Source organism: Streptomyces sp. NPDC101191, assembly GCF_044767915.1.
Taxonomy (GTDB): domain Bacteria; phylum Actinomycetota; class Actinomycetes; order Streptomycetales; family Streptomycetaceae; genus Streptomyces.
In genome coordinates this window covers 108,508-219,955 of record NZ_JBIWOU010000005.1, presented here as the reverse complement: position 1 = coordinate 219,955, position 111,448 = coordinate 108,508, and the positions used below count along the sequence as shown (strand labels likewise).

The following is a 111,448-nucleotide window of genomic DNA, read 5'->3' as shown; positions in this document are numbered from 1 at the left end:
ACCAACCGCCAGATCGAGGCCGCGCGTATCGCGATGACCCGCCACATCAAGCGTGGCGGCAAGGTCTGGATCAACATCTACCCGGACCGCCCGCTCACGAAGAAGCCTGCCGAGACCCGCATGGGTTCCGGTAAGGGTTCCCCGGAGTGGTGGATCGCGAACGTCAAGCCCGGTCGGGTGATGTTCGAGCTGTCCTACCCGAACGAGAAGATCGCGCGTGAGGCTCTGACTCGTGCGGCTCACAAGCTGCCGATGAAGTGCAAGATCGTTAAGCGCGAGGCAGGTGAGCTGTGATGTCGGCCGGTACCAAGGCGTCCGAGCTGCGCGAGCTGGGCAACGAGGAGCTTGTCGCCAAGCTCCGCGAGGCCAAGGAAGAGCTGTTCAACCTCCGCTTCCAGGCGGCGACGGGCCAGCTCGAGAACCACGGTCGGCTCAAGTCCGTCCGTAAGGACATCGCCCGGATCTACACCCTGATGCGCGAGCGTGAGCTGGGCATCGAGACGGTGGAGAACGCCTGATGAGCGAGAACAACGTGACTGAGAAGACCGAGCGCAACGCCCGCAAGGTCCGTGAGGGCCTCGTCGTCAGCGACAAGATGGACAAGACCGTCGTCGTCGCTGTCGAGGACCGCGTCAAGCACGCGCTGTACGGCAAGGTCATCCGCCGTACGAACAAGCTCAAGGCTCACGACGAGCAGAACGCTGCCGGCGTCGGCGACCGCGTCCTCCTGATGGAGACCCGGAAGCTGTCGTCGACGAAGCACTGGCGCGTCATCGAGATCCTCGAGAAGGCCAAGTAATCCCTCCTAGGGGGACCCCCTAGGAACAGTTCCGCCAGGCTCGGCGGGGGTCCTGCTCACGCGGGACCCCCGCCGGGAACCGGCAGACAATCAGGAGATAGACGTGATCCAGCAGGAGTCGCGACTTCGCGTCGCCGACAACACTGGTGCCAAGGAGATCCTTTGCATCCGTGTTCTCGGTGGCTCGGGTCGCCGCTACGCGGGCATCGGTGACGTCATCGTCGCCACCGTCAAGGACGCGATCCCCGGTGGCAACGTGAAGAAGGGTGACGTCGTCAAGGCGGTCATCGTTCGCACCGTCAAGGAGCGCCGCCGCCAGGACGGCTCGTACATCCGCTTCGACGAGAACGCCGCTGTCATTCTCAAGAACGACGGCGACCCTCGTGGCACCCGTATCTTCGGCCCGGTGGGCCGTGAGCTGCGCGAGAAGAAGTTCATGAAGATCATCTCGCTCGCGCCGGAGGTGCTGTAAGCATGAAGATCAAGAAGGGCGACCTGGTCCAGGTCATCACCGGTAAGGACAAGGGCAAGCAGGGCAAGGTCATCACGGCCTTCCCCCGCGAGAACCGCGTCCTCGTCGAGGGTGTCAACCGGGTCAAGAAGCACACCAAGGCCGGCCCGAACCAGGCCGGCGGCATCGTGACGACCGAGGCTCCGGTCCACGTCTCCAACGTCCAGCTGGTCGTGGAGAAGGACGGCAAGAAGGTCGTCACGCGTGTCGGTTTCCGCTTCGACGACGAGGGCAACAAGATCCGCGTTGCCAAGCGGACGGGTGAGGACATCTGATGGCTACCACCACTCCGCGTCTCAAGACGAAGTACCGCGAGGAGATCGCGGGCAAGCTGCGTGACGAGTTCAAGTACGAGAACGTCATGCAGATCCCCGGCCTCGTGAAGATCGTGGTCAACATGGGTGTCGGCGACGCCGCCCGTGACTCGAAGCTGATCGACGGTGCGATCCGCGATCTCACCACGATCACCGGTCAGAAGCCGGCCGTCACCAAGGCCCGCAAGTCCATCGCGCAGTTCAAGCTGCGTGAGGGTCAGCCGATCGGTGCCCACGTCACGCTCCGTGGCGACCGCATGTGGGAGTTCCTGGACCGCACCCTGTCGCTCGCGCTGCCGCGCATCCGCGACTTCCGCGGCCTGTCCCCGAAGCAGTTCGACGGCCGTGGCAACTACACCTTCGGTCTCACGGAGCAGGTCATGTTCCACGAGATCGACCAGGACAAGATCGACCGCGTCCGGGGTATGGACATCACCGTGGTCACCACGGCGACCAACGACGACGAGGGCCGTGCCCTTCTGCGTCACCTCGGCTTCCCGTTCAAGGAGGCGTAAGCGAGATGGCGAAGAAGGCTCTTATCGCGAAGGCTGCCCGCAAGCCCAAGTTCGGTGTGCGTGCGTACACCCGCTGCCAGCGCTGCGGCCGTCCTCACTCCGTGTACCGCAAGTTCGGCCTCTGCCGCGTGTGCCTTCGTGAGATGGCTCACCGTGGCGAGCTGCCGGGCGTGACCAAGAGCTCCTGGTAATTCCCCCTCGCCCGTAGGGCGTTAGGGAACCACAGGAGTCTCTCGGTAAGCATTGGGTTGGCGGAGGTCCATCCCCACATGGCTTAGGCTGGTGGGGTTGGGCGTCCGCCGCCCGTACGACTTACTACGCCGTAGGTCCCCGCACCGCACCCGTCCCGCCTCTGTGTGGGGAGAGGGATGGCGCATACAGGAAACCCCGGCGAGAGAGGCCGAAGGCCAATTCATGACCATGACTGATCCCATCGCAGACATGCTCACGCGTCTGCGTAACGCGAACTCGGCGTACCACGACACCGTGGCGATGCCGCACAGCAAGATCAAGTCTCACATCGCGGAAATCCTCCAGCAGGAGGGCTTCATCACGGGCTGGAAGGTCGAGGACGCCGAGGTCGGCAAGAACCTCGTCCTCGAGCTCAAGTTCGGTCCGAACCGTGAGCGCTCCATCGCGGGCATCAAGCGGATCTCGAAGCCGGGCCTCCGGGTTTACGCGAAGTCCACCAACCTGCCGAAGGTCCTCGGCGGCCTGGGCGTGGCGATCATCTCCACGTCCCACGGTCTCCTGACCGGCCAGCAGGCAGGCAAGAAGGGCGTAGGTGGGGAAGTCCTCGCCTACGTCTGGTAGTCGGGAACGGAGGAATAGCTAATGTCGCGTATTGGCAAGCTGCCTATCCAGGTTCCCGCCGGCGTGGACGTCACCATCGAGGGCCGCACGGTCACGGTCAAGGGTTCCAAGGGCACCCTGACCCACACCGTCGCCGCGCCGATCGAGATCGTTAAGGGCGAGGAGGGCGTTCTCAACGTCACCCGTCCGAACGACGAGCGTCAGAACAAGGCCCTTCACGGCCTGTCCCGCACGCTGGTGGCCAACATGATCACCGGTGTGACCCAGGGTTACGTCAAGGCGCTCGAGATCAGCGGTGTCGGTTACCGCGTGGCCGCGAAGGGCTCCGCTCTGGAGTTCCAGCTCGGTTACAGCCACCCGATCCTGGTCGAGGCGCCCGAGGGCATCTCGTTCAAGGTCGAGTCGCCGACCAAGTTCGCGGTCGAGGGCATCGACAAGCAGAAGGTCGGCGAGGTCGCCGCCAACATCCGCAAGCTTCGCAAGCCCGACCCGTACAAGGCCAAGGGCGTGAAGTACGCGGGCGAGGTCATCCGCCGCAAGGTCGGAAAGGCTGGTAAGTAAGCCATGGCATACGGTGTGAAGATCGCCAAGGGCGACGCTTACAAGCGCGCTGCCAAGGCGCGCCGTCACCTGCGCATCCGCAAGAACGTGTCGGGTACGGCGGAGCGTCCGCGCCTCGTCGTGACGCGTTCCAACCGCGGTATCACCGCTCAGGTCATCGACGACCTCAAGGGTCACACCCTGGCGTCGGCGTCGAACCTGGACGCGTCGATCCGTGGCGGCGAGGGTGACAAGTCCGCGCAGGCCAAGCAGGTCGGTGCCCTGGTCGCTGAGCGCGCCAAGGCCGCCGGCGTCGAGGCCGTCGTGTTCGACCGTGGTGGCAACAGGTACGCCGGGCGCATTGCCGCTCTGGCTGACGCCGCCCGCGAAGCCGGGCTGAAGTTCTAAGCCCCGGTTCCGGGACTAACGGACGTAACAGAGAGAGGTAATCCAATGGCTGGACCCCAGCGCCGCGGCAGCGGTGCCGGTGGCGGCGAGCGGCGGGACCGGAAGGGCCGCGACGGTGGCGCTGCCGCCGCCGAGAAGACCGCGTACGTTGAGCGCGTAGTCGCGATCAACCGCGTCGCCAAGGTTGTCAAGGGTGGTCGTCGTTTCAGCTTCACCGCGCTGGTCGTGGTGGGCGACGGTGACGGCACCGTGGGTGTCGGTTACGGCAAGGCCAAGGAGGTGCCGGCCGCCATCGCCAAGGGTGTTGAGGAGGCCAAGAAGCACTTCTTCAAGGTCCCCCGTATCCAGGGCACCATCCCGCACCCGATCCAGGGTGAGAAGGCCGCGGGCGTCGTCCTGCTCAAGCCGGCTTCCCCCGGTACCGGTGTTATCGCCGGTGGCCCGGTGCGCGCCGTGCTCGAGTGCGCCGGCGTTCACGACATCCTGTCGAAGTCGCTCGGCTCCGACAACGCGATCAACATCGTGCACGCGACCGTGGCGGCCCTCAAGGGCCTGCAGCGTCCCGAGGAGATCGCGGCCCGCCGCGGTCTGCCCCTCGAGGACGTCGCCCCCGCGGCTCTGCTTCGTGCGCGTGCGGGAGCGGGTGCGTAATGGCTCGCCTCAAGATCACGCAGACGAAGTCGTACATCGGTAGCAAGCAGAACCACCGTGACACCCTGCGTTCGCTCGGGCTCAAGCGCCTGAACGACGTGGTCGTCAAGGAGGACCGCCCCGAGTTCCGCGGAATGGTGCACACCGTCCGCCACCTCGTGACGGTTGAGGAGGTCGACTGATCATGGCGGAGAACAACCCGCTCAAGATCCACAACCTCCGTCCCGCCCCGGGCGCCAAGACCGCGAAGACCCGTGTCGGTCGTGGTGAGGGCTCGAAGGGTAAGACGGCCGGTCGTGGTACGAAGGGCACGAAGGCCCGTTACCAGGTTCCGGAGCGCTTCGAGGGTGGCCAGATGCCGCTCCACATGCGTCTCCCGAAGCTGAAGGGCTTCAAGAACCCCTTCCGCACCGAGTACCAGGTCGTGAACCTGGACAAGCTGGCCGCGCTCTACCCGCAGGGTGGCGAGGTCACGGTGGCCGATCTGGTCGCCAAGGGTGCGGTTCGCAAGAACCAGCTCGTCAAGGTCCTGGGCCAGGGCGAGGTCTCCGTGGCGCTGCAGGTGACGGTCGACGCCGTCTCCGGCTCCGCCAAGGAGAAGATCGCCGCCGCCGGCGGCACCGTCACCGAGCTCGTCTGAGACGACTCGATGGCCTGAACATCCGACCGGGGATGCCTCTCAAAAGGGGCATCCCCGGTTGGTCGTTCCTAGGGGGCCATGGTCGCCGGTAAGGTGGCGTCCACTGTCTAGAGTGCGTGCGGTATGCCCGCGGGTGCTCCGGACTGACCACTCATAGTCGAACCTCAAGACCGTCACCTCTGACGCACGTGCGCGGGGGTCGCAGGAGGCACCGTGCTCACCGCGTTCGCCCGGGCGTTCAAGACGCCCGACCTGCGCAAGAAGCTGCTCTTCACGCTCGGCATCATCGTGCTGTACCGGCTCGGGGCGCACATCCCCGTCCCCGGCGTCAGCTACGAGGCCGTCCAGCAGTGTGTGGATCAGGCGAGCCAGGGCAACAACAGCCTGTTCGGCCTGGTCAACATGTTCAGTGGCGGGGCGCTGCTGCAGATCACCATCTTCGCGCTCGGCATCATGCCGTACATCACGGCGAGCATCATCCTGCAGCTGCTGACCGTCGTGATCCCGCGCCTGGAAGCCCTGAAGAAGGAAGGCCAGTCCGGCACCGCCAAGATCACGCAGTACACGCGTTATCTGACGGTCGCCCTCGCCATCCTGCAGGGCACCGGCCTCGTCGCCACCGCCCGCACCGGCGCGCTCTTCAGCGGTTGCACGGTTGCGAACCAGGTCGTTCCCGACCAGTCGATCTTCACCACCGCCACCATGGTCATCACCATGACCGCGGGTACCGGTGTCGTCATGTGGCTCGGTGAGCTCATCACCGACCGCGGCATCGGCAACGGCATGTCGATCCTCATGTTCATCTCGATCGCCGCCGGCTTCCCCGGCGCCCTGTGGGCCATCAAGGAGAGCGGCAAGCTCGCCAAGGGCTGGATCGAGTTCGGCACCGTCATCCTCGTTGGCTTCGTGATGGTGGCCCTCGTCGTCTTCGTCGAGCAGGCCCAGCGCCGCATTCCGGTGCAGTACGCGAAGCGCATGATCGGCCGCAGGTCGTACGGCGGTACGTCCACTTACATCCCGTTGAAGGTGAACCAGGCAGGTGTGATTCCTGTCATCTTCGCGTCGTCGCTGCTCTACATCCCGGCCCTGGTCGCGCAGTTCTCGAACTCGACCGCCGGCTGGAAAACCTGGATCGAAGCCCACTTCGTCAAGGGTGACCACCCCTACTACATCGCCGCGTACTTCCTTCTGATCGTGTTCTTCGCCTTCTTCTACGTGGCGATCTCGTTCAACCCCGAGGAAGTCGCCGACAACATGAAGAAGTATGGTGGCTTCATCCCGGGTATCCGGGCTGGTCGACCTACTGCCGAGTATCTGAGCTACGTGCTCAACCGGATCACTTGGCCGGGCTCGCTGTATCTGGGTCTGATCGCTCTTGTGCCGACGATGGCGTTGGCGGGCTTCGGCGGTGCCAATGCCAACTTCCCCTTCGGCGGGACGAGCATCCTCATCATCGTGGGTGTGGGCCTTGAGACCGTGAAGCAGATCGAGAGCCAGCTCCAGCAGCGCAATTACGAAGGGTTCCTCCGCTGATGCGAATCGTCCTCGTCGGACCGCCCGGGGCCGGCAAGGGAACGCAGGCCGCGTTCCTTGCCAAGAACCTGGACATCCCGCACATCTCCACGGGCGACCTGTTCCGTGCCAACATCTCGCAGGGCACGGAGCTGGGCCTCAAGGCGAAGTCCTACATGGACGCCGGTGACCTCGTCCCGGACGAGGTGACCATCGGGATGGCCAAGGACCGCATGGAGCAGGACGACGCCGTCAACGGCTTCCTGCTCGACGGGTTCCCGCGCAACGTGGCCCAGGCCGAGGCTCTGGATGTGGTTCTCAAGGCTGAGGACATGCAGCTGGACGCGGTGCTGGACCTCGAGGTCCCCGAGGACGAGGTCGTGAAGCGGATCGCGGGTCGCCGCGTCTGCCGTAACGACTCCTCGCACGTCTTCCACGTGCAGTACAACGCCCCGAAGTCCGCGGGCGTGTGCGACACCTGCGGTGGCGAGCTGTTCCAGCGTCCGGACGACTCCGAGGAGACCGTCCGCCGGCGCCTGGAGGTCTACCACACGCAGACCGAGCCGATCATCGACTACTACCGGGCGCAGAACCTGGTCGTGACGATCTCGGCGCTCGGCAAGGTGGACGAGGTCACCGCCAAGGCGATGGCCGCGCTGAAGAAGTAACCCCCTGGTTCGTTCGACACGGCCGCGGTGCCCTTCGGGGGCGCCGCGGCCGTATCGTTGTTCCGACCCGTGTACGCGCAGAGGAAAGGCCCCCACCACGATGGTGCAGATCAAGACCCCCGAGCAGATCGCGAAGATGCGCGAGGCGGGGCTGGTCGTCGCGGCCATCCACGCGGCGACCCGTGAGGCCGCCGTGCCGGGGGCCACGACGAAGGACCTGGACGAGGTCGCCCGCAAGGTGATCGCCGACCACGGCGCGAAGTCGAACTTCCTCGGGTACGGCGGCTTCCCCGCGACGATCTGCACCTCGGCCAACGAGGTCGTGGTCCACGGCATCCCGGACGAGAAGACCGTCCTCAAGGACGGCGACATCATCTCCATCGACGCCGGCGCGATCGTGGACGGCTGGCACGGCGACGCCGCGTTCACGGCCTTCGTCGGCACCGGGCACGCGCCGGAGCTGATCGAGCTCTCCCGGGTGACCGAGGAGTCGATGTGGGCCGGCATCGCCGCGATGCGGGTGGGCGCGCGACTGGTCGACGTGTCGAAGGCCATCGAGACGTACATCAAGCGCCAGCCGCGCCCGGCCGTGGGCGACCACAGCCTCGGCCGTTACGGGATCATCGAGGACTACGGCGGCCACGGCATCGGCACCGAGATGCACATGGACCCGCACCTGCTGAACTATGTCTCCCGCAAGCGCGGCAAGGGCCCGAAGCTGGTCCCCGGCTTCTGCCTGGCCATCGAGCCGATGGTCTCCCTGGGTACCCCGCGCACCGAGGTGCTCGCCGACGACTGGACGGTCATCACGACCGACGGCACCTGGTCCTCGCACTGGGAGCACAGCGTCGCTCTGACGGAGGAGGGCCCCCTGGTCCTCACCGCCGTCGACGGCGGCAGGGCCAAGCTGGCGGAGTTGGGCGTCACGGCGGCGCCGGACCCGCTGGCGTAGGGCCCGCCGGTCCCACCGTCACCGCGCGCGGGCGCCCGTATGCCCGCTGCGTAACGATCTTCTCCGTTGGGCAGACTTCCCGATTCGTCTTTTCGTGGGGCCTGACGTAGACTGATGCGTCGGCTCTCGTGTACCCGTGTGTCCGCACACGGCGGCGAGAGTCGATCAAGGTAGCCGATTCGAAAGGCGAAGCGTGGCCAAGAAGCAAGGTGCCATCGAAATCGAGGGCACCGTGATCGAGTCCCTCCCGAACGCCATGTTCAAGGTGGAGCTCCAGAACGGTCACAAGGTCCTCGCGCACATCTCCGGCAAGATGCGGATGCACTACATCCGAATCCTTCCGGACGACCGGGTCGTGGTGGAGCTCTCTCCCTACGACCTGACGCGTGGCCGGATCGTCTACCGGTACAAGTAGATCTTGCCCGCACCCCGCCTTCGCGCGCGGGTGGTGGCACTGACCCGGAGAACCTCACATCCCATGAAGGTCAAGCCGAGCGTCAAGAAGATCTGCGACAAGTGCAAGGTGATCCGCCGTCACGGCCGGGTCATGGTCATCTGCGACAACCTGCGCCACAAGCAGCGCCAGGGCTGACGCACGCCGACCGACCTGCATCTCCGCAGTTCTTCGCGCGACGCATAGCAACACGTACATCAGCAGAGTCCGCCCAGCCCGTCAGGGTCGGCGACACCTCCGGCGGGGGCCGGGGACCCGGTTCGTACCTCGTACGGCGGCCGGGATCGACTTTGTGGCAGACCCCCGAACACACAGGAGCCATTGAATGGCACGCGTTTCCGGTGTTGACATCCCGCGCGAAAAGCGTGTGGTGGTCGCACTCACCTACGTCTTCGGTATCGGGCGCACCCGGTCCGAGGAGATCCTCGCCGCGACCGGCGTGAACCCGTCCACCCGTGTCCGCGACCTTGCCGAGGAAGACCTCGTCAAGATCCGCGAGTACGTGGACGCCAACCTCCAGACCGAGGGTGACCTCCGTCGCGAGATCGCCGCCGACATCCGCCGCAAGGTCGAGATCGGCTGCTACCAGGGTCTCCGTCACCGCCGTGGCCTGCCGGTCCGCGGTCAGCGCACCAGCACGAACGCCCGTACCCGCAAGGGCCCGCGTCGCGCCATCGCCGGCAAGAAGAAGCCGGGCAAGAAGTAGTCCACAGCGGACGCTTGACCACACGGTCTTCGCTGTAGGACCGACCACCTCCCGTAGGAGTTATAGATGCCCCCCAAGGGTCGTCAGGGCGCTGCCAAGAAGGTGCGCCGCAAGGAAAAGAAGAACGTCGCTCACGGCCACGCGCACATCAAGAGCACGTTCAACAACACGATCGTCTCGATCACGGACCCCTCGGGCAACGTGATCTCCTGGGCCTCCGCCGGCCACGTCGGCTTCAAGGGCTCGCGCAAGTCCACCCCCTTCGCCGCGCAGATGGCCGCCGAGTCGGCCGCCCGCCGCGCGCAGGAGCACGGCATGCGCAAGGTCGACGTCTTCGTCAAGGGTCCGGGCTCCGGCCGCGAGACCGCGATCCGCTCCCTCCAGGCCACCGGCCTCGAGGTCGGCTCGATCCAGGACGTCACCCCCACCCCGCACAACGGCTGCCGTCCGCCGAAGCGGCGTCGCGTCTGACCCAGGTGCCGTCGCACTCGGGTTGATGTGGGATTTCGGGCGACATGCCCCCCTCGCGGGGGGCGTGTCGCCCGTACCCTTGCAGTACACGTACTGCATCAACCACCGGGTTCCGCCCCCGGTGGCCGTCGGGCGTCAAATAGTGGGCGTCCACGACTGAAGGAAACGAAGACATGCTTATCGCTCAGCGTCCGTCGCTGACCGAAGAGGTCGTCGACGAGTTCCGCTCCCGGTTCGTCATCGAGCCGCTGGAGCCGGGCTTCGGCTACACCCTCGGCAACTCGCTCCGCCGTACCCTCCTCTCCTCGATCCCGGGCGCCGCTGTCACCAGCATCCGGATCGACGGTGTCCTGCACGAGTTCACCACCGTGCCGGGCGTCAAGGAGGACGTCACCGACCTCATCCTGAACATCAAGCAGCTGGTCGTCTCCTCGGAGCACGACGAGCCGGTCGTGATGTACCTGCGCAAGCAGGGCCCGGGTCTGGTCACCGCCGCCGACATCGCGCCCCCGGCCGGTGTCGAGGTGCACAACCCCGACCTCGTGCTCGCCACGCTGAACGGCAAGGGCAAGCTGGAGATGGAGCTGACCGTCGAGCGCGGTCGCGGCTACGTCTCCGCCGTCCAGAACAAGCAGGTGGGCCAGGAGATCGGCCGTATCCCGGTCGACTCCATCTACAGCCCCGTGCTGAAGGTCACTTACAAGGTCGAGGCGACCCGAGTCGAGCAGCGCACCGACTTCGACAAGCTCATCGTCGACGTCGAGACCAAGCAGGCCATGCGTCCGCGTGACGCCATGGCGTCGGCCGGCAAGACCCTGGTCGAGCTGTTCGGTCTGGCCCGCGAGCTCAACATCGACGCCGAGGGCATCGACATGGGCCCGTCCCCGACGGACGCCGCCCTGGCCGCCGACCTGGCGCTGCCGATCGAGGAGCTCGAGCTCACCGTTCGGTCGTACAACTGCCTCAAGCGCGAGGGCATCCACTCCGTGGGTGAGCTCGTGGCGCGTTCCGAGGCCGACCTGCTCGACATCCGCAACTTCGGTGCGAAGTCGATCGACGAGGTCAAGGCGAAGCTGGCCGGCATGGGCCTGGCCCTCAAGGACAGCCCGCCCGGATTCGACCCGACCGCCGCCGCCGACGCCTTCGGCGCCGACGACGACGCGGACGCGGGCTTCGTCGAGACCGAGCAGTACTAAGAGCTCGGACCTCACGGTCCGTACCCGGGCGCGGGTGTGCTGCGCGTGATCGCGCACGCACGGCGGAGTCGCCGGTCGACTCCGCACCGCGCCCCTTCCGGACGCGCCCCTCGGGGCTCGTCCGGATCTCCGACAGGCGACCGCCTGCTCGGATACTGACCCCGGTACCTCATACGGCCGGGGCAGACACCTAGGAGAATCACCATGCCGCGTCCCGCGAAGGGTGCCCGCCTCGGCGGTTCCGCCGCTCACGAGAAGCTGCTGCTCGCCAACCTGGCGAAGTCGCTGTTCGAGCACGGCCGCATCACGACGACCGAGGCCAAGGCCCGTCGCCTGCGTCCCGTCGCCGAGCGCCTGATCACCAAGGCGAAGAAGGGCGACATCCACAACCGTCGCCTGGTGCTGCAGACGATCACCGACAAGGGCATCGTCCACACCCTCTTCACCGAGATCGCCCCGCGCTACTCCGAGCGCCCGGGTGGCTACACCCGTATCACCAAGATCGGCAACCGTCGTGGCGACAACGCCCCGATGGCCGTGATCGAGCTGGTCGAGGGCGAGATCGCCAAGAAGGCGACCGTCGCCGAGGCCGAGGCCGCCACCAAGCGTGCCGTCAAGGAGGCCGACGAGGCCCCCAAGGCCGAGGAGACCACCGAGGACGCGCAGGACGCCTGAGCGTTCTGACGATCTCGTGGCCGGGCCCGCACCCCTCGGGGTGCGGGCCCGTTCCGCGTGTTTGAGAGGATTTACGGCGTGAGTGATGACGTGCAGCCCGGGTTCGTACGCGTACGGCTCGACCTTTCGTACGACGGCAGGGACTTCTCCGGCTGGGCCAAGCAGGCCCGGGGCCAGCGCACCGTCCAGGGCGAGATCGAGTCGGCCCTGCGGACCGTCACCCGCTCCCAGGAGACGTTCGAGCTGACCGTCGCGGGCCGCACCGACGCCGGGGTGCACGCCCGCGGCCAGGTCGCGCACGTCGACCTGCCCGTCGCCCTGTGGGAGGAGCACCGCGAGAAGCTGCTCAGGCGGCTCGCCGGGCGCCTCTCGCACGACGTGCGGGTCTGGAGGCTCACCGAGGCACCCGCGGGCTTCAACGCCCGGTTCTCGGCCATCTGGCGCCGGTACGCGTACCGGGTGACGGACCACCCCGGCGGCGTCGACCCGCTGCTGCGCGGACATGTCCTGTGGCACGACTGGACGCTCGACATGGACGCCATGAACGCCGCCGCCGAGCGGCTCGTCGGCGAGCACGACTTCGCCGCCTACTGCAAGAAGCGCGAGGGCGCCACGACCATCCGCACGCTCCAGGAGCTGCGCTGGGAGCGCCGGCCCGACGGCATCCTGGAGGCCACGGTCAAGGCCGACGCCTTCTGCCACAACATGGTCCGCTCGCTCGTCGGCGCGCTGCTGTTCGTCGGCGACGGACACCGCCCGGTCGAGTGGCCGGGCAAGGTGCTGGCCGCGGGCGTGCGGGACTCGGCCGTGCACGTCGTCCGGCCGCACGGCCTCACCCTCGAAGAGGTCGGCTACCCGGCCGACGACCAGCTCGCCGCGCGCAGCAGGGAGGCGCGCAACAAGCGGTCACTCCCCGGGAGCGCCGGCTGCTGCTGAGGCCTGGGCGCGGCCGCGGGCGTAGATCTGGTTGAAGGCGAAGGTGCCCAGGTCGTCGGCGGTCTGGAAGGCCGGCTTGTCGCCGGTCGTGACCTTCTTGCCGTCGGTGTGGCCGGTCTGGGTCAGGTAGACGTAGCGGCCGATGGAGTTGGTGCGCCGCAGGCAGACCGTCTTGTGGCAGAAGTCGCCGACGCCCGCGCCGGTGAGCGGTGCGATGCCCCCGCTCGCCTGCTTCTTCGCCTTGAGCGCCTGCTCGTCGGTCGGGAAGACGGCGACGCCGACGGTGACGGCGACGCCGTCCTTCACGTACGTGGCGCGGATCACGCGCGTGCAGCCGTTGCTCTTCAGGACGGAGCCGAGGCCGCCCTGGGTGACGGCCACGCAGTCGTTGGTGGAGGAGGTCGCGCCCTTCTGGTACGGGCGGCCGCTCATGGTCAGCTTCTTGCCCGGGAAGAGGCCCTCGGCGCTCAGCGGTGCCTTGTCCTTCTTCGCGTCGGAGATGAAGTCCATCGGGTTCGGCGGCGGCAGCGGGGCGACCGAGGAGAAGCTCGGGGCCGGGCTCGCGGTGTCCGTGGGGGCGGCCGATCCGGTCGGGGTGACCTCGCCGTTCCTGGCCTCGTCGTTCTTCTTGTCGGTGACGACGATCGCGGTGGCGACGGCCGCGCCCACCAGGAGCGCGGCGACGGCCGCGCCGCCGATCACCAGCCGGCGCTTGCGCTTGTCACGGCTGGCCGAGGCGTCGGCGAGGGCGCCCCAGTCGGGGGTCTGCGCGCTGCCCTGCGCGCCGGGGAACGGGTTCGCCTGCGCCTGTCCGTACGGCGGCTGTTGCGCGTACGGCTGCTGCGGCTGCCCGTACGGCTGCTGTCCCTGTCCCTGCCCCTGGCCCTGCTGCGGCCACTGCGGTCCCCCGAAGCTCATGCCGCGCATCCTAATCCGCTTGGGATCACGGGGCTGCAGCGGTGACAATGCCCCTCATGGGACATGTCGAGGCCGCACACCTGGAGTACTACCTTCCGGACGGGAGGGTCCTGCTCGGGGACGCCTCCTTCCGGGTCGGCGAGGGCGCCGTGGTCGCCCTGGTCGGCGCCAACGGCGCCGGCAAGACGACCCTGCTCCGGCTGATCTCCGGGGAGCTGCAGCCGCACGGCGGCACCGTCACCGTGAGCGGGGGCCTCGGCGTCATGCCGCAGTTCGTCGGCTCCGTACGGGACGAATCCACGGTCCGTGACCTGCTCGTCTCGGTCGCCCCGGCGCGCATCCGCACCGCCGCGAAGGCCGTCGACGAGGCCGAGCACCGGATCCTGACGGTCGACGACGAGGCCGCGCAGATGGCGTACGCGCAGGCCCTCAGCGACTGGGCCGAGGTGCAGGGGTACGAGTTCGAGACCCTGTGGGACATGTGCACGACGGCCGCGATGGGCGTTCCGTACGACAAGGCGCAGTTCCGGGAGGTGCGCACGCTCAGCGGCGGCGAGCAGAAGCGGCTGGTCCTGGAGTACCTGCTGCGCGGTGGCGACGAGGTGCTGCTCCTCGACGAGCCGGACAACTACCTGGACGTCCCCGGCAAGCGCTGGCTGGAGGAGCGGCTGCGGGAGACCCGCAAGACGGTGCTCTTCATCTCCCACGACCGGGAGCTGCTCTCCCGGGCCGCGCAGAAGATCGTGGCGGTGGAGCCCGGCCCGGCCGGGTCCGACGTGTGGGTGCACGGCGGCGGTTTCGACACCTTCCACGACGCGCGCAGGGAGCGCTTCGCCCGCTTCGAGGAGCTGAAGCGCCGCTGGGAGGAGAAGCACGCCCAGCTGAAGAAGCTGGTGGTCAACCTGCGGCAGGCGGCCGCGGTCAGCCACGAGATGGCCTCGCGGTACGCGGCGGCGCAGACCCGTCTGCGGAAGTTCGAGGAGGCGGGCCCGCCGCCGGAGCCGCCGCGCGAGCAGGAGATCCGGATGCGGCTGCGCGGCGGACGGACCGGCGTGCGGGCGGTGACCTGCGAGAACCTGGAGCTGACCGGCCTGATGAAGCCGTTCTCGCTGGAGGTCTTCTACGGGGAGCGGGTCGCCGTCCTCGGCTCCAACGGCTCCGGCAAGTCGCACTTCCTGCGGCTGCTCGCCGGCGACCCCTCGGTGGCCCACACGGGCCTGTGGAAGCTGGGTGCCCGGGTCGTACCGGGGCACTTCGCGCAGACCCACGCCCACCCGGAGCTCTTCGGCCGCTCCCTCGTGGACATCCTGTGGACGGAGCACGCCAAGGACCGAGGGGCCGCGATGTCGATGCTGCGGCGCTACGAGCTGGAGCGCCAGGGCGACCAGGCCTTCGAGAAGCTCTCCGGCGGCCAGCAGGCCCGCTTCCAGATCCTCCTCCTGGAGCTGGCCGGCACGACCGCGCTGCTGCTGGACGAGCCGACGGACAACCTGGACCTGGAGTCGGCCGAGGCGCTCCAGGACGGCCTGGAGTCGTACGAGGGAACGGTGCTGGCCGTGACCCACGACCGCTGGTTCGCGAAGAGCTTCGACCGGTACCTGGTCTTCGGCTCGGACGGGGTGGTCCGCGAGACGCAGGAGCCTGTCTGGGACGAGCGCCGGGTCGAGCGGGCCCGCTGAGGGGCCGCGGGGCCGCTCACGGGACCAGCACCAGGCGGCCGCGCAGGCCGCCGTCCGCCAGGCGCCGGTGCGCCCGGGCCGCCTCCGCGAGGGGGAGCGTGCCGGCCAGGCGCGGGGTGAGGGTGCCCGCGTCGGCGAGGGCCGCCAGGCGGGCCAGGCCGGCCGGGTCGGCGCGGACCCAGACCGGGACGACCCGGATGCCCCGCAGGGGGTACGGGGCGCCGCCCGCGACCAAGGCCGCGAAGGCGCCCCCGGTGCGGACCGCGTCCAGGGCGGCGGCCCCGAGGACGGCGCCGTCCAGGGCCGCGGCCACGCCGCCGGGGACCAGCCCCCGGACCGCCTCGCCGAGCCGCGGGACGTCGGCGGGCACGAAGAGCTCGGCGCCCAGGCCGCGTACCGGCGCCTCGTCGCCGGGGCGGGCCGTCGCCACCACCCGCAGGCCGCGCGCGGCGGCCAGCTGTACGGCGTACCCGCCGACCGCCCCCGCCGCGCCCGTGACCAGGACCGTCTCCCCGGCGGGCAGGTCCAGCGCGTCCAGGGCCTGGAGGGCGGTGAGCCCGGCCAGCGGCAGCGTCGCGGCGGACGCCGGAGCGAGCCCGGCGGGAGCCGCAGCCACCGCCCGCGCGTCCAGGACCACGAACTCCGCCTGGGTGCCCAGCGGCACGTCCAGGCGGTCGTTCATGCCGATGACGCGATCGCCGGGTGCGAACCCGGTCACCCCGGGGCCGGTCTCCTCGACGACCCCGGCGACGTCCCAGCCGAGGCCGGTGCGGCCGTGGCCGGCCATCAGGCCGGCCTCCGCGAGGACGCCCGCGCGGGTCGCGAGGTCGACCGGGTGGACGGTGGCGGCCTCGACCCTGATCCTCACCCTTCCGGGTCCCGTCGCGGGGACCGGGACCTCGGCGATCCGCAGGACCTCGGGGCCGCCGAAGGAGTCGATGACGAGAGCACGCATGGGCCGGGACCTTTCCCTGGGGGAGCGGTGGTGCCGCTGACTCCACGAACCTAGGGAGAGCTACTCTCCGTGGGGAAGTACGTACCTCGGAGTGCGTACCGCACCGGAAGGAGCGTGCCGATGGGCACCCGCACCGCCGCCGAGCGCCGCGACGAGGCCCGGCGCGCCTATGACGCGTATCTCGCCGAGTGCCCCGCCCGGCAGCTCCTCGACCGGCTCTCCGACAAGTGGGTCACGCTGCTCCTGAACGCCCTCGCGGACGGCCCGCGCCGTTACGCCGAGCTGGGGCGCACCGTCGCCGGGATCAGTCAGAAGATGCTCACGCAGACCTTGCGGGGCCTGGAGCGGGACGGGCTCGTCGCCCGTACGGTCACGCCCTCCGTGCCGGTGCGGGTCGACTACGCGCTGACCTCGCTGGGCGTGAGCCTGCTGCCGGTGGTGCGGGCCGTGAAGGAGTGGGCGGACGGGCACATCGAGGAGGTCGTCTCGGCGCGCGAGGCGTACGACGGGGGCGCCGACGCGTTTTGACCCGCTCGGGGGAGCCCGGGTAGGCTTCTGCCTCGTATGCGTATTGGCTTCGTCGTTCTCACGCGAAAGAGCCCTTACGCAAGTTCCCTGGAGCAGTTACCAGTGGCTCGCATACGGGCGGTGTTCCCGGCAGTGCAGGCCCCAGCTGCATGATCGCTTCAGGTGTGTCTGGACTCCATCCACTGAAGAAGCGAAGGCTACGAAGTGCGTACGTACAGCCCCAAGCCCGGCGATGTCACTCGCCAGTGGCACATCATCGACGCGCAGGACATCGTCCTGGGCCGTCTGGCGACCACGGCTGCGAACCTCCTGCGAGGCAAGCACAAGCCCGTGTACGCCCCCCACATGGACATGGGCGACTTCGTCATCATCATCAACGCTGACAAGGTCCACCTGTCCGGCAACAAGAAGACCCAGAAGATGGCCTACCGCCACTCTGGCTACCCGGGTGGTCTGCGCTCCGTCCGCTACGACGAGCTGCTGGCCAAGAACCCCGAGAAGGCCGTTGAGAAGGCCATCAAGGGCATGATCCCCAAGAACTCCCTGGGCCGTCAGATGCTCTCGAAGCTGAAGGTCTACGCGGGCGAGAACCACCCGCACGCTGCCCAGCAGCCGGTCCCGTTCGAGATCACCCAGGTCGCGCAGTAGTTCCGGCCACACCCCCTAAGAACGAAAGAAATCTGAGGAGCATCGTGGCCGAGACCACCCCCGAGACCCCCGTCGACGAGTTCGAGGGCGTCGAGGAGTACACCACCGAGACCGAGATCGTCGAGGGTGACTACACCTCCGAGTCCCTCGCGTCCCGCTTCGGCGACCCGCAGCCGGCCGCCGGCCTGGGCCGTCGCAAGAACGCCATCGCCCGCGTCCGGATCGTTCCGGGCACCGGCAAGTGGAAGATCAACGGTCGCACCCTTGAGGACTACTTCCCCAACAAGGTGCACCAGCAGGAAGTCAACGAGCCCTTCAAGGTGCTCGAGCTCGACAACCGCTACGACGTCATCGCCCGCATCGCCGGTGGCGGCGTCTCCGGTCAGGCCGGCGCCCTGCGCCTCGGCGTGGCCCGCGCCCTCAACGAGGCCGACGTCGAGAACAACCGCGGCCCGCTGAAGAAGGCCGGCTTCCTCTCCCGCGACGACCGTGCGGTCGAGCGCAAGAAGGCCGGTCTCAAGAAGGCCCGTAAGGCCCCGCAGTACAGCAAGCGTTAATCGCCTGCTTCGGCTGCTCTGTTCGTACGCCCCGGCGGCACTTCCGTGCTGCCGGGGCGTACGGCTTTTTCACATCTTGCTTTCATAATCTTGAGCAGGACCCGGTCATCATGCTGGGCACAGACTTGAGCACCTTCCGCACGGCCTGGACGTAAAAACGGGCATCAGCCGTGCAGGGGATCGCATTCTCGGAGCACTTTCGGAGGACAGCTGTGGGACGACTCTTCGGCACGGACGGAGTGCGCGGTGTGGCCAACGCCGACCTGACGGCGGAGCTGGCGCTCGGCCTGTCGGTCGCGGCCGCGCACGTACTCGCCGAGGCGGGCACCTTCGAGGGGCATCGGCCGACCGCCGTGGTGGGGCGGGACCCGCGCGCCTCGGGAGAGTTCCTGGAGGCCGCCGTCGTGGCGGGCCTCGCCAGCGCGGGCGTCGACGTCCTCCGCGTCGGGGTGCTCCCCACCCCGGCCGTCGCGTACCTGACCGGCGCGCTCGGCGCCGACCTCGGCGTCATGCTGTCCGCCTCTCACAACGCGATGCCCGACAACGGCATCAAGTTCTTCGCCCGCGGCGGCCACAAGCTCGCCGACGAGCTGGAGGACCGCATCGAGGCCGTCTACGAGGAGCACCGCACCGGCGCCCCCTGGGACCGTCCGACCGGCGGCGGCGTCGGCCGTGTCCGCGACTACGACGAGGGCTTCGACAAGTACGTCGCCCACCTGATCGCCGTCCTCCCCAACCGGCTCGACGGGCTGAAGATCGTCCTCGACGAGGCCCACGGTGCCGCCGCCCGGGTCTCGCCCGAGGCCTTCTCCCGGGCCGGCGCCACCGTCGTGACCATCGGCGCCGCGCCGGACGGACTCAACATCAACGACGGCTGCGGCTCCACCCACCTCGGCCTGCTCAAGGCCGCCGTGGTCGAGCACCAGGCCGACTTCGGCATCGCCCACGACGGCGACGCCGACCGCTGCCTGGCCGTGGACCACACGGGCGCCGAGATCGACGGCGACCAGATCCTCGCCGTGCTCGCCCTCGCCATGCGCGAGGCCGGGACGCTGCGCGGCGACACCGTCGTCGCCACGGTCATGTCGAACCTCGGCTTCAAGCTGGCGATGGAGCGTGAGGGTCTCTCGCTGGTGCAGACCGCGGTCGGCGACCGCTACGTCCTGGAGGCCATGAAGGAGCACGGCTACGCCCTCGGCGGCGAGCAGTCCGGGCACGTCATCGTGCTCGACCACGCCACCACCGGCGACGGCACCCTGACCGGTCTGATGCTCGCCGCCCGGGTCGCCGCCACCGGCCGCTCCCTCGCCGAGCTCGCCACGGTCATGGAGCGCCTCCCGCAGGTCCTGATCAACGTGCCGGACGTGGACAAGGCGCGCGTGCAGACCTCCGCCGAGCTGGCCGGCGCGGTCGGCGAGGCCGAGCGCGAGCTGGGCACCACGGGCCGCGTCCTGCTGCGCCCCTCGGGCACCGAGCCGCTGGTCCGGGTCATGGTCGAGGCCGCGGACATCGAGCAGGCCCGCTCGGTGGCCGGCCGTCTCGCCGACGCCGTGAAGTCGGCGCTCGGCTAGGTCGTTTCCTTCGGATCACGCCGCGAGCCCGGCAGGATCCGGAAGAGACGGCCTCGTCACGACGTCGCCTCGTCGGCCCCCGCTCCGGTACGCCCGGGACGGGGGCCGATGGCGTTCCCCGCGTACCTCGGGCCTCCTCAGGCCTTCCCGTGGTCGCGGGTCCAGCGGCCGCGCTGGGTGCGCCACAGCAGCATCTGCCCGAACAGGGTGACGGTCCCGGCGAGGATGATGCCGGTCAGGTTGAGCAGCAACTGCTCGACGGAGCCCCACATCTGGGAGAACTGCCCGTAGCTGAGGGCCACGGCGGCGTTCGCGGCGGCCGGCACCGTCGTCACGGAGATGGCGACCCCGATCAGCGCCCCCGACTTCGTCGAGGTGAGCGAGAGGGTGCCGGCCGCGCCCGCGAGCACGGCGACGACGAAGGAGAACGGGTCCGGCTTCCAGATGAAACTGGTGTTGGCGCGGGGCCCGTCCAGCTGCTCCACGCTGAACAGACCGAGCGCGTCCATCCCCAGGCTGAACACGGTCGTCGCGACGATCGCCGCGGCGAAGCCGACGACCAGGGCGTACGACGAGCGCAGCACCAGCTTCGGGGCGCGCCGCACGATCCCCGTGCAGATGCCGGCGAGCGGGCCGAACTCCGGCCCGACGGCCATGGCGCCCACGATCAGGATCGCGTTGTCGAGCACGACACCGCAGGCCGCGATCATGGTGGCCAGGATCATGAAGGCGGCGTAGGTGATGGTGAGCGTCGACTCCTCGTGGGTGGCGTCGGTCAACTGCTCCCAGATCACCGCGTCGGCGGCCTCGCCGGGAGCCTCCTCCTCGGCGGCGACGGCCCGCTTCGACAGCGACAGGTCGATGTCCTCGACGGCGATCGACCCGTCCTGGTCGATCCTCAGCTCCCGCATCCCGTGGATGAGTTCCTGGCCCGCCTCGCGGGCCACGTCGCACAGGACGAGGTCCCCGGCCGGATCGCGGGCGGCCCCGGGCAGCACCACCAGGTGGGTGGTGCCGACGGTTCGCTCGATGAGCTCGACGGCCGCCTCGGTACGGTCCGGCGGCACGATCAGTCGCAGGTGCAGCATCCTCCGAGCTTACGGAGGGTCAGCTGGGGACGGTCAGAGCTTGCGGAGGCTGAGCCGCTGGACCTTGTGGTCCGCTCCCTTGCGGACGACGAGGGTGGCCCGGCCGCGGGTGGGCGCCACGTTCTCCAGCAGGTTGACCTTGTTGACGGTCCGCCACATCGTGCGGGCGTAGTCGAGGGCCTCCTCCTCGGACACCTGGGTCCAGCGCCGGAAGTACGAGGACGGGTCCTGGAACGCGGTCTGGCGCAGCTTTCGGAACCGGTTGAGGTACCACTGCTCGATGTCCTCGGCGCGGGCGTCCACGTACACGGAGAAGTCGAAGTAGTCGGCGAGACCGACCCGGGTGCGCCCGTCCTGGCCCGGCAGTGCGGGCTGCAGGACGTTGAGCCCCTCGACGATGAGGATGTCCGGGCGGCGCACGACCAGCCGCTCGTCGGGCACCCGGTCGTAGATGAGGTGCGAGTAGACGGGCGCGGTGACCTCGTCCTTGCCCGCCTTGACGTCCGCGACGAAGCGGGTCAGCGCCCGCCGGTCGTACGACTCGGGGAAGCCCTTGCGGGACATCAGCCCGCGCGCCTTCAGCTCCTCCATCGGGTAGAGGAAGCCGTCGGTCGTGATCCGCTCGACCCGCGGGTGCTCGGGCCAGCGCGCGAGCAGCGCCTCGAGGAGCCGGGCGACGGTCGACTTGCCGACGGCCACGGAGCCGGCCACCCCTATGACGAACGGGGTGCCGCGCTGCTCGGCCTTCTCGCCTAGGAAGGTGTTGAGCGCCCCGCGCAGTCCGCTGGTGGCCTGCACGTACAGGTTCAGCAGCCGCGAGAGCGGCAGATAGATGTCCCGGACCTCGTCGAGGTCGATGACGTCCCCGAGGCCGCGCAGCCGCTCGACCTCGTCGGCGGTCAGCGGCAGCGGCGTCTTGTCACGGAGCGCACTCCACTCGGCCCGGGTGAGGTCGACGTACGGCGTCGGCTCGGAGACCCGGCGAGGGGTGCCTCCGTTGGCGCCCGTGGGTCCGTTCGTGCTTCGTGGCGGCGAAGTGATCACCCCGCCATTGTCGTGGCTGCGGGGGCTTCGTGGACCGTGGGGTGGGTCACGTGTCCCGGAACCGGGTGCGGCCGGGTCCGGGGGAGGGCCGTCACGCCGTCCGTCGTACGGGCAGGAGCTTCCTGAGGCGGCGCTCGGCGGGCTTCTCGACGCATTCGTGGAGCACCGCGGCGACGACCAGGGTGGCGACGGCCGCGAGGGTCATCTCCGCGAGGTCGCGGACCAGGCCCGCGCTCGGGACGAGGCCGAGGTGGCCGACGACCCTCAGCACCACGGTGTGGCACAGGTAGTAGGCGAAGGACCACTCGCCGAGCTTCACCAGGGGGCGGGAGCGCAGTACGGAGCGCCGCCCGTCGGCGTCGCGCAGGGCGGCGGTGACGATCAGGAGGGTGAAGGCGGGCATGAGGACGGCGTCGAAGTAGCCGTAGTTCGGCGGGACGGGCTTCAGGAGCTCGGGGTGGGCCATCCAGAGCCAGCACAGCAGGATCGATCCTGCAGTGAAGGCGAGCGCGAAGCCGGTGCCGAAGGGCGGGCGCCAGCCGCGCCGGACGAGCAGGCCCGCGCAGACACCGAGGACGAACATCGGGGCGAGCATCGGTGGCGCGTCGATGATGAGGCGCTCCACCTCGGGGGAGTAGTCGACGTGCAGGGTCGTCAGCCGGGTGGCGGCGGTGGCCGCCACGCAGAGCACTCCGAGGACGGCGAGCAGCGCGGAGGAGCGGCGCAGCAGCACCCGCAGGAGCAGCGGGAAGACCAGGTAGAAGAACGCCTCGACGGAGAGCGTCCAGGTGACCGCGTTCATCGTCATGAAGTGGTCGGTGCTCCACGCCTGAGCGAAGGTGAGCGTCCACAGGATGTCCCGCTTGGAGACGGGGACGTGCCACCACCAGTGCATCATCGCCACGGTCAGCGCCGTGGTGACCGCGAGCAGCGGCCAGATACGGGCGAAGCGTCGCCAGTAGTAGTTCAGGGCGGTGTCCGAGGGGCGGGCCACCCAGGCCATGACGAATCCGGACAGGATGAAGAAGAACGGGACGCCCTCGTAGCCGATGGCGGCGAGGTCGAACGCGTCCTCGGCCTCCAGGAAGTACCTGCGCGCGTGGAAGAGGAACACGCCGAGGGCGGCGAACCAGCGCAGTCCGGTCAGCGAGTCGACCCGGGTACCGCCCCGGGGCATCGCCCACGGGGTGCGGGGCGACCAGCGCGCGGGCGGCTCTGCTGCGGTCTGCGTCGCGCCACCGGACCGCTGGGCGGAATCGGCGGCATTCTTCAGGATCGCGGAAATGTTCCCCACCTCTTGGAAAAGTCCCCACGCCGAGATCTTTGCGGGGGATCCGCGACATGATTTGACGATTGGATTACCTGGCTCCGGCCGGGAACGTACCACGGGCTGTGCGGGGCCTGTCAGGTCGCCATGGAGGCCCCCCGGGCGCCCGATAAGCCCCTATTCGGACAAAGCTCGCCCATCGCTCGGGGGGGCGGGGTTGCGATCGCATACCGGGTCACCGGTATGCGATCAAGGTGTCGACCTGCGCGCATAAGGTTCGCGCAGGAATGCGTCCGTCGAACAAAGAGAGCCCGAGTCATGAGAGCACGTGCCCTTCGTCACGTCGCCGCCGCGACCACCGCCGCCTCCCTGGCGCTCCTCCTCACCGCGTGCGGCGGGGAGGAGAAGAAGACCGAGGACACGGGGAAGGCCGACGCCTCCGCGTCCGCCGCGGCCAAGCCCGACGTGAAGGCGCTGTCCGCGGCCGAGCTGGAGAAGCTCGTCGTGGCGCAGGCGGACCTCAAGGGCTACCAGGTCAAGAACGCCGAGGCCGAGGACCGGCTGAACGCCGGGGACGTCGGGGCCGACAAGCCGGCCTGCGAGCCGCTCGCCGAGGCCGTGTCCGGGGTCGCCCCCGGCACCCCGGGCGCCAGCGTCAAGCGCAAGGCCGTCCAGGTGCCGTCGAAGGACACCGTCTCCTCCCCGGAGAACGCCCTGGGGGCGCTCGGCGTGCCCGCGACCACCGTCACCCTCGGCACGTACGCCGGCCAGGGCGCCGAGCAGGCCTTCGCCGCCCTCAAGACGGCCGGGACCGAGTGCGCGGGCGGCTTCACCCTGCTCGCCAGCGGTGAGAAGACCACGATCGCCAAGGTCTCCCCGGAGACCGTCACCGCCGGCGACGAGGCCCTGGGCTGGACGCTCATCGCGCAGATGGAGGGCCGCCCCTTCGTCACCAACCTGGTCGTGTTCCGCAAGGCCAACAACCTCGCCGGCTTCATGACCATCAGCCTCACCGGCAAGGTCAAGGAGATGCCCAAGGCCCTGGTCGACGCGCAGGCGGCCAAGCTGCGCTGAGTCCGGCCGGTCGGGGCCGTTCCGCCGTAGGCTGCCGCCATGTGCGGAATCGTTGGCTACGTCGGCGGTCAGTCGGCGCTCGAAGTGGTGATCGCGGGCCTCAAGCGGCTCGAATACCGCGGCTACGACTCGGCGGGAGTCGCCGTGCTCTCCGACGGGGGGCTCGCCGCGGCCAAGAGGGCCGGGAAGCTCGTCAACCTGGAGAAGGAGCTGGTGGACCGCCCGCTGTCGAGCGGGTCCACCGGCATCGGGCACACCCGGTGGGCCACCCACGGCGGCCCCACCGACGCGAACGCGCACCCGCACCTCGACAACGCGGGTCGCGTCGCCGTCGTCCACAACGGCATCATCGAGAACTTCGCGGCCCTCAGGGCCGAGCTGGGCGAGCGGGGCCACGAGCTGCTGTCCGAGACGGACACCGAGGTCGTGGCCCATCTGCTCGCCGAGGAGTTCTCCTCCGTCGGTGACCTGGCCGAGGCCATGCGCCTGGTCTGCAAGCGGCTCGACGGCGCCTTCACCCTGGTGGCCGTGCACGCCGACCAGCCGGAGGTCGTCGTCGGCGCCCGCCGCAACTCCCCGCTCGTCGTGGGCGTCGGCGAGGGCGAGAACTTCCTCGCCTCCGACGTCTCCGCCTTCATCGCGCACACCCGCTCGGCGATCGAGCTCGGCCAGGACCAGGTCGTCGAGCTCACCCGCGAGGGCGTCACCGTCACCGACTTCGACGGCGCGCCCGCCGACGTGAGGGCGTACCACATCGACTGGGACGCCTCCGCCGCCGAGAAGGGCGGCTACGACTACTTCATGCTCAAGGAGATCGCCGAGCAGCCCAAGGCGGTCGCCGACACCCTGCTCGGCCGGATCGACGCCGACGGGCACCTGCGCCTCGACGAGGTGCGCATCCCCACCGCCGTGCTCCGCGAGGCCGACAAGATCGTCATCATCGCGTGCGGCACCGCCTTCCACGCCGGGCTCATCGCCAAGTACGCGATCGAGCACTGGACCCGCATCCCCTGCGAGGTCGAGCTGGCGAGCGAGTTCCGGTACCGGGACCCGATCCTCGGACAGCGCACCCTCGTCATCGCCATCTCGCAGTCCGGCGAGACCATGGACACCCTGATGGCGCTGCGGCACGCCCGCGAGCAGGGCGCGAAGGTCCTCGCCGTGTGCAACACCAACGGCTCGACCATCCCGCGCGAGTCCGACGCCGTCCTCTACACGCACGCCGGCCCCGAGGTCGCCGTCGCGTCGACGAAGGCCTTCCTGACCCAGCTCGTCGCCTGCTACCTGCTCGCGCTCTACCTCGGGCAGGTGCGCGGCACCAAGTGGGGCGACGAGATCCACGCCGTCGTCCGGGAACTCGCCAGGATCGGCGACGAGGTCGAGCGGGTCCTGGAGACCATGGAGCCGGTGCGCGAGCTCGCCCGGTCCCTCGCCGACAAGGACACCGTCCTGTTCCTCGGCCGGCACGTCGGCTACCCGGTCGCCCTGGAGGGCGCGCTCAAGCTCAAGGAGCTCGCCTACATGCACGCCGAGGGCTTCGCGGCGGGCGAGCTGAAGCACGGGCCGATCGCGCTCATCGAGGAGGACCTGCCGGTCGTCGTGGTCGTCCCCTCGCCGCGCGGGCGGTCCGTCCTCCACGACAAGATCGTCTCCAACATCCAGGAGATCCGGGCCCGCGGCGCACGCACGATCGTCATCGCGGAGGAGGGCGACGAGGCGGTCGTCCCGTACGCCGACCACCTCATCCGCATCCCGGCCACGCCTACGCTGCTCCAGCCGCTGGTCTCCACCGTGCCGCTCCAGGTCTTCGCCTGCGAACTGGCGACGGCGCGGGGCAACGAGGTCGACCAGCCGCGCAACCTGGCCAAGTCCGTGACGGTGGAGTGAGTGGGGCAGTGAGCAGATGATCATCGGGGTGGGGATCGACGTAGCGGAGATCGACCGCTTCGCCGCGTCGCTGGAACGTACGCCGGGGCTGGTGCAGCGCCTGTTCGTCGAACGGGAGCTGATGCTCCCGAGCGGCGAGCGGCGCGGCCCGGCGTCCCTGGCGGTCCGCTTCGCCGCCAAGGAGGCCCTGGCCAAGGCCCTCGGCGCGCCGGGCAACCTGCACTGGACGGACGCCGAGGTGTACGTCGAGGCCACCGGCCAGCCGCGGCTGCGGGTGCGCGGCACGGTCGCGGCCCGGGCCGCCGAACTGGGCGTGCGGCACTGGCACGTGTCGCTCAGCCACGACGCGGGAGTCGCCTCGGCGGTCGTGATCGCGGAGGGCTGAGCGGTCGCGGCCGCGGAGCCGCGGACGGTCGCGGACGCCGATGCCGCCGGGGGCCGGCGGGGGCCGGCGTGGGGTGAGCGGTCGCCGCCCCGCCGGGGGCCCGCGAGGGCCGGGGCGCCGACCGACGGTCCGCCCCGCCCCCGTGGCGGAGGTGGCGCCGCGCCGGGCGAGCCGCCAGGGTGGGTCCCATGCGTACCGCTTATCGCGTGGAGACCGTACGGGCCGCCGAGGCCGAGCTGATGGCGCGGCTGCCCGAAGGGGCGTTGATGCAGAAGGCCGCCGCCGGGCTCGCCGCCGCCTGCTTCTCGCTGCTCGGGCGTGGCCGGGTGTACGGGGCGCGGGTCGTCCTGCTCGTCGGCAGCGGTGACAACGGGGGCGACGCGCTGTACGCGGGCGCCCGGCTCGCCCGGCGCGGCGCCGGGGTCACCGCCGTACTGCTCGGCGCCCACGCTCATGACGGCGGGCTCGGGGCGCTCCGGGCGGCCGGCGGCCGGGTCGTCGGCACGCACGACGACCCGTACGAGGCGCTCGCCGCCGCCGACCTCGTGCTCGACGGGATCACCGGCATCGGCGGACGGGGCGGACTGCGCCCCGACGCCGTGCCCGTCGCGCGCGCGGCACGCGGCTCCGACGCCGTCGTGGTGGCCGTCGACCTGCCGAGCGGCGTGGACGCCGACACCGGGGAGGTCGCGGGCGAGGCGCTGCGGGCCGACGCGACCGTCACCTTCGGCACGTACAAGCCCGGGCTGCTCGTCGATCCGGCCCGTGAGTACGCGGGCGCGCTGCGGCTCGTCGACATCGGACTCGGCGCGACGCTGCCCTCGGTGCCCGACCTGGAGGCGCTGCAGCACGAGGACGTGGCGCGGCTGCTGCCCGTTCCCGGCGCCGAGAGCGACAAGTACCGGCGCGGGGTCGTCGGCATCGTCGCGGGCTCCGCCCGCTATCCCGGCGCGGCCGTGCTCGCCGTCGAGGGCGCGCTGCGGGGCGGTGCGGGCGCCGCCCGGTACGTCGGCCCGGCCGGTGACGCGGTCATCGCCGCGCACCCCGAGACCCTCGTGCACGCCGGGCCCCCGGCGAAGGCCGGGCGGGTGCAGGCCTGGGTCGTCGGGCCGGGACTCGGCGACGATCCCGGCGTGGCGGAGGTCCTGGCCTCGGACGTGCCCGTCCTCGTGGACGCGGACGGGCTGCGCGAACTCGCGCCGGAGGCCGTCAAGGCCCGCACCGCGCCCACGGTGCTCACCCCGCACGCGGGTGAGGCCGCCGCGCTGCTCGGCACGTCCCGCGAGGAGGTCGAGTCGGCCCGGCTCGCGTCCGTTCGCGCCCTCGCGGCGCGCTACGGGGCGACCGTCCTCCTCAAGGGCTCGACGACCCTGATCTGCGGCCCGGGCGGTGCGGGCCCGGTGCGCGTGAACCCCACGGGCACCTCCTGGCTCGCCACGGCCGGCAGCGGCGACGTCCTCTCCGGCCTCACCGGCTCCCTCCTGGCCGCCGGCCTCCCGCCCCTGGAGGCCGCCTCGGCCGGCGCCTACCTCCACGGCCTCGCCGCCCGCCGAGCGTCGGGCGGCACGGGCCCCGTCACGGCGGGCGACGTGGCCGCCGCCCTGCCGGGCGCCTGGCGGGACATCACGGAGGCCTGACCCGGCGGGCCCGTACGGGCGGGCCGTACGAGCAGGCCTGCACGGGCAGGGATGGGCGGGCCGTACGAGCAGGGCTGCCCGGCCAGGACCGGAGGGGCAGGCCGTACGAGCAGGCCTGCACGGGCAGGAACGGATGGGCGGGCCCGTACGGGCAAGCCGCACGACGGGGCCGCGCACGCCCAGGACCGGATGGGCGGACCCGTACGGGCAAGCCGCACGACGAGGCCCCGCACGCCCAGGTCCGGACGGGCGGGCCCGTACGGGCAAGCCGTACGAGCAGGCCTGCACGGGCAGGACCGGATGGGCGGGCCCGTACGCGCAAGCCGCACGACGAGGCCCCGCACGCCCACGACCGGACGGGCGGGCCCGCACGATCAAGCCGGGCGACCAGCCCTCCGGCACCCCGCCCCGCGCTGCCTCCCCCCCGCCCCGCGCTGCCTGCCTCCGCCCCGCGCTGTCTGCCTCCGCCCCGCGCTGCCTCCCCCCCCGCCCCGCCCCGCGTCGTGCGCCCGCGGTGGGAGGGCTCCGGGGGCGGCGGGGTGACCGGGCCTACAGCGGGGGTACGCGGCCGTGTGGCCGACACCTGAGAGACTGGGCGCGATGACTGAGACACCACAGCCCCGCCGAGCCCGCGCCGAGATCGACCTCGGCGCGCTGCGTGCGAACGTCCGCACGCTGCGCGCCCGTGTCGCGCCACACGTCCAGGTGATGGCCGTGGTCAAGGCGGACGCGTACGGGCACGGGGCCGTGCCCTGCGCCAGGGCCGCGCTGGAGGCGGGCGCGACGTGGCTGGGAACGGCCACGCCGCACGAGGCGCTGGCGCTGCGCGCGGCCGGGCTGACCGAGCCGCGGATCCTGTGCTGGCTGTGGACGCCCGGTGACCCGTGGGCCGAGGGCGTCGAGGCCGGTCTCGACATGACCGTGAGCGGGATGTGGGCCCTTCGGGAGGTCGTCGGGGCCGCGCGGCAGACCGGGCTGCGGGCGCGGATCCAGCTGAAGGCCGACACCGGACTCGGCCGCAACGGCTGCCAGCCCGCCGACTGGCCCGAGCTCGTCGGCGAGGCCCTCAAAGCCGAGGCCCAGGGGCTCGTGAGGATCACGGGGGTCTGGTCGCACTTCGCCTGCGCCGACGAACCCGGGCATCCGTCCGTCCCCGCGCAGCTGGACGTCTTCCGCACCATGCTCGACTACGCCGAGAAGGCCGGCGTCGAGCCCGAGGTGCGGCACATCGCCAACTCGCCCGCCACGCTCACGCTTCCCGAGGCCCACTTCGACCTGGTCCGGCCCGGCATCGCCATGTACGGCGTCTCGCCCGACCCGGTGCTGGTCGGTCCCTCCGCCGCGTTCGGGCTGCGGCCCGTGATGTCGCTCAAGGCGAGCGTGGCCCTGGTGAAGCACGTGCCGGGCGGCCACGGAGTCTCGTACGGGCACCACTACACGACCCCGGGCGAGACCACGCTCGGGCTGATCCCGGTGGGATACGCGGACGGCATCCCGCGGCACGCGTCGGGGCGCGGGCCGGTGCTCGTGGGGGGCCGGGTCCGGACCGTCGCCGGCCGGGTCGCCATGGACCAGTTCGTCGTCGACCTCGGCGGCGACACCCCCGAACCGGGAGCCGAGGCCGTGCTGTTCGGCCCCGGTGACGGCGGCGAGCCGACCGCCCAGGACTGGGCCGAGGCCGCCGACACCATCGCGTACGAGATCGTCACGCGCATCGGCGCGCGCGTTCCGCGCGTCTACGTGGGCGAGTAGACCCGAGGGAGGAGGCCCGGCGTGGGTGACGACACCTGGCGGCGCGCCGGCTGGGCCGGTGCCGCGATAGGCGTGCTGGCCGCCGGAGCCGCGGCCGGCGTCGCCGTCGAGCGGCTGACGGTGGGGCGTTCGGTACGGGAGAAGGCGCGGCTGGCGCTCGACGCCGAGGGGCCGTACGGCGGCCTGCGCGGCACCTCGGGGCGCGCGCTCGCCGAGGACGGCACCGAGCTCTACTACGAGGTCGACGAGGTCGACCCCGCGGTCGCCGGGCCCCGCAGACGGCGCCTCTTCGGCCGCAGGGCGCCCGCCCCCGTCACGGTCGTCTTCAGCCACGGCTACTGCCTCAACCAGGACTCCTGGCACTTCCAGCGGGCCGCCCTGCGCGGGCTCGTCCGCACCGTGCACTGGGACCAGCGCAGCCACGGGCGCTCCGCGCGCGGGGTCGCCCAGGCCGGTCCCGACGGGGTGCCCGTCTCGATCGACGTGCTGGGGCGCGACCTCAAGGCCGTCATCGACGCCGCCGCGCCCGAGGGGCCGCTGGTCCTGATCGGGCACTCCATGGGCGGGATGACGATCATGGCCCTCGCCGAGCTGTTCCCGGACCTCGTGCGGGAACGCGTGGTCGGCGTCGGCTTCGTGGGCACCTCGACCGGCCGGCTGGGCGAGGTCACCTACGGGCTGCCGACGGCCGGCGTCAACGCGGTGCGCCGGGTGCTGCCCGGAGTGCTCAGGGCGCTCGGCTCGCAGGCGGAACTGGTGGAGCGGGGGCGGCGGGCGACCGCCGACCTGTTCGCCGGGCTCATCAAGAAGTACTCGTTCTCGTCGAGGGACGTCGACCCGGCGGTCGTCCGGTTCGCCGAGCGGATGATCGAGTCCACCCCGATCGACGTGGTCGCCGAGTTCTATCCGGCGTTCGCCGAGCACGACAAGGGCGCCGCCCTGGCCGCCTTCCGCGAGCTGCCGGTGCTCGCCCTCGCCGGGGACCACGACCTGGTCACGCCCAGCTCGCACACCGAGGCCATCGCCGACCTGCTGCCGGACGCGGAGCTGGTCATCGTGCCCGACGCCGGGCACCTGGTCATGCTCGAACACCCGGAGGCGGTCACCGACCGGATCGCCGACCTGCTCGGGAGGGTGGGAGCGGTCCCCGTCGGCGGATAGGTAGGTTGGCGGAATGGACACTCCGCACACCCAGGCCACCCTCGAAGTCGACTCCCCGGAACGGATGCAGGAACTCGGCCGCCGCCTGGCCGGGCTGCTGCGCCCCGGCGACCTCGTGATGCTCACCGGCGAACTCGGCGCCGGCAAGACGACGCTGACCCGCGGCCTGGGCGAGGGCCTGGGGGTGCGCGGCGCCGTCACCTCGCCGACCTTCGTCATCGCCCGCGTCCACCCGTCCCTGGTCGGCGGCCCGGCGCTGGTGCACGTGGACGCGTACCGGCTCGGTGGCGGTCTCGACGAGATGGAGGACCTGGACCTCGACGTGTCGCTGCCCGACTCCGTGGTCGTCGTCGAGTGGGGCGACGGCAAGGTCGAGGACCTGACCGACGACCGGCTGCACGTGCTGATCCACCGGGTGGTGGGCACCGCGGGTGACACCGAGGACGCCGCGGACGACCGGCGGACGGTCGTGCTCAACGGCATCGGCGCGCGCTGGGCGGCCGAGGACCTCGCGCTGGCCTGACCGTACGGCCGAACGTACGTAGGTTCCGACAACGTGTCGGGAAAATGTTGCGCCGTTGCTCCGAGGCGTGGTCACATGGTTGCACGAGCTGGTTAGGTGTACCTAACCTACGGGAGGCATGCATGGCGACGCCGGAGCGCGAGGACCGCACCGCGGACAGTGTCCCGATGAGAGACCTGCTGGCGTCGTGCGCCGCGGCGAACGCGGTCTCGACCCCGCCGCGCCGCCCCGAGCCCTCGGAGCACGACGAGCCGGAGACCGTACGCGACGAGGCCGCCTGAGCCCTGCGGCCGGACGCGGGGTCCCGCGGCGGGTCCTGACGACGAGAAGCCTGCTCCGGGGCCTACCCCGGGGCGCGCGTCACGCGACGACGACGACCTTCGCGCCGATCACGGCGAAGGTCCACAGCGCGTCGCCGTCCGCCCGCTTCATCCGGATGCCGCCCGTCTTCCGCGACGGGTCCGGCTCCGGCGTCGAACCGTCCACGGCGGCACTGAAGCCGACCGACACGTCCTGGACCGTCGCGAACCGCACGACGTGCTCGATCTGCACCCCGTCCGAACCGCGCACCGCGCCGGACCGGGAGCTCACCGCGTATGCGCCGGGCGGCGGGTTCACCGTGCTCGGCATCACCGAAAAGGTGCGCGTGACCTGGTTCTTCGCGTTCACCAGCCACACCCGGCGGTCGGCGAGCGCGTACACCACCCGCTCGCCCGAGCCGGAGGCCGCGGGCAGCGCCAGCGGGTCCTTCGGCGGCTTCGGCTTCCCGCTCGCCGTGGCCGAGGGCGCCGTGCTCGGTGTCGTCGGCTTCGCCGCCAGCTCGGCCGGCGAAGGCGCCGTGGCCGAGGCCTGATAGGCGAGGAAACCGACCGCGGCGAGGGCCGCCGCGGTGAGCCCGGCCACGAATCCCGAGCTGCTCCGTCCCACCGTGCGCCCACCTTCTGTCGTACGTACGTATCGGTGCCCGACCGTAGCAGCAGCCGCCCCGGTCGGGCGGGGCGCCGCCCCCGCCGCTCCGGCGCCGTAGGCTGTTCGCGTGCTCTTGCTCGCCATGGATACCGCCACACCCGCCGTCACCGTCGCCCTCCACGACGGGGACTCCGTCGTCGCCGAGTCGAGCCAGGTCGACGCCCGCCGCCACGGGGAGTTGCTGCTGCCCGCCGTCGACCGGGTCCTCAGGGAGGCCGGGCTGACCCTCGACGCGGTGACCGGACTCGTGGTCGGCGTCGGCCCCGGCCCGTACACCGGTCTGCGCGTCGGCCTCGTCACGGCCGCCACCTTCGCCTCCGCGCTCGGCGTGCCCGTGCACGGGCTCTGCACCCTCGACGGGCTCGCCCACGCCTCCGGCATCCAGGAGCCCTTCGCCGTCGCCACCGACGCGCGGCGCAAGGAGGTCTACTGGGCGCGCTACGAGGACTCCCGTACGCGGGTCACGGACGCGTCCGTCGACCGGCCCGCCGACATCGCCGGACAGCTCGCCGGGCTGCCGGTGGTGGGCGCGGGCGCCCGGCTCTACCCGGAGGCGTTCCCGGACGCCCGGGACCCCGAACACCAGTCGGCCGCCGCGCTCGCCGCCCTCGCGGCCGAGAGGCTGGCCGCGGGCGGCGAGGGCTTCCTCGACCCGCTGCCGATGTACCTGCGCCGGCCCGACGCGCAGGTGCCGAAGAACTACAAGGTGGTCACCCCGCAGTGACCACCGTGCTCCGTGAGATGCGCTGGTGGGACCTGGAGCCCGTGCTCGCGCTCGAAGCCGAGCTCTTCCCCGAGGACGCGTGGTCCGAGGGGATGTTCTGGTCGGAGCTCGCGCACGCCCGCGGGCCGCGCGCGACCCGGCACTACATGGTCGCGGAGGAGCTCGCCGAGGACGGGGCCGCCCGGCTCGTCGGCTACGCGGGGCTCGCCGCCGCCGGCGGCCTCGGCGACGTGCAGACCATCGCCGTGGCCCGCGACCAGTGGGGCACCGGCCTCGGCGCCCGGCTCCTCGCCGACCTCCTCCAGGCCGCGACCGCCTTCGAATGCGAGGAGGTCCTCCTCGAAGTGCGCGTGGACAACACCCGGGCCCAGAAGCTCTACGAGCGCTTCGGCTTCGAGCCCATCGGCTTCCGTCGCGGCTACTACCAGCCCGGCAACGTCGACGCCCTCGTGATGCGACACACCGTTCAAGGAACAGAGACTGATGCAGATGGCTGCTGACGAACCGCTCGTACTCGGCATCGAGACCTCCTGCGACGAGACCGGCGTCGGCATCGTCCACGGGACGACCCTGCTCGCCGACGCCGTCGCCTCCAGCGTCGACACCCACGCCCGCTTCGGCGGCGTCGTGCCCGAGATCGCCTCCCGCGCGCACCTGGAGGCCATGGTCCCCACCATCGAGCGCGCCCTGAAGCAGGCCGGGGTGTCCGCCAGGGACCTCGACGGCATCGCCGTCACCGCCGGGCCCGGCCTCGCGGGCGCGCTGCTCGTCGGCGTCTCGGCGGCCAAGGCGTACGCGTACGCCCTCGGCAAGCCGCTCTACGGCGTCAACCACCTCGCCTCGCACATCTGCGTCGACCAGCTGGAGCACGGCCGGCTGCCCGAGCCGACGATGGCCCTGCTGGTCTCCGGCGGGCACTCCTCGCTGCTGCTCTCCAGCGACATCACCTCCGACGTGCGGCCGCTCGGGGCCACCATCGACGACGCCGCCGGCGAGGCCTTCGACAAGATCGCCCGAGTGCTCGACCTCGGCTTCCCCGGCGGCCCGGTCATCGACCGGCTCGCCCGGGAGGGCGACCCGGCGGCGATCGCGTTCCCGCGCGGTCTGACGGGCTCCAAGGACCCCGCGTACGACTTCTCCTTCTCCGGTCTGAAGACCGCCGTGGCCCGCTGGATCGAGGCCAAGCGGAACGCGGGCGAGGAGGTGCCGGTCCGGGACGTCGCCGCGTCCTTCCAGGAGGCCGTCGTCGACGTGCTCACCCGCAAGGCCGTACGGGCCTGCAAGGACGAGGGCGTCGACCACCTGATGATCGGCGGCGGCGTGGCCGCCAACTCGCGCCTGCGCGCCCTCGCCGAGGAGCGCTGCGAGCGGGCCGGCATCCGGCTGCGGGTGCCGCGGCCGGGCCTGTGCACCGACAACGGCGCCATGGTCGCCGCGCTCGGCGCCGAGATGGTCGCACGCGGCCGGGCCGCGTCCGACCTGGAGCTGTCGGCGGACTCCTCGCTGCCGGTGACCGAGTCGCACGTGCCGGGGGCGGCCCACGACCACGCCCACGCACACGACCACGATCACGTGCACGAGGTCAGCAAGGAGAACCTCTACCCGTGACCACGGTGACCCTGATGTGGGAGGCGCGCGCGGCCGAGGGCCGCGGCGCCGAACTCCTCGACTGGGCCCGGGCGTGCGCACTCCCGGCCGAGCCGCTGCGGCGCGAGACCTTCCGGGCGCCGCAGGACCGGGTGCTGGTCCTGACCTGGTGGGAGACGCCGGACGGGCTGGACGCCGAACTGCCGGAGCTGCCGGAACCGGGACCGGAACTGACCACCCGTCCGGTGCACCGCTGGCGCTTCGAATCGGTCGGATAGACGCCTCCCGAGCAACCTTTCGAGCGATTCGGGCATCCCACAGCGCGTGAAGAAGACCCTCGCGCTGTGGGCGGCGCTGACCGCCGTGGCCCTGTTCGCGACCGGCTGCACGGTCGCCGACGCCGACGCGCCGCCCGCCCCCACGGCCGGCTCCGTGACCCCCTCGGCCGGGAACAAGGCCCCGACCGCCCCCGCGGCCCCGGACCTGCGCGCCGCCGCCTACGCGAAGTGGGGCCTGAAGCCGCTCGCGGCACCGCCAGCCCCGCCCGCGAAGAAGCCGGTGACACGCACCGCCGGCGGCCCCGTTCCCGTCGTCAGCGACATCCCGACGGCGGACAGGGTCGTCTTCGTCACGATCGACGACGGCGCGGAGAAGGACCCCGAGTTCGTCGCGATGATGCGGGACCTCAAGGTGCCGGTGACGATGTTCCTCACCGACGCCGCGATACGCGCCGACTACGGCTACTTCGAACCGCTGGTCGCCCAGGGCCACGGCGTCGCCAACCACACCCTCACCCACCCCAACCTGCGCACCCTCTCCCAGGACGCCCAGCGCCGGGAGATCTGCGGCCAGCAGGACAAGCTCACCGCGGAGTACGGGAAGCGGCCGCGGCTCTTCCGCCCGCCCTACGGCAACTGGAACGAGGCCACCCGGGCCGCCGCCGGACAGTGCGGCGTGGACGCGATCGTCCTGTGGCGCGAGTCCATGCAGATCCAGAACATGCAGTACCAGCGCGGCGACAGGAAGCTGCACCCCGGCGACATCGTCCTCGCCCACTTCCGCGGCCCGTCCGAACTCAAGGGGCGGACGATGACGCAGATGATGGCCAACCTGCTGCGGCACATCCAGGAGCAGGGCTTCACGGTGGCCCGCCTGGAGGACTACCTCTAGTAGACGGAGGACCGCCCCGGGAAGTCCGGAAAGAAATCCGGGAAGAAAAACGCCGGCGGCTGTCGATGCGGGCGTCTCCCGACCGACGTATGAGTGTGAAGGCGGGGAACGACCCCGCCCACCGCACCCGAGGAGTCACCATGCCCCGCTTCCTCTCCCTCGTCCGCATCGAGGAGAACACCATCGACATGGCGTCCGCCGACCCCGGCTTCGAGGAGCGCATGGGCGCGCTGTTCGAGGAGATCACCAAGGCCGGCGCGATGGTCGACACGGCCGGGCTGAAGCCCACCGCCGAGAGCACCCGGATCACCTGGCAGGACGGCAGGCTGTCGTACACCGACGGCCCCTTCACCGAGACCAAGGAGGTCGTCGGCGGCTACGCCATGCTGCAGTGCAAGGACATGGCCGAGGCCGTCGAGTGGGGGAAGCGCTTCCTGGAGGTCCACCCGCCGCACTGGACCGTGGGCCTGGAGGTCCGCGAGGTCGAGGAGATGCCGGGCTCCTGAACCACCGCGACCGTCGGCGGTCTGTGCTGTCATGTGAGACGTGACGGCACAGACGGTCGAGGAGACCCTGGACACGGTCTTCCGGATGGAGTCGGCCCGGATCATCGCCACCGTGGCGCGGATCGTCCGGGATGTCGGGATCGCCGAGGAGATCGCCCAGGACGCGCTCGTCGCCGCCCTGGAGCAGTGGCCCGCGTCGGGAGTCCCGGACCGGCCGGGCGCCTGGCTGACGGCCACGGCCAAGCACCGCGCGGTCGACCTGGTGCGGCGGCGCGAGACGTACGCGCGCAAGCTCGCGGAGGCCGGCCGTGAGCTCGTCGAGGAGGCCCACGACCCCGAGCCCTCGGGGCCGGGGGACATCGACGACGACGTGCTGCGGCTGCTCTTCACGGCCTGCCATCCGGTGCTCTCCGCCGAGGCCCGGGCGGCGCTGACCCTGCGGCTCGTCGGCGGGCTGCGCACGGACGAGATCGCCCGCGCGTTCCTGGTGCCCGAGGCCACGGTCGCGCAGCGGATCGTGCGGGCCAAGCGGACGCTCGCCAGGGCGGGGGTCGCCTTCGAGGTGCCGTACGGGGAGGACCGGGCGGCCCGGCTGGGCTCGGTGCTCGAAGTCATCTACCTGATCTTCAACGAGGGGTACGCGGCCACCGCCGGCGACGACCTGCTGCGGCCCGCCCTGTGCGAGGACGCGCTGCGGCTCGCCCGGCAGCTGGCCGCGCTGATGCCCAAGGAGGGCGAGGTCCACGGGCTCGCGGCCCTCCTGGAGATCCAGGCCTCGCGGACCCCGGCGAGGACCGGACCGGACGGGGCGCCGGTGCTGCTCGCGGACCAGAACCGGCGGCGGTGGAACCGGCTGCTGATCCGGCGCGGATTCGCGGCCCTGGAAAGGGCCGTCGAGGCGGGCGGCGCTAACGGCCCGTACGCGCTGCAGGCCGCCGTCGCCGCGTGCCACGCGCGGGCGGCGACGTACGAGGACACGGACTGGCGCACCATCGCCACGCTCTACGGGCGGCTCGCCGTCGTCGCGCCCTCCCCGGTCGTGGAGCTCAACCGGGCCGTCGCGGTGTCGATGGCCGACGGACCCGAGGCGGGCCTGGCCCTGGTGGACGCGCTGGCCGCCGCACCGGCCCTCTCCGGCTACCACCTGCTCCCGAGCGTCCGCGGCGACCTCCTGGCCCGCCTGGGCCGCACGGCGGAGGCCCGCGCGGAGTTCGAACGCGCCGCCACCCTGACCCGTAACGAACGGGAGCGCGCGCTGCTGCGGGAACGGGCGGCGCGGGCCGGGCAGTAGGGGGGCCCGGGGAGCGGACCGGGGAGCCGGGCCGGGAGCGGCGGGGTGCGCCTCGGCGACGCGGCCCGGGAGAGGTGCGGCGGCCGGGGAGGCGGGCCCCGGGGAGCCGGGCCCCGGGGAGGCTGGGGGCAGGGCCCGGGGAGGCGTACGGGCCGGGGAGCAGGGCCCCGGGGAGGGATGGGGCAGGGACCCAGGGACCCAGGGAGGCCCGGGGGCAGGGCCCGGGGAGGCGTACGGGCCGGGGAGCAGGGCCCCGGGGAGGGATGGGGCAGGGACCCAGGGACCCAGGGAGGCCCGGGGGCAGGGCCTGGGGAGGCGTACGGGCCGGGGAGCAGGGCCCCGGGGAGGGATGGGGCAGGGACCCAGGGACCCAGGGAGGCCCGGGGGCAGGCCTGGGGAGGCGCGCGGCCGGGGGGCCGGGCGGGCCGAGGCGGGCCGGGTGAGTCGCCGGGCGTCCGGTGGATCATGGACGGGGCCGCGGGGCAGGGCGGCGCGACCACCCCCTAGGCTCCACGCCATGTCGAACCTCCCGCCGCCCCCGCCCCCCGCCGAGCTGCAGAGCTGGCCCGACCGCGAGGCGCGGCTCGCCGACCGGGCGCTGGCCCTGGACGAGCTCGGGCGCCGGTTGCTCGGCGCGGGGCGGCTGACGCTGTTTCTGGTCTGGCTGGTGCTGCTGGAGTTCGGCTGGGGGCTGATCGGCATCGGCATGTCGGCGTTCGGCGGTGGGGGCCTGGCCGACTTGCCCACCCTGCTCGTCGGCCTGTTCTGCGCGATCGCCGGGATCGGTGCCCTGGTTCCGGCCGTCTGGCTGACCGTGCGCAGCGTGCTGCGCGACCGCCTGGTGCGCGAGCGGCTCGTGCAGTGGGCCGTGCTCGACGCCGAGCCCGCGGCCGACGCCCGGCTGCGCGCCCCGGTGCTGAGCGCCTGTTGGCTGCTGCTGTCGTTCGCCCTGTGCGCGACGGGCCTCTGGATTTCGTTCGCGGTCGCCGCGCACACCACCCGCGACAACGGCGGATACCCGCTGGTCGTCTACGGGATGGGCGCCGGCCTCGGGCTCTGGATCACCGGCCTGACCGGCCTCGCCAAGGCCGTCGCGCACTACCGCCTGGCGATCCGGCTCACCGGCCGGCCGGCCGCCCGATCAGCATCGTCGGGGCTCCCGCGACCCGAGTGAGCAGGACCGTCGCCGCGTTGGGGCCCTTCGGCTTCACCTTGCGGCGGATCTCCTCGGGCTCGACGGCCGAGCCGCGCTTCTTGACGGTCAGGGTGCCGACCTCGCGCTCGCGGAGCAGGGCCTTCAGCTTCTTGAGGTTGAACGGGAGTTCGTCGGTGATCTCGTAGGCGGCGGCGTACGGGGTCGGGGTGAGGGTGTCGGCCGTGATGTAGGCGATGGTCTCGTCGATCAGGCCGCCGCCGAGCTCCCGGGCCACGTCGGCGACCAGGTGGGCGCGGATGACGGCGCCGTCCGGCTCGTAGAGGTAGCGCCCGACCGGGCGGACCGCCGGGTCGGGCAGCCCCTGGCCGACGAGGCCCGCGCCGCCGGGCAGCAGGGTCGCGCGCCGGGCGCCGGGCTCGGTGCCGAACCAGAGCACCGCCTCCTTCACGTCGCCGCCGTCGGAGATCCACTCCGCCTCCGCCTCCTCCGGCACGGCCTCGTGCGGGATGCCGGGGGCGATCTTGAGGGCCGCGTGCGGGGCCTTGCGGGCGGCGTCCACCGCCCAGGAGAGCGGCGGGGAGTACGCCTCGGGGTCGAAGATGCGGCCACGGCCGCCGCGCCGCGCGGGGTCGACGAAGACCGCGTCGTACGGGCCGGTGTCGACCTCGGTCACGTCCGCGCAGCGCACCTCGACGAGGTCCGCGAGCCCGAGGGCGGCCGCGTTCGCCCGTGCCGCGGCCGCGGTCAGCGGGTCGCGGTCGACGGCGAGGACCGAGATCCCGGCGCGGGCCAGGGCGATGGCGTCGCCGCCGATGCCGGAGCAGAGGTCCGCGACGCTGCCGACGCCGAGCGCCTTCAGCCGGGCCGCCCGGTAGGCGCCGACGCTCGCCCGGGTGGACTGCTCGACGCCGTTGGGCGTGAAGTACATCCGGTACGCGTCCTCGGCGCCGAACTTGGCGACCGCCCGCTGCCGCAGCCGGGCCTGCCCCAGCGCCGCCGAGACCAGTTCGGCGGGGTGGTCGCGGCGCAGCCGGGAGGCGACCGCCAGCTCCTGGGCGGGGTCGTAGTCGCGCAGCGTGTCGAGGAGGGCCTGCCCCTCGGGGGCGAGCAGGGCGGTGAAGGCGGCGAGGTCGGTCACCCGTCCCATTGTGCTGGTCGGGGGAGGTGTGGGCCGCCCGGGGGATGGTGCGGGCCCGCCGGTGGTGTCGGCACCCCGGAGGGGCGTGGCGCTGACAGGATGCGGCGCCATGCAGCTAGTACGACAAAAAGAACAGAGGGCCTCCTTCTGGTCCGTGCGCGTGGCCGGGGTCGCCGTGCTCGTCGCCGTGCTCGGCTCCGCCTGCGCCGACCCGGGCGCCGGCGAGCAGCCCGCCCCGGCCAAGCCGGCGGCCGGCCAGCAGGGGCGCGTGGAGGGCGCCGCCGGCGCGCTGAACGCGTATGTCGAGCGGGTCCGCAAGGCGCGCGCCGCGCGGGTCGCCGCCGCCAGGAAGTGGGGGCTGGACAAGGCCCCGCTCGATGCGCCCCAGCCGCCCGTGGTGAAGCCGAAGATCACCACCCGCAAGGGCTTCGAGACCGCCGGCAAGGGCCTGCCGCCGGTCTTCACCACCGTGCCGACCAAGGAGAAGGTCGTCTTCCTGACGATCGACGACGGCGCCGAGAAGGACCCCGCCCTGCTGCGGATGATGAGCGAGCTGAAGATCCCGTACAGCGCCTTCCTCAGCGACTACCTGGTCAAGGACGACTACGGCTACTTCAGGAAGATGCAGGACTCCGGGGTGTCCCTGCACAACCACACCCTGACCCACCCGTATCTGCCGGGCCTCGACTACGACGGCCAGAAGCGCCAGATCTGCGGGATGCAGGACGTCATCCAGAAGCAGTTCGGCGAGCGGCCCCGGCTCTTCCGCCCGCCGTACGGCAACTACAACGAGGACACCCTGCGCGCGGCGAAGTCCTGCGGCGTCGAGGCGGTCCCGCTGTGGGCCTCCGAGGCCTTCGTCGACCACATGGAATGGCGCGAGTGGGACCGGGACCTGCACCCGGGCGACATCATCCTCACGCACTTCCGTGGCAAGGGGGACTGGAAGGGCACCATGCCGGACATGATCCGCAGGGTGATGAAGACGGTCACGGACAAGGGGTACGCGGTGGCGAAGCTCGAGGACTACGTATGAGCCGGGCGCGCCGACTGACCGCCGCCCTGGTCCTGACCGGCGCGCTGATCGCCCTGCCGGCCTGCGCGTCCTCGGTCGACCCGATCGAGCGCCTCGGCCGCAAGGCGGCGGAGAAGGTCTCCCCGCGCCCGCACCGGGACCGGTCGGCGCCGCAGCCGACGGTCCGCCCGTCGGCGGAGCCCCGGCCCACGGTGTCCTCCCGGCCCTCCGCCCCCACGGTCGTCCCGCTCGTACGGAACCACGGAATCCGTCCAGGCGTTCCCCCTCAGGGCGGCGCGGTGAGGGCGGTCGTTCGCGCCACGGGGTCGTGAATTGGCACTCCGCTTGACCGAGTGCTAATCGCGGTCATAGTCTCGGCTCTGGCACTCCCCACTGGAGAGTGCCAACACAGCGACGGGCAGGTCCGGCACCCGCGACGACGGATCCACCTGGTCGCCACCTCAGACAGTTAACCCCGTGAGATCTCCGAAGGGGGAGGTCGGATCGTGACGACCACCAGCTCCAAGGTTGCCATCAAGCCGCTCGAGGACCGCATTGTGGTCCAGCCGCTCGACGCCGAGCAGACCACCGCCTCTGGCCTGGTCATTCCGGACACCGCGAAGGAGAAGCCCCAGGAGGGCGCCGTCCTCGCCGTGGGTCCGGGCCGCTTCGAGAACGGCGAGCGCCTGCCGCTCGACGTCAAGGTCGGCGATGTCGTGCTCTACAGCAAGTACGGCGGCACCGAGGTGAAGTACAACGGCGAGGAGTTCCTCGTCCTCTCGGCTCGCGACGTGCTCGCGATCATCGAGAAGTAAGTCACCAAGGCACCTGAACCAGATGCTTTGAGCTGCGCCCCTGACCCCCTGGTTTCTCCGCGGGCGTTCAGGGGCGCAGTTTTTTCTACGATTTCCGAGAGGGCTGAATCGCTCCCATGGCGAAGATCCTGAAGTTCGACGAGGACGCCCGTCGCGCCCTTGAGCGCGGCGTCAACAAGCTGGCCGACACGGTGAAGGTGACGATCGGCCCCAAGGGCCGCAACGTCGTCATCGACAAGAAGTTCGGCGCCCCCACCATCACCAACGACGGTGTCACCATCGCTCGCGAGGTCGAGCTGGACGACCCGTACGAGAACCTGGGCGCGCAGCTCGTGAAGGAGGTGGCGACCAAGACCAACGACATCGCGGGTGACGGCACCACCACCGCCACCGTGCTGGCCCAGGCGCTGGTCCGCGAGGGTCTGCGCAACGTCGCCGCCGGCGCCTCCCCGGCCGCCCTGAAGAAGGGCATCGACGCCGCGGTCAAGGCCGTGTCCGAGGAGCTCCTCGCGACCGCCCGCCCGATCGACGACAAGTCCGACATCGCCGCCGTCGCCGCGCTCTCCGCGCAGGACCAGCAGGTCGGCGAGCTCATCGCCGAGGCGATGGACAAGGTCGGCAAGGACGGTGTCATCACCGTCGAGGAGTCCAACACCTTCGGCCTGGAGCTCGACTTCACCGAGGGCATGGCCTTCGACAAGGGCTACCTCTCCCCGTACATGGTCAGCGACCAGGAGCGTATGGAGGCCGTCCTCGACGACCCGTACATCCTGATCAACCAGGGCAAGATCTCCTCCATCCAGGACCTCCTGCCGCTGCTCGAGAAGGTCATCCAGGCCGGTGGCTCCAAGCCGCTGCTGATCATCGCCGAGGACGTCGAGGGCGAGGCCCTCTCCACCCTCGTCGTCAACAAGATCCGTGGCACCTTCAACGCCGTCGCCGTCAAGGCGCCCGGCTTCGGTGACCGCCGCAAGGCGATGCTCCAGGACATGGCCACCCTCACCGGTGCCACCGTCATCTCCGAGGAGGTCGGCCTCAAGCTCGACCAGGCCGGTCTGGACGTGCTGGGCTCCGCCCGCCGCGTGACCGTCTCCAAGGACGACACCACGATCGTGGACGGCGCCGGCACCTCCGAGGACGTCCTCGGCCGCGTCAACCAGATCAAGGCCGAGATCGAGTCCACGGACTCCGACTGGGACCGCGAGAAGCTCCAGGAGCGCCTCGCGAAGCTGGCCGGCGGCGTGTGCGTCATCAAGGTCGGCGCCGCCACCGAGGTGGAGCTGAAGGAGAAGAAGCACCGTCTCGAGGACGCCATCTCCGCGACCCGCGCCGCGGTCGAGGAGGGCATCGTCTCCGGTGGTGGCTCCGCGCTCGTCCACGCCGTCAAGGTCCTCGAGGGCAACCTCGACAAGACCGGCGACGAGGCCACCGGTGTCTCCGTCGTCCGCCGCGCCGCCGTCGAGCCGCTGCGCTGGATCGCCGAGAACGCCGGCCTCGAGGGCTACGTCATCACCGCGAAGGTGGCGGAGCTCGACAAGGGCCAGGGCTTCAACGCCGCGACCGGCGAGTACGGCGACCTGGTCAAGGCCGGCGTCATCGACCCGGTGAAGGTGACGCGCTCCGCCCTGGAGAACGCCGCCTCGATCGCCTCCCTGCTTCTCACCACCGAGACCCTCGTGGTGGAGAAGAAGGAGGAGGAGCCGGCGGACGCGGGCCACGGCCACGGTCACGGCCACTCCCACTGACGCCCGACGTCACGAGGTCTGACGCCTGAAGGTCACGAGGCCCGGTGCTCCCGTCGCGGGAGCACCGGGCCTCGCCCGTCGCCCGCCGTCCCGGCTCAGCTCTCGACCGCGCCGAGCTGCCCCATCAGCCCGAGCAGGTCGTACTGCCACCATCCTTCCTTGATCTTCCCGTCGTCCCCGAAGCGGTGGATGACCGTGCCGGTCATGGACACCTCCATGCCGGTGGGCTGGAGCCCCATGAAGTCCCCGGTGTGGGTGCCCTGCCAGGTCCAGCGCGTGCACACCCGGTCGCCCTCGGCGATCTGGTCGTCGACCGTGAAGGCGAAGTCGAAGCCGCCCCGCCACATCTCCACCTCGCGCCGGACGGCGTCCATGCCGATGACGTCCTGCTCGTTCGTCGGGTCGTGGTCGTGGTACCCCTCGGCGAGCACGCCGTCGAGCAGCGCGAGCTCCTGTTCGACGGCGAACATCTCCAGGAGCCGCCGCGCATTGGCCTTGTACAGGGCCTCGTCCCGCACCACGTCGAGGTCGGTGAAGGTCGGCATCTCGTCGCAGAGCGCCACCATCTCCCGGAAGATCCGGTCGGTCTCGGGGAGCTGCGAATTGCGCATGGCCACGTCGTACGAGGGGAATTCGACGATCTCCACGACATGGGAGGCGTCGGAGCGGTCCTTGCCGACCATGCTGTGGGTGGCGGTGCGTTTGCCCCGGGTCTGTTCGACCCACCGGTCCATGAGGCGATTCAGGCCGTCGACGTCGCTGGTCTTGCAGTCGATGATCTGCACGAAGGTCATGGCGCCTCCCGGAGCCGCTCCCGGACCCGCTCGAACTCTTCCAGTCTAGGTCCGGGGGGCCGGGGTGCCCTGGCAGCATGGGAGCCATGGAGCAGACCCCGGGGGAGCGGCCGGTCACCGTCGACAACACCGGGGGCGTCGTGGTGGTCGGGGACGGCAACCGGGTCGTGACCGGTGCCCCGCCGGCCGTCCGCTCGGGCTACCGGGAACAGCTCCGCCGGATCGCTCCCAGGGAACTCAGCGGCCGTGAGGCGGAGTTGGCGGAACTCGCCGCCTTCTGCCGGACCGGCTCCGGATACGGGTACTGGCGCGCCGACGCCTGGGCCGGCAAGACGGCCCTGATGGCGGTCTTCGCCCTCGCCCCACCGCCCGGGGTTCGGCTCGTGCCCTTCTTCGTCACCGCCCGCTGGGGCGCCCAGAACGACGCGGTCGCCTTCGTCGACGTCGTCGTGGAACAGCTCGCCGAGCTGGCCGGCGAGCCCCTGCCCGCCCTGCTCACCCCCGCCACCCGCGAGGCCCACCTGCTGCGCCTGCACCGGGCCGCCGGCCGCGTCTGCGCCGCGCGCGGCGAACGGCTCGTCCTGCTCGTCGACGGCCTCGACGAGGACCGGGGCGTGACCACCGGCACGGACGCCCACTCCATCGCGGCCCTCCTCCCGCCGGACGGGCACGTGATCGTCTCCGGCCGTCTCCATCCGCCCCTCCCGCCGGACGTCCCCGACACCCATCCGCTGCGCGACCCGGCGGCCGTACGGATCCTCGCCCCCTCCCCGGCGGCCCGCGCGATCCGGACCGAGGCCGAGCGCGAGCTCAAGCACCTGCTGACCGCCGAGGGAGCGCCGCACGAGATCCTCGCCCTCGTCACGGCCGCGGGCGGCGGCCTGACGGCGGACGACCTCGCGGAGCTGACCGGCGAGGTCCCCTACCGGGTACGGGACGTGCTCCGCACCGGCCCCGGCCGGACCTTCGCCCGGCGTGGCGAGGCCTATCTGCTCGCCCACGAGGAACTCGGCGTCCGGGCCCGGGAGATGCTGGGCACCCGCGCACTCGACCGCCGCCGGAACCGGCTGCACGCCTGGGCCGACGAGTGGCGGCGGCGCGGCTGGCCGGAGGGGACACCGGAATACCTGCTGCGGTCGTACGGCGCGATGCTGCGGACCACCGGGGACGTGGACCGCATGGTGGCGTGCGCCCTGGACGCCGTGCGGCACGACCGGATGCGCGCCGCGACGGGCGGGGACGGCCCCGCGGCCGCCGAGGTCCGAGCGGCCGGGGAGGCACTCCTCGCCCGCGGGGACGGACCGGACCTCGTCCCCTCGATGCTCCGGCTCGCGATGCGCCGGGACGCACTCGCCCTGCGCGTCGGCACCCTCCCGGCCGAACTCGCCGGTGCCTGGGCCGCCGCGGGCGAGGTGGACCGGGCTCTCGCCCTCGCCGAGGGCGAGAGCCCGCTGCGCACCGTACGGGTCCTCGCCGAGATCGCGACCCGGCTGCTGGACGCGGGCGACCGGGCCGGGGCGGCGGAACTCGTGGACCGTGCGGAGCGGCTGGCACTCACGCGGGAGAGCGACTTCGAGCGGCACCGGGCGGCCGTGCACCTGACCCCGCTGCTCCTCGCGACGGGAGCGCACCGGCGGGCCGAGCGGACGGTCCTGGCCGTGCCGGAAGGCTTCAGGGACCAGGAGCTGACGGCGCTGGTGCGGGCGCTGTGCGAGGCGGGGGAGTTCGGGTCGGCGCTGCGGATCGCACGCCGGGCGCACGGCGCGGTCGAGAATCCGCTGCGGATGGCGACGGTCACCCTGGTGTGCCGCGCCCTGCTGGCGGCCGGCCGGGCCGACGAGGCCGAGGACGCCGTGACCGGATCACCGGAGGACCCGTGCCGGGCCGCGCTGCTCCTGCACGGCGCGGACGCCCTGCGGGAGGCCGGGTACGCGGAGCGGGCCGACGCCCTGCGCACGGCCGGTCTGGCCGCGGCCGAGGAGACGGACGCGGACGACGAGTACGCGCTGCACGCGGTGGCCCGGGCGCTCGCCGACGCGGGAGAGTTCGCCCGGCTCACCGCCCTCGGGCTGCGGTCCGGCGGCGGCCCCGGCGAGGAGGAGTTCGCCGAGCAGCTGGCCCGTGCGCGGGCCTTCGACCGGGCGCTGGCCGTCGTGGGCCGGCTGCCCGACGACATCACCGGCCGCCGGGTCCGCCGCATCCTGGCCGAGGAGCTGATCGCCGCCGGGCGCGGCGCCGAGGCGGAACCGCTGCTCGACGGCCTGCCCCGGCCGGACGCGGCACGGGGCTGGGAGCTGCTGGCCGCCCGACGGGCCGAAGCCGGCGACTGGAACGGCCTCAGAACGCTGCTGCGGAAGATCGGCCCGCAGGCCCAGGACCGGGTCGTCGGCACGTACGTGCGGGGTCTCGTCCGGCGCGGCGACACGGCCACGGCCGTCGCCCTGGCCCGTACGGGAGGGCCGACGGACGCCGTCCTCTCGCTGGCGGTCGCGGACGAACTCCTGGCCTGCGGGGACCGGGCGACCGCCGTGGAGCTGCTCGCCGAGGCCGAGCGGCTGCGCGGTGTCCCGCCGCGCGGGGAGCTGGTCCGCCGGATCGCCGGCGTCGCCGAGGCGCTCGCCCCGCTGGACGGACTGCTCGGCACGGCCCGCGCGTTCCTCGCGGAGGACCTGCTCCGCGGCTCGGACGGCCACCCCCTCCGCCTGGTCGACGCCCTGCTGGCGGTCGGCGAGACCGACCGCGCCGAGGCCCTCGCCGTGGCGCTGCCGTTCCTGCTGCGCGAGCCCGCGCTCGTCCCCGTGGTGGAGGCCCGGGTCGCGGCCGGCGCCCACGAGGCGGCGATCCGTCTCGTGGAGGGCTCCTCCGCGCTGGTCGACACCGCGCTTCTGGCGGCCCTGCGCGCTCTGGCGGAGACGGGCGCGTGGCGGCACGCCGATCGGCTCGCGACCGACCCGCCCGACCGGGAGGCCGAGGGCCAGGCAGAGGCGCTGGTGGCGCTGGCACTGGCCCGGGCGGGGCGCGTCGAGGAGGCGCTGGACCGGCTGCGGCGGGCGGAGGCCGCGGTCTCGGTGACGGCGCTGCCGGACCTGGTGCGGGCCCAGCTCGCCCTCGGGCGGCGGGCGGACGCGCAGGGCGTGGTCCGGGCGACGGTCACCAGGGCGGACGGGCCGGACGAGGTCGGTGCCGCGGCCCGGGCCCTCGTCCTCGTCGGCCGGCCCGACGAGGCCCTCGCCCTGGTCCGCTCCCTGGGCCCGGACGAGGCCCCCGAGGCTCTGCTCGGGCTCGCGCGGGACCTGGTCGCGGCCGGTGAGCACGCCCGGGCCGAAGAGGTCCTGGCCGGGCTGCACGGGCTCGGGCGGAGCTGCGCCGACGTCCTGGCCGCGCTCGCGGCCGCGCTGCCGGACACGGAGTCCGCCCGGGCCCGCCGCTGCACGGCGCTCGCTCTGCACCTGGGGCAGTGGTACGACGTGCTCCCGGCGGTCCTGCGGTGGGCGCCGGAGGTCCTTCCGGAGGTCCTCGCCGAGGGCGAGCGGCTACGCCGAGCGCTGCAGGTCTGACGCCCTGACCTCCTCCGCGAACGGCTCCCCCCGTGCGTACCGTGCCACCTCTTCCAGGGCCTGGTCGGCCATGCGGTGGAGCTCGTTGCCGAGGGAGCCGGCGACGTGCGGGGTGAGGAGGACGTTGGGGAGCTCGTAGAGCGGGGAGTCCGGCGGCGGGAGTTCGGGGTCGGTCACGTCGAGGATCGCGTGGAGTCGGCCCGAGCGGAGATGGGGGAGCAGGGCGTCCTCGTCGACGAGGGAGCCGCGGGCGGTGTTGATCAGCGTCGCGCCGTCGGGCATCGCGGCGAGCTGCGACGCGCCGATCATGCGGTACGTGGCGGGGAGCTGGGGTGCGTGGACGGAGACGATCGTGCTGCGTGCGCACAGTTCGTCGAGGCCCACGAGCTCGACGCCGGGCGGGGCGGCCGTGACGTACGGGTCGTGGAGGAGGACCTGGAGGTCGAAGGGGCGGAGCAGGTCGAGGACCCGGCGGCCGATGCGGGAGGCGCCGACGATGCCGACGGTCCTGCGGTAGTTGCCCCAGGAGGCGGACTCGGCGATCCAGGCCTGGTCGGTGCGCAGTTCGGCGTACTGCCGGGCCGAGCGCAGCACCCGTTTCCCGGCGAGCAGGATCGCGGCGAGCGTGTACTCGGCGACGGGCAGCGCGTTGGCGGCGGCCGCCGAGGTGACCTGGATGCCGCGGGCCCAGCAGGCGTCGGTGATGTGGTGCTTGACGGAGCCCGCCGCGTGGACGACGGCCCTGAGGCGCGGGGCGCGGTCCAGGACCTCCGGGGTGAGCGGGGTGGCGCCCCAGCAGGTGAGGAGGAGTTCGGCCTCGGCGAGGGCCGCGGCCGCCTCGGGACCGGGCGCCGTCAGGTCGTGGGCGACCAGGGACGGGTCGGTGCGGGTGAGCGCGGCGAGCCGGGCGCGGTGGTCCTCGGTGAGGAGGCGTTCGGCGACGCCCGGGCCCATCGCGAGGAGGAGGGCGGGGCGGTTGTCGGTGGTGGGGTGCATCGTGGGATCTGAGTTCCTCACTTGACGCTGCCGGCGGTCAGACCCGCCTTCCAGTGGCGCTGGAGGGAGACGAAGGCGACGACGAGGGGGACGACGGCCAGCAGGGATCCGGTGACGACGAGGGGGTAGAAGTCGGGTTCCGCGTGGGCGTTGCTGTTCCACGCGTAGAGGCCGAGGCTCAGCGGGAAGAGCTTCTGGTCCGAGAGCATCACCAGGGGGAGGAAGAAGTTGTTCCAGATCGCGGTGAACTGGAAGAGGAAGACGGTGACGAAGCCGGGCATCACCATGGGGAGCCCGATGGACCAGAAGGTGCGCAGTTCGCCGGCCCCGTCGATACGGGCGGCCTCCAGGGCCTCGTCGGGGATGTAGCCGGCGCTGAAGACCCGGGCGAGGTAGACCCCGAAGGGGTTGACGAGGACCGGGACGAAGACGGCCCAGTAGGTGTTGACGATGCCCACCTCGCTGGCGAGCAGGTACATGGGCAGCGCGAGGGCCGTGGTGGGGACGAGCACGCCGAGCAGGACGACACCGAACAGCTTCTCCTTGCCAGGGAAGTCGTACTTGTCGAAGGCGTACCCGGCGGCGACGCTGACCAGTGAGCAGCCGAGGGCGCCGAGGCCCGCGTAGAGCAGGCTGTTCAGGTACCAGCGGACGTAGACGCCGTCGTCGTAGGCGGCGAGTCGGGACAGGTTGCCGCCGAGGTCGAAGCCCTCGAAGGAGAAGGCGTTGCCGGCGAGGAGCCCGCCGGCGTCCTTGGTGGCGGCGGTCAGCAGCCAGACGAGGGGGAAGAGCATGTAGACGACGGCGAGGACGAGGGCGCCGTTGACGGCGGTCTTCGACAGCCAGACGTTGCGGGGGCGGTTGCTCATGCCGTCCGCTCCTTCCGGCGGTTCCGGCGGCCGGTCAGGCGGGTGACGCCGAAGGAGAGCAGCGCGGCCGTCAGCGCCAGCAGCACGGACGCGGCCGCGGCGAGACCGTAGTCGTTCCGGTCGAACGCGGCGGTGTACGCGTACATGTTGGGAGTCCAGGTCGAGGTGACGGCGGAGCCGGTGCCCTTGTTGAGGATGAGCGGCTCGGTGAACAGCTGCAGCGAGCCGATGACGGTGAACAGCGCGACCATCGCCAGCGAGGCCCTGATCAGCGGGAGTTTGACGGCGAAGGCGGTCCGCCAGGCCCCCGCGCCGTCGACGGTGGCGGCCTCCAGGACGGAGCGGTCGATGGCCTGGAGCGCGGCGTAGAAGATCACCATGTTGTAGCCGAGCCATTCCCACAGCGCGATGTTGACGACGGACGGCAGGGAGCCCTCCGGGGAGAAGAAGTCGAAGCCGACGCCGCCGGCCTCCATGGCCTGGACGACCGGGCTCAGCTGGGGTGTGTAGAGGTAGACCCAGATCAGCGCGGCGATGATGCCGGGGACGGCGTGCGGCAGGAAGAGCGCGAGCTGGAAGAAGCGGCGGGCGCGGGCGAGCGCCGAGTCGAGCAGCAGGGCGAGGCCGAGGGCCCCGGCGAGCAGCAGCGGGATGTAGAGCAGGCAGTACCCGAGCAGCACGCCGAAGCCCTCGCGGAAGGCCCGGTCACCCAGCGCCGCGGTGTAGTTGTCGAGGCCGCTGAACACGGTCTCGCTGCCGCCGAAGCCGAGTCCCGACTGCTTCTCGGTGAAGAGGCTGAGCCGGACCGCGTAGCCGATCGGCACCACCATCACCGCGGTGAAGAGCAGGAAGAACGGGGTCAGCAGGGTCGCCGCCGCGCGGGTGCGGGCCTTCACCGGGTCAGCCCTCGACCTTCAGGCCGCGCTTGCCGAGTTCGGCGACGGTGGCGTCGTGACCGGCCCTGATCGCGTCGGTGATGCCGGGACCGCCGTGCGAGATCTTGCCGAAGTGGTCCTTGATGGTGGTGTTGGTGGTCCCGGTGGTCGGCCCCCATGCCCAGTTCTTGTCGATGGAGGCGCCGGCCTCCTCGAAGAGGGCGTAGATGTCCTGGCCGCCGTAGTAGCTCGCGTCGAAGACCGACTTGGCGACCGGGCGCAGGGAGGTGGCGGCGGGGAAGGCGCTGGAGGTGCCGGAGGCGATACGGGCCTTCACGCCGGCCTCGGTCGTCGCCATCCACTCGGCGAACTCGACCGCCGCGGCCTTGTTCCGGCTGTCCCTGGTCACGGCGAAGGAGGTGCCGCCGAGCATGCCGCTGGCAGGGGTGCCCCAGTGGGGCATGGGCGCGACGGCCCACTTGCCGCTCTGCTCGGGCAGGGTGCCCTTGAGGACGCCCGCGCCCCAGGAGGCGCCGAGGTAGCCGATGGTGGTGCCGTTCTTGAGGGAGCCGGTCCACTCGGGGCTGAACGAGGCGTTCTTGTGGACGAGACCGGCGTCGAGGAGGCCCTGCCAGTAGGCGGCGACCTTGGTGGTGGCCGGGTCGGTCGTGTCGATCTTCCAGGTGTCGTTCTCGGCCTTGAACCACTGGGCGCCGGCCTGCCAGGCCATGGCCTCGAAGGTGGTCGGGTCGTCGGGAAAGAAGGTCGCGATCCGGGTCTTGGCGTCGGCCTTCCTGACCTTCTCCGCCGCCGACCTGAACTCGTCCCAGGTCCTCGGGACGGTGACCCCGTACTTCGCGAAGAGGTCCTTGCGGTAGTAGAAGGCCTGCGGGGCGGCGTCGAAGGGCACCGCCCAGCTCTTGCCGCCGAGGGTGGTGAGCTCGACGGCCTGGGGCAGGAGCTTCGCGCGGTCCTGCTCGGTGAACTCGCCGCCGATGTCCTGCAGGGCTCCCGAGGACACGAACTCCGGGAGCGAGGAGTACTCGATGGAGACCAGGTCGGGGGCGTTGCCCGCCTTCACGGCGTTGGAGATCTTGGCGTAGCCGCCGGCGGTGCCGGACGGGATCTCCTCGAACGTCACCCGGATGTCGTCGTGGGAGGCGTTGAAGGCGTCGACGACGTCCCTGGAGCCCTTGGCCCAGCCCCAGAAGGTGACGGTGACCGGCTCGTTCGCGCCGCCCTTGCCCGCCGCGTCACCGCTTCCGCCGCAGGCCGTGAGGACGGCCAGGGCGGTGGCGGTGCCGGCTATGACGCGGGTGGTTCTGCTCCAGGGGTTCCAACTACGGCTCACGGCACGGCTCCTGACACGGCGGCGTGGACGGGTTGGCCGTGATCCTGGGACGCTTCCTGAGCGAAGTCAAGAGCGAAAGATTGATTGATCGAAAAAAGATCAGATCGCGTGCGGGGCGACCGACAGCCCGTCCGCACCGCACGACGCCCGGACGCGCAGCCGCGGCAGCAGGCTCAGATGCCGTCGCGCGGACTCCTCGCCGGCCCCCTCGGTCAGCCGCTCGACCAGGAGTTCCGTGGCGTGCCGGCCCACCTGCCGCTTGGGCGGGGCGACCGCCGTGAGCGGGGTGTCGGCGAGCGCGGCGACCTCGTCGTCGTACGCGATCAGGGCCAGGTCCTCCGGCACCCGCACGCCCAGCTCGGCGAGCCGCTGCACCATCTGGATGGCGTCCACGTCGTTGTGGACCAGCGCCGCGCTCGCGAGCCCCGAGGTGACCGCCTCGTGCAGGGCCCGCACCGCCCGCTCGAAGCCCTCCGGGTCGGTCTCCGCCGGCACGGAGCCGATCACCGGACGCGGTGCCTCCAGGTCCAGGGTCGCCAGGGCCTCCGCGTAGCCCGCCCGCACCGCGAGCGCCGTCGGGCTGTCCCCGCGGGCCACCAGGAGCGGGGTGGCGTGGCCGAGTCCGAGCAGGTGGCGCACGGCGAGCAGCACCCCGTGCGCGTGGTCCGAGGACACCCGGTCCAGGCCGTCGAGCGGGGTGCCCGGGGCGGCCCGGCGCTCCAGGAGCACGGCCGGCACCGGCAGTCCGGCCAGCCAGTCCCCGTACGCGACCAGGTCCTCGGGCCCGCGCCAGCCGGGCGCGACCAGCACGCCCTCGGCGCCCGCCGCGAGCAGGCCCTCGGTGCGGGCCCGGTCCTCCTCGGGACGGTAGTCGGAGATCCGCAGGACGAGCCGGGCGCCGGCCCGGGCGGCGGCCTCGTGGGCGCCCCGGATGACCTCGGCGAAGTAGTACGTGGCGGAAGGTGCGAGCAGTCCGAGGACCAGGCCGCCGGCCGCGGCGGGCCCGGTGCCCGCTCCCGCGCCGCCGGGCCAGGAGACCTGGCCGTGCACCCGGTCGAGCAGGCCCTTCGCGGCCAGCGCCTCGACGTCCCGGCGCGCGGTGACGGGGGAGACCCCGAGCTGTCCGGCCAGGTCGGAGACGCGGGCCGTGCCGCGCTCGCGCACCAGGGCCAGCAGTCGGGCGTGTCGTTGGGCGGCACTCTCGCGCACGGTGCGGTCCCCCTTGCGGTGGTGGTGGTCACCCGACCTTAGACCAGGTCGAAGCGAAATGATCGAACGGAAGGAATTTCGATCATTCGCTCCGTCACCTCTTGACGTCCGATCGGAGCGTCTCCAGGATTCCGGGCGACGCCGACGTCCCCAGCCAGTTCAGGGAGCATCATGCCCACGCCGCCCGAGAAGCGTGAGCCGACGGCCGCAACGCCCGCGGCCCCCGCCACCGCAGCGCCCGCGGCCCCCGCCACCGCAGCACCCGAGGACCGCGTGCTCAGTCCGTACACCGGATGGACCCGGGCCCACTGGGAGGGCGCCGCCGACCGTCTCCTCCACGCCGTCCGCCCGCACGCCTCGCCCCGCGGCGGCCTGATCGACCTCCCCGGCCCCCGCCCCAGCCTGTCCGGCCCGCGCTCCGACGGACTGGAGGGCTACGCCCGCACCTTTCTCCTCGCCGGCCTCCTCGGCGACGACGCCCACCTCGCCCGCTACGCCGAAGGGCTCGCCGCGGGCACCGAGCGTCCCGGAACCGACGGCCCGGACTCCTGGCCGCTCATGGGCGCCACCCGCCAGGCCGTCGTCGAGTCCGCCTCCGTCGCCCTGGCCCTGCGCCTCACCCGCAGCCGTGTGTGGGACCGGCTCGACGACCGCGTCCGCCAACGGGCCGTCGACTGGCTGCTCCCCGCCCTCGGACCGTCCCCCGTCGACAACAACTGGTGGCTCTTCGGCCTGACCGTCGCCGGCTTCCTCCAGGACGCCGGCATCGAGACCGACCGCGCCGCCGCCACGATCGAGCGCTCCCTCGACCGGATCGAGGAATGGTGGCTCGGCGAGGGCTGGTACAGCGACGGCGACAACCGCGCCTTCGACCACTACAACGCCTGGGCCCTGCACTTCTACCCCGTGCTGCACGCCCACCTGGCCGGCGACCGGGCCCTCCTCGACCGTTACGGACCCCGGCTGCGCGCCCAGCTCGACGCCCACGTCCACCTCTTCGACAGCAACGGCGCCCCGGTCCCGTACGGGCGCTCCCTGACCTACCGCTTCGCCGCCGCCGCGGCCCCCTGGCTCGGCGCCCTCACCGGGCACACCCCGCTCACCCCCGGCGCCACCCGCCGCCTCGCCTCCGGCGCCCTGCGGTACTTCCTCGACCGCGGCGCCACCGACCCGCGGGGGCGGCTCACCCTGGGCTGGCACGGCCCGTACGAGCCCGTCCTCCAGTCCTACTCGGGCCCCGGATCCCCGTACTGGGCGTCCAAGGGATTCCTCGGGCTGCTGCTCCCCGCCGGCCACCCCGTGTGGACCGCGAAGGAGGAGCCGCTGCCCGCCGAACGCGCCGACGCCGTACGGCCCCTCGGGCCCACCGGACTGCTCGTCCAGAGCACCGCCGCCGACGGGCTCGTCCGCCTCCACAACCACGGCAGCAACCCGGTCGGCGGGGGCGACGACCCGGGCTACGCCCGGCACGCCTACTCCACCCGTACGGGACCCACCACCGCCCCCGACCCGGCCGACAACCACTTCGCGCTGCTCCGCCCCGACGGCACCGCGACCGTGCGCGGCCCCGCCGACCCGCTGGGCAGCGGACCCGACCGGGCGGCCTCCCGGCACACCCCGCTGCCCGGCGTCCGCGTCCTGTCCGCGACCCTCGCCCACGGTCGCGCCGAGGTCCGCGCCCACCTCGTGCTCGGCGCCCCCGAGGGGACCCCGGTGCGGCAGACCGGCTGGGCCACGCACACCGACGGGCCCGTCTCCCAGGTGCACCCCGTCCACGGCTACCGCCCCGGGGTGACCGAACTCCCCACCGGGGCGACCCTCCAGGGCGCCGGCCCCACCCGTACCCCGGCCGTGCACGGCCGGACGAGCGGCGCCGAGACGCTCTTCGTCGCCCTCGTCTCCCTCACCGCCGAACCCGCCCCGGGACCCGTCGCCACGCTCGCGACCGTCCAGGTCACCGGCCCCCGCACGCTCCGGGTGACCTGGCGGGACGGCACCACCGCGGATCTCTCCTACGACGACTTCGATCACGGGCCGTGACGCCGCCCGCCGTTCCGGCCCGGTCCTGAGGACGCGGCCCGGAGCGTCGTGGACCGACGACGACGCGGCGAGCGTGCGTGCCAGACCCCGCGAGCCCGGCAGGATCCGAAAGAGACGGCCTAGCGGCCCCCGGCGCCGCGCCGCCCGCGACCGGTGACGGACGCGATCAGGGCGGAGACGGCGAAGGCACCCGCGAGACTTCCCGCGGCGACCATGCCCACGCCGATCACGTAGAGGCCGCTGGCGTCGTCCGACCAGTCGGCGAAGGAGGCGACCGTCAGTCCGGCCGCGGTGCCGAACGAGGCGGCCTGGACATGACGCCGGGCCGCCGCCCAGCCCACCGCCACCAGCACCGTCAGCACGAGGCCGACGACCTGCCAGGCCTCGTACGGGCCGGTCTCCGAGCCGTCCGGGTGGACGTCGCGCCGCTGGTCCCAGCCCAGCCACGCGAGCCAGGCCGCGACCGACACGGCGGCCGTCACCAGGAAGGGAACGAGTTTCAGGGGCTTCATGTCCATGCCCCGAGTCTCCTGCCGTGCCCGGCGCCCGGGCAGAGCGCTCGTGCTCACCCCCGCTGAGTAGCGGCTCCCAGGCGCCCGCCCCGCACGGGGCCTACTTCGGGCCGTACTTGCGGCCGGCCTTCGACGACACCCCGCCGAGCAGACCGCGCGGGGCCAGCTTCACCACACCCATGAGCGCCTTGTAGCGGGGGTCGGGGATGGACAGCGTCCGTCCCCGGGCCAGGTCGGCGAGCGCCGCGGCCACCAGCTTGTCCGCGTCCAGCCACATCCAGCCCGGGATGTTGTCCGTCCCCATCCCCGCCCGCTGGTGGAACTCCGTCCGTACGAAGCCGGGGCACAGGGCCATCAGGCGCACCCCGCTGCCCGCCAGGTCCCGGGCCGCGCCCTGGGTGAACTGCACGACCCAGGACTTCGAGGCCCCGTAGGTCCCGCGCGGCACGAAGGCGGCCACCGAGGCGACGTTCACCACCCCGCCCCGGCCGCGCGACCGCATCGACCCGGCGGCTGCGGACGTCAGCCGCAGCACCGCCTCGCAGTGCACCTTCAGCATCCGCAGCTCGTCGTCCATCGACACCTCGAGGAAGCGGCCCTTGTTGCCGAACCCGGCGTTGTTCACCAGGAGGTCGACCGGGCGCCTGTCGTCGGAGAGCCGCGCCTCGACGGCCGCGATGCCCTCCTCCTCGGACAGGTCCGCCGCGAGCACCTCGGCCTCGATCCCGTGCCGGTCGTGCAGCTCGGTGGCCTGCTCGCGCAGCCGCTTCACGTCGCGTGCCACGAGCACCACGTCATGTCCGTCCGCGGCGAGCCGCCGCGCGAAGGCGGCGCCGATGCCGGCGGTCGCACCCGTAATCAATGCAGTCGTCATACGCGGCACGTTAGCCCGCGCCGTGTGAACGGCGTGTGTGGGAGAGCGCTCGGCCGGGGCGTGCGCCCGGGCCCCAGACGACGGCCGCCTACTCCCCGTTCTCCGCCCCGCCCGTGGCCCCGTCCGTCTCCCCGTCCTTCGTCCCGTACTTCTCCGCGTAGGTGCGGGCGAGTTCGAGGAGCCCCGACTCCATCCACTCGGCCGCGACCAGGGTCTCCGGCAGGAGCGAACGGTCGGCTGTCGCGGCGTGGTGCAGCCGGGCGACGGTGATCTCGTGGGCGGGGCGGTGGACGACCTCCACCCGGTCGCCGGCCCGGATCTCGCCGGGGACGACCACCCGGAGCAGCGCGCCCGGTCCGGCCGTCGACGCGTTGAAGCGGCGCACCCAGCCGGCCTCCTCGACGAAGCCCGCGAAGGTGCGGCAGGGGATGCGGCCGCCGGTCACCTCCAGGACGACCTCGTCGCCGATCCGCCAGCGCTCGCCGATCAGGGCGTTGTTGACGTCCAGGCCCCGGGTGGTGAGGTTCTCGCCGAAGGAGCCGGGGGAGAAGGAGCGGCCGAGCTCGGCCTCCCAGGAGTCCAGGTCCTCGCGGGCGAAGGCGTAGACGGCCCGGTCCGGGCCGCCGTGGAAACGCAGGTCGCAGACGGCGTCCCCGGCGACACCGCTTGCACCGCCGGGGGCGGGGGCGTCGACCCGCACGGGCCCGTCGACCGGGCGCTTGTCGATGCCCGTCCTTCCCGAGGGGGCGTTCGTGTAGGCGACCGGCCGGTCCTGTCCGACATTCACACTCAAGAGCTCCATACGCGCACCCTAGGTGGTGGCACGGCCGGGGCGGGCGTCCGAGCGAAGGCCTGAAAGTTCATCGGCAGAATTCGCGCCCTCGCCCAAGGGTCACTTATGCTCGAAACATGATCGAGGCCCGCCACCTCCGCGTCCTGCGCGCCGTCGCCGCGACCGGCTCCTTCTCCGCCGCCGCCCGGGAACTGGGCTGCACCCAGCCCGCGGTGAGCCAGCAGATGAAGGCGCTCGAAGCCTCCGCCGGGACCCCGCTGCTCGTCCGCACCGGGCGCGAGATGCGCCTCACCCAGGCGGGCGAGGCCCTGGTCCGGCATGCCTCCGGCATCCTCGCCGGCCTCACCGCCGCCGAGGAGGAGGTCGCCGCCATCGCGGGCCTGCGGGCCGGCCGGGTCCGGCTGGTCTCCTTCCCCAGCGGCAGCTCCACCCTCGTCCCCACCGCGCTCGCCGCGCTGCGCGCCGCCCACCCCGGCACCCGGGTCTCGCTGGTCGAGGCCGAGCCGCCGCGCTCGGTGGAGATGCTCCGGGAGGGCGACTGCGACGTGGCCCTCGCCTTCCGCTACGGCGCGGGCCCGGACGCCTGGGACGACCTCGTGGTCCGGCCGCTGCTCGCCGACCGGCTCGTCGGGCTCGTCCCCGAGGGGCACCGGCTCGCCGGGGCGGAGGCCGTCACGATCGGGGAGCTCGCCGAGGACCCCTGGATCGCGGGCTGCCCGCGCTGCCGCCGCCAGTTGGTGGACGTCTGCGAGAAGGCGGGCTTCACACCCCGGATCGACTTCGCCACCGACGACTACCCGGCCGTGGTGGGCCTGGTGGGCGCGGGGCTCGGCGTGGCGGTCCTGCCGGAGCTCGCGATCGAGTCCGTACGGCCCAAGGGAGCCGTCACCGTGACGGTGGAGCCCGCCGTGGAGCGCGAGATCGTGGCGCTGACCCTTCCGGACCTGGCTCAGGTCCCCGCCGTGGCCGCCACCCTCGACGAGCTGGTCCGCGCCGCGGCGCGCGGCACGAACCTCGCGGGGACACGGGCGTAGCGCCGTCGGAGTGACCCGCCGGTGCGGCCGTAAGAGTGGTCCGCCCACCGGCCGTACGGGTGGATTCGGCGTCTCGTACGGCCCAGCGTGCGGGGCCGTACGAGTGACCCTCGCGGGGCCGTCCGGGTGGCCCGCCCGGGCCCGTCCGGGTGACGGCGTGCGGGCCGTCGGAGTGAGCGACGTGCGCCCGTCCGTGGTCGTCGTGGGGTCCGTCCCTGGGCCGCCCGGGGGACCTCCCCGGGGCGGGCCGGGGCCGTCCGGGCACCCGGGGTCGGGCCGTCCGGGTGACGGCCGCAGGGCACCGGGGTACGCGCCCGTACGTACCGGGGCCGCGCGCCGCACGCCCCCGGGCCACGTGCGGCGCGGTGACCGGGCCCGTCGTGCCGCTCCGTCGAGCTACGGAGCAGAAACGTTCCTTCAGGCGTGGGCCACGCCTGCCGAGCTCGATGCCGACGCCCGTGCCGCGGCGGCCGTGGCCGCCGTCGTGGACGTCGTGGTGACCAGGCGGTTGCGCGCCCGGCCCATGAGCTCCTCGCGTTCGTCCTCGGTGAGGCCGCCCCAGACGCCGTACGGCTCCCGTACGGCGAGCGCGTGTGCCGCGCACTCCGCGCGTACCGGGCACCGCATGCAGACCTCTTTAGCCGAGTTCTCGCGCGCACTCCGTGCCGCGCCGCGCTCTCCCTCGGGGTGGAAGAACAGGGAGCTGTCGACTCCGCGGCAGGCCGCGAGGAGCTGCCAGTCCCACAGATCGGCGTTGGGTCCGGGAAGGCGGGAGAAATCTGCCATTGCGCTAGTCCCCTTGAAACCGTTTCGAACGGATTTTTGGTGGGCGGGTGGATGGCTGATCGTGTGGGGGCCCTTCGCCCCCGTGGGACTCGGGTACCCGCTCTCGCGGGTTCGACCCGACCGTACAACTACTGACTGAGTAGATGTAAATATGACTCATTGCGAATCTAGCCACAGACACCGCGAAAAGGGAAGAAAACCCGCTAAATGGGGCATAGCTTCGAAGCGAAGGACGGATGACCTGCGACGCTCTCCTCCGCGTATGGGCCCTTACGTAGAGTGCCGAAGGCGCCCGTCCGACCCGTAACTCTTTCGAGTGACCATCGTTGAGAGTGCGGAGGCGGTTGAAGGAACAAGCGCTCGGGCAGGTGTCCGAGGGCGTCAACCGCACAGGTGACGATACGTACCAGCCCTGGAGGCTCAAGGTGACGCGCATCAGCTGCGAGAGCCGCGGAGGTCAGTCGTGACATCCGTGCTCGTCTGCGACGACTCCCCGCTCGCCCGAGAGGCGCTTCGCCGGGCGGTCGCGACCGTGCCCGGCGTCGAGCGCGTGACCACCGCGGCCAACGGCGAGGAAGTCCTCCGCCGCTGGGGTGCGGACCGCTCGGACCTCATTCTGATGGACGTGCGCATGCCCGGCCTGGGCGGCGTGGAGACCGTCCGCCGGCTGCTGTCCGCGGACCCCGGCGCCCGCATCATCATGCTCACCGTCGCCGAGGACCTGGACGGCGTCGCGCTCGCGGTCGCCGCCGGTGCCCGTGGCTATCTGCACAAGGACGCCTCGCGCGCCGAGCTGCGGGCCACCGTCACACAGGCGCTCGCCGACCCGACCTGGCGGCTCGCCCCGCGCCGGCTGCGCTCGGCCGAGATGGGCGCCGCCCCCACCCTCACCGCCCGCGAGATCCAGGTCCTCGAGGGCATGAGCCACGGCCGGTCCAACGCGGAGATCGGGCGCGAGCTCTTCCTGTCCGAGGACACGGTCAAGACCCACGCCCGGCGCCTCTTCAAGAAGCTGGGTGCCTCCGACCGGGCGCACGCCGTCGCGCTCGGATTCCGCTGGGGCCTGGTCCGCTGACCTGCGGCCGCCGCTCGCATCCCCGTCCGCCGCGGGGCGGACGGGGTGGGCTTGTGTCACTTCCCCGCGGAATGCCGCATCCTTGAAGGCGTGGAGTTCCTCGGGGACGAGACGAGCGAGCCGGCGGAAGACAAGCTGAAGGGGAGGGCGCAGGAGATGAGTCCCGGCGCACCTGCTCATAACGCTTCGGTGCACAACTACGGACGCGGTGCCGCGAACGACGCGGCGCCGGGGCACCATGGAGCGATGCGCGACGACGAGACGGTGGGGTCGGCCGTGCCTCCGGGGCAGGGGGAGATCGGTGCCCTCGTTCGCCGTGCCGTCGAGGGGGACGGGCAGGCCACGCACGACCTCCTGGCGCGCGTGCACCCCCTCGCCCTGCGTTATTGCCGTACGCGGCTGAACCGGCTGCCCGGTGACGCCCGGCACTTCACGGAGGACCTCGCCCAGGAGGTCTGCGTGGCCGTCCTCATGGCGCTGCCGCGCTACAAGGACACCGGCAGGCCCTTCGAGGCCTTCGTCTTCGCCATCGCCGGCCACAAGGTCGCCGATCTGCAGCGGGCCGCCATGCGGCACCCCGGATCGACGGCCGTGCCCTCCGACGAGATGCCCGAGCGGCCCGACGACTCGCTCGGCCCCGAGGAGCGCGCGCTGCTCAGCGACGACGCCGAATGGGCCAAGAAGCTGCTCGCCAACCTGCCGGAGAACCAGCGCGAACTGCTCGTCCTGCGGGTGGCCGTCGGGCTGACCGCCGAGGAGACCGGGCAGATGCTCGGCATGTCCCCGGGGGCCGTCCGGGTGGCGCAGCACCGCGCGCTCAGCCGACTGCGGGCGCTGGCCGAGCAGTAAGGGTTGTGCGGGGCTTGTGTCCCTCACGTACACGTACGATCGTCCAAAGCTTCCCGCTGATCTTGCTCGTGGAATGAGACACGGCCGCGGCCCGTTAGCATGGACATCCGCACCGATCAAGGCCATTGGGGAAGGTGTCATGACCAACGTCGACGGAGTGCCCGAGAAGTTCGCGACACTCGGGCTGACCTACGACGATGTGCTGTTGCTGCCGGGTGCCTCAGAGGTGCTCCCGAACGCGGTCGACACCTCGTCCCGAATCTCCCGGAACGTGCGGGTGAACATCCCGCTGCTCTCGGCGGCGATGGACAAGGTCACCGAGTCCCGCATGGCGATCGCGATGGCCCGTCTGGGCGGCGTCGGCGTCCTCCACCGGAACCTCTCCGTCGAGGACCAGGTGAACCAGGTCGACCTGGTGAAGCGCTCCGAGTCCGGCATGGTCACCGACCCGATCACGGTGCACCCGGACGCGACGCTCGCCGAGGCCGACGCGCTGTGCGCCAAGTTCCGCATCAGCGGTGTCCCGGTCACCGACCCGGCCGGCAAGCTCCTCGGCATCGTGACCAACCGCGACATGGCCTTCGAGACCGACCGCAGCCGTCAGGTCCGCGAGGTCATGACGCCGATGCCGCTGGTCACCGGCAAGGTCGGCATCTCCGGCGTGGACGCCATGGAGCTGCTGCGCCGCCACAAGATCGAGAAGCTGCCGCTGGTCGACGACAAGGGCGTCCTCAAGGGCCTCATCACGGTCAAGGACTTCGTCAAGGCCGAGAAGTACCCGAACGCCGCCAAGGACGCCGAGGGCCGGCTGCTCGTCGGCGCGGCCGTCGGCGCCAGCCCCGAGGCCCTGGAGCGCGCCCAGGCGCTCGCCGCGGCCGGCGCGGACTTCCTCATCGTCGACACCTCCCACGGGCACAACAGCAACGCCCTGAGCTGGATGGCGAAGATCAAGTCGAGCGTGAACGTCGACGTGATCGGCGGCAACGTCGCCACGCGCGACGGCGCGCAGGCGATGATCGACGCCGGTGTCGACGGCATCAAGGTCGGTGTGGGCCCGGGCTCCATCTGCACCACCCGTGTGGTCGCGGGCATCGGTGTCCCGCAGGTCACCGCCATCTACGAGGCCGCCCTCGCCGCCCGCGCCGCCGGCATCCCGCTGATCGGCGACGGTGGTCTGCAGTACTCCGGCGACATCGGCAAGGCGCTGGCCGCCGGCGCCGACACCGTGATGCTCGGCAGCCTCCTCGCGGGCTGTGAGGAGTCGCCCGGCGAGCTGCTCTTCATCAACGGCAAGCAGTTCAAGTCGTACCGGGGCATGGGCTCGCTCGGCGCCATGCAGTCCCGTGGCCAGGGCCGGTCGTACTCGAAGGACCGCTACTTCCAGGCCGACGTGGCCTCCGACGACAAGCTCGTGCCCGAGGGCGTCGAGGGCCAGGTGCCCTACCGCGGCCCGCTGGCCAACGTGCTGCACCAGCTCGTCGGCGGTCTGCGCCAGACCATGGGCTACGTGGGCGCCGCCACCATCGAGGAGATGGAGTCCAAGGGCCGCTTCGTCCGGATCACGGCCGCGGGCCTCAAGGAGAGCCACCCGCACGACATCCAGATGACGGTCGAGGCGCCGAACTACAGCAGGACGAAGTAACGCGCGACCGGCCCACCGGCATGGAGGGGGCGGTTCCGGCATGTGGCCGGAACCGCCCCTTCGGCACGTGTCGGGGATACTGGTAGGCGCAGACACAGAGGGAAAGGCCACACAACGTGACTGAGATCGAGATCGGGCGCGGCAAGCGCGGCCGCAGGGCGTACGCGTTCGACGACATCGCCGTCGTACCGAGCCGGCGCACCCGGGACCCGAAGGAGGTCTCGATCGCCTGGCAGATCGACGCCTACCGCTTCGAGCTGCCCTTCCTGGCCGCGCCCATGGACTCGGTCGTCTCGCCGCAGACCGCCATCCGCATCGGCGAGCTCGGCGGCCTGGGCGTGCTGAACCTCGAAGGCCTGTGGACCCGGTACGAGGACCCGCAGCCGCTGCTCGACGAGATCGCCGAGCTGGACGAGGCCACCGCGACCCGCCGTCTGCAGGAGCTCTACGCCGCTCCGATCAAGGAAGAGCTGATCGGGCAGCGCATCAAGGAGGTGCGCGACTCGGGTGTCGTCACCGCCGCGGCACTCTCCCCGCAGCGCACCGCCCAGTTCTCCAAGGCCGTGGTCGACGCCGGCGTGGACATCTTCGTCATCCGCGGCACGACCGTCTCCGCCGAGCACGTCTCCGGCGCCGCCGAGCCGCTGAACCTGAAGCAGTTCATCTACGAGCTCGACGTCCCGGTCATCGTCGGCGGCTGCGCCACCTACACGGCGGCCCTGCACCTGATGCGCACCGGCGCCGCGGGCGTCCTGGTCGGCTTCGGTGGCGGCGCCGCCCACACCACCCGCAACGTGCTCGGCATCCAGGTCCCGATGGCCACCGCCGTCGCCGACGTGGCCGCCGCCCGCCGCGACTACATGGACGAGTCCGGCGGCCGCTACGTGCACGTCATCGCCGACGGCGGCGTGGGCTGGTCGGGCGACCTGCCGAAGGCCATCGCCTGCGGTGCCGACGCCGTCATGATGGGCTCCCCGCTGGCCCGGGCCACGGACGCCCCCGGCAAGGGCCACCACTGGGGCATGGAGGCCGTCCACGAGGACGTGCCGCGCGGCAAGCTGGTCGACCTGGGCATCGTCGGCACCACCGAGGAGATCCTCACCGGTCCGTCGCACACGCCCGACGGCTCGATGAACTTCTTCGGCGCCCTGCGCCGCGCCATGGCCACCACGGGCTACAGCGAGCTCAAGGAGTTCCAGCGCGTGGAGGTCACGGTCGCGGACGCGCAGCACAAGCGCTGACCCGTTCCGCATGCGCGAGGGGCCCCGCACCGGGTGGTGCGGGGCCCCTCGCGCGTACCCGTACGGCTCAGACCGAGGCCTTCTTCGCGCCGCTGAACGCGGCGAAGGCGGCGAGCGCGAAGAACAGGAAGGTCAGCGGGTCCAGCTCGTCCTTCCACACCTGCGTGAGGCCGTCGAAGTGCTCGAAGAAGACGTCGGAGGCCGAGACGTGCAGCTCCTTGCCGGCGATGATCGCGAGGGCGACCAGCTGGCCGAGGTAGACCGCACCGAGCGAGAACACGGCGCTGACCACCGGGAGGGCCGGGTTGCTGCCGCCGGCCTTGCCGGCCGCGAAGCCGACCAGGAAGCCCACGCCGACGGCCGCCCAGCCGATCTCCCGCTCGATGCCGCCCGCGATGGCGCCGTAGACGCCGCCCGCGACGAGCGCGGCGACGAGGGCCGCCACCAGGCCGAGCCCCACGTGGGAGCGGGCCGCGGGCGCGGGCGGGGCGGGCGGCAGCGGCGTCTGCGGCAGCTGGCCGGGCCCGGCACCCTGGGCGAACGGGTTGCCGGGCGGCGGAACGGACTGGCTCATGAAACGGAATCCCCCTGGGACGGTGCCGCACGAGTGTGCGATCAAGCGCCCGGAGGCTAGCAGCTCGCTGTGACGGGGCGCGGGGGATTTACGGGGCGGGAGCGCCGGGGGAGGCGCTCAGAGCCGGTGGGCGGCGCCCGCCGGGGTCGCGCCGCGGGTGTCGAGGAGGAGCTGGGCCTTCACCGCGAGCCCCTGGAGGTCGTAGGTGCGGTGGTGCTGGAGCAGGAGCGTGAGGTCGGCGTGGGCGGTGGCCTCGTAGAGCGAGTCGGCGCGCGGGACCGGCAGGTCGCGGACGCGCCAGTCGGGGACGTACGGGTCGTGGTAGCTGACGGCGGCGCCGAGGTCCATGAGGCGCCGGGCGATCTCGTCGGCGGGGGAGCCCTGCCGGTCGGCGAGATCGGGTTTGTAGGTGACCCCGAGCAGCAGGATCCGGGCGCCGCGGGCGGACTTGCCGTGCTCGTTGAGGAGCGTGGCGCAGCGCTGGACGACGTACTGCGGCATGCGTTCGTTGACCTGGCCGGCGAGTTCGACCAGGCGCAGCGGGCGGTGGCCGCCGACGGTGTCGACGGGCACGCCGTGGCCGCCCACCCCGGGGCCCGGGCGGAAGGCCTGGAAGCCGAACGGCTTGGTCTCGGCGCAGCGGATGACGTCCCAGAGGTCGACGCCGAGCTCGTGGCAGAGCACCGCCATCTCGTTGACGAGGGCGATGTTCACGTGCCGGAAGTTGGTCTCCAGGAGCTTGACGGTCTCGGCCTCGCGCGGGCCGCGTGCGCGGACCACCTTGTCGGTGAGGCGGGCGTAGAAGGCCGCGGCGGACTCGGTGCAGGCGGGGGTCAGGCCGCCGATCACCTTGGGCGTGCCGGCGAGGGCGTGCGGGCCGTGGGCGCCGCGGCCGCCGGGGTCGAGTCGGCCGGGGGAGTACGCGAGGTGGAAGTCGCGCCCGGCGCGCAGCCCGGAGCCCGTCTCGAGGAGCTCGCGCAGCGGGCCCTCGGTGGTGCCGGGCGGCACCGGGGACTCCAGGACGACGGTGGTGTGGGGGCGCAGCCGGGCCGCGAGGGCGCGGGCGGCGTCGGTGACGGCGGTGAGGTCGAGCGCGCCGTCGGGTCCGGACGGGGTGGGCGCGCAGATGACGGCGGTGCGCACCCGGCCCAGCTCGGTCGGGTTGCCGGCGGGCGAGAAGCCGCTGGCGAGCATCCGGCGGATCTCGGCGGCGGTGAGGGAGCCGTCGACGGGGGGACGTCCGGCGGCCAGTTCGGTGAGGGGACGGGGGTCGGTGTCGTAGCCGATGGTGGAGATGCCGGCCGCGGTGGCCGCCTGGGCGAGGGGGAGTCCGTGGTGACCGAGGCCGATGACGGCGAGATCAGCGGGCATGGGGGGTGGGCCGTCCTTCCCAGTAGCCGGAGGGAACGCGGTGCGCAACCCCTGTGGACCGAAGGGGGCCGACGCAATGTCAGACTAGGCGTAAATATGACCGATATGCGGCATTGCGGAGCCGAAGGTCGCAGAGTGTTATCCACAGGCTGGGGTCGAGGCGGTGGCTGAAGTCGGACGGGCGGGACAGAATCGACGGTGAGCCGGACCGCACGAGGACCGGTTCGCGTGCTGCGAAGCAGGGGGACGACGGGAGGCACCAACCGTGAGGACAGCGACACTGGGACCCGCCGAGCGCACCGAGGCGCTCGCGGCCATGGCCGAGCGCGAGCTGGACGTGTTGGTCGTCGGAGCCGGGGTCGTCGGCGCGGGCACCGCTCTCGACGCCGTCACCCGAGGACTCTCCACCGGCCTCGTCGAGGCCCGCGACTGGGCTTCCGGCACCTCCAGCCGGTCGAGCAAGCTGATCCACGGCGGCCTGCGCTATCTCGAGATGCTCGACTTCGCCCTGGTCCGCGAGGCCCTGAAGGAGCGCGGCCTCCTCCTCGAACGCCTCGCGCCCCACCTCGTCAAACCGGTCCCGTTCCTCTACCCCTTGCAGCACAAGGGCTGGGAGCGGATGTACGCGGGCTCCGGTGTCGCCCTGTACGACGCCATGTCGGTCTCCTCGGGCCACGGCCGCGGCCTCCCGGTCCACCGCCACCTCAGCCGAGGCCGGGCCCTCCGCGTCGCACCCTGCCTGCGCAAGGACGCCCTCGTCGGCGCCCTGCAGTACTACGACGCCCAGATGGACGACGCCCGCTTCGTCGCCACCCTCGTCCGCACCGCCGCGAGCTACGGCGCGAAGGTCGCCAGCCGCGCCCGCGTCGTCGGCTTCATGCGGGAGGGGGAGCGGGTGGTCGGCGCCCGCGTCCAGGACGTCGAGACCGGCGGCGAGTACGCGATCAGGGCCCATCAGATCGTCAACGCCACCGGCGTGTGGACCGACGACACCCAGGCGCTCATCGGCGAGCGCGGCCAGTTCCACGTCCGCGCCTCCAAGGGCATCCATCTCGTCGTGCCCAAGGACCGCATCCACTCCACCAGCGGACTCATCCTGCGCACCGAGAAGTCCGTCCTCTTCGTCATCCCCTGGGGCCGTCACTGGATCATCGGCACCACGGACACCGACTGGGACCTCGACAAGGCCCACCCGGCGGCCTCCAGCGCCGACATCGACTACCTGCTGGAGCACGTCAACACCGTGCTCGCCACCCCGCTCACCCGCGACGACGTCGAGGGCGTCTACGCCGGCCTGCGGCCCCTGCTCGCCGGCGAGTCCGACGCCACCAGCAAGCTGTCCCGCGAGCACATCGTCGCCCACCCGGTGCCCGGCCTGGTGGTCGTCGCCGGCGGCAAGTACACGACCTACCGGGTGATGGCCAAGGACGCCGTCGACGAGGCCGTCCACGCGCTCGACAAACGGGTCGCCGACTGCGTCACGGACGACGTCCCGCTGCTCGGCGCCGAGGGCTACAAGGCGCTGTGGAACGCCCGCGCCGGCATCGCCGCGCGCGCCGGACTCCACGTGGCCCGGGTCGAGCATCTGCTCAACCGGTACGGCTCCCTGACGGAGGAGATCCTCGACCTGATCGCCGCCGACCCTGCCCTCGCCGCGCCCCTGCCGGCCGCCGAGGACTATCTGAAGGCCGAGATCGTCTACGCCGCCTCGCACGAGGGCGCGCGGCATCTGGACGACGTCCTGACCCGGCGCACCAGGATCTCCATCGAGACCTTCGACCGGGGCACGCTGAGCGCCCGGGAATGCGCCGAACTCATGGCGCCGGTGCTCGGTTGGGACGCCGTCCAGATCGACAAGGAGGTCGAACACTACGAGAAGCGGGTCGAGGCGGAGCGTGAATCCCAGCGCCAGCCCGACGACCTGACGGCCGACGCCGCCCGCCTCGGAGCGCCTGACATCGTGCCGATCTGACCCGTTTCGCTTCTCGGACTCCGGACCCGGGGGAGCCGGCGGTCCCGGAGTGAGGGACAATGAGCTCTCTTCCAGGGCGGGTTGCCGCATCAAGCGGGAGCTGCGGACGCGGGCGGGAATCAGGGATCGCAGAGGGGACGCATGTCGGAGGCGGAGCAGTCGCGGGACACGGGGCAGGCCCCCCGGCGGGACGCCGCCGCGGGCGCCGCGACCGACGGCGACCGGGGCACGGTCCCGGCCGCGCGTGCGGCCGGGCGGAACGAGGACGCCGAGGCGCGCGAGGGCGGGCCCGCGGGCACGCCGGAAAGCAGGCCGGCGGAGGCCGGTGACGCCGCGTCGGCGGCATCGGAGGACGCGCTGCGCGCGTCCGGGGACGACCGGAGCCCGGCCGAGCCGGCGGGCACGCCGGGCGCCGAGGCGTCGGCGGACCCGTCCGCGGACGCCGCCGGGGGCTCGGCGGCGCCCAGGGACGCCACGCCCAAGGACGTGGCGCCCAAGGACGTGGCGCCCAAGGACGTGGCGCCCAAGGACGTGGCGCCCAAGGACGTGGCGCCCAAGGACATGGCGCCCAGGGACGCCGCGCCCAGGGACGCCGCGCCGAAGCTCTCGAAGCACACGGCCGCGGCGAGCGGCGACGGCGGCACGGCGGGCTCCGGGAGCGACCGGGCCCGCGGACGGGATCCGCGGGCGGGCGTGGGGCTCGCGAAGAGCACCGGCGCCGGTCAGGGAGGGCGCAGCGGCTCGACCGACGGTGCCGCGCCGGCCGCCGGGTTCGGGGCCGACGCCACCGGAACCGGCGCCCGGACCGGACGCGCTGACGCGCCGTCGGCCGAGGGACGGCTGCTGGCCGGCCGCTACCGGCTCGGGGTCGTCCTGGGCCGCGGCGGCATGGGCACGGTGTGGCGCGCGGTCGACGAGACGCTGGGCCGGACCGTCGCCGTCAAGGAGCTGCGCTTCCCCACCAGCATCGACGACGACGAGAAGCGACGCCTCATCACCCGGACCCTGCGTGAGGCCAAGGCCATCGCCCGGATCCGCAACAACGGCGCCGTGACCGTCTACGACGTCGTCGACGAGGACGACCGCCCGTGGATCGTCATGGAGCTCATCGAGGGCAAGTCCCTCGCCGAGGCCGTGCGCGAGGACGGCACGCTCACCCCGCGCCGCGCCGCCGAGGTCGGTCTCGCCATCCTCGACGTCCTGCGCTCCGCGCACCGCGAGGGCATCCTCCACCGCGACGTGAAGCCCTCCAACGTGCTGATCGGTGAGGACGGCCGCGCCGTCCTCACCGACTTCGGCATCGCCCAGGTCGAGGGCGACCCCTCCATCACCTCCACCGGCATGCTCGTCGGCGCCCCCTCGTACATCTCGCCCGAGCGGGCCCGCGGCCACAAGCCCGGCCCCGCGGCCGACCTCTGGTCGCTCGGCGGACTGCTGTACGCGGCCGTCGAGGGCAGCCCGCCGTACGACAAGGGCTCCGCCATCGCCACGCTCACCGCGGTGATGACCGAGCCGGTCGACCCGCCGAAGAACGCGGGCCCGGAGCTGGAGAAGGTCATCTACGGCCTGCTCGCCAAGGACCCGGAGCAGCGGCTCGACGACGCCGGGGCGCGGGTGCTGCTGCGCGCCGTCCTCGACGCGCCGGAGGCGCCGCCGAAGCCCTCCCCCGAGGTCACCAGGGTCGTACCGCTGCCCCCGCTCCCGGAGGGCCCGCCGAGCGGCGGCCCCGCCACGCCCGGCACGCCGAAGCCGGTCCGTGAGAAGACCGCAGAGGCGGCCGCCGAGCGGGTGCGCGGCGCCCTGAAGTCGGTGCGCAACGCCGCGGGCGCGGCCAAGGCGGCCCCCGGGCGCGTGACCGGCGCCGGGACCCCGGACCGGCCGGCGTCGAACAGGGCCTCGCTCACCGACGTCGTCCCGCGCCGCACCCTGGTGGTCATCGCCGCGGTCGTGCTCGTCGCGCTGCTCGGCACGATCCTGTATGTCGCCCTCGGCGGCGGCCAGGACGGCGCCGACCAGGGCAAGGGCAAGGGCACGACGTCGGGCGGCACCGCCGCCTCGGCCGGCAGTGCGTCCGGCGGGACCGACGGCCAGGGCACGGACACGTCGACCGGTGACCCGTCCCAGCAGGGCGGCGGCAAGCCGGCCGCCAACAGCGGCGGCCAGAGCGGCGTCACGCCCACCGGGACCCCCGGCGGCGGTCCGTCCGGCGGCGGCAGCGGGCCGCAGCTGCCGCCCGGCTACGTCATGGTGACCAACGCCCGCTTCCACTTCACCATGGCGATGCCGGCGTCCTTCCGGATGACCGACATAGCGGGTGAGAACTCCGGAGGCATCTTCAACGCCTCCCAGGGCGCCTTCCCGCGCGTGCAGGTCGACTTCAACGACAGCCCGAAGGACGACGCGGCCGCCGCCTGGAACGCCGCCATGGCCGCGGTCGCCGCGACCAGCAACGGCTACCGGCACATCGGCATACACCCGGTCTCCTACAAGGGCTATCCGACCGTCGCGGACTGGGAGTTCGAGCGCACGCAGAAGGGCGTGCGGGTCCACGTGCTCAACCGGGGCTTCAAGGTCGACGCCGGGCACGGCTACTCGATCATGGTGACCTGCCGGGCCGACGCGTGGGACGCCGCGGAGTGCAAGACGCTGCGGGACACCGCGTTCGCCACGTTCAGCCCCAAGGACTGACAGGCGCACGTATCGTGAGAGGCCCCGTCCGCGAGGGCGGGGCACGGGGGACGTAGGGCGCGTGGGGAGGCGTCGTGGACGACTACGCGGGAAGAGTGCTGGCGGACCGGTACCGCCTGCCCCTGCCGTCGGCGGACGCGGACGATTTCGTCGAGACGCGCGCCTTCGACACGTACAGCGGCCAGGAAGTGCGCATCCGTCAAGTGCCGCTGCCGGAGGTCGTCGACGCCGAGTTCGTCGACGACGAGCCGTACGCGGGACCGGGGCGCGCCACCCGCAGACCGGCCGAGCCGGCCGTCCGCCGCGCCGTCGAGGCGGCCCAGGCAGCCGCCCGGATCCCGGACCACCCGCGCCTCGACCAGGTCTTCGACGTGTTCGCGGAGGCCGGTTCGCTGTGGATAGTGAGCGAGTTCGTCGCGGCCACGCCGCTCTCCGAGATCCTGTCGGAGGGGCCGCTCACCCCCTACCGGGCCGCCGAGATAGGCGCCGATCTGCTCACCGCCCTGCGCACCCTGCACGCGCACGGCTGGACCCACCGCAACGTCACCGCCCGCACGGTCCTGGTCTGCGACGACGGCCGCGTCGTTCTCACCGGCCTCGCCGCCGGTGCCGCCGAGGAGGCCCTCTGCGGCTACGCCCCGGTGCCGGTGGAGGAGGAAGCGCTCCCGTACGTCCCGTACGGCGGGCCGCGGGAGACGTACGAGGACCCCGGGGCCCGGGAAGAGCCCGAGGCGTACGACGAGCAGGGTGTGTACGAGGCCCTGGGCGCCGGCCCGGACGTCCACGAACTGGAGCCGTACGAGCCCTACGAGCCCTACGCCTCCGAGATCTACGGCCAGGGCGGCGCCCCCGCCGCGGCCGGCGCCGAGCCCTACGCCCACGTGCCCGCCGCCCGCGAACCCGCGCGCATCGAGCCCGGCGACCCCGACCGGGCGGCCTGGACCGGTCACCACGACGATGCCGACGCGTACGAGGGCGCCGACGACGCACCGGACGGGCCGTACGCCGAGCCGGACGACGGGCCCGACGACGGGCCGTACGCCGACCCGGACGACGGGCCGGACACCCCCGACGCCCCGTCCCGCGCCGGGTACGGCCCCGACGGCGGCACCCCGTACGGGCCCGGGAACGGCACCGAGCGGACCGAGTCGCCCGCCGCCTCCGCGGCGCCACCAGGGCCCGCCCTGCCGCCCGCGGCCGACGTGCGGGCGGCCCGCGCCGGCGCCATCGCCGCCTACCGGGCCGGTGCCCGCGCCGCCGCGCGGATCGGTGAGACCGGCTCCCTTCCGGTGCAGCGCCCCGCCCCACCGGCCCCTCCCGAGCCTCCGCACGCCGGGCCGCCCGCGGCGCCCGAGCCCCAGTGGTGGTCCCGGGTGGACGCGGAGGACGACGACGTCGACGACGAGGACGAGACGGGCGGCACCTACGGCCCGCCGCCGCCCCGGGCCTACCTCACCGGCTCCTGGAGCGACGGCCCGCACGCCTCCCGCGACGGCGGGCGGTCCGTCCCGGCCGGCGGTGGCGGCCAGGGCCCCGCGCTGCCCGCGCTCCCCGCCGGATACACCGCGGCGGCCCCCCAGCCGCCCCTCGTGCCCGCCGCCGCGCACCGGCCGCCGGGCGGCCCCGACGACGCGTACCGCGGTCCGGCGACCCGGCTCGCCGCCGAGCGGGCCCGGCAGACCCGGATGGCGGTCGTCGGCGCGGTCACGGAGCGCTGGGCGCCCGAGCAGGCGGGCCCGGTGCACGAGCACTGGCGGCTGGCCCCGCCGATCGGCCCCGCCACCGACCTGTGGGCGCTCGGCGCGCTGCTCTACCGGGCCGTGCAGGGCCACGCCCCGTACCCCGAGGACAACACCGCCGAGCTGGTCCAGCTGGTGTGCGCCGAGCCGCCGGCCTTCGCCGAGGAGTGCGGTCCGCTACGGCCCGTGGTGGAGTCGCTGCTGCGCCAGGACCCCACCGAGCGCCCCGACGTGGAGGAGCTGAGCGGCTGGCTGCGCTCCCTGGTGCGTTCGGCACCCGAGCCGGAGGCGGGGATCGGCGTCGTACCGCTGCCGTCCCCGGACGCCACCAAGCTGCCCATCGTGCGCCGCCGCGGGGAGCTGGTGCGCCGCCGGCGCGGCGGAGCGGGCGGCGGCCGGCACCGGCACCGGCAGGGCAAGGGCGGCCGCGCCCCGCGCGGGGCGGCGTACGCGGCGCAGGCCGACGCGCCCCTCTTCGACGCGCCGGTGCACGAGGAGATCCCGCAGCGCGCCCCGCGAGCCCCCCGCGCACCAGGGCGCTCCTCGGGCTCCCCGCGCTCCCTGGGCCGCACACTGCTCCTCCTGGTCCTCCTGCTGCTGGGCGGGGCCATCGCGTACGCCGTCCTCTTCATGCCCCGGCAGGGCGAGGAGGTCGGTCGGACGGGGACACCGCCGGCGAAGTCCGGCTCTCCGGCGCAGAGTCCGCCGAAGAGCACCCCGCCGCCGGCCACCGGGAGCCCGTCGACCGGGCCCACGTCCGCCACCGGCGCGCCGCCGGCCACCGGCCCGTCCGCCCCGGCGCTCGCCGCCGGCTACGCGCTGCGCAAGGACCCCGAGGGCTTCCAGCTCGGCGTGCCGCGCGACTGGCGGCGCAGTCCGATCAACGACGCCGGGCAAGTGCGCTACACGGGCGGCGACTTCACGCTGATCGTGGTGCCCGGCCGGGACACGGTGCAGGCGAACGGTGCCGACCCCATGGCGTACCAGCGGACCAAGGAGCGCGAGCTCCAGCCCTGGCGGGACTCGTCCTGGTCCAGCGCCTCGGGCCTGCGCCGTATCGACGTCGGCCGACAGGCCATGGCGGTCGGCCAGTTCACCTGGCAGGACAGCACCGGCCGCGAGGTGTTCGTGCGCAATCTGGCGCTGATCGAGGGCGGCCGCTATCACGTCGTCCAGGTCATCGGGCCGGAGAACGAGCGGGACAAGGTCTCGGAGATCTACGACCAGGCGGTGAAGGCCTACCGGGTCACCCGCTGACCCGGGCCGTCGTCCGCAGGCCCGCCCCCGGCGCCCGCTTTTCCGCCGCGGTCCCCGCCAACGGCCGCGCCGCGTACCGGTCCGAGCACCGCGAGTGGCCGAAAACCGCCGCTGGTCACAGACTTGTTCCCAAAGGCGCCCCGAGGTTTCGCGCGCCGCTTCCCTCTCCGTACCCTTGCCTCGGAAGCAAACAGGCGGGGGCACGTGGAACATTCTGAGAGCACCGGAACCGGGCTGCTGCTCGCCGGACGCTACCGGTTGGGCGAGTCCATCGGCCGCGGCGGCATGGGCAAGGTCTGGCGTGCCCACGATGAGGTCCTGCACCGGGTCGTGGCCGTCAAGGAGTTGACCGCGGGCCGGTTCGTGGCCGAGGCCGACCGGCTGGTCCTGCACGCCCGGACGCAGAAGGAGGCGCGCGCGGCCGCCCGGATCACCCACCCGGGCGTGGTCACCGTGCACGACGTCCTGGAGCACGACGACCGGCCGTGGATCGTCATGCAGTACGTGGACGGCCCCTCGCTCGCCGACGCGGCGAAGGAGGCCGGCACGATCGCGCCCGGCGAGGCGGCCCGGATCGGGCTGCACGTCCTCGGCGCCCTGCGCGCGGCGCACGCCGCCGGGGTGCTGCACCGGGACGTGAAGCCGGGCAACGTGCTGCTCGCGCGCGACGGCCGGGTCCTCATCACCGACTTCGGGATCGCGGCGATCGAGGGCGACTCCTCGATCACGCGCACCGGCGAACTCGTGGGCTCCATCGACTACCTGGCCCCCGAGCGGGTGCGCGGCGGCGACCCCGGCCCCGCCTCCGACCTGTGGTCGCTGGGCGCCACGCTCTACTCGGCGGTGGAGGGCACCTCGCCGTTCCGCCGCGGTTCGCCGATCAGCACCATGCAGGCCGTGGTGACCGAGGAGCCGCCGTACCCGGAGAAGGCCGGCGCGCTCGCCCCGGTCATCGTGGCGCTGCTGCGCAAGGACCCGGAGCAGCGGCCGCGGGCCGACGAGGCCGAGCGGATGCTGCTCGACGCCATGGAGGGCCGCGCGCCGCAGGCCGCCCAGGCCTTCGTGCCCACCCAGCGGGTGGGCGCCGAGGAGCTGGCCGCCGCCGCGCCGTCGGCGACTCCGCCGCTGCCGGTGCCGGTGCCGCACGACGACCCCGCGGCCGCCCCGGCGGCCCCGCAGGCGCCCGCGCCGGCGGAGTCCTCCGCACCCTCCACCGGTGCCACCGTCCCCGGTCTGCCGGGCGCCGCGGGCGGCTCGGCCGGGCGCCGGGGCCGCTGGCGCGCCGCGCTGCTCGCGGCCGTCGTCGCCGGACTGCTCGCGGGTGGCGCGGTCTTCGCCGCGATGACCCACCTGGGGCAGAAGGGGGCCAAGGGGGGCGACACGCCCATCACCCAGGAGACCGGCAAGGACGGTAAGGATTCGGCCAAGGGTGCCGTCCCGGTCGGCTGGCACCGGGTGCAGGATCCCGAGGGCTTCGGTCTGGTCGTCCCCGACGGCTGGAAGCGCCGGATGGACGGCGACCAGATCGACTACACGCCGGACGACGGTCGGCACCGCATCCGTATCAGCATCGACCGGTCGCCCGACTTCGAGAACCCGTACATGCACATGCTCGACCTCGAGAAGATCGTGCAGAGGCGGGCCGAGTACCAGCGGATCCGGCTGACCCAGAACACCTTCCGCGACCAGGTCAACTCCGCCATCTGGGAGTTCACCTGGATCGAGAAGCAGACCTTCCCGGGACCCCGGCACGCGATCGACCAGGTGTACTACGGCGACGACGGCACCGAGTACGCCCTGTACATGGCCGCGCCGGAGGAGAACTGGGAGCGGACGCGCGAGCAGTTCGACATCGTGAAGAAGTACTGGAGAGCCCCTGGAGATGCCGTAAGCCCCTGATCAGGGCTTATGTGCCAGTGATCGCTGGCGCGATGGGGGCGCGTGGTGAAAACGCGTTACTCACGGGTACCCAAAGGGCGGAATGGGTCCTACGCTCGGGCCCATGACGGACTCGCAGGTACTTCCCACGCCGGCCACCGACCGCACCAACCCCGTCGCGCCCGCGCCCGCCGGGGCGCGCACGGCCGCGGACGTGGTCACGCCCGAGCTGGTCGCCCGGCTCACCCGCGGCGTCGCGGGGTCCGGCCGTACCGCCAACCACACCCCCTTCACCGGGGACAAGCTGGCGGACCTGCCTGAGGCCACCCCCGAGGACGTCGCGGAGGCCTTCGCGCGCGCCCGCGCCGCCCAGGCCGTCTGGGCCGCGACCCCCGTCAGGACCCGCGCGTCGGTGCTGCTGCGCTTCCACGACCTGGTCCTCCAGCGTCAGGCCGAGGTCCTCGACCTCATCCAGCTGGAGACCGGCAAAGCCCGCCTGCACGCCCACGAGGAGGTCCAGGCGGTCGCCGTCGCCGCCCGCCACTACGGCCGGAAGGCCCCCGCCTACCTGCGTCCCAAGCACCACACCGGCGTCGTGCCGACCCTCACCAAGGTCACCGAGCTGCGCCAGCCGCGCGGGGTCGTCGGCCAGATCGCGCCCTGGAACTACCCCCTGGAGCTGTCGGTCGGCGACGCACTGCCCGCCTTCGTCTCCGGCAACGCCGTCGTCATGAAGCCGGACACCGAGACCGCGCTGACCGCCCTGTGGGCCCGCGACCTGCTGATCGAGGCCGGTCTGCCCGCCGAGGTCTTCCAGGTCGTGCTCGGCGAGGGCCCCGTCGTCGGCCCCGAGGTGGTCCGGCACGCCGACTACGTCTCCTTCACCGGCTCCACCCGCACCGGCCGCGAGGTCGCCCAGGGCGCCGCGGCCCGCCTCGTCGGCGTCAGCCTGGAACTCGGCGGCAAGAACGCCATGCTGGTCCTCAAGGACGCCGACATCGAGAAGGCCGCCGCCGGCGCCGTCCGCGCGTGCTTCTCCTCCGCCGGCCAGCTCTGCATCTCCATCGAGCGGCTGTACGTGCACGAGTCGGTCGCCGACGCCTTCCTCGACCGCTTCGCCGCCCGTACGAAGGCCATGCGGCTCGGCAACTCCCTCGCCTACGGCGCCGACATGGGCTCCCTCGTCGGCGAGCGCCAGCTGGAGACCGTCACCCGGCACGTCGAGGAGGCCGTCGCCAAGGGCGCCAAGCTGGTCGCCGGCGGCCACGCCCGCCCCGACATCGGCCCGTACTTCTTCGAGCCGACCATCCTCGACGGCGTCGACGCCCCGATGGCCGTCTGCTCCGAGGAGACCTTCGGCCCGGTCGTCTCGATCTACCGCTTCAAGGACGAGGACGAGGTCGTCGAGCTCGCCAACGCCACCCCGTACGGTCTGAACTCCTCCGTCTGGACCACCGACTCCCGCCGCGGCCACGCGGTGGCCGCCCGGCTGCGCACCGGCACCGTCAACATCAACGAGGGCTACGCCCCCGCGTACGGCAGCGTGCAGTCCCCGATGGGCGGCATGAAGGACTCCGGCCTCGGCCGGCGCCACGGCTCCGAGGGCATCCTCAAGTACACCGAGGCCCAGACCGTGGCCCAGCAGCGGCTGATCCCGCTCGCGCCCTCCTTCGGGATGGACGACGAGAAGTACGCGGCCTTCATGAGCACCTCCCTGAAGGTCATGAAGGCCCTGCGGCTGCGCTGACCGTCCGCCCCACCTGCCCGTTCCCCGTACGAGGAGAGCCATGACCGCGGTACCCCCTGCCCAGAATCAGGCCGAGGACGGCTCGGACGACGCCTACGACTACGACGTCCTCGTCGTCGGCTCCGGCTTCGGCGGCTCGGTCACGGCCCTCCGGCTCACCGAGAAGGGCTACCGGGTCGGCGTCCTGGAGGCCGGCCGGCGCTACACCCGCGCGACCCTGCCGAAGAACTCGTGGGACCTGAAGAACTTCCTCTGGGCCCCCGCCCTCGGCCTCTACGGCATCCAGCGCATCCACCTGCTCGGCAACGTCATGGTGCTCGCCGGCGCCGGCGTGGGCGGCGGCTCCCTCAACTACGCCAACACCCTCTACGAGCCCCTGGCGCCGTTCTTCGACGACCCGCAGTGGAAGGACATCACCGACTGGCGCGCGGAACTCGCGCCCTACTACGACCAGGCCAAGCGCATGCTCGGCGTGCGGCTCAACCCGACGATGACGCCCTCCGACGTGCACCTGAAGGCCACCGCGCAGGCGATGGGCATCGGCGACACCTTCCACATGGCGCCGGTCGGCGTCTTCTTCGGGGACGGCGAGGACGCCGGCGGGGCCGAGGCGGCGAAGGCGCGGCCGGGCGCCGAGGTCGCCGACCCGTACTTCGGCGGCGCGGGTCCCTCCCGCAAGGCCTGCACCGAGTGCGGCGAGTGCATGACCGGCTGCCGGCACGGCGCCAAGAACACCCTCAACGAGAACTACCTCTACCTCGCCGAGAAGGCCGGAGCCGTCGTCCACCCGATGACCTCGGTGGTCGCCGTCACCGAGGACTCGCGCGGCGGCTACGCGGTCAGGACCCTGCCGACCGACAACAGGAAGAAGGGCGCCGGCCGGACCTTCACCGCCCCCCGGGTGGTGATCGCGGCCGGCACGTACGGCACCCAGACCCTCCTCCACCGGATGAAGGACACCGGGCTGCTGCCCCACGTCTCCGGCCGGCTCGGCCATCTGACCCGTACCAACTCCGAGGCGCTGGTCGGCTCGCAGACCACCGACCGGCGCTACCGCAAGCGCCACGGCAAGGACCGGGTCGACTTCACCAAGGGCGTCGCGATCACCTCGTCGATCCACCCGGACGAGAACACCCACATCGAGCCGGTCCGCTACGGCAAGGGATCCAACTCCATGGGCGGCATGACCGTCCTCCAGGTGCCCTACGGCGCGCACCGGGTCCGCAACTGGCTCCTCGAACTGGTCAAGCACCCCGCGCTCGCCGTCCGCTCGCTGTCCAACCGCCGCTGGTCGGAGCGGACCATCATCGGCCTGGTCATGCAGTCCCTCGACAACTCCCTGACCACCTACCGCAAGCCCGGCGGCCTCGGGAAGGGCCTGCTCACCGCCCGCCAGGGGCACGGCGCGCCCAACCCCACCCAGATCGAGGCCGCGACCCGGGCCGCCGCCCTGATGGCCGAGGAGATCAACGGCTTCGCCGGCTCCAACATCGGCGAACTCATGGGCACCCCGCTCACCGCCCACTTCCTGGGCGGCTGCCCGATCGGAGCGGACGCGGAGACGGGCGTCATCGACCCGTACCACCGTCTCTACGGGCACCCGGGCATCTCGGTCGTCGACGGCGCGGCGGTCTCCGCCAACCTGGGCGTCAACCCGTCGCTGACCATCACCGCGCAGGCGGAGCGGGCGATGTCCTTCTGGCCCAACAAGGGCGAGGAGGACACGCGGCCGCGCCAGGGCGAGGCGTACGTCCGGCTGGCCGCGGTCGAGCCCAAGTCGCCGGCCGTCCCGGCGGAGGCCTTCGGCGCCCTGAAGCTGCCGTTCCTGGGCATTCCGGCGGTCCCGCCGAAGAAGGCCTGAGCGGACTCCGGAAAAGTGAAAGGGCGCTGCACCCCCCTCCGAGTGCAGCGCCCCTCCAGCTTTTGGGTGGTGCTGCATAGATGACCGGTGACCTGGGGGATTGGTTGTAGCCCATTCACGAGATCTTTATGTGACGCGCGTCACGTAGGGCGGCCCCGTGCAACGCAGGAGCCCCGCGTCGCGATTCCGGTCGCGGCGCGGGGCTCCTGGACGGGCACCGGCATCAGGGCTGCGGGCGGTGCCGAGGGCACGGCGCCGGGGGGTGGAGCGCCGCGGGTGGTGTCAGGGTGTGGGGGAGCGGGACGCGGGTCTCGGGTCGTTCGTTCGGCCGGTTGCGGCCGGCCCCGGGCGTCCCCGGGACCGACCGCCCTTTCTGGGTGACCGGGCTGCTGTCCCCTGCCGTCCGGTCACGCGCGCTGAAGCGAGGTCCCACGGCGTACCTGAGGTACGCCACACGCCCCAGCGAAGCCACGCGTGGTCTCAATCGGGCCCGCCCCTGGCTGGCACGGACACCACGACCAACGAAGCGCCGCGCCGCCCGGTCACGCGCCGTACGGGTGAGGCTGGGACCGAACTCGGGTGCGGGACGGCACTCACACGCGCCGGGACGGCACAGGCACGCGCCGGGACGGCACACGCACGCGCCGGGACGGCACTCACACGCGCCGGAGCGGCGCACGCTCGCGCCGGGACGGCAGTGGCGCCCGCATCCGACCCCGTGTCCCGTGCCCGCTCAGATGCGGCCGCGGCACAGCTCCAGCATCGTCATCGCCAGCGCCGTGCCCGGCTTGCCCAGCGCGTCGCGGTAGTGGCCGAGCACCTCCATCTCGCGGGCCAGGTTCACCCGGCGGCCGCCGGAGGAGATGCGGGCCTCCTGGATGACGGCCGAGACGGCCATCCGTTCCTGGATCAGACCGATGATCCGGTCGTCGAGCGCGTCGATGCGCTCCCGGGCGTCGCCGATCAGCGCCGCGGCCTCGTCGGTGCGGGCACCGGTCTGCTCGGTGACGGTCAGGGCGGCGGTCTTCGTGCTCATGGGGGCTCCTCGTGGTGTTGGGTCGCCCCGGAGCGACTGGGCCCGGGAAACGCAGAGCGCCCCGGGCCTTGTCGGCCCGGGGCGCCTGGGAAGTCGCTTGTCAGTAGCTCAAGCAGCACGACCATGGCATCCGGACCGGCCGGTGCCATAGGTAAAGACGAAGGTCGAGAGCTTGCGCATGGCGTCAGTATGGACCCCCCTCGACCCCCGGCGACAACCCGGGCCCGGATGGTGAGACGAAGGCCACCCCGGTTCGGATGGTGAGACGAAGGGCAAGGGCGGCGCGCCGGTAGAATCGACAAATAACCCCCCCTTCGGGGGACCGACCCTCTCCTACCGCCGGAAGGCCGCCGTAGTGTCATCAGCGACCCCCGCTGCCGCGCCCGACGTCACCAACCCGGACGTAGTCCTCGTTGTCGACTTCGGCGCCCAGTACGCCCAGCTCATCGCCCGCCGCGTCCGCGAGGCCCGGGTCTACAGCGAGATCGTCCCGTCCACCATGCCGGTGGCCGAGATGCTGGCCAAGAACCCGAAGGCGATCATCCTCTCCGGCGGCCCGTCCTCCGTGTACGCCGAGGGTGCCCCGCGTCTGGACCGCGCGCTCTTCGAGGCCGGTGTCCCCGTCTTCGGCATGTGCTACGGCTTCCAGCTGATGGCGACCACGCTCGGCGGCACCGTCGACAACACGGGTGCCCGCGAGTACGGCCGTACGCCGCTGCACGTCAGCAAGGCCGGCTCCACGCTCTTCGAGGGCACCCCGGTCGAGCAGTCGGTGTGGATGTCGCACGGCGACGCCTGCTCCGCCGCCCCCGAGGGCTTCACCGTCACCGCGTCCACCGACGTCGTGCCGGTCGCCGCCTTCGAGAACGACGAGAAGAAGCTGTACGGCGTCCAGTACCACCCCGAGGTGCTGCACTCCACCCACGGCCAGCAGATCCTGGAGCACTTCCTCTACCGCGGCGCCGGTATCGAGCCCAGCTGGACCACGGGCAACGTGATCGAGGAGCAGGTCGCGGCCATCCGCGCCCAGGTCGGCGACAAGCGCGCCGTCTGCGGCCTCTCCGGCGGCGTCGACTCCGCCGTGGCCGCCGCGCTCGTGCAGAGGGCCATCGGCTCCCAGCTCACCTGCGTGTACGTCGACCACGGCCTGATGCGCAAGGGCGAGACCGAGCAGGTCGAGAAGGACTTCGTCGCCTCCACCGGCGTCAACCTCAAGGTCGTCGACGCGCAGGAGCGGTTCCTCACCGCCCTCGCCGGCGTCTCCGACCCGGAGACCAAGCGGAAGATCATCGGCCGCGAGTTCATCCGCGTCTTCGAGCAGGCGCAGCTGGAGATCCTCCAGGAGGAGGGCCCCGAGGTCGCGTTCCTCGTCCAGGGCACGCTCTACCCGGACATCGTCGAGTCCGGCGGCGGCACCGGCACCGCCAACATCAAGTCCCACCACAACGTCGGCGGTCTGCCCGACGACATCGAGTTCGAGCTCGTCGAACCGCTGCGCCAGCTCTTCAAGGACGAGGTCCGCATGGTCGGGCAGGAGCTCGGCCTGCCCGAGGAGATCGTCCAGCGCCAGCCGTTCCCCGGCCCCGGCCTCGGCATCCGCATCGTCGGCGAGGTCACCAAGGAGCGCCTGGACCTGCTGCGCGAGGCCGACGCCATCGCCCGCGAGGAGCTGACGGCCGCCGGTCTCGACCGCGAGATCTGGCAGTGCCCGGTCGTGCTGCTCGCCGACGTCCGCTCCGTGGGCGTCCAGGGCGACGGCCGCACCTACGGCCACCCGATCGTGCTGCGCCCGGTGTCCTCCGAGGACGCCATGACCGCCGATTGGTCGCGCCTGCCGTACGACGTGCTCGCCAAGATCTCGACCCGCATCACCAACGAGGTCGCCGACGTCAACCGCGTGGTCCTCGACGTGACCAGCAAGCCGCCGGGCACCATCGAGTGGGAGTGACCCCTCCCCTCGGCCAGTGAAGCCGCCGCCCCCGGACGCCACGGGGGCGGCGGCTTCGTTTCCGGCCGGGGGCTTCGTTTCCGGCGGGGGAGGCGGGGAGGCGGGGAGAGCGGGGGCGGTGGGGGTGGTGGCGGCGGGAGCGCCGGGCGCAGGCGGGCGGAATCGGAGATCCCCGCCCGCCCCGCGCCTGTCCTCGTCCGCGCCCCCGGTACGTGTGTGCGCAGATCCCGTACGCGGATCCGCGTACGGGATCTGGTGAGTTGACCGGCCGGGCGTTACCTTCCGGCGCATGACCGAGATACCGGCGTCCGTTCCGGCCCCTGTCCCCGTCGAAAAGCTCCACTTCGCGATGCCGCCCGTCCACGCGACGGCCGGCGAGGAGCGCGCCCACCGCAAGCAGCGGCTCGCCGCCGCGCTCCGGGTGTTCGGGGGGTTCGGATACGAGGAGGGGGTGTCCGGCCACATCACCGCCCGCGACCCCGAGCACCGCGACTGCTACTGGGTGAACCCCTTCGGCGCCCCCTTCGCCGAGCTCACCGCGAGCGACCTCGTCCTGGTCGACGGTGACGGCCGCGTCGTGTACGGCGCCCACCACGTCAACCAGGCCGCCTTCGCGGTGCACGCCGAGGTGCACCGCGCCCGGCCCGACGTCGTCGCCGTGGCGCACACCCACTCCCCGCACGGCCGGGCGCTCGCCGCACTCGGCGAGCTGATCGACCCGATCACCCAGGAAGCCTGCGCCTTCTACCAGGACCACGCCCTCTACGACGCCTACACCGGCGTCACCGTCAACCCCGAGGAGGGCCGCCGCATCGCGATCGCGCTCGGTACCTTCAAGGGCATCGTGCTGCGCAACCACGGTCTGCTCACCGTCGGTTCGTCGGTCGACGCGGCGGCCTGGTGGTTCATCGCCATGGAGCGGTGCGCCCAGGTGCAGCTGACCGCGCGTGCCGCGGGCAAGCCGGTGCTCATCGACCACCGCGACGCCGTCGCCACCCGTGAACAGCTCGGCAGCGACCTGGTGGCCTGGATCAACTACCAGCCACTGTGGCGGCGGATCAGCCGTACGGAGCCCGAACTGCTGTCGTAGCCTGTGCGCTTGGCTGCCCGTACGTCAATGTGATGACTCTTCAAATCACTCCCGCGCGAGGGGTGCAGAGCCCTCCGTACGGGCATGCGGTGCGGCACAATTCCCAGGAATCAACAGCCAGTTGACGACGGCACCTGGGGCCGGTCGACCGATCGGGAAGTGGGCGCGCCGTGGCGGTGCAAGAGGCGAGACAGTGCGGGGCGGACGCGGACGGCGGCGGCTGCCCGCACTGCGGGGGCTCCGGCCACCGGCGGGCCGTCGCCGCCTTCCTCGCCCGGCGCGACGAGCTCGCCGCCGGACGCGGCGTGCCCGCCGCCCTCGCCCACTCGCCGGTGGCCTCCCGCCAGTGGGTCTCCGACGAACTCGCCCAGTCCGCCCGCACGGTCACAGCGCGCGGCCGGGAGGCCGGCGGTGCCCGGCGCGGGCGCGTGTACCGCGGCACCCTCGCGGCCGTGTGGGGCGGCGTTCTCGCACTGCTCCTCGGGCAGGCCCTCACCGCGGTCGGCGCCGGCTGGACCGGCGCCCGCACCGCGGCCCTCGGCACCGCCGTCCTGCTCGCCGCCGCCCTGACCGCCGTGGCCCGGACCCACCGCGACCGCGGCGGGGTCTTCGCCCCGCTCCTCGGCGAGGACAACCGGCTCTCCACCTCCCGCACCGTCGCCGCCGCCTGGCTCCTCCTCGCCGTCTTCGGCGTGCTCCTGCTGTCCCTGCGGCTGGCCGGCGGGGCGCCGCACGTGGACCTCGGCCTCCGGCGCGGCGCCGGGCTGCTCGCCGTCCTCGCCCTGGTCGGCCTGACCACCGTGACGGCCCGGCTGATCGTGGCGCTGCGGGTCGCCGCCCGGCGGCTGCAGAAGGTGCGGGCCGAGCGGCCCCGACCGGCCGACCTCCTCTGCGACGACGACGGCCGTGCCTCCCTCACCGACGTGCAGTACGTGCTGGTCTCCGCCGCCGTCCTCGTGGTCGCCGCGGTCCGGCTGGGCCGGGCCCCCGACCGGCTGCCCGAGCTGCCCTGGGCGCTGGTGCTGCTCGTCGCCGTCTCCGTGGCCTGCTACCTCTCCGGAAAGTGCGCCGAGGGCGGCCGTCCCAAGATCTTCTCGGTCGTCCGGGCCCGCGAGGCGGGCGACCTCGACGCCCCGATCCGTACCGGCGACGACATCGAGATCCGCGGCACGGGCTTCGTCCCGGCGGGGGCGGCGGGCCCCGACCCGCTGACCCGGCTCGTCGTCCGGATCGGCCCGGTCCACGCCCATGTCCCGCTCGTCCCCGTCCCCGGCGGCTTCGCCAACCCCACCGACACGGCCCTGACCGTGCCCCTCCCGGTGGACGTGGAACCGGGCCGGGTGGAGGTGTCGGTCGTGACGGCCGCCGGCGTGGAGACCAACCGGGTCACGATCGACGTCCTCGACTGAGCCGGCCCCGGCCGCCCGTCCCCGCCGCCGGCGGATCGCCTCCCACCAGGGATGTCCCCGCACAGGCAATCCAGGGAGAATCGTTCCTCGTAACAAGAGGCAGGGGCGTGGAGAGGCGGCCGGAGATGACGGGACGGACGGACGGAACGACGGGCCAGGGCTCCGGGAGCCCGGGCGGTCACGGGACCCTCGCCGGCGCCGGCGGACTCGACGGGTGGAAGGCACTCGCCTCCCGCTACGCGCTGGTGCCGCTGCGGATCTTCCTCGGCATCACCTTCATCTACGCGGGCCTCGACAAGCTCACCGATCCCGGCTTCCTCGCAGACACCGGTTCCGGGTCGATCGGCGAGGTCATGCGGGGCGTCAGGGACAGCTCGGCCCTGCCCGCCCTGGTCGACCTGGCCCTCAAGAACCCGGTCGGCTTCGGCTACGCCATCGCCCTCGGCGAGCTGGCCGTCGGCCTCGGCACCCTCTTCGGTCTCTTCGCCCGGCTCGCCGCGCTCGGCGGGGCGCTGATCTCGCTGAGCCTCTGGCTGACCGTCAGCTGGCAGGTGAACCCGTACTACCTCGGCAACGACCTCGCCTACCTCATGGCCTGGCTGCCGCTGCTGCTGGCGGGCGCCCCGGTGCTCTCGCTCGACGCTCTCCTCGCCGACCGGCGGCGCAGGAGATAGGCGACCCACGAGGCCACCGCGGCCAGGCCGAAGGCCCCGCCCAGCACCGGGAACACCACGTACCAGGCGACCGGCCAGGCACCGGCCGCGTCCCCCGCGAAGAGGGCGGCGAGGGCCAGGGCGGCCACGCCGAGAACCAGTCGGCCGGGGCGGAACTCATGAACCAGCACGGGTGACCTCCACCTGTCCGAGGCCGACCTCCAGGAAGAGGTCGACGGTGCCGCCCGGGGGGACGCCCGGCGGCGGCGTGAGCGTACGGGTCTCGTCGAGGTCCGGCGCGATGTCGATGTCGCCCCGCTGCGAGGGCACGGCGGACGGCGCCGGCGGCGTCGGCGCCACGGGCGGCCGCGCGGAGGGCTGTGCCGTGGTCCGTCCAGGGGCGGGCGGGGCCGGCGGGGTGGCCGGGGCCGGCGCCGGTCCGTTCGGGGGCAGCCGGAGGTCGCCGAGGCCGGCCTGGGCGCGCAGCGTCACCGTCACGTTCCGCGGCACGATCACCTCCAGCCTCCCCGCGCCGACCTCCACCCGGGTCGTCACCTTCGTCCCCGCCGGCACGACGAGACCCGACAGGTCGAGCGTGCCGACCCCCGTGCCCAGCTCGTACCGCGGCTGCACCGCCGAGACCGTCGCCGGGCGCCAGGTCTCGCGCGCCCAGACGGTGGAGATCTCCTTCGGCAGCACCGACGCCACCGTGAGCAGCCCCGCCGTCACGAGCATGAGGAAGACCGTGCCGAACCCGGTCCGGCCGACCAGGCTGCTGACGACCAGGCCGAGCCCGAACACCGCGAGCGCGGCCGCCAGACCGATCTGCAGGCTGGTGCCCAGCGGGTGCCCGTCCCAGGACAGGCCCGTGCCCAGCCCGCCCGCGACCAGGGCGAGCAGGAACACGAGGCCGCCGATGGACGGCGGGCTCGTGCGGACCGGGGTCGAGGGCGTCGGCCTGCTCGGCTCCCCGGGATCGGGGCCCCACTGGCTGCCGGGCGTCGGCACCACGCCGTCGATCGTGCCGTCCTCGTCGAGCACGCCGTGCGGGCCCCAGAGGTATCCGACGGCCACCTTGCCGGTCGAACCGTCCTTGACGATCGGGTCCCGCCACCAGGACGGGAACTCCATCACCGGCGGCGCCTTCGTCTCCGGCGGAGCCTCGGCGACGGCGAGCGCCGCGGCCGCGTCTATCCGGCCGCCCTCCTCGGCGGTCGCCACGACCGACTGGCGCCGCTGCGACCACACCGCCGCACCGCTCACCGCGAGGGAGAGGATCAGCGTGAACGCCAGCGTGCCCCCGTTGTGCAGCATCGACAGGAAGACGCCGCAGCCCACGAGCGCCATCAGGACCGCGCTCAGCGAGGAGCCGGAGACCCGGCCGGTCAGCAGCCGGCGGCCCTCGCTCTCCTCCTCGCCCACGAGCGGAATCAGCAGCCACGCGAAGCCGTAGAAGATCAGTCCGACGCCGCCGGTCACGGCGAGCACGCCGAGCGCGATCCGGAAGATCACCGGGTCGAGGTCGAAGTGCCGGCCGAGCCCGCCGCACACGCCGGCCACGACCTTCTGCCCGCGCGAGCGCCGCAGCGGCGGGGCGGGCGGGGCCTCCGCCGACGGCGGGGCCTCGTGGGGCGAAGGCGTCGTACTCGTCATGCCTCCATGGTGACCGCCCGTGACGCCCCGCGGCACCGGGGCCGACCCTGCCTTGACCCTGATCTTCCGGCCGAACGTGACCCCGAGACGGTTCCAGGGTCGATATCCGGGCCGACCCTGATGTCCGGGGGCGGCCGAACGTGTGACGATCAGTCCATGCCCGTTGCCGCCCGTCTGCCCGAGCTCGACGAACCGCCCGTGCGCAAGCTGTACCGCAGCGCCGACGGACGGTGGCTCGGCGGTGTCGCGCGCGGCCTCGCGGGGCATCTGGGACTGCCGGTGATCTGGGTGCGCGCGTTCTTCGTGGCCCTGATGCTCGCGGACGGCCTCGGCGCGCTGCTCTACGCGGTGTTCTGGATCGTCGTGCCGCTCGGCGTCGGCGGCCGCTCCGCGCCGCGCTCGGTCTTCGAGACCACGGCCGACGGCCGCAGACGCCTCCGCAAGCCCGACCGGGGCCAGGTCTTCGCCCTGATCGCCCTCGCGCTCGGCATCTCCGCGTTCGTCGGCAACCTCCATGTCGACCGGGAGGCCGGCCGCTACGTCTGGCCGTCCCTGCTGATCGGTGTCGGCGTCGTCCTCGTCTGGCGGCAGGCGGACAACGCCCGCCGGGCCAGCTGGACCGACCCCGACCGGCGCCGCCGCGCCCTCCAGCTCGTGCGCGGACTCGTGGGCGTCGCCCTGGTCGGCACCGGCCTCGCGGTGTTCGTGGTGGTGCGCGGCTCGGTCGCCCAGCTCGGCACGGCGCTGACCGCCGCCGTCGCCGTCCTCACCGGGATAGCGCTGCTCGCCGGGCCCTGGCTGGTCCGGATGTCGCAGGACCTGAGCGAGGAGCGCACGCTGCGCATCCGCGCCCAGGAGCGCGCCGAGGTCGCCGCCCACGTCCACGACTCCGTACTGCACACCCTCACGCTGATCCAGCGGAACGCCGACGACGCCGGCGAGGTCCGCCGGCTCGCCCGGGCCCAGGAGCGGGAGCTGCGCAACTGGCTGTACAAGCCGGAGGGCACGGGCAAGGAGGAGGACGAGGAGCCGGCCACCCTCGCCGAGGCGGTCAAGCGGGCCGCGGCCGAGGTCGAGGACAAGCACGGTGTCCCGCTGGAGGTCGTCGTGGTCGGCGACTGCCCGCTCGACGAGAAACTGGGCGCGCAGATGCAGGCCGCGCGCGAGGCGATGGTCAACGCCGCCAAGTACGGTGGCGAGGGGGGACCGGTGCAGGTCTACGCGGAGGTGGAGGGCCGGACGGTCTTCGTCTCCGTGAAGGACCGCGGGCCGGGCTTCGACCTGGACGCGGTACCGGACGACCGGATGGGCGTACGAGAATCGATCATCGGCCGGATGCAGCGCAACGGCGGATCGGCGCGGCTGAGGTCCGTGCCGGGCGGGGGTACCGAAGTGGAGCTGGAGATGGAGAGGGCGGACGGATGAGCGACGAGACGGGGACCGGGAGCGGGGCGGCGCAGGGCACGGAGCGCCGGGTGCGGGTCGTGCTCGTCGACGACCACCGCATGTTCCGCACCGGGGTGCAGGCGGAGATCGGCCGGACCGACGTGACCGGCGTCGAGGTGGTCGGCGAGGCCGCCGACGTGGACCAGGCGGTCACGGTGATCACCGCCACCCGCCCCGAGGTCGTCCTCCTCGACGTGCACCTGCCGGGCGGCGGCGGGGTCGAGGTGCTGCGCCGCTGTGCCAGCCTGATGGCGGCGGCCGAGAACCCGGTCCGATTCCTGGCCCTGTCGGTGTCCGACGCGGCCGAGGACGTCATCGGGGTCATCCGCGGCGGTGCCCGCGGCTACGTCACCAAGACCATCACCGGTACCGACCTGGTCGACTCGATCTTCCGGGTGCAGGAGGGCGACGCCGTCTTCTCGCCGCGCCTGGCCGGCTTCGTCCTCGACGCCTTCGCCTCGACGGACGCCCCGCCGGTGGACGAGGACCTCGACCGGCTCACCCAGCGGGAGCGCGAGGTGCTCCGGCTGATCGCCCGCGGCTACGCGTACAAGGAGATCGCCAAGCAGCTCTTCATCTCGGTGAAGACGGTCGAGTCCCACGTCTCGGCGGTGCTCCGCAAGCTCCAGCTGTCCAACCGGCACGAGCTGACCCGCTGGGCGACCGCCCGCCGCCTCGTCTGAGGACCGACGACGGGCGTCCGGAGGCCGGCGTCAGCCCACCCGGGTGGCGCCCGCGAAGGGCATCTCGTCGATCGGGGCGATCCGGACCGGGGCGCCGGGGCGCGGGGCGTGGATCATCTGCCCGCCGCCGATGTAGAGGCCGACGTGGCTGATGCCGGAGTAGAAGAACACCAGGTCGCCGGGGGCCAGCTCGGAGCGTGAGACCCGGCGGCCGGCGTTGATCTGGGTGTACGTGGTGCGCGGCAGCGAGACCCCGGCGGCGCGCCAGGAGGCCTGGGTCAGTCCCGAGCAGTCGAAGGCCGACGGCCCCGTCGCCCCCCACACGTAGGGCTTGCCGAGCTGGGCGCGGGCGAACGCGATCGCCTCGGCGGCGCGGCTGGTGGGCGCCGTGATCGGGCCGCGCGGCAGGGAGTCCCGGTCGGCCCGGTCCGCCGTGCCCGAAGAGCCCGGGGCGCCGGCCGCGTCGTGCGCTCCGGCCGCGACGGCGGCCTCGTACCGGGCCCGCTCCTCTGCGGTCAGCCGGGCGAGCAGGGTGCGGGCCGCGGTCAGCTTCCCCTGCACGGTGGCCTTCTGCCGCCGCAGCTCGGCCTCGTGCGTCCGCAGCTCCCGGAGCCGCCCCTCGGCCTCGCCGCGCAGCTGCCGTACGGCCGTCAGCTCGCGCCGTACGGACGCGACGGCCGCCGCCTGCCGGTCCCCGGCCTTCTCGGCGAGCGCGGCCCGCTCCAGGTACTGGTCCGGGTCGGAGGTGAGGACGAGCCGGATCGCCGGGTCGAGGCCGCCGGAGCGGTACTGCGCGGCGGCGAACGCGCCCAGCGACTCACGGGAGCGGTTGAGCCGGTCGGTCCTGCGGGCGGACTCGTCGCGCAGCCGGTCGAAGGCGGCCCACGCCCGGTCGGCCTGCTCCTTCGCGCCGTTGTACTTCTCGGTCGCGACCTCGGCCTCCTCGTAGAGCCGGTCGACCTCGGCCTTGACCTGGGCGGGGGTCGGTCGGGGCGCGGCGTGCCCGGAGCCCTCGAAGACGGTCGCGGTGGCCGCGGAGGCGAGGGCCAGAGTGGCCGCCGTGCGGGCGGCCTGGCCGCCGAGCGGGGACTGCTTGGGCTTGCGGTGCGCTGCCACGAGGGCGGGTCACATCCTCTCCCTGCGGGGGACATCGCCCGCCGGGGCCGGCGGCGGCCCGCACAGGGGAACGCGCCGCCGCCGGTTTTCTCGGCGGGGGTGACCGACAGCCGTCGGAGTCCGGCGGTGGTGGGGAGCCGGTCACCTGGAGGAGGACGCTAAACCTGGCGGACGCCCGGCGGCGTCGGGTTGACCGCTATTGGCGCCCGTTGCCTTTCCGGGACCGTTCCCTTTCGAACGGAGTGAGATCCGGACGGCGCTTCCGGCGGCCCCCTGACCGAAGCCGGGGAGAAGGCGGACCCGCCCCAGGGCCGCTGATATGGCCCCGGTTAGGCTCCGCCCCATGGACGTACTCATTCATGTCTTCGTCGCTCTTCACATCATCGGAATCGGCGCGCTGCTCGGCGGATTCCTGACCCAGATGAAGGCGATGGGCGCCGGTACGGCCCGCTTCACCCCGGCGATGCTGCACGGCGCCCTGACGATGCTCGTCACCGGCATCGCCCTCGTCGGCCTCAACCAGGCCGACGACCACACCCTGAACAACATCAAGATCGGCGTGAAGCTCGCCGTGCTCGTCGTGATCCTCGGCCTCGTCTACGTCAAGCGCGACGAGGAGAAGGTCGACAAGGGGCTGTTCGGCGCGGTCGGCGGCCTGACCATGGCGAACATCTTCATCGCCACGCTCTGGGTCTGACCGCCGCCCGACAGGGGCGCGGAGGCCAGGGCACTCCCTGATCCGCCCGGCCCGGAGGACGCGAGCTATACCGGGCGCACGCTTCCGTAGATCGGCATGTAGTAGATCGACTCCTCGCGCACGTACGCCCCCGGCTTCGGCGCGTGGATCATCTTGCCGCCGCCGATGTAGATGCCCACGTGGCTGATGTCGTCGTAGAAGAAGACGAGATCGCCCGGGAGCAGGTCGCCGGTGGCGATCCTGTCGCCGACCTTCACCTGGTCCCAGGTGGTCCGCGGCAGATCCACCCCGGCCGCGCGCCAGGCGGCCTGGGTGAGCCCGGAGCAGTCGTACGAGCTGGGGCCGGTGGCCCCCCAGACGTACGGCTTGCCGATCTGGGCGCGCGCGAAGGCCAGCGCCTCGGCCGCCTTCGCCGCGTACGAGGAACCCGAACCGGACGGCGGCGGCGTGCTCGGATCCGGCGTCGGCCGGGTCTCCTCCTGCCGCTTGCGCTCGGCCTCGGCCGCCGCCTTCGCGGCCGCCTCCGCCTTGGCCCGTGCCTCCGCCTTCCGGCGCGCCTCGGCCTGCCGCTCGCGCTCCAGCTCCGCGAGCCGCGCCTTCTCCTCCGCCGTCAGCTTCGCGAGCAGCGTGCGCGCCTCGGCGAGCTTGGCCTGCACGGTCTCCTTGCTGCCGCGCAGCTTCTTCTGCGCGGCGGTCAGCTCCGTGAGGCTCCGGGCGGCCTGCGCCCGCTGCTTCGCCGCTGCCGCGCGCTTCGACTCGTAGTCGGCGACCGCGGTGCGCTGCTTCTCCGAGAGGCGGTCCATCAGGTGCGTCTGGTCGAAGTAGTCCTGCGGGCTGTCGGCGAAGATCAGGGTGGCGGTCGGTCCGACCGCGCCGGCCCGGTACTGCGCCGCCGCGTACGCGCCGAGGGCCCGGCGCGACTCGTTGATCTCCTCCGTGCGGCGGGCCGCGTCGTCGAGCATCCGGGCGACCGTGCGCCGCTGCCGGTCGGTGGCCTCCTTGGCGCGGTCGTACTCCTGCGTCGCGGCACCGGCCTCCCGGTACAGCCGGTCGACCTTCTTCTGCACCTCCTCGACCGAGGGCTTCGCCGGCTGCGTGGGAACGGCGTGGGCGCTCTGCCCGGACAGCAGCGTCACGGAGGCGAGGGCGGCCGTCGTGACTCCGACGGCGGGGGCGTGGGGGCGGGTCGTGCGCGGCTTGCGATGGGACGCCAAGGCCGGCATCTCCTTCCTGGACACCGAGAGGCACCCGACCGCGTGGTGTCGGCCGTGAGGGAGGCGCGCCTGGTTCGGCGTGGGCTTCCCGCTCGGCGCGGTTCGCCGACGGTGGGGAGGGGGTAGGGGACGGGCCGCTTGGGCGAGCACGCTAGCGAGCCGCGGGACGGCTGGGAAGGCCGGTGGGTCTTATGTCCGATACATTTTCGTGACCTGATGCGGATGGGCACCCTCCGCACCGTCACGTATCCCTTCGGTCACTTTCGGACGCGGCAACCGACTGTCGGTCCGGCCGCCTAGACTCGGGAGGCGATGAGCAGCCTCTTTGACGACAGCTTCCTGGCGAGCCTCCAGAACCACTCCTCGGAGCCTCCGCCCCTGCCCGAGGACCACGAGCACGGCGCCCCGGCCGCGGAGGAGGTCCCGCACGACCTCTTCGGGGAGCACTTCGACGCGCCCCCGGCCGACCGGGACCCCTACTACCGCGACGGCGCCCACCGCCCCGTCGTGGACCCGGCCGCGCTTCTGGACGGGATGAACGAGCAGCAGCGCGCCGCCGTCGTCCACACCGGCACCCCGCTGCTCATCGTCGCGGGCGCCGGCTCCGGCAAGACCCGGGTGCTCACCCATCGCATCGCCCACCTCCTGGGTACGCGGCACGTCCACCCCGGCCAGATACTGGCGATCACCTTCACCAACAAGGCCGCCGGCGAGATGAAGGAGCGCGTCGAGCAGCTCGTCGGCCCGCGCGCCCACGCCATGTGGGTCATGACCTTCCACAGCGCGTGCGTGCGCATCCTGCGCCGCGAGTCGAAGCGCCTCGGCTTCACGTCCTCGTTCTCGATCTACGACGCCGCCGACTCCAAGCGTCTGATGTCCCTGGTCTGCCGCGACCTGGACCTCGACCCCAAGCGCTTCCCGCCGAAGTCCTTCAGCGCCAAGATCTCCAACCTCAAGAACGAGCTCATCGACGAGGAGACCTTCGCCGACCGGGCCGCCGACGGATTCGAGAAGACCCTCGCCGAGGCCTACCGGATGTACCAGGCGCGGCTGCGCGAGGCCAACGCGCTGGACTTCGACGACATCATCATGACGACGGTCCACCTGCTCCAGGCCTTCCCGGACGTCGCCGAGCACTACCGCCGCCGCTTCCGGCACGTCCTCGTCGACGAGTACCAGGACACCAACCACGCCCAGTACACGCTCGTGCGGGAGCTGGTCGGCACCGGGTACGAGGACCTCGGCCCCGCCGAGCTGTGCGTCGTCGGCGACGCCGACCAGTCGATCTACGCCTTCCGCGGCGCGACCATCCGCAACATCCTCCAGTTCGAGGAGGACTACCCGGACGCCACGACGATCCTCCTGGAGCAGAACTACCGCTCCACGCAGACGATCCTGTCCGCGGCCAACGCCGTCATCGAGCGCAACGAGTCCCGCCGTCCCAAGAACCTGTGGACCAACGCGGGCGCCGGCGCGCAGATCACCGGCTACGTCGCAGACACCGAACACGACGAGGCCCAGTTCGTCGCCGACGAGATCGACCGCCTCACCGACGCGGGAGACGCCAAGGCCGGCGACGTCGCCGTGTTCTACCGCACCAACGCCCAGTCCCGCGTCTTCGAAGAGATCTTCATCCGCGTCGGCCTCCCGTACAAGGTCGTCGGCGGCGTGCGCTTCTACGAGCGCAAGGAGGTCCGGGACGTCCTCGCCTACCTGCGCGTCCTCGCCAACCCCGAGGACAACGTGCCGCTGCGCCGCATCCTCAACGTCCCCAAGCGGGGCATCGGCGAGCGCGCCGAGGCGATGATCGACGCCCTCGCCCTGCGCGAGAAGATCACCTTCCCGCAGGCGCTCAAGCGCGTCGACGAGGCCTACGGCATGGCGGCCCGCTCCTCCAACGCCGTCAAGCGTTTCAACACGCTCATGGAGGAGCTGCGCACCATCGTCGACTCGGGTGCCGGACCGGCCGTGGTCCTGGAGGCCGTGCTCGAACGCACCGGTTATCTGGCCGAGTTGCAGGCCTCCACCGACCCGCAGGACGAGACCCGCATCGAGAACCTTCAGGAACTCGCCGCCGTGGCGCTGGAGTTCGAGCAGGAGCGCGGCGAGGAGGGCGGCTCGCTCTCCGAGTTCCTGGAGCAGGTCGCGCTCGTCGCCGACTCCGACCAGATCCCCGACGAGGACGAGGAGGGCTCGGGCGTCATCACCCTGATGACCCTCCACACGGCCAAGGGCCTGGAGTTCCCGGTCGTCTTCCTCACCGGAATGGAGGACGGCGTCTTCCCGCACATGCGCGCGCTGGGCCAGACCAAGGAGCTGGAGGAGGAGCGCCGCCTCGCGTACGTGGGCATCACCCGCGCCCGCGAGCGCCTCTACCTGACCCGCTCCGCGATGCGCAGCGCCTGGGGGCAGCCCTCGTACAACCCGGCCTCGCGCTTCCTGGAGGAGATCCCCACCGCGTACCTGGAGTGGAAGCGGACCGGCCCGATGGCCAAGCCCGCCGGGCCGACCTCCGGCATCACGTCCTCGCTGTCCTCCTCGCGCTCCCGCTCCGGCCCGTCGGGCTTCGCCACGCGGCGTACGAGCGACAAGCCGGTGATCACGCTCCAGGTCGGCGACCGGGTCACGCACGACCAGTTCGGCCTCGGCACGGTCATGGGCGTGCAGGGCGTGGGCGCCGACGCCCAGGCGACGATCGACTTCGGCGGCGAGAAGCCGAAGCGGCTGCTGCTGCGGTACGCGCCGGTCGAGAAGCTGTAGGCGTCAGGCAGGTACGAGGAAGGGCCCCGGCCGGAGTGCGGCGGGGCCCTTCCTCGTACCTGCGGTGCGGGGGTCAGCTCAGCGGGTTGAGACCGTGGCTGAGCAGCCAGGGCAGCGGGTCGATGGCCGCGCCGCCGTTCGGCCGGACCTCGAAGTGGAGGTGCGGGCCGGTGGAGTTGCCGGAGTTGCCGGAGTACGCGATGACCTCGCCGGCCTTGACCTTGCCGGAGCGGATCTTGGTGCTGCTGAGGTGGCAGTACCAGGTCTCCGTGCCGTCCGGCGCGGTCACGATCGCCATGTTGCCGTAGGCGCTGTTCCACTGGGTGCGGACGGTGCCGTCGGTCGCGGACATGACCTTGGTGCCGTACTGCACGGGGAAGTCGATACCGGTGTGCGTCGACATCCAGTTGACGCCGGCCTGACCGAAGCGGGCGCTGAGCTGGTGCAGCTTCACCGGGAGCATGAACTTCGGGCGGAGGGCCTCCTTGCGGGCGGCCTCCTCCTCGCGCTTCTTCCGCTCCGCGTCCTGGCGGATCTTCAGGTCGATGCGCTCCTGGGTGCGGCTGGCGCGCTCGCCGAAGTCGCGGGCGTCGGCGCTGAGCGCGGCGAGCTGGGTGTCCAGCTTGCTGTTCGCGGCGACCTGCTTGACCGAGGCCGGGTCGGCGGCGGCCATGGACGTCGTGTCGTCCTTGGCGTCGGCGGTGTCGGTGAGACCACTGACGGAGGCGGCGGCGATGCCGGCGACCCCCATGACGCAGGCGGACGGAACGGCGACCGTCAGGAGGGCGGACCGCTTGGCGGGCGTACGGCGCCGGCCGCGACTGCCGCCGCCGGAGCGGCGCACGGGCCGCGCGGGGAGGTCGGCGTCCGGGGCGGGGCCCTGGCCCGGAAGGAGATCGGGGTCGATCTCCAGAGCGATCATGGTCTCGGCGTCGTGGAAGGCGTCGGGCTCCTGGTCGAGGTCCTCGGCGTACTCGGCGAGTTCCGGCTCGAACGCCGTCGGCTCCTCGTAGGAAGCCGTCTCGTAGGAGGCCGTCTCGTAGGCGGCGGCGTCGTACTGCGGCGTCTCGTACCGAGGAGCGTCGTACGCGGACGTCTCGTACTGGGGCGCCTCGTACTGGGGCGTCTCGTACGCCGCGGACTCGGGGGACGCGTACGCGTCGTACGAGCCGTAGGACGCGGCGTTCTCGTGGGAGAAGTCGTACGAGGGCTCGGGGGAGTGCTCGGCCGGGTACTCCGAGGAGTGCTCCGGGGTGTACTGCTGCGGGACGACCGCTTCGGGGGCCACCTGGTTCCAGGCCGTGGCGTCGTACGTCCCGGTCTCGAAGCCGGGGGCCGTCCACTGGGTCGTGGCGTCGTGGGAGGCGAAGGGAGCGGCCTCGTACTGGCCCGTCTGCTGCGCCTCGGTCCAGGCGGAGGCGTCCCACTGACCGGTGGCGGTGTAGGAGCCGTAGGAGCCGGTGTCCCACTGGCCGCCGTGGTCGCTGTAGCCGGTGTAACCGCTCTGGTCGACGTACCCGGTGTGGCTGGTCTGACCTGCGTCGTAGCCCGTGTCGTAGGTGCCGAACAGAGGGTCGACGGCGTAGCTGCCCGTGGTCTGGGTGGCGTCCGTGACGTACCCGGCGTGGGGGTGCTGGTCGTTCACCAACTTCTCTCTCGCCTCGGCAGCAGGGGGTCAAGCAGTGGCGTGACTGTACCCGGCGGTACGCGCGCCCGACAATCTTCGTGGGGTTTCGGGCCGCCAGGAAACGGGCAATCGGCCGTCTTTCGGTGGGTTGTGGAGAGAGCTTTGGCTCTGTGTTCGAAAAAGGTTCGAAGAACGGTGGCCTTCCGGCGGCCCGTCAGGCGACCGAGGCGGCCCCCGCGGACCCGTCCCGCGCTCCGGCGGCCGGTACGCCGTGGTCCAGCGCCTCGAGGATGCCGGCCGCGACCGTCGGATGCACCGGCAGCGCCAGGTGCCCGACACCGCTGACCCGCACGTTGTGGGCGACGAGATCCGGGTGGTCGAGACGGGCCGTCTCGACCGGGATCATCACCTGGTCCAGATCGCTCCAGAAGCTCACGAACCGGGTGCGGCAGCCCGCCGCGGGCCCGGCGAGCTCGCGCAGCACCTCCGAGCCGGGCCGCATCTGGCGCACCAGGGGGTGCGCGTCGGCGAGCGGCACGAAGGTGGTGCCGGAGTGCGGGGTGCCCAGCATGACCAGGGTGCGCACCCGGGCGTCACCGCCCAGGCGCTGTACGTAGTAGCGGGCGATGAGCCCGCCCAGACTGTGCCCGACCAGGTCGACCTCGCGGTGCCCGGTCCGGGCGAGCACCTCCTCCACGTGGCGCCCGAGCAGCTCGGCGGCGGTCCGCAGGTCGCACGTGAGCGGGGAGTAGTTGACCGACTCGACGCGGTCACGGCCGTGCCGGGCGAGCGCGCGGCGCAGCAGGACGAACACGGAGCGGTTGTCGACGAAGCCGTGCAGCAGCACCACCGGGCGCGGCCCGCTCCCCGGAACGCCGGACGGAGTCGTCCGGCGACGTTCGGTGATCAGGCCGGAGGGGTAGAGGAACAGATGGCCGGCGAGGACCGCCAGCTCCAGGGCGTTGGCCTTCATCCGGTCGGCCATGCACGCGGCGATCCGGTCGGTGAGTGCGGTGGGGGTGAGATCCATCGCCGACCTCCGTCCCGTAACGGCGTTCCGCCGCACCTCCGTGCCGTGCGGTCGGCGGCGCGGTGATACGGCGACCCCGTGGCGGCTCCTCCGCGGAGCGAACAATGTCCCACGTGTGATTTCCCCCTCGCCGTCCACCGCGAAACGGTCGGGTGCGGGATGCTGGCGATAACGTTCGTTCACCTCCCCGGCAACGAGGCTCGGGGGTCGCATGTGGAGGCAGTGATGGGTGTGACCGGTCCGATCCGCGTGGTGGTCGCCAAGCCGGGTCTCGACGGCCACGATCGCGGGGCCAAGGTGATCGCACGGGCCCTCCGCGACGCCGGCATGGAGGTGATCTACACCGGGCTGCACCAGACGCCGGAGCAGATCGTCGACACCGCGATCCAGGAGGACGCCGACGCGATCGGGCTCTCGATCCTCTCCGGCGCTCACAACACGCTGTTCGTGAAGGTGCTGGAGCTCCTGAAGGAGCGCGACGCGGAGGACATCAAGGTCTTCGGCGGCGGCATCATCCCGGAGGCGGACATCCCGCCGCTGAAGGAGAAGGGCGTGGCGGAGATCTTCACGCCGGGCGCCACGACGACCGCGATCGTCGACTGGGTGAACGCGAACGTCCGCGTGGCGGCCTGAGCCGCCGGCGGCACGGACGAGGAGATGTACGGGGCGACCCCGGGCTCGAGCCCGGGGTCGCCCCGTTTTCCGGTGGGCCGGAGTCGCCCCGTTTTCCGGTGGGTGCGGGCGCGCGGGTGCGGGCACACCGGTGCGGGACAGCCCGGAGCCGGCGGCTCGGGACTCCGGCGCCCGGGCCGGGGGTCCGGGCGCGGGGACGCGGCGCCCGTGACGACCGCCGGACTCCGGCCTGGGGCCGGAGTCACGCCGCGTCGCCGGATCCCGCCGACGGGCCGGGCCGCGGGGCCGGTCCTTCACGCCGGGCGCGGCCCCGGCGTGCCACGTCGGTCCGCCTCCGCCGGTTCCGGTCGGTCCGCCTCCGCCAGCTCGGCGTGCATCGCCGCCCGCAGTTCCAGGGTGGAGACGAGGCGCTGGAAGGCCTCGGACCAGTAGGCGGCGGCGCCGGGGGATGCGTCCTCGGGCTCGGCGGGGAGCGCGGTCAGGGCGGTGAGCTGGGGGGCTGCGGCCGGTGACAGGCAGCGCTCGGCGAGGCCCATCACGCCGCTGAAGCTCCACGGGTAGCTGCCCGCGTCCCGGGCGATGTCCAGGGCGTCGACGACCGCCCGGCCCAGCGGATCCGACCAGGGCACCGCGCAGACCCCGAGCAGCTGGAACGCCTCCGACAGGCCGTGCGCCGCGATGAACGAGGCCACCCAGGCGGCCCGCTCCTCCTCGGGGAGCGTGGCGAGGAGCTGAGCGCGCTCGGCCAGCGAGGACGTGCCGGGGCCGGTGGCCTGCGGGGCCGCCGGGGAGCCGAGGAGGGCGCGCGACCAGTCCGCGTTCCGCTGGCGCACGGCCGCCCGGCACCAAGCCGCGTGGAGCTCGACGCGCCAGTCGTCCGTGACCGGCAGGGCGACGATCTCCTCGGGCGTCCGCCCGCCGAAGCGCCCGGGCCAGCAGTCCAGCGGCGCCGCCTCGACGAGCTGGCCGAGCCACCAGGAGCGCTCGCCCCGTCCCGTGGGCGGGGTGGGCGACACGCCGTCGTGCCGCATGCCCGCGTCGCACTCGTGCGGCGCCTCGACGACCACGGTCTCCGCGCCCTCCGTACGGTCCAGGGACACGCACGACGCGGCCCGCTCCGCCATGCGTGCGGCCAGCGCGGAAGCCGGCAGTGCGGACAGCAGCTCGGCGGCCGTCGCGCGCACGTTGCGGCTGCGGTCGGACAGGGCGGCCTCCAGGAACTCCTCGTCGGCCGGCCCGAGCCCCGCCCGCAGCGAGTCCAGGAACATCAGCCGGTCCTCGGCCCGCTCCGAGCCCCACGTCGAGGCGAGCAGCTCGCGGCCCCGGGCCGGATCGGCGGCCCGTACGGCGGAGAGCAGGGCCACCCGCTCCGCGAAGAGCCCTTCCTCCCACAGCGCCGGCACGGCGTCCGGATCCCCGGGGTCGGGCAGCGTGCCACCCCCGCCCGCACCCCGCAGCGCGAACTTCCACTCCGGATTCAGCCGGGCCAGCCACAGCCCCCGGGGCCCGGCGAAGGCCAGGGCCTGGGGCCTCAGATCGGTCCGGGCGCGGGCCGCGTCGAGCAGCGCGGGCAGTGCCGCGGCCGGGGCGCCGTAGCCGTGCTCGGCCGCGGCGGCCAGCCACTGGGGCAGCAGCTCGGTCAGGTCGGGGGCCGCCCCGCGCCGCCCCCCGGACGGCGCGGGCGCGGCCCGGCCCGCGAGGAGCTGCCCCAGCCGGCGCCTGGCCGGCTCCGGCAACGGCCTGCGCCCGTCCTCCGGCGCGCCCTCCAGGGGCGCCGCGGCGGGACCGGGCCGCAGCCCCGCCCTGCGCCGTACGGTGTGCACCGCGGCGGCGTCGAGCAGCGCGACCGGCGCCGCGTCCCCGCTCCGCGCGCTCCCCGCGAGCGGCTTCCGGTCGGTGCCCAGCAGCGCCGACGTGACGAGCTCTTCCCAGGCGTCCATGGACTCCTCCAGAGGTGTGTTCGTGGGCGGTCGGCGTACGGTCAGACGAGCGGCACCGTCTCGCCGGGCGCGTCGGCGGACCAGGCGGCCAGCGGGGTGAACCCCTGGTGCCCGACCTCCCCGAACACGGTGACCGGCCCGCCCCCCGACAGGGCGATCAGCCGCCACAGGGCGGGGTGCGCCTGCGCGGCGCGCGTCAGGGGTACGGCCTCGCGGGCCCGGTCGGAGGCCGCGCCACCGGAGGTGTCCCGGGCGCCCCCGGACGGGGCGTCGGCGAGCTGCCAGCCGTAGTCCGCGCGGGCCGGGACGACGTCGGTGAGGGTGACCGGCCAGGCGTCGAGCCAGGGGTCCTCCCCGAGGGCATGGCCGTAGGCGTCGAGGGCGGCGCCGACCGGGCCGCCGACGGGCGCCGCGGCCGGCCCCGCGGGCGGGGCGAACCGCTCGACCAGCTCCGCGCGGAGGCCGCCGCCCGACGCGTACGGGCGCAGCTCGGCGTCCAGCACGACGCCGACGGGGAGGGCCAGTTGCGGCGCCCGGCCCGCCGCCCCGAAGGACAGGAGCAGGGCGGTGCGGCCGCTCGCCCTGCCGTGCAGCCAGACGCGGCGCGTCGTCAGGCGGCTGTCCGCCGTGTCGTACTGCGCGAGCACCAGCCAGTGGTCACGGACCGTGGGGCCCTCCGGCGGGGCCGACAGGCCGACCCTGCTCCGTACCGTCGCCGCCAGCGGACCGGGCAGCCGGTCCGCCGACAGCCAGGCCCGGTCGAGGAGGTGGGTCAGCGCGCACTCCTCCAGGAGGCGCACCGGCCAGCCGGCGCCCGAACCCGCTGTCGCCCCCAGCTCCCGTACCCGCTGCGCGAGTCCGGGTGCCTGCGCGTCGACCATGCGGGCCGCGGTCTCCTCCCACAGGCCGTATCCCGCGTGCTCCGCCGCGGCGAGGCCGCCGCGCAGCAGGTCGGCGAGCCGCCGCTCCAACTCCTCGGCGCCCGCGGTGATCCGGGCCGCCCTCCGCTCGGCCCGGCGCCGCGCCGCCTCCGGATCGGCGGGCCCGGCGTCCGCCCCCGTCGCTGACCGCGCCGCGCTCCCGGTCCGTGCGCGCCGGCCCGCGAGCCACGTCTCCGCCCAGTCCGGGACCTCGCCCACGGCGTCGACGCCCCCGCCGGCCCACAGCAGCAGAAGTCCCAGCGCGTGCTTGCACGGGAACTTCCGGCTGGGGCAACTGCACGTGGACGCCGGGCCCGTGGTGTCCACGACCGTGCGGTACGGCGTCCTGCCGCTGCCCTTGCACAGGCCCCACACGGCCCCCTGGTCGCCCGTGCCCGTGCCCGACCACGGGCCGGCCGAACCCAGCTTGCTCCCCGCTCTGCGCGACGGGTCGTCAGGAGCCAGTGCCAGCACCTGTTCCGCCGTCCAGCGCGCCCCCTGCTCAGTCATGCGAACGACCGTACGGGTCGCCACTGACAACGCCCTCCGCACGCCTCCCACCTGTGCTTCTCCCCGCCCCCACCCGATTGTCAGTGGGATGGTGCACCGTGGATCGCACAGCAGGTCGAACGATCTGGAGGGGGACCCATGACCCTGCCCGAAACCACCACGACCATCGCCGCGGACGCCGTCGCGACCACCTCCGCGACCAGGTCCACGGACGCCCGCGAGGCGGCCCTGCGGCCGCACGCCGAGGACGCCTTCGCCCATGAACTCGCCGCGCTCGCCGCCGCCGACGACCGGCCGCGCCCCGCCCGCTGGCGGCTCTCGCCCTGGGCCGTCGCGACCTACCTCCTCGGCGGCGTACTCCCCGACGGCACGGTGATCACGCCGAAGTACGTCGGCCCGCGCCGCATCGTCGAGGTCGCCGTCACGACGCTCGCCACCGACCGCGCCCTGCTCCTGCTCGGCGTGCCCGGTACCGCCAAGACCTGGGTCTCCGAGCACCTCGCCGCCGCCGTCAGCGGCGACTCCACCCTCCTCGTCCAGGGCACCGCCGGCACGCCCGAGGAAGCCGTCCGCTACGGCTGGAACTACGCGCAGCTGCTCGCCCACGGCCCCAGCCGCGACGCCCTCGTGCCCAGCCCGGTCATGCGGGCCATGGCGCAGGGAATGACGGCCCGGGTCGAGGAGCTGACCCGCATCCCCGCCGACGTGCAGGACACCCTCATCACGATCCTGTCCGAGAAGACCCTCCCGATCCCGGAGCTCGGCGAGGAGGTGCAGGCGGTCGGCGGCTTCAACCTCATCGCCACGGCCAACGACCGCGACCGCGGCGTCAACGACCTCTCCAGCGCGCTGCGCCGCCGCTTCAACACCGTCGTCCTGCCGCTGCCCGCCACCCCGGAGGCCGAGGTCGACATCGTGGCGCGGCGCGTCGACCAGATCGGACGCTCGCTCGACCTGCCGGCCGTGCCGGAGGGGGTGGAGGAGATCCGCCGGGTCGTCACCGTCTTCCGCGAGCTGCGCGACGGGATGACCGCCGACGGCCGCACCAAGCTCAAGTCCCCCTCGGGGACGCTGTCGACGGCCGAGGCGATCTCCGTCGTCACCGGCGGCCTCGCCCTCGCGGCCCACTTCGGCGACGGCGTCCTGCGCTCCGCCGACGTCGCCGCCGGCCTGCTCGGCGCGGTGGTCCGCGACCCGGCCGCCGACCAGGTGATCTGGCAGGAGTACCTGGAGACCGTGGTGCGCGAGAGAGACGGCTGGAAGGACTTCTACCGCGCCTGCCGCGAGGTGAGCGCGTGACGAGGACCGCCGACGCACGCCTGCCCGCGGCCCCGGCTGTGACGAGGACCGCTGACGCACGCCTGCCCGCGGCCCCGGCTGTGACGAGGACCGCCGACGCACGCCTGCCCGCGGCCCCGGCCGTGACGAGGACCACCGACGCACCTCTGCCCGCCGCCCCGGCCGTGACCGGGGCCGACGAGGCCCCCGCCCGCTCCCTGCCCGGCCCGCGGGTGCTCGGCGTGCGGCATCACGGGCCCGGCTCCGCCCGGGCCGTCCGCGCGGCGCTCGACGCCGGACGGCCCAAGGCCGTGCTCGTCGAGGGGCCGCCCGAGGCGGACGCGCTGGTGGCGCTCGCCGCCGACGAGGAGATGCGGCCCCCGGTCGCGCTGCTCGCGCACGCCGTCGACGACCCCGGGCGCGCCGCGTTCTGGCCCATGGCGGAGTTCTCGCCGGAGTGGGTCGCCATCCGCTGGGCCCTCGCGCACGGCGCCGAGGTCCGCTTCATCGACCTGCCCGCCACCCACACCCTCGCCGCCACCGACCCGACCTGGGGCGACGAGGACGAGGCCGCCGGCCAGGGGCTGCGCGTCGACCCGGTCGCCGAGCTCGCCGAGGCCGCCGGCTACGACGACGCCGAGCGCTGGTGGGAGGACGTCGTCGAACTGCGCGGCAGCACCGACCCGTTCGCCCCGTTCGAGGCCCTCGCCGAGGCGATGGGCGCCCTGCGCGAGGCGTACGGGCACGGCGGCCACCCCCGTGACCTGGTGCGCGAGGCGTACATGAGGATCCGGCTCAGGGCCGCGCAGAAGGAGTTCGGCGACGACATCGCCGTCGTCTGCGGCGCCTGGCACGTCCCCGCCCTGCGCCGCAGGACGCCCGTCACCGCCGACCGCGCCCGGCTCAAGGGCCTGCCCAAGGTGAAGACCGAGCTGACCTGGGTGCCCTGGACCCACCGCCGGCTCGCCCGCCGGTCCGGGTACGGCGCGGGCATCGAGGCGCCCGGCTGGTACGCGCACCTGTTCACCGCCTCCGACCGGCCCGTCGAGCGCTGGATGACCAAGGTCGCCCGGCTCCTCAGGGACGAGGACCTGGCGGTCTCCTCCGCCCACGTCATCGAGGCGGTCCGGCTCGCCGACACCCTCGCCGTCATGCGGGGCCGGCCGCTGCCCGGGCTCGGCGAGACGACCGACGCCGTCCGGGCCGTCATGTGCGACGGCTCCGACGTGCCGCTCGACCTGATCCGCGACCGGCTCGTCGTCGGCGACGTCCTGGGCACCGTCCCGGCCGGCGCCCCCGCCGTACCGCTCCAGCGCGACCTCGAACGGCTCCAGCGCGGACTGCGCCTCAAACCCGAGGCGCACGAGCGCGAGCTGGAACTCGACCTGCGCAAGGGCACCGACGCCGCCCGCAGCCGGCTGCTCCACCGGCTCCGGCTGCTCGGCGTCGGCTGGGGCGCCCCCGTCGCGGGCCGCGGCTCCACCGGCACCTTCCGAGAGAGCTGGCGGCTGTGCTGGGAGCCCGAGCTGCACGTCCAGGTCGCCGAGGCGGGCGTCTGGGGCACCACGGTCGAGGGCGCCGCCGCCGCCAAGGCCGAGTCGCAGGCCGTGGCGGCCGACGACCTCGCCGCCGTCACGGCGCTCGCCGAGCAGTGCCTGCTCGCCGGGCTCACCGAGGCCCTGCCCGCCGTGCTGCACGCGCTCGCCGAACGGGCCGCCCTCGACTCCGACGTCGTCCACCTCGCCCAGGCCCTGCCCGCCCTCGCCCGGTCCCTGCGCTACGGCGACGTGCGCGCGACCGACACGGCCGCGCTCGGCGAGGTCGCCGCCGGCCTGGCCGAGCGGATCTGCGTCGGTCTGCCGCCCGCCTGCACCGGACTCGACACCGACGCCGCCGCGGAGATGCGCGAACGCGTCGACGGCGTCCACGCGGCGCTCGCGCTGCTGACCACGCGGCCCGAGCGACCGGGAGCCCCGGACGAGCCCGACCGTACGAACGGGACCGCAGGGACCGCCCCGGCCGACGGGACCGGGGCCGAGGGGACGGCCGGGACGGCCGCATGTGCCGGGGCCGGGGCTGAAGGGGCCGCCGGGACCGCTGCATCCGCCGGAACGGCCGCGTGTGGCGGGGCGGGGGCCGAAGGGGCCGAAGGGGCCGAAGGGGCCGCAGGGGCCGCCGCATCCGACGGGACGGCCGCATGTGCCGGGGCCGGGGCTGAAGGGACGGCCGGGACCGCTGCATCCGCCGGAACGGCCGCGTGTGGCGGGGCGGGGGCCGAAGGGGCCGCAGGGGCCGCCGCATCCGACGGGACGGCCGCATGTGCCGGGGCCGGGGCTGAAGGGACGGCCGAGACCGCTGCATCCGCAGGGGCTGCCGCATCCGACGGGACGGCCGCATCCGCCGGGACCGGGACCGGGACCGGGGCCGAAGGGACCGCCGGGACTGCCGCATCCGACGCCGACACCGCTGGCACCGCCGACACCCCCGGCGGTGGTCTCGCCGACCGGTGGGCCGGGGTGCTGCGGCGGCTCGCCGGGCGGGAGCGGGTGCCCGGAGTGCTGCGGGGGCGGGCCGCCCGGCTGCTGCTGGACGAGGGGCGGCTCGGGGAGGACGAGGCCGCCCGGCTGATGGGGCTCGCCCTGTCCCCGGGGACCCCGCCCGCCGACGCCGCCGCCTGGATCGAGGGCTTCGTCGGCGGGGCCTCCGGGGGCGGGCTGCTCCTCGTGCACGACGAGCGGCTGCTCGGTCTGGTCGACGACTGGCTGAGCAGCGTGCCGGCCGAGGCGTTCACCGACGTGCTGCCGCTGCTGCGCCGCACCTTCGCCGGCTACGAGGCCGGCGTCCGGCGGACGCTCGGCGAGCTCGTCGCCCGCGGCCCCGGGACCGCCGGCCCCGCCGGTCCCGCGGTCACGACGCCCGGTTTCGCCGGCACCCCCGACCAGGAGCGCGCCGACGGCGTCATGCCCCTGCTCCACCTCATCCTCGGCACCCAAGGACAGTGAGGACCGTCATGAGCAGCGTCACCACCCCCTCCGACGACGAGCGTCTGCGCCGCTGGCGGCTGGTGCTCGGCGGCGAGGCCGACGGCACCGGCCGCGCCCTCACCGGCACCGACGCCGCCATGGACGGTGCCCTCGCCGCCCTCTACGGGGGCCGGGGCGGCGACCGGAGGGGCGGCGGGGACCGCTCGGCCGGCCTCGGCGGCTCCGCGCCCTCCGTGGCCCGCTGGCTGGGCGACATCCGGACGTACTTCCCCAGCTCCGTCGTCCAGGTCATGCAGCGCGACGCGATCGAGCGGCTCGGCCTGTCCACTCTGCTGCTGGAACCCGAGATGCTGGCGGCCGTCGAGCCGGACGTGCATCTCGTCGGCACCCTGCTCTCCCTCGACAAGGCGATGCCGGAGACCACCAGGGAAACGGCGCGTGCGGTGGTCCGCAAGGTCGTCGACGACCTGGAGAAGCGGCTCGCCACCCGTACCCGCTCCACCGTCACCGGCGCCCTCGACCGGTCGGCGCGGATCTCCCGCCCCCGGCACCGGGACATCGACTGGGACCGCACCGTCCGCGCCAACCTGGCGCACTACCTCCCCGAATACCGCACGATCGTTCCCGAGCGCCTGATCGGCTACGGCCGGGCCGCCCGGTCGGTGCGCAAGGAGGTCGTCCTCTGCGTCGACCAGTCCGGCTCGATGGCCGCCTCCGTCGTCTACGCCTCCGTCTTCGGCGCCGTCCTCGCGTCCCTGCGGGCGATCGCCACCCGGCTCGTCGTCTTCGACACCGCCGTCGTCGACCTCACCGACCAGCTCGACGACCCCGTCGACGTCCTCTTCGGCACCCGGCTCGGCGGTGGCACGGACATCAACCGGGCGCTCGCCTACTGCCAGTCCAGGATCACCCGGCCCGCCGACACCGTCGTCGTCCTCATCAGTGATCTCTACGAGGGCGGCATCCGCGACGAGATGCTGAAGCGGGTCGCCGCGATGAAGGCCTCCGGCGTGCAGTTCGTCTGCCTGCTCGCCCTCTCCGACGAAGGCGCCCCCGCCTACGACCGGGAGCACGCCGCCGCCCTCGCCGCGCTGGGCGCCCCCGCCTTCGCCTGCACCCCGGACCTGTTCCCCGAGGTGATGGCCGCCGCCCTGGAGAAGCGCCCGCTGCCGATACCCGCGGCCTGACCGGGGGTGCGGAATCCGTCGTCCGGCGGCCCCCCGGACGGGTGCCGACGGCGTCACTGAGGCCCATATCACAATGCCGCCGACACGGCCCTCACCCGGCCGCACGGCGCGCCGTGAGGTGCGCAACGGCCCCTGCTCGCCTGCCCCAAGGGCCGGGTCGGCCCCTGTCCCCACCCCTACGGAACGCCCCACCGGCCCTACGGTCTGTGACCCGTATCACCGCCGTGCAGTGATCTGCGATTTAGGGTCCCACGGCCCACGGGGATAACCTGCGAGACGGACATGCCGCGTCCACGGACACCGTGTACGCCTCCCTAGTGACAGCGCAGTCACGTTGCCCTCCGCGGCACGCCCACGCAGACAACGAACCGCGATCATCTAGAAAAGGGACGCGCGTGGACCTGTTCGAGTACCAGGCGAGGGACCTCTTCGCCAAGCACGGTGTACCGGTGCTGGCCGGTGAAGTCATCGACACGCCTGAGGCGGCGCGCGAGGCCACCGAGCGGCTTGGCGGCAAGTCGGTCGTCAAGGCGCAGGTGAAGGTCGGCGGCCGCGGCAAGGCCGGCGGCGTCAAGCTGGCCACCACCCCGGACGAGGCCGTCGCCCGCGCGACGGACATCCTGGGCATGGACATCAAGGGCCACACGGTCCACAAGGTGATGATCGCGGAGACCGCTCCGGAGATCCTCGAGGAGTACTACGTCTCGTACCTCCTCGACCGCACCAACCGCACCTTCCTCGCCATGGCCTCCGTCGCCGGTGGCATGGACATCGAGGAGGTCGCCGCCACGACCCCCGAGAAGCTCGCGAAGGTCCCGGTCGACGCCAACAACGGCGTGGACATCGAGAAGGCCCGTGAGATCGTCGCCCTGGCGCAGTTCCCGGCCGAGGTCGCCGAGCAGGTCGCCGAGGTCCTCGTGACCCTGTGGAAGACCTTCGTCGCCGAGGACGCCCTCCTCGTCGAGGTCAACCCGCTCGCCAAGGTCGCCTCCGGCGAGGTCATCGCCCTCGACGGCAAGGTCTCCCTGGACGCCAACGCCGACTTCCGCCAGCCGGAGCACGAGGCGCTCGAGGACAAGGCCGCAGCCAACCCGCTCGAGGCTGCCGCCAAGGCCAAGGGCCTCAACTACGTCAAGCTCGACGGCGAGGTCGGCATCATCGGCAACGGCGCCGGCCTGGTCATGTCGACCCTGGACGTCGTCGCGTACGCCGGTGAGAACCACGGCGGCGTGAAGCCGGCCAACTTCCTCGACATCGGCGGCGGCGCCTCCGCCGAGGTCATGGCGAACGGCCTGGAGATCATCCTCGGCGACCCGGACGTCAAGTCCGTGTTCGTCAACGTCTTCGGTGGCATCACCGCCTGTGACGAGGTCGCCAACGGCATCGTCCAGGCCCTGGAGCTCCTCGCCTCCCGTGGCGACGAGGTCACCAAGCCGCTGGTCGTGCGCCTCGACGGCAACAACGCGGAGCTGGGTCGCAAGATCCTGTCCGACGCCAACCACCCGCTCGTTCAGCGTGTGGACACCATGGACGGCGCGGCCGACAAGGCCGCCGAGCTCGCGGCTGCGAAGTAAGGGAAGAGGGACAGAACAGCCATGGCTATCTTCCTCAACAAGGACAGCAAGGTCATCGTCCAGGGCATGACCGGTGCCACGGGCATGAAGCACACCAAGCTCATGCTGGGTGACGGCACCAACATCGTCGGTGGCGTGAACCCGCGCAAGGCCGGCACGAAGGTCGACTTCGACGGCACCGAGATCCCGGTCTTCGGCACCGTCGCCGAGGCGATGAAGGAGACCGGCGCCAACGTCTCGGTCCTCTTCGTGCCGCCGGCCTTCGCCAAGGCCGCCGTGGTCGAGGCGATCGACGCCGAGATCCCGCTCGCCGTGGTCATCACCGAGGGCATCGCCGTCCACGACTCCGCCGCGTTCTACGCGTACGCCGTGGAGAAGGGCGGCAAGACCCGCCTCATCGGCCCGAACTGCCCCGGTCTCATCACCCCGGGCCAGTCCAACGCCGGCATCATCCCGGGCGACATCACGAAGCCGGGCCGCATCGGCCTGGTCTCGAAGTCCGGCACGCTGACGTACCAGATGATGTACGAGCTCCGTGACCTCGGCTTCTCCTCCGCCGTCGGCATCGGTGGCGACCCGGTCATCGGCACCACGCACATCGACGCCCTGGCGGCCTTCGAGGCCGACCCGGACACCGACCTGATCGTCATGATCGGCGAGATCGGCGGCGACGCCGAGGAGCGTGCGGCCGACTTCATCAAGGCCAACGTCACCAAGCCGGTCGTCGGCTACGTCGCGGGCTTCACCGCCCCCGAGGGCAAGACCATGGGCCACGCCGGCGCCATCGTCTCCGGCTCCTCCGGCACCGCCCAGGCGAAGAAGGAGGCCCTCGAGGCCGCCGGTGTCAAGGTCGGCAAGACCCCGACCGAGACCGCCAAGCTGGCGCGCGCGATCCTCGCGGGCTGACGCGGGCTGCGTCGCACAGCAGCCTGACGGCCCGACGGGCCGCGAGTGAAGGGCCCCGCCCCTCCGGGAGACCGGAGGGGCGGGGCCCTTGCGTGTGCGGTACCTGCTGAAGCGTTTTTGCATACACCTGCGCTAGTCGGACCTCGGCACCAGCCGCTCGGGGCCCGGGTTCGGCGCGGTGCGCAGCATCTCGCGCAGCTCCTTGTCCTCCGGGCGCAGCTTCTGCGGGCCCCCGCGCACCGGGACGCCCTCGACGGCCGCGCCGGGCGCGTTCACCGGGATGTAGCGGGTCGGCGCGGTCGCCACGGTGAAGGCCGTGATGCCGATCAGCCCCGCCGTCACGCCGAACACCGCCTGGGTGAGCAGCCGGGTCCGCCGCTCGCTGCCCGACCGCACGCTGCGCGCGGCGGGGAGCGTCGTCGTCGGCGCCTCCGCGACGAGCGTGCTCAGCCGGTACTGCAGCTCCTCGGGGTCGGCGAGCTCGGGCAGCCGCTGGGCGATGACCGCGCGGGCGTGCAGCAGCCGGTTCCCGGCGGCCGGGGTGCTCGCCTCGGTCTCGGCCGCGGTCTCCGGCAGGTCGAGGCCGAGCCCGTCGTAGAGCAGGACGGTGCGGCGGTACGCGGGCGGCAGGTCGAGCAGCGCCCCGAGGAGGGCCCGTCGCGAGGCCTCGGTCGGCGGGGTGTCGGGGTGCCGGTGGCGCCGCCGGAAGCGGTGCCAGGGCGAGAGCGCGTACTCGTGGGCCGCCGCGCGCACCCAGCCCACCGGGTCGCGGTCGACCGCGACCTCGGGCCAGTGCTGCCAGGCGTGGTGGAAGGCCTGCTCGACGGCCTCGCGGGAGAGCATGCGGCGCCCGGTGAGCAGGTACGTCTGGTGCACGAGCGAGGGCGCGGCGTACGCGTACAGCGCGTCGAACGCCTCCTCGGGAGTGAGCCCGGCCAGGGCGCCGGCCTCCGCCGCGCCGGCCCCGCTGTCCTGCGGCGCGGCCGCCGCGCCTGCTTCGCCGTCCTGCGGGGCAGCCTCGGCGCGGGCCTCCGCGCCGGCCCCGCCGTCCTGCGGCGCGGCCTCCGCGCCCGCTTCACCGTCCTGCGGCGCGGCCTCGGCGCGGACCTCCGTCCGGCGGGCCGCGCGCCGCGCGGTGGCGGCTCGGCCGGTGTCAGCGGTGGGGGCGGTGGCGGGCTCGGGGGCCGGACCGTCCGATCGCGGGCCGGTGGTGCCCGGTCCGGCCGCTGCGGCCCCGAGGGTGATCCCATCGGCCGTCGGAGTGACGGCCCTGCCCGCCCCGGCGGTCGCGCCGTCGCCCGCGCTCGTCACCGGGTGGTCCGCGCCCTCCGTCGCCGGGCCGCCCTGCGCGGCGGATCCCGGGTGCTCCGGCACGTCCGCGGCCGCTCCCGGGGCGCCGGACCCGTTCCGGGCCGGTTTCAGACGCTCCTCCGGCTGCCGCGGGTCCTCCGTGGTCCACGGCGTCGGTCCCGCCGCGGACGTGCCCGCCGGCGCGGCCGGTGTCTTCGGCGGGCGGGCGACGCCCTTCGTGGCCGGGCGCGGGCGGGTCGGGTCCGGGGCGGGCCGGGCCGGCTTCTCCGGCTGGGGGCACGCCGGCTCCTCGTGGACGCCGAGGAGCTTCGCGTACGCCTCCCGCTTACGCCCCCGAGGGGCACTGCGGCCGGTCTCCCAGGAGCGGACGGTGGCCCGGGTGACGCCCAGGGCCTCCGCGACCTGGTCCTCGCTCAGGGAGAGGGCCTCCCGCAGTCGGCGCCGCTCCTTGGGGGACGGGAGGGAGAAGGAGGGACTCGTCGGACTCATCGGCGTCGACCTCCCGCAGCGCTTCTCTGGGCCGAAAAGTACATAAACGTATCTTGGGCGACACAACGGCCATTCGCCTGTTACGAGGGCAAACCGCGTGTCGCTGGCAGCATGGCCCCCGGGGGGCACTGCGGCCGGTCTCCCAGGAGCGGACGGTGGCCCGGGTGACGCCCAGGGCCTCCGCGACCTGGTCCTCGCTCAGGGAGAGGGCCTCCCGCA

Annotated in this window: 105 protein-coding genes (1 of these 105 cut by a window edge); 75 read left to right on the top strand and 30 right to left on the bottom strand. The window is 72.8% G+C overall.

Annotated elements, in window-relative coordinates; translation table 11 throughout:
• The 23 genes from rplP to truA all read left to right on the top strand — a co-directional run.
• Positions 1-294 carry the 3' portion of a 50S ribosomal protein L16 gene (rplP, locus tag ACIRQF_RS20805; RefSeq protein WP_030494257.1) on the top strand. The gene continues 126 nt to the left of window position 1, outside the view, so 294 of the gene's 420 nt are visible here — the last part of the coding sequence; the start codon falls outside the window, past its left edge; the stop codon is at positions 292-294.
• A complete protein-coding gene (gene rpmC / locus ACIRQF_RS20800) occupies positions 294-518 on the top strand; it encodes a 50S ribosomal protein L29 (protein ID WP_128985131.1) in 225 nt (74 codons plus the stop codon). The genes rplP and rpmC overlap by 1 nt, the downstream gene beginning before the upstream one ends.
• A complete protein-coding gene (gene rpsQ, locus ACIRQF_RS20795; protein ID WP_376635403.1) occupies positions 518-799 on the top strand; it encodes a 30S ribosomal protein S17 in 282 nt (93 codons plus the stop codon). The genes rpmC and rpsQ overlap by 1 nt, the downstream gene beginning before the upstream one ends.
• A 103-nt stretch (positions 800-902) precedes the next feature.
• Complete coding sequence (gene rplN, locus ACIRQF_RS20790; RefSeq protein ID WP_003956455.1) at positions 903-1,271, top strand: 50S ribosomal protein L14; 369 nt, start codon at positions 903-905, stop codon at positions 1,269-1,271.
• A 2-nt stretch (positions 1,272-1,273) separates the two neighbouring features.
• The gene (rplX, locus tag ACIRQF_RS20785; RefSeq protein WP_376635405.1) at positions 1,274-1,585 is read left to right on the top strand and encodes a 50S ribosomal protein L24; all 312 of its coding nucleotides are present in this window, start codon (positions 1,274-1,276) and stop codon (positions 1,583-1,585) included.
• Entirely contained in the window at positions 1,582-2,139 is a 558-nt protein-coding gene (gene rplE / locus ACIRQF_RS20780) for a 50S ribosomal protein L5 (RefSeq protein WP_123454681.1), read from the top strand. Before rplX ends, rplE begins: the two co-directional genes overlap by 4 nt.
• 5 nt (positions 2,140-2,144) lie before the next feature.
• Positions 2,145-2,330 (top strand): type Z 30S ribosomal protein S14, encoded by a 186-nt coding sequence (locus ACIRQF_RS20775; protein ID WP_003956452.1) that lies wholly within the window; start codon positions 2,145-2,147, stop codon positions 2,328-2,330.
• Positions 2,331-2,553: 223 nt separating this feature from the next.
• Complete coding sequence (rpsH, locus tag ACIRQF_RS20770; protein ID WP_018528360.1) at positions 2,554-2,952, top strand: 30S ribosomal protein S8; 399 nt, start codon at positions 2,554-2,556, stop codon at positions 2,950-2,952.
• A gap of 21 nt (positions 2,953-2,973) precedes the next feature.
• On the top strand, positions 2,974-3,513 hold the full coding sequence (gene rplF / locus ACIRQF_RS20765; RefSeq protein ID WP_376635407.1) for a 50S ribosomal protein L6: 540 nt from the start codon (positions 2,974-2,976) through the stop codon (positions 3,511-3,513).
• Positions 3,514-3,516: 3 nt separating this feature from the next.
• Positions 3,517-3,900, top strand: a complete 384-nt coding sequence (gene rplR, locus ACIRQF_RS20760) for a 50S ribosomal protein L18 (protein ID WP_376635409.1) — start codon at positions 3,517-3,519, stop codon at positions 3,898-3,900.
• Between the two features lie 45 nt (positions 3,901-3,945).
• Complete coding sequence (gene rpsE, locus ACIRQF_RS20755; protein ID WP_005313527.1) at positions 3,946-4,551, top strand: 30S ribosomal protein S5; 606 nt, start codon at positions 3,946-3,948, stop codon at positions 4,549-4,551.
• Positions 4,551-4,733, top strand: a complete 183-nt coding sequence (rpmD, locus tag ACIRQF_RS20750) for a 50S ribosomal protein L30 (RefSeq protein WP_005313525.1) — start codon at positions 4,551-4,553, stop codon at positions 4,731-4,733. Before rpsE ends, rpmD begins: the two co-directional genes overlap by 1 nt.
• A 2-nt stretch (positions 4,734-4,735) precedes the next feature.
• On the top strand, positions 4,736-5,191 hold the full coding sequence (gene rplO / locus ACIRQF_RS20745) for a 50S ribosomal protein L15 (RefSeq protein ID WP_365337577.1): 456 nt from the start codon (positions 4,736-4,738) through the stop codon (positions 5,189-5,191).
• Between the two features lie 213 nt (positions 5,192-5,404).
• A complete protein-coding gene (gene secY, locus ACIRQF_RS20740) occupies positions 5,405-6,724 on the top strand; it encodes a preprotein translocase subunit SecY (RefSeq protein WP_376635411.1) in 1,320 nt (439 codons plus the stop codon).
• Positions 6,724-7,371 (top strand): adenylate kinase, encoded by a 648-nt coding sequence (locus ACIRQF_RS20735; RefSeq protein WP_376635413.1) that lies wholly within the window; start codon positions 6,724-6,726, stop codon positions 7,369-7,371. Before secY ends, ACIRQF_RS20735 begins: the two co-directional genes overlap by 1 nt.
• A gap of 100 nt (positions 7,372-7,471) precedes the next feature.
• Positions 7,472-8,323, top strand: a complete 852-nt coding sequence (gene map / locus ACIRQF_RS20730; RefSeq protein WP_382478556.1) for a type I methionyl aminopeptidase — start codon at positions 7,472-7,474, stop codon at positions 8,321-8,323.
• Positions 8,324-8,516: 193 nt separating this feature from the next.
• Entirely contained in the window at positions 8,517-8,738 is a 222-nt protein-coding gene (gene infA, locus ACIRQF_RS20725; RefSeq protein ID WP_003956442.1) for a translation initiation factor IF-1, read from the top strand.
• Positions 8,739-8,801: 63 nt separating this feature from the next.
• Positions 8,802-8,915 (top strand): 50S ribosomal protein L36, encoded by a 114-nt coding sequence (gene rpmJ, locus ACIRQF_RS20720; protein ID WP_003956441.1) that lies wholly within the window; start codon positions 8,802-8,804, stop codon positions 8,913-8,915.
• A gap of 187 nt (positions 8,916-9,102) precedes the next feature.
• Positions 9,103-9,483, top strand: a complete 381-nt coding sequence (rpsM, locus tag ACIRQF_RS20715) for a 30S ribosomal protein S13 (RefSeq protein ID WP_015035595.1) — start codon at positions 9,103-9,105, stop codon at positions 9,481-9,483.
• Positions 9,484-9,549: 66 nt separating this feature from the next.
• A complete protein-coding gene (gene rpsK / locus ACIRQF_RS20710; protein WP_003956432.1) occupies positions 9,550-9,954 on the top strand; it encodes a 30S ribosomal protein S11 in 405 nt (134 codons plus the stop codon).
• Positions 9,955-10,127: 173 nt separating this feature from the next.
• Positions 10,128-11,150: a DNA-directed RNA polymerase subunit alpha gene (locus ACIRQF_RS20705; RefSeq protein ID WP_003966937.1), complete on the top strand. Its 1,023-nt coding sequence runs from the start codon at positions 10,128-10,130 to the stop codon at positions 11,148-11,150.
• Between the two features lie 204 nt (positions 11,151-11,354).
• Entirely contained in the window at positions 11,355-11,825 is a 471-nt protein-coding gene (rplQ, locus tag ACIRQF_RS20700; RefSeq protein WP_376635417.1) for a 50S ribosomal protein L17, read from the top strand.
• Positions 11,826-11,903: 78 nt separating this feature from the next.
• Positions 11,904-12,761, top strand: a complete 858-nt coding sequence (truA, locus tag ACIRQF_RS20695) for a tRNA pseudouridine(38-40) synthase TruA (RefSeq protein WP_376635419.1) — start codon at positions 11,904-11,906, stop codon at positions 12,759-12,761.
• Here truA and ACIRQF_RS20690 read toward each other — a convergent pair.
• Positions 12,732-13,679, bottom strand: coding sequence for a hypothetical protein (locus tag ACIRQF_RS20690; protein ID WP_404093913.1), 948 nt, complete (start codon positions 13,677-13,679; stop codon positions 12,732-12,734). The genes truA and ACIRQF_RS20690 overlap by 30 nt on opposite strands.
• Positions 13,680-13,735: 56 nt before the next feature.
• Here ACIRQF_RS20690 and ACIRQF_RS20685 point away from each other — a divergent pair, with 56 nt between their 5' ends.
• The gene (locus tag ACIRQF_RS20685) at positions 13,736-15,358 is read left to right on the top strand and encodes an ABC-F family ATP-binding cassette domain-containing protein (RefSeq protein WP_404093910.1); all 1,623 of its coding nucleotides are present in this window, start codon (positions 13,736-13,738) and stop codon (positions 15,356-15,358) included.
• A 16-nt stretch (positions 15,359-15,374) separates the two neighbouring features.
• Here the strand turns inward: ACIRQF_RS20685 and ACIRQF_RS20680 are convergent, their stop codons facing one another.
• Complete coding sequence (locus ACIRQF_RS20680) at positions 15,375-16,313, bottom strand: NADP-dependent oxidoreductase (protein ID WP_376635425.1); 939 nt, start codon at positions 16,311-16,313, stop codon at positions 15,375-15,377.
• 120 nt (positions 16,314-16,433) lie between these two features.
• Here ACIRQF_RS20680 and ACIRQF_RS20675 point away from each other — a divergent pair, with 120 nt between their 5' ends.
• The 4 genes from ACIRQF_RS20675 to glmM all read left to right on the top strand — a co-directional run bounded on the left by ACIRQF_RS20675 (position 16,434) and on the right by glmM (position 19,617).
• Positions 16,434-16,841, top strand: a complete 408-nt coding sequence (locus ACIRQF_RS20675) for a winged helix-turn-helix transcriptional regulator (protein WP_376635427.1) — start codon at positions 16,434-16,436, stop codon at positions 16,839-16,841.
• Between the two features lie 204 nt (positions 16,842-17,045).
• The gene (gene rplM, locus ACIRQF_RS20670; RefSeq protein WP_376635429.1) at positions 17,046-17,489 is read left to right on the top strand and encodes a 50S ribosomal protein L13; all 444 of its coding nucleotides are present in this window, start codon (positions 17,046-17,048) and stop codon (positions 17,487-17,489) included.
• A 44-nt stretch (positions 17,490-17,533) separates the two neighbouring features.
• Positions 17,534-18,046 (top strand): 30S ribosomal protein S9, encoded by a 513-nt coding sequence (rpsI, locus tag ACIRQF_RS20665; RefSeq protein WP_128985116.1) that lies wholly within the window; start codon positions 17,534-17,536, stop codon positions 18,044-18,046.
• 212 nt (positions 18,047-18,258) lie between these two features.
• Entirely contained in the window at positions 18,259-19,617 is a 1,359-nt protein-coding gene (gene glmM / locus ACIRQF_RS20660; RefSeq protein WP_376635431.1) for a phosphoglucosamine mutase, read from the top strand.
• A 137-nt stretch (positions 19,618-19,754) separates the two neighbouring features.
• On the opposite strand, the gene ACIRQF_RS20655 is transcribed toward glmM, so the two are convergent.
• From ACIRQF_RS20655 to ACIRQF_RS20645, 3 genes are all read right to left on the bottom strand, one after another.
• A complete protein-coding gene (locus ACIRQF_RS20655) occupies positions 19,755-20,705 on the bottom strand; it encodes a DUF389 domain-containing protein (RefSeq protein ID WP_376635433.1) in 951 nt (316 codons plus the stop codon).
• A gap of 33 nt (positions 20,706-20,738) precedes the next feature.
• Entirely contained in the window at positions 20,739-21,749 is a 1,011-nt protein-coding gene (gene coaA / locus ACIRQF_RS20650) for a type I pantothenate kinase (protein ID WP_376635435.1), read from the bottom strand.
• Positions 21,750-21,840: 91 nt separating this feature from the next.
• The gene (locus ACIRQF_RS20645; RefSeq protein WP_404093902.1) at positions 21,841-23,043 is read right to left on the bottom strand and encodes an acyltransferase family protein; all 1,203 of its coding nucleotides are present in this window, start codon (positions 23,041-23,043) and stop codon (positions 21,841-21,843) included.
• A 291-nt stretch (positions 23,044-23,334) separates the two neighbouring features.
• On the opposite strand from ACIRQF_RS20645, the gene ACIRQF_RS20640 reads away from it, so the two are divergent.
• The 8 genes from ACIRQF_RS20640 to ACIRQF_RS20605 all read left to right on the top strand — a co-directional run bounded on the left by ACIRQF_RS20640 (position 23,335) and on the right by ACIRQF_RS20605 (position 31,716).
• Entirely contained in the window at positions 23,335-24,090 is a 756-nt protein-coding gene (locus tag ACIRQF_RS20640) for a hypothetical protein (protein ID WP_376635438.1), read from the top strand.
• A gap of 39 nt (positions 24,091-24,129) precedes the next feature.
• Positions 24,130-25,977 (top strand): glutamine--fructose-6-phosphate transaminase (isomerizing), encoded by a 1,848-nt coding sequence (gene glmS, locus ACIRQF_RS20635; protein ID WP_382478543.1) that lies wholly within the window; start codon positions 24,130-24,132, stop codon positions 25,975-25,977.
• 16 nt (positions 25,978-25,993) lie between these two features.
• A complete protein-coding gene (locus ACIRQF_RS20630) occupies positions 25,994-26,362 on the top strand; it encodes a holo-ACP synthase (RefSeq protein ID WP_376635441.1) in 369 nt (122 codons plus the stop codon).
• Positions 26,363-26,550: 188 nt separating this feature from the next.
• A complete protein-coding gene (locus ACIRQF_RS20625; protein WP_404093898.1) occupies positions 26,551-27,999 on the top strand; it encodes an NAD(P)H-hydrate dehydratase in 1,449 nt (482 codons plus the stop codon).
• A gap of 600 nt (positions 28,000-28,599) precedes the next feature.
• On the top strand, positions 28,600-29,751 hold the full coding sequence (gene alr / locus ACIRQF_RS20620) for an alanine racemase (RefSeq protein ID WP_404093895.1): 1,152 nt from the start codon (positions 28,600-28,602) through the stop codon (positions 29,749-29,751).
• Between the two features lie 21 nt (positions 29,752-29,772).
• Entirely contained in the window at positions 29,773-30,912 is a 1,140-nt protein-coding gene (locus ACIRQF_RS20615) for an alpha/beta fold hydrolase (RefSeq protein ID WP_376635447.1), read from the top strand.
• A gap of 13 nt (positions 30,913-30,925) precedes the next feature.
• Complete coding sequence (tsaE, locus tag ACIRQF_RS20610) at positions 30,926-31,435, top strand: tRNA (adenosine(37)-N6)-threonylcarbamoyltransferase complex ATPase subunit type 1 TsaE (protein ID WP_376635449.1); 510 nt, start codon at positions 30,926-30,928, stop codon at positions 31,433-31,435.
• Positions 31,436-31,557: 122 nt separating this feature from the next.
• Positions 31,558-31,716, top strand: a complete 159-nt coding sequence (locus ACIRQF_RS20605; protein ID WP_376635451.1) for a hypothetical protein — start codon at positions 31,558-31,560, stop codon at positions 31,714-31,716.
• 79 nt (positions 31,717-31,795) lie between these two features.
• Here the strand turns inward: ACIRQF_RS20605 and ACIRQF_RS20600 are convergent, their stop codons facing one another.
• The gene (locus tag ACIRQF_RS20600) at positions 31,796-32,338 is read right to left on the bottom strand and encodes a hypothetical protein (RefSeq protein ID WP_376635733.1); all 543 of its coding nucleotides are present in this window, start codon (positions 32,336-32,338) and stop codon (positions 31,796-31,798) included.
• Between the two features lie 133 nt (positions 32,339-32,471).
• Here ACIRQF_RS20600 and tsaB point away from each other — a divergent pair, with 133 nt between their 5' ends.
• The 8 genes from tsaB (at position 32,472) to ACIRQF_RS20560 (ending at position 38,856) form a co-directional block, all read left to right on the top strand.
• Positions 32,472-33,128: a tRNA (adenosine(37)-N6)-threonylcarbamoyltransferase complex dimerization subunit type 1 TsaB gene (gene tsaB / locus ACIRQF_RS20595; RefSeq protein WP_376635452.1), complete on the top strand. Its 657-nt coding sequence runs from the start codon at positions 32,472-32,474 to the stop codon at positions 33,126-33,128.
• 17 nt (positions 33,129-33,145) lie between these two features.
• On the top strand, positions 33,146-33,628 hold the full coding sequence (rimI, locus tag ACIRQF_RS20590; RefSeq protein WP_376635734.1) for a ribosomal protein S18-alanine N-acetyltransferase: 483 nt from the start codon (positions 33,146-33,148) through the stop codon (positions 33,626-33,628).
• Complete coding sequence (tsaD, locus tag ACIRQF_RS20585; protein WP_382478535.1) at positions 33,618-34,736, top strand: tRNA (adenosine(37)-N6)-threonylcarbamoyltransferase complex transferase subunit TsaD; 1,119 nt, start codon at positions 33,618-33,620, stop codon at positions 34,734-34,736. Before rimI ends, tsaD begins: the two co-directional genes overlap by 11 nt.
• 14 nt (positions 34,737-34,750) lie before the next feature.
• Entirely contained in the window at positions 34,751-34,993 is a 243-nt protein-coding gene (locus tag ACIRQF_RS20580; RefSeq protein ID WP_376635736.1) for a hypothetical protein, read from the top strand.
• 46 nt (positions 34,994-35,039) lie between these two features.
• On the top strand, positions 35,040-35,885 hold the full coding sequence (locus tag ACIRQF_RS20575; protein WP_404093889.1) for a polysaccharide deacetylase family protein: 846 nt from the start codon (positions 35,040-35,042) through the stop codon (positions 35,883-35,885).
• Positions 35,886-36,025: 140 nt separating this feature from the next.
• Entirely contained in the window at positions 36,026-36,391 is a 366-nt protein-coding gene (locus ACIRQF_RS20570; RefSeq protein ID WP_376635458.1) for a YciI family protein, read from the top strand.
• Positions 36,392-36,476: 85 nt separating this feature from the next.
• Positions 36,477-37,682: an RNA polymerase sigma factor gene (locus ACIRQF_RS20565; protein WP_404094538.1), complete on the top strand. Its 1,206-nt coding sequence runs from the start codon at positions 36,477-36,479 to the stop codon at positions 37,680-37,682.
• A gap of 517 nt (positions 37,683-38,199) precedes the next feature.
• A complete protein-coding gene (locus ACIRQF_RS20560; protein WP_382478530.1) occupies positions 38,200-38,856 on the top strand; it encodes a hypothetical protein in 657 nt (218 codons plus the stop codon).
• Here the strand turns inward: ACIRQF_RS20560 and ACIRQF_RS20555 are convergent.
• Positions 38,801-39,985, bottom strand: a complete 1,185-nt coding sequence (locus ACIRQF_RS20555; protein WP_389753344.1) for a THUMP-like domain-containing protein — start codon at positions 39,983-39,985, stop codon at positions 38,801-38,803. The two genes, ACIRQF_RS20560 and ACIRQF_RS20555, sit on opposite strands and share 56 nt — an antisense overlap.
• Positions 39,986-40,085: 100 nt before the next feature.
• Here ACIRQF_RS20555 and ACIRQF_RS20550 point away from each other — a divergent pair, with 100 nt between their 5' ends.
• From ACIRQF_RS20550 to groL, 4 genes are all read left to right on the top strand, one after another.
• On the top strand, positions 40,086-41,012 hold the full coding sequence (locus ACIRQF_RS20550; RefSeq protein ID WP_404093886.1) for a polysaccharide deacetylase family protein: 927 nt from the start codon (positions 40,086-40,088) through the stop codon (positions 41,010-41,012).
• Entirely contained in the window at positions 41,009-41,323 is a 315-nt protein-coding gene (locus ACIRQF_RS20545) for a hypothetical protein (protein WP_404093883.1), read from the top strand. The genes ACIRQF_RS20550 and ACIRQF_RS20545 overlap by 4 nt, the downstream gene beginning before the upstream one ends.
• 174 nt (positions 41,324-41,497) lie before the next feature.
• Positions 41,498-41,806: a co-chaperone GroES gene (groES, locus tag ACIRQF_RS20540; RefSeq protein ID WP_057584642.1), complete on the top strand. Its 309-nt coding sequence runs from the start codon at positions 41,498-41,500 to the stop codon at positions 41,804-41,806.
• A 116-nt stretch (positions 41,807-41,922) separates the two neighbouring features.
• A complete protein-coding gene (gene groL / locus ACIRQF_RS20535) occupies positions 41,923-43,551 on the top strand; it encodes a chaperonin GroEL (protein WP_376635468.1) in 1,629 nt (542 codons plus the stop codon).
• Positions 43,552-43,646: 95 nt separating this feature from the next.
• Here the strand turns inward: groL and ACIRQF_RS20530 are convergent, their stop codons facing one another.
• Positions 43,647-44,345, bottom strand: coding sequence for an ester cyclase (locus tag ACIRQF_RS20530; RefSeq protein ID WP_376635470.1), 699 nt, complete (start codon positions 44,343-44,345; stop codon positions 43,647-43,649).
• Between the two features lie 86 nt (positions 44,346-44,431).
• Between ACIRQF_RS20530 and ACIRQF_RS20525 the strand changes: the two genes are divergently transcribed.
• Complete coding sequence (locus ACIRQF_RS20525) at positions 44,432-47,902, top strand: hypothetical protein (RefSeq protein ID WP_404093878.1); 3,471 nt, start codon at positions 44,432-44,434, stop codon at positions 47,900-47,902.
• Here ACIRQF_RS20525 and ACIRQF_RS20520 read toward each other — a convergent pair.
• The 5 genes from ACIRQF_RS20520 to ACIRQF_RS20500 form a co-directional block, all read right to left on the bottom strand.
• Positions 47,879-48,898, bottom strand: a complete 1,020-nt coding sequence (locus ACIRQF_RS20520; RefSeq protein ID WP_404093875.1) for a hydroxyacid dehydrogenase — start codon at positions 48,896-48,898, stop codon at positions 47,879-47,881. The two genes, ACIRQF_RS20525 and ACIRQF_RS20520, sit on opposite strands and share 24 nt — an antisense overlap.
• Positions 48,899-48,915: 17 nt before the next feature.
• On the bottom strand, positions 48,916-49,767 hold the full coding sequence (locus tag ACIRQF_RS20515; RefSeq protein ID WP_376635476.1) for a carbohydrate ABC transporter permease: 852 nt from the start codon (positions 49,765-49,767) through the stop codon (positions 48,916-48,918).
• On the bottom strand, positions 49,764-50,663 hold the full coding sequence (locus tag ACIRQF_RS20510; RefSeq protein ID WP_376635478.1) for a carbohydrate ABC transporter permease: 900 nt from the start codon (positions 50,661-50,663) through the stop codon (positions 49,764-49,766). Before ACIRQF_RS20510 ends, ACIRQF_RS20515 begins: the two co-directional genes overlap by 4 nt.
• A 4-nt stretch (positions 50,664-50,667) precedes the next feature.
• Positions 50,668-51,993: an ABC transporter substrate-binding protein gene (locus ACIRQF_RS20505; RefSeq protein WP_404093870.1), complete on the bottom strand. Its 1,326-nt coding sequence runs from the start codon at positions 51,991-51,993 to the stop codon at positions 50,668-50,670.
• A 99-nt stretch (positions 51,994-52,092) separates the two neighbouring features.
• Positions 52,093-53,202 carry a substrate-binding domain-containing protein gene (locus ACIRQF_RS20500; protein ID WP_404093867.1) on the bottom strand — a complete coding sequence of 370 codons (1,110 nt, stop codon included), beginning with the start codon at positions 53,200-53,202 and terminating at the stop codon, positions 52,093-52,095.
• A 171-nt stretch (positions 53,203-53,373) separates the two neighbouring features.
• Between ACIRQF_RS20500 and ACIRQF_RS20495 the strand changes: the two genes are divergently transcribed.
• On the top strand, positions 53,374-55,242 hold the full coding sequence (locus ACIRQF_RS20495) for a DUF2264 domain-containing protein (RefSeq protein ID WP_404093864.1): 1,869 nt from the start codon (positions 53,374-53,376) through the stop codon (positions 55,240-55,242).
• A gap of 119 nt (positions 55,243-55,361) precedes the next feature.
• On the opposite strand, the gene ACIRQF_RS20490 is transcribed toward ACIRQF_RS20495, so the two are convergent.
• The 3 genes from ACIRQF_RS20490 to ACIRQF_RS20480 all read right to left on the bottom strand — a co-directional run bounded on the left by ACIRQF_RS20490 (position 55,362) and on the right by ACIRQF_RS20480 (position 57,430).
• Positions 55,362-55,760 carry a hypothetical protein gene (locus ACIRQF_RS20490; protein WP_404093862.1) on the bottom strand — a complete coding sequence of 133 codons (399 nt, stop codon included), beginning with the start codon at positions 55,758-55,760 and terminating at the stop codon, positions 55,362-55,364.
• Positions 55,761-55,854: 94 nt separating this feature from the next.
• The gene (locus ACIRQF_RS20485) at positions 55,855-56,628 is read right to left on the bottom strand and encodes an SDR family NAD(P)-dependent oxidoreductase (protein ID WP_389753317.1); all 774 of its coding nucleotides are present in this window, start codon (positions 56,626-56,628) and stop codon (positions 55,855-55,857) included.
• Positions 56,629-56,716: 88 nt separating this feature from the next.
• Positions 56,717-57,430 (bottom strand): MOSC domain-containing protein, encoded by a 714-nt coding sequence (locus ACIRQF_RS20480; protein WP_404093859.1) that lies wholly within the window; start codon positions 57,428-57,430, stop codon positions 56,717-56,719.
• A 107-nt stretch (positions 57,431-57,537) separates the two neighbouring features.
• Between ACIRQF_RS20480 and ACIRQF_RS20475 the strand changes: the two genes are divergently transcribed.
• A complete protein-coding gene (locus ACIRQF_RS20475) occupies positions 57,538-58,455 on the top strand; it encodes a LysR family transcriptional regulator (RefSeq protein ID WP_382478509.1) in 918 nt (305 codons plus the stop codon).
• Between the two features lie 417 nt (positions 58,456-58,872).
• Here ACIRQF_RS20475 and ACIRQF_RS20470 read toward each other — a convergent pair whose 3' ends face one another.
• Positions 58,873-59,241 carry a WhiB family transcriptional regulator gene (locus ACIRQF_RS20470; protein WP_376635493.1) on the bottom strand — a complete coding sequence of 123 codons (369 nt, stop codon included), beginning with the start codon at positions 59,239-59,241 and terminating at the stop codon, positions 58,873-58,875.
• A 463-nt stretch (positions 59,242-59,704) separates the two neighbouring features.
• Between ACIRQF_RS20470 and ACIRQF_RS20465 the strand changes: the two genes are divergently transcribed.
• The 4 genes from ACIRQF_RS20465 to ACIRQF_RS20450 all read left to right on the top strand — a co-directional run bounded on the left by ACIRQF_RS20465 (position 59,705) and on the right by ACIRQF_RS20450 (position 64,048).
• Positions 59,705-60,316 carry a response regulator transcription factor gene (locus ACIRQF_RS20465; protein WP_003948568.1) on the top strand — a complete coding sequence of 204 codons (612 nt, stop codon included), beginning with the start codon at positions 59,705-59,707 and terminating at the stop codon, positions 60,314-60,316.
• Between the two features lie 246 nt (positions 60,317-60,562).
• A complete protein-coding gene (locus tag ACIRQF_RS20460) occupies positions 60,563-61,165 on the top strand; it encodes a sigma-70 family RNA polymerase sigma factor (protein ID WP_376635495.1) in 603 nt (200 codons plus the stop codon).
• Positions 61,166-61,304: 139 nt separating this feature from the next.
• A complete protein-coding gene (guaB, locus tag ACIRQF_RS20455) occupies positions 61,305-62,807 on the top strand; it encodes an IMP dehydrogenase (protein WP_376635497.1) in 1,503 nt (500 codons plus the stop codon).
• 116 nt (positions 62,808-62,923) lie between these two features.
• Complete coding sequence (locus ACIRQF_RS20450; protein WP_376635499.1) at positions 62,924-64,048, top strand: GuaB3 family IMP dehydrogenase-related protein; 1,125 nt, start codon at positions 62,924-62,926, stop codon at positions 64,046-64,048.
• 67 nt (positions 64,049-64,115) lie between these two features.
• Here ACIRQF_RS20450 and ACIRQF_RS20445 read toward each other — a convergent pair whose 3' ends face one another.
• Together ACIRQF_RS20445 and ACIRQF_RS20440 are read right to left on the bottom strand one after the other, a co-directional pair.
• A complete protein-coding gene (locus ACIRQF_RS20445) occupies positions 64,116-64,622 on the bottom strand; it encodes a hypothetical protein (RefSeq protein WP_376635501.1) in 507 nt (168 codons plus the stop codon).
• 117 nt (positions 64,623-64,739) lie between these two features.
• Positions 64,740-65,993 (bottom strand): nucleotide sugar dehydrogenase, encoded by a 1,254-nt coding sequence (locus ACIRQF_RS20440; protein WP_404093854.1) that lies wholly within the window; start codon positions 65,991-65,993, stop codon positions 64,740-64,742.
• Between the two features lie 265 nt (positions 65,994-66,258).
• Between ACIRQF_RS20440 and ACIRQF_RS20435 the strand changes: the two genes are divergently transcribed.
• The 6 genes from ACIRQF_RS20435 to ACIRQF_RS20410 all read left to right on the top strand — a co-directional run bounded on the left by ACIRQF_RS20435 (position 66,259) and on the right by ACIRQF_RS20410 (position 79,135).
• Positions 66,259-67,965, top strand: a complete 1,707-nt coding sequence (locus ACIRQF_RS20435) for a glycerol-3-phosphate dehydrogenase/oxidase (RefSeq protein WP_376635504.1) — start codon at positions 66,259-66,261, stop codon at positions 67,963-67,965.
• A 141-nt stretch (positions 67,966-68,106) separates the two neighbouring features.
• A complete protein-coding gene (locus ACIRQF_RS20430) occupies positions 68,107-70,653 on the top strand; it encodes a protein kinase (RefSeq protein ID WP_404093851.1) in 2,547 nt (848 codons plus the stop codon).
• A 74-nt stretch (positions 70,654-70,727) separates the two neighbouring features.
• A complete protein-coding gene (locus ACIRQF_RS20425; RefSeq protein ID WP_404093849.1) occupies positions 70,728-73,649 on the top strand; it encodes a protein kinase in 2,922 nt (973 codons plus the stop codon).
• Positions 73,650-73,853: 204 nt separating this feature from the next.
• Entirely contained in the window at positions 73,854-75,548 is a 1,695-nt protein-coding gene (locus ACIRQF_RS20420) for a serine/threonine-protein kinase (RefSeq protein WP_404093846.1), read from the top strand.
• A gap of 103 nt (positions 75,549-75,651) precedes the next feature.
• A complete protein-coding gene (locus ACIRQF_RS20415; protein WP_376635512.1) occupies positions 75,652-77,274 on the top strand; it encodes a succinic semialdehyde dehydrogenase in 1,623 nt (540 codons plus the stop codon).
• A gap of 40 nt (positions 77,275-77,314) precedes the next feature.
• Positions 77,315-79,135 (top strand): GMC oxidoreductase, encoded by a 1,821-nt coding sequence (locus ACIRQF_RS20410; protein WP_404093843.1) that lies wholly within the window; start codon positions 77,315-77,317, stop codon positions 79,133-79,135.
• Between the two features lie 733 nt (positions 79,136-79,868).
• Here ACIRQF_RS20410 and ACIRQF_RS20405 read toward each other — a convergent pair.
• On the bottom strand, positions 79,869-80,171 hold the full coding sequence (locus ACIRQF_RS20405) for a chorismate mutase (protein WP_376635515.1): 303 nt from the start codon (positions 80,169-80,171) through the stop codon (positions 79,869-79,871).
• 355 nt (positions 80,172-80,526) lie between these two features.
• Between ACIRQF_RS20405 and guaA the strand changes: the two genes are divergently transcribed.
• From guaA to ACIRQF_RS20385, 4 genes are all read left to right on the top strand, one after another.
• Positions 80,527-82,119, top strand: a complete 1,593-nt coding sequence (guaA, locus tag ACIRQF_RS20400) for a glutamine-hydrolyzing GMP synthase (protein WP_382483590.1) — start codon at positions 80,527-80,529, stop codon at positions 82,117-82,119.
• 289 nt (positions 82,120-82,408) lie between these two features.
• Positions 82,409-83,209, top strand: coding sequence for a class II aldolase/adducin family protein (locus ACIRQF_RS20395; protein ID WP_404093839.1), 801 nt, complete (start codon positions 82,409-82,411; stop codon positions 83,207-83,209).
• Positions 83,210-83,379: 170 nt separating this feature from the next.
• Positions 83,380-84,618, top strand: a complete 1,239-nt coding sequence (locus ACIRQF_RS20390) for a hypothetical protein (protein WP_404093836.1) — start codon at positions 83,380-83,382, stop codon at positions 84,616-84,618.
• A 125-nt stretch (positions 84,619-84,743) separates the two neighbouring features.
• Complete coding sequence (locus ACIRQF_RS20385; protein WP_404093833.1) at positions 84,744-85,292, top strand: DoxX family protein; 549 nt, start codon at positions 84,744-84,746, stop codon at positions 85,290-85,292.
• Here the strand turns inward: ACIRQF_RS20385 and ACIRQF_RS20380 are convergent.
• Together ACIRQF_RS20380 and ACIRQF_RS20375 are read right to left on the bottom strand one after the other, a co-directional pair.
• Positions 85,202-85,462 (bottom strand): hypothetical protein, encoded by a 261-nt coding sequence (locus ACIRQF_RS20380; protein WP_404093830.1) that lies wholly within the window; start codon positions 85,460-85,462, stop codon positions 85,202-85,204. The genes ACIRQF_RS20385 and ACIRQF_RS20380 overlap by 91 nt on opposite strands.
• A complete protein-coding gene (locus ACIRQF_RS20375) occupies positions 85,449-86,924 on the bottom strand; it encodes a PspC domain-containing protein (protein ID WP_404093827.1) in 1,476 nt (491 codons plus the stop codon). Before ACIRQF_RS20375 ends, ACIRQF_RS20380 begins: the two co-directional genes overlap by 14 nt.
• Positions 86,925-87,080: 156 nt before the next feature.
• Here ACIRQF_RS20375 and ACIRQF_RS20370 point away from each other — a divergent pair, with 156 nt between their 5' ends.
• Positions 87,081-88,349: a PspC domain-containing protein gene (locus tag ACIRQF_RS20370; protein ID WP_376635527.1), complete on the top strand. Its 1,269-nt coding sequence runs from the start codon at positions 87,081-87,083 to the stop codon at positions 88,347-88,349.
• The gene (locus ACIRQF_RS20365) at positions 88,346-89,053 is read left to right on the top strand and encodes a LuxR C-terminal-related transcriptional regulator (RefSeq protein ID WP_376635528.1); all 708 of its coding nucleotides are present in this window, start codon (positions 88,346-88,348) and stop codon (positions 89,051-89,053) included. Before ACIRQF_RS20370 ends, ACIRQF_RS20365 begins: the two co-directional genes overlap by 4 nt.
• A gap of 30 nt (positions 89,054-89,083) precedes the next feature.
• On the opposite strand, the gene ACIRQF_RS20360 is transcribed toward ACIRQF_RS20365, so the two are convergent.
• A complete protein-coding gene (locus tag ACIRQF_RS20360; protein WP_404093822.1) occupies positions 89,084-90,169 on the bottom strand; it encodes an NlpC/P60 family protein in 1,086 nt (361 codons plus the stop codon).
• Positions 90,170-90,512: 343 nt separating this feature from the next.
• Between ACIRQF_RS20360 and ACIRQF_RS20355 the strand changes: the two genes are divergently transcribed.
• Complete coding sequence (locus ACIRQF_RS20355; protein WP_376635532.1) at positions 90,513-90,866, top strand: hypothetical protein; 354 nt, start codon at positions 90,513-90,515, stop codon at positions 90,864-90,866.
• A 65-nt stretch (positions 90,867-90,931) separates the two neighbouring features.
• Here ACIRQF_RS20355 and ACIRQF_RS20350 read toward each other — a convergent pair whose 3' ends face one another.
• Positions 90,932-92,089: an NlpC/P60 family protein gene (locus ACIRQF_RS20350; protein WP_376635533.1), complete on the bottom strand. Its 1,158-nt coding sequence runs from the start codon at positions 92,087-92,089 to the stop codon at positions 90,932-90,934.
• A 303-nt stretch (positions 92,090-92,392) separates the two neighbouring features.
• On the opposite strand from ACIRQF_RS20350, the gene pcrA reads away from it, so the two are divergent.
• Positions 92,393-94,840, top strand: coding sequence for a DNA helicase PcrA (pcrA, locus tag ACIRQF_RS20345; protein ID WP_404093819.1), 2,448 nt, complete (start codon positions 92,393-92,395; stop codon positions 94,838-94,840).
• Positions 94,841-94,913: 73 nt separating this feature from the next.
• On the opposite strand, the gene ACIRQF_RS20340 is transcribed toward pcrA, so the two are convergent.
• Together ACIRQF_RS20340 and ACIRQF_RS20335 are read right to left on the bottom strand one after the other, a co-directional pair.
• A complete protein-coding gene (locus ACIRQF_RS20340; protein ID WP_404093816.1) occupies positions 94,914-96,485 on the bottom strand; it encodes a peptidoglycan DD-metalloendopeptidase family protein in 1,572 nt (523 codons plus the stop codon).
• A gap of 196 nt (positions 96,486-96,681) precedes the next feature.
• The gene (locus tag ACIRQF_RS20335) at positions 96,682-97,497 is read right to left on the bottom strand and encodes an esterase/lipase family protein (protein WP_404093814.1); all 816 of its coding nucleotides are present in this window, start codon (positions 97,495-97,497) and stop codon (positions 96,682-96,684) included.
• A 225-nt stretch (positions 97,498-97,722) separates the two neighbouring features.
• On the opposite strand from ACIRQF_RS20335, the gene ACIRQF_RS20330 reads away from it, so the two are divergent.
• Positions 97,723-98,130: a cobalamin B12-binding domain-containing protein gene (locus ACIRQF_RS20330; RefSeq protein WP_389753268.1), complete on the top strand. Its 408-nt coding sequence runs from the start codon at positions 97,723-97,725 to the stop codon at positions 98,128-98,130.
• A 293-nt stretch (positions 98,131-98,423) separates the two neighbouring features.
• Here the strand turns inward: ACIRQF_RS20330 and ACIRQF_RS20325 are convergent, their stop codons facing one another.
• A complete protein-coding gene (locus ACIRQF_RS20325; protein WP_404093811.1) occupies positions 98,424-100,070 on the bottom strand; it encodes a DUF5691 domain-containing protein in 1,647 nt (548 codons plus the stop codon).
• 41 nt (positions 100,071-100,111) lie between these two features.
• The gene (locus ACIRQF_RS20320; RefSeq protein ID WP_404093808.1) at positions 100,112-101,500 is read right to left on the bottom strand and encodes an SWIM zinc finger family protein; all 1,389 of its coding nucleotides are present in this window, start codon (positions 101,498-101,500) and stop codon (positions 100,112-100,114) included.
• A 138-nt stretch (positions 101,501-101,638) separates the two neighbouring features.
• Between ACIRQF_RS20320 and ACIRQF_RS20315 the strand changes: the two genes are divergently transcribed.
• The 5 genes from ACIRQF_RS20315 to sucD all read left to right on the top strand — a co-directional run bounded on the left by ACIRQF_RS20315 (position 101,639) and on the right by sucD (position 109,429).
• Positions 101,639-102,799 carry an AAA family ATPase gene (locus tag ACIRQF_RS20315; RefSeq protein ID WP_404093806.1) on the top strand — a complete coding sequence of 387 codons (1,161 nt, stop codon included), beginning with the start codon at positions 101,639-101,641 and terminating at the stop codon, positions 102,797-102,799.
• A 197-nt stretch (positions 102,800-102,996) separates the two neighbouring features.
• The gene (locus ACIRQF_RS20310; RefSeq protein WP_404094535.1) at positions 102,997-105,780 is read left to right on the top strand and encodes a DUF5682 family protein; all 2,784 of its coding nucleotides are present in this window, start codon (positions 102,997-102,999) and stop codon (positions 105,778-105,780) included.
• An 8-nt stretch (positions 105,781-105,788) separates the two neighbouring features.
• The gene (locus tag ACIRQF_RS20305; RefSeq protein WP_404093803.1) at positions 105,789-106,949 is read left to right on the top strand and encodes a VWA domain-containing protein; all 1,161 of its coding nucleotides are present in this window, start codon (positions 105,789-105,791) and stop codon (positions 106,947-106,949) included.
• Between the two features lie 395 nt (positions 106,950-107,344).
• Complete coding sequence (sucC, locus tag ACIRQF_RS20300; RefSeq protein ID WP_376635550.1) at positions 107,345-108,523, top strand: ADP-forming succinate--CoA ligase subunit beta; 1,179 nt, start codon at positions 107,345-107,347, stop codon at positions 108,521-108,523.
• Between the two features lie 21 nt (positions 108,524-108,544).
• Entirely contained in the window at positions 108,545-109,429 is an 885-nt protein-coding gene (gene sucD / locus ACIRQF_RS20295) for a succinate--CoA ligase subunit alpha (protein ID WP_376635552.1), read from the top strand.
• A gap of 132 nt (positions 109,430-109,561) precedes the next feature.
• On the opposite strand, the gene ACIRQF_RS20290 is transcribed toward sucD, so the two are convergent.
• Together ACIRQF_RS20290 and ACIRQF_RS20285 are read right to left on the bottom strand one after the other, a co-directional pair.
• On the bottom strand, positions 109,562-111,175 hold the full coding sequence (locus tag ACIRQF_RS20290; protein ID WP_404094532.1) for a helix-turn-helix domain-containing protein: 1,614 nt from the start codon (positions 111,173-111,175) through the stop codon (positions 109,562-109,564).
• On the bottom strand, positions 111,066-111,448 hold a 383-nt coding region (locus ACIRQF_RS20285; RefSeq protein WP_404093800.1), incomplete at its 5' end, for a helix-turn-helix domain-containing protein. The genes ACIRQF_RS20285 and ACIRQF_RS20290, both read right to left, overlap by 110 nt.

Bases quoted from the DNA above. Each gene is read 5' to 3' on its own strand.
- rpmC (WP_128985131.1), top strand. From the start codon at position 294: ATGTCGGCCGGTACCAAGGCGTCCGAGCTGCGCGAGCTGGGCAACGAG.
- rpsQ (WP_376635403.1), top strand. From the start codon at position 518: ATGAGCGAGAACAACGTGACTGAGAAGACCGAGCGCAACGCCCGCAAG.
- rplX (WP_376635405.1), top strand. From the start codon at position 1,274: ATGAAGATCAAGAAGGGCGACCTGGTCCAGGTCATCACCGGTAAGGAC.
- ACIRQF_RS20775 (WP_003956452.1), top strand. From the start codon at position 2,145: ATGGCGAAGAAGGCTCTTATCGCGAAGGCTGCCCGCAAGCCCAAGTTC.
- rpsH (WP_018528360.1), top strand. From the start codon at position 2,554: ATGACCATGACTGATCCCATCGCAGACATGCTCACGCGTCTGCGTAAC.
- rplF (WP_376635407.1), top strand. From the start codon at position 2,974: ATGTCGCGTATTGGCAAGCTGCCTATCCAGGTTCCCGCCGGCGTGGAC.
- rplR (WP_376635409.1), top strand. From the start codon at position 3,517: ATGGCATACGGTGTGAAGATCGCCAAGGGCGACGCTTACAAGCGCGCT.
- rpsE (WP_005313527.1), top strand. From the start codon at position 3,946: ATGGCTGGACCCCAGCGCCGCGGCAGCGGTGCCGGTGGCGGCGAGCGG.
- rpmD (WP_005313525.1), top strand. From the start codon at position 4,551: ATGGCTCGCCTCAAGATCACGCAGACGAAGTCGTACATCGGTAGCAAG.
- rplO (WP_365337577.1), top strand. From the start codon at position 4,736: ATGGCGGAGAACAACCCGCTCAAGATCCACAACCTCCGTCCCGCCCCG.
- ACIRQF_RS20735 (WP_376635413.1), top strand. From the start codon at position 6,724: ATGCGAATCGTCCTCGTCGGACCGCCCGGGGCCGGCAAGGGAACGCAG.
- map (WP_382478556.1), top strand. From the start codon at position 7,472: ATGGTGCAGATCAAGACCCCCGAGCAGATCGCGAAGATGCGCGAGGCG.
- rpmJ (WP_003956441.1), top strand. From the start codon at position 8,802: ATGAAGGTCAAGCCGAGCGTCAAGAAGATCTGCGACAAGTGCAAGGTG.
- rpsM (WP_015035595.1), top strand. From the start codon at position 9,103: ATGGCACGCGTTTCCGGTGTTGACATCCCGCGCGAAAAGCGTGTGGTG.
- rpsK (WP_003956432.1), top strand. From the start codon at position 9,550: ATGCCCCCCAAGGGTCGTCAGGGCGCTGCCAAGAAGGTGCGCCGCAAG.
- ACIRQF_RS20705 (WP_003966937.1), top strand. From the start codon at position 10,128: ATGCTTATCGCTCAGCGTCCGTCGCTGACCGAAGAGGTCGTCGACGAG.
- rplQ (WP_376635417.1), top strand. From the start codon at position 11,355: ATGCCGCGTCCCGCGAAGGGTGCCCGCCTCGGCGGTTCCGCCGCTCAC.
- ACIRQF_RS20690 (WP_404093913.1), bottom strand. From the start codon at position 13,679: ATGAGCTTCGGGGGACCGCAGTGGCCGCAGCAGGGCCAGGGGCAGGGA.
- ACIRQF_RS20685 (WP_404093910.1), top strand. From the start codon at position 13,736: ATGGGACATGTCGAGGCCGCACACCTGGAGTACTACCTTCCGGACGGG.
- ACIRQF_RS20680 (WP_376635425.1), bottom strand. From the start codon at position 16,313: ATGCGTGCTCTCGTCATCGACTCCTTCGGCGGCCCCGAGGTCCTGCGG.
- ACIRQF_RS20675 (WP_376635427.1), top strand. From the start codon at position 16,434: ATGGGCACCCGCACCGCCGCCGAGCGCCGCGACGAGGCCCGGCGCGCC.
- ACIRQF_RS20655 (WP_376635433.1), bottom strand. From the start codon at position 20,705: ATGCTGCACCTGCGACTGATCGTGCCGCCGGACCGTACCGAGGCGGCC.
- ACIRQF_RS20640 (WP_376635438.1), top strand. From the start codon at position 23,335: ATGAGAGCACGTGCCCTTCGTCACGTCGCCGCCGCGACCACCGCCGCC.
- glmS (WP_382478543.1), top strand. From the start codon at position 24,130: ATGTGCGGAATCGTTGGCTACGTCGGCGGTCAGTCGGCGCTCGAAGTG.
- ACIRQF_RS20630 (WP_376635441.1), top strand. From the start codon at position 25,994: ATGATCATCGGGGTGGGGATCGACGTAGCGGAGATCGACCGCTTCGCC.
- ACIRQF_RS20625 (WP_404093898.1), top strand. From the start codon at position 26,551: ATGCGTACCGCTTATCGCGTGGAGACCGTACGGGCCGCCGAGGCCGAG.
- alr (WP_404093895.1), top strand. From the start codon at position 28,600: ATGACTGAGACACCACAGCCCCGCCGAGCCCGCGCCGAGATCGACCTC.
- tsaE (WP_376635449.1), top strand. From the start codon at position 30,926: ATGGACACTCCGCACACCCAGGCCACCCTCGAAGTCGACTCCCCGGAA.
- ACIRQF_RS20605 (WP_376635451.1), top strand. From the start codon at position 31,558: ATGGCGACGCCGGAGCGCGAGGACCGCACCGCGGACAGTGTCCCGATG.
- rimI (WP_376635734.1), top strand. From the start codon at position 33,146: ATGCGCTGGTGGGACCTGGAGCCCGTGCTCGCGCTCGAAGCCGAGCTC.
- tsaD (WP_382478535.1), top strand. From the start codon at position 33,618: ATGGCTGCTGACGAACCGCTCGTACTCGGCATCGAGACCTCCTGCGAC.
- ACIRQF_RS20580 (WP_376635736.1), top strand. From the start codon at position 34,751: ATGTGGGAGGCGCGCGCGGCCGAGGGCCGCGGCGCCGAACTCCTCGAC.
- ACIRQF_RS20570 (WP_376635458.1), top strand. From the start codon at position 36,026: ATGCCCCGCTTCCTCTCCCTCGTCCGCATCGAGGAGAACACCATCGAC.
- ACIRQF_RS20565 (WP_404094538.1), top strand. From the start codon at position 36,477: ATGGAGTCGGCCCGGATCATCGCCACCGTGGCGCGGATCGTCCGGGAT.
- ACIRQF_RS20560 (WP_382478530.1), top strand. From the start codon at position 38,200: ATGTCGAACCTCCCGCCGCCCCCGCCCCCCGCCGAGCTGCAGAGCTGG.
- ACIRQF_RS20555 (WP_389753344.1), bottom strand. From the start codon at position 39,985: ATGGGACGGGTGACCGACCTCGCCGCCTTCACCGCCCTGCTCGCCCCC.
- ACIRQF_RS20550 (WP_404093886.1), top strand. From the start codon at position 40,086: ATGCAGCTAGTACGACAAAAAGAACAGAGGGCCTCCTTCTGGTCCGTG.
- ACIRQF_RS20545 (WP_404093883.1), top strand. From the start codon at position 41,009: ATGAGCCGGGCGCGCCGACTGACCGCCGCCCTGGTCCTGACCGGCGCG.
- groL (WP_376635468.1), top strand. From the start codon at position 41,923: ATGGCGAAGATCCTGAAGTTCGACGAGGACGCCCGTCGCGCCCTTGAG.
- ACIRQF_RS20530 (WP_376635470.1), bottom strand. From the start codon at position 44,345: ATGACCTTCGTGCAGATCATCGACTGCAAGACCAGCGACGTCGACGGC.
- ACIRQF_RS20525 (WP_404093878.1), top strand. From the start codon at position 44,432: ATGGAGCAGACCCCGGGGGAGCGGCCGGTCACCGTCGACAACACCGGG.
- ACIRQF_RS20520 (WP_404093875.1), bottom strand. From the start codon at position 48,898: ATGCACCCCACCACCGACAACCGCCCCGCCCTCCTCCTCGCGATGGGC.
- ACIRQF_RS20515 (WP_376635476.1), bottom strand. From the start codon at position 49,767: ATGAGCAACCGCCCCCGCAACGTCTGGCTGTCGAAGACCGCCGTCAAC.
- ACIRQF_RS20495 (WP_404093864.1), top strand. From the start codon at position 53,374: ATGCCCACGCCGCCCGAGAAGCGTGAGCCGACGGCCGCAACGCCCGCG.
- ACIRQF_RS20490 (WP_404093862.1), bottom strand. From the start codon at position 55,760: ATGGACATGAAGCCCCTGAAACTCGTTCCCTTCCTGGTGACGGCCGCC.
- ACIRQF_RS20485 (WP_389753317.1), bottom strand. From the start codon at position 56,628: ATGACGACTGCATTGATTACGGGTGCGACCGCCGGCATCGGCGCCGCC.
- ACIRQF_RS20480 (WP_404093859.1), bottom strand. From the start codon at position 57,430: ATGGAGCTCTTGAGTGTGAATGTCGGACAGGACCGGCCGGTCGCCTAC.
- ACIRQF_RS20475 (WP_382478509.1), top strand. From the start codon at position 57,538: ATGATCGAGGCCCGCCACCTCCGCGTCCTGCGCGCCGTCGCCGCGACC.
- ACIRQF_RS20470 (WP_376635493.1), bottom strand. From the start codon at position 59,241: ATGGCAGATTTCTCCCGCCTTCCCGGACCCAACGCCGATCTGTGGGAC.
- ACIRQF_RS20460 (WP_376635495.1), top strand. From the start codon at position 60,563: ATGCGCGACGACGAGACGGTGGGGTCGGCCGTGCCTCCGGGGCAGGGG.
- guaB (WP_376635497.1), top strand. From the start codon at position 61,305: ATGACCAACGTCGACGGAGTGCCCGAGAAGTTCGCGACACTCGGGCTG.
- ACIRQF_RS20445 (WP_376635501.1), bottom strand. From the start codon at position 64,622: ATGAGCCAGTCCGTTCCGCCGCCCGGCAACCCGTTCGCCCAGGGTGCC.
- ACIRQF_RS20440 (WP_404093854.1), bottom strand. From the start codon at position 65,993: ATGCCCGCTGATCTCGCCGTCATCGGCCTCGGTCACCACGGACTCCCC.
- ACIRQF_RS20430 (WP_404093851.1), top strand. From the start codon at position 68,107: ATGTCGGAGGCGGAGCAGTCGCGGGACACGGGGCAGGCCCCCCGGCGG.
- ACIRQF_RS20415 (WP_376635512.1), top strand. From the start codon at position 75,652: ATGACGGACTCGCAGGTACTTCCCACGCCGGCCACCGACCGCACCAAC.
- ACIRQF_RS20410 (WP_404093843.1), top strand. From the start codon at position 77,315: ATGACCGCGGTACCCCCTGCCCAGAATCAGGCCGAGGACGGCTCGGAC.
- ACIRQF_RS20405 (WP_376635515.1), bottom strand. From the start codon at position 80,171: ATGAGCACGAAGACCGCCGCCCTGACCGTCACCGAGCAGACCGGTGCC.
- ACIRQF_RS20395 (WP_404093839.1), top strand. From the start codon at position 82,409: ATGACCGAGATACCGGCGTCCGTTCCGGCCCCTGTCCCCGTCGAAAAG.
- ACIRQF_RS20385 (WP_404093833.1), top strand. From the start codon at position 84,744: ATGACGGGACGGACGGACGGAACGACGGGCCAGGGCTCCGGGAGCCCG.
- ACIRQF_RS20375 (WP_404093827.1), bottom strand. From the start codon at position 86,924: ATGACGAGTACGACGCCTTCGCCCCACGAGGCCCCGCCGTCGGCGGAG.
- ACIRQF_RS20370 (WP_376635527.1), top strand. From the start codon at position 87,081: ATGCCCGTTGCCGCCCGTCTGCCCGAGCTCGACGAACCGCCCGTGCGC.
- ACIRQF_RS20365 (WP_376635528.1), top strand. From the start codon at position 88,346: ATGAGCGACGAGACGGGGACCGGGAGCGGGGCGGCGCAGGGCACGGAG.
- ACIRQF_RS20355 (WP_376635532.1), top strand. From the start codon at position 90,513: ATGGACGTACTCATTCATGTCTTCGTCGCTCTTCACATCATCGGAATC.
- ACIRQF_RS20350 (WP_376635533.1), bottom strand. From the start codon at position 92,089: ATGCCGGCCTTGGCGTCCCATCGCAAGCCGCGCACGACCCGCCCCCAC.
- pcrA (WP_404093819.1), top strand. From the start codon at position 92,393: ATGAGCAGCCTCTTTGACGACAGCTTCCTGGCGAGCCTCCAGAACCAC.
- ACIRQF_RS20335 (WP_404093814.1), bottom strand. From the start codon at position 97,497: ATGGATCTCACCCCCACCGCACTCACCGACCGGATCGCCGCGTGCATG.
- ACIRQF_RS20330 (WP_389753268.1), top strand. From the start codon at position 97,723: ATGGGTGTGACCGGTCCGATCCGCGTGGTGGTCGCCAAGCCGGGTCTC.
- ACIRQF_RS20325 (WP_404093811.1), bottom strand. From the start codon at position 100,070: ATGGACGCCTGGGAAGAGCTCGTCACGTCGGCGCTGCTGGGCACCGAC.
- ACIRQF_RS20320 (WP_404093808.1), bottom strand. From the start codon at position 101,500: ATGACTGAGCAGGGGGCGCGCTGGACGGCGGAACAGGTGCTGGCACTG.
- ACIRQF_RS20315 (WP_404093806.1), top strand. From the start codon at position 101,639: ATGACCCTGCCCGAAACCACCACGACCATCGCCGCGGACGCCGTCGCG.
- ACIRQF_RS20305 (WP_404093803.1), top strand. From the start codon at position 105,789: ATGAGCAGCGTCACCACCCCCTCCGACGACGAGCGTCTGCGCCGCTGG.
- sucD (WP_376635552.1), top strand. From the start codon at position 108,545: ATGGCTATCTTCCTCAACAAGGACAGCAAGGTCATCGTCCAGGGCATG.